This is a genomic window from Acidovorax facilis (genome assembly GCF_023913775.1).
Lineage (GTDB): Bacteria > Pseudomonadota > Gammaproteobacteria > Burkholderiales > Burkholderiaceae_C > Acidovorax > Acidovorax facilis.
The window spans coordinates 1-105,829 of the sequence record NZ_JAMXAX010000006.1 but is presented as its reverse complement, the minus strand read 5'-3'; the positions used below and the strand labels follow the sequence as shown (position 1 = coordinate 105,829).

Here is a 105,829-nt window from a genome sequence, read left to right as displayed (position 1 = left end):
GCCTCCGGCACCGCCGGCTCCACCGGCGCCTCCGCCAGCACCGACGCCCGGTGGCTCCGTAACGTACTACTTCTCGGACTGCCAGGCGGGCGCCGCCACCGGTTGCGTGCCAGGGAGCAATTCCAACCCCGGCACGCAGGCGGCACCCAAGCAGAACCTCACGGGGATCAATGTCAACACACTGCCTGCGGGCACAGCACTGCTTTTTGCGCGCGGCGGTGCCTGGGTGGTGGGTGTCACCACGTTCGAGAACATGAACGTCCGCGCAGACGCGCCCCTCACCTTCGATGCGTATGGCGCAGGGCCCGCCCCCCTCCTCAACACCAACAACAATGCCATCGCGCCCTTTGAGCTGGGAGGGCGCTATGCCAACACCTCCAACGACGGCGGCTACGTGTTCCGCAATTTGCGGATCCACGGCTCCAACAACTCGGCCTGGGGCTTCTGGCTGAGTGGCAATGTCCGCGACATCGTGATTGAGAACGTGGAGATATCCGGCTTCCAGATTGCCATCCACTCGCAGGCACGCGCTCCCCACGGTGTGAACAACGTGCTGATCCGCAACAACCACATCCATCACAACGGAAGCATGGGCATCCTCGGCCAGTTCCGCAACAGTGTGATCGAAGGCAACCTGATCGAGGCCAACAACTTCAGCGGCAGCGGCTTCAACCATGGCACCTACCTGTCGGGCAGCCATGGACTGAGTGGAACCAACGTCACCTTGCGCAACAACCGCTACATCCGCAACTCGGTGGTCAATGGCATCTGCCAAGGGGGCAACATGACCTTCCACGGCCAGATGGACGGCGTACTGATTGAGGGCAACCGGATTGAGCAGGATGCTGCGACGGATGGCTGCTGGGAGATGTCGATCACGCAGGGGTATGACTCGGCCGAATGGTTCCGCAACTTCGTGGTGCGCAACAACACACTCATCAACGCCGGCAACACGGGCATGGCAGTGCAGTCGGCACCCGGTATCGTGATTGAAGGCAACGTCATCATCAACACGCAGACGACGTTTCAGACAGCCATCAATGTGGGCCACACCGAATTCCAGAATGGCGATGTACCCGATGGAAACGCTGTGGTGCGTAACAACATTGCATGTTTCCCCACACCCCACGCGGGCAGCACGGTGGTGCGCGTGATTGCACCGAACAGTGTGGTCACGAACAACACCATGGTGACCGGGGCGGCTGCAACGGCCGGGGTGTGCGCCCGGTAGCAGAGCGTTCAAGTTTCGGCCGGCAGAGGCCTCGCAGCACGCTGCGAGGCCTTTTTTCGTTTTTACGCACCGTTTTGGAAGATGGCAAGCGGCCCGCCGCTGCATCCCGATACAAACCCCTTCAATCCCCCGAGTGCCCGGTTTTCCTGCAGATCAGCGTGGGGGATTGCACTACGGCTACGCAAAAGGGGCTGCATTGTGCACCGTGTTGGCGCACACCAAATCAGGGATTGCCTGTACAGGATGGAGGACCTGCACAGTGCGCGCAAAACAGCATGCCGGTGTACATGGACGGGCCGTGGCGCGAATTCCAGAATTCGCCCATTCCTTCATTTCGTGTTCAACCCACCCGCCCACCGCCATGCAGCAAGACCGCCACTTCACCAACGCCGCCCTCCTCACCCGCCGCCATGCCGCTGTGGCCCGGGGCGTGGGTCAGGCCCATGAACTCTTCGTACAGAAGGCGCTTAACGCCGAGCTGTGGGATGTGGAGGGCCGCCGCTTCATCGACTTTGCCGGTGGCATCGCCGTGCTCAACACCGGCCACCTGCACGCCGGAGTGATCGCTGCAGTCAAAGCCCAGCTGGAGCTGTACACCCACACCTGCTTCCAGGTGGTGGCGTACGAGCCCTACGTGGAAGTGTGCGAGCGCCTGAACACCCTGGCCCCCGGCGCGTTTGCCAAGAAGAGCCTGCTGCTCACCACCGGCGCCGAGGCCGTGGAAAACGCCATCAAGATCGCCCGCGCCTACACCAAACGCCCCGGCGTGATCGCCTTCACGGGCGGCTACCACGGCCGCACCAACCTCACGCTGGGCCTCACCGGCAAGGTCGCGCCTTACAAGATCGGGTTCGGCCCCTTCCCTGGCGAGATGTACCACGCCCTGTTCCCCAACGCGCTGCATGGCGTCAGCGTGGAGCAGGCCCTGCATTCAGTGGAGCTGATCTTCAAGAACGACATCGAGCCCGAGCGTGTGGCAGCCTTCATCCTTGAGCCCGTGCAGGGCGAAGGCGGCTTCTTCGTGGCGCCACCCGAATTCGTCACCGGCCTCAAGGCCCTGGCAGACCGCTACGGCATCCTGCTGATCGCTGACGAAGTGCAGACCGGCGCTGGCCGCACCGGCACCTGGTTTGCATGCGAGCAATGGCCCGTGGCGCCCGACCTCATCACCACTGCCAAATCACTGGCAGGCGGCTTCCCCTTGTCTGGCGTGGTGGGCCGCGCCGACGTCATCGACGCGCCAGCGGCCGGTGGCCTGGGTGGCACCTATGCCGGTAGCCCCGTGGCCTGCGCGGCCGCCCTTGCCGTGATCGATGCGTTCGAGCAGGAAAACCTGCTGGCCCGCAGCCAGGACATGGGTGCGCTGCTGGTGAGGGCACTGAAAGAAATGGCCGCCACAGTCCCCGCCATCGGCGATGTACGCGGCCTGGGTGCCATGGTGGCGATCGAGCTGTTTGAAAACGGCGATGTCCACCGCCCCGACGCCGCGCTGACCAAGAAGGTCGTGGCCGAAGCGGCGCGGCGCGGGCTGATTCTGCTGTCGTGCGGCACCTATGGCAACGTGATCCGCATCCTGGTGCCGCTCACCGCCTCCAACGAACTGCTCGACGAGGGCCTGGCCATCCTGGCCGACAGCTTTGCCGCGCTGGGCTGACATGCGACCCGACCTTCATTCTGCTTACAAGGTGCCCCCAACCATGAACCCATCAGCAGAGCCCCTGGTCCGCTTCAGCGGTGTGCAAAAGACGTACGACGGTGAACAACTGGTGGTGCGCTCGCTAGACCTGGACATCCAGCGCGGTGAATTCCTGAGCCTGCTCGGGCCCTCGGGCTCGGGCAAGACCACCACACTGATGATGCTGGCGGGGTTTGAGTCCCCTACTGCGGGCGACATCCTGCTCGATGGCAAGCAGATCACCGGCACGCCGCCCCACAAGCGCAACTTTGGCATGGTGTTCCAGAACTACGCGCTTTTCCCCCATCTCACCGTGGGTCAGAACGTGGCTTACCCGCTCACTGTGCGCAAGGTGCCCAAGGCCGAACAGGCCGAGCGTGTGAAGAAGGCGCTGGACATGGTTCGCCTGACCGGCATGGCCGACCGCTTGCCCACGCGCCTGTCGGGCGGCCAGCAGCAGCGCGTGGCGCTGGCCCGCGCCCTGGTGTTCAACCCCCAGCTGGTGCTGATGGACGAGCCCCTGGGCGCGCTGGACAAGCAGCTGCGCGAGCATATGCAGATCGAGCTGAAAGAACTGCACCGCCAGCTGGGCGTGACCTTTGTCTACGTGACCCACGACCAGGGCGAGGCCCTGACCATGAGCGACCGCGTGGCGGTGTTCAACGAAGGGGTCATTCAGCAACTCGCCGATGTGGAAACCCTGTACGAAGCGCCCTCCAACCGATTCGTGGCCGGCTTTGTGGGCGACAACACGGTGCTTTCGGGCACCCTGCAAGGCGCGGGCGCCGACACCGCCCTCCAGCTGCCAGGCGGCTACCTGTTGCCAGGAGTGAACGTGAACCAGGCCGCACTGGGCTCTGCCGTGCACGCCTGTGTTCGGCCCGAACGCATCGTGCTGCATGCGCATTCCGAGTACCCCAAAACCTCGGCCATTCCCGCCACGGTGGCGCGCGCCATCTACTACGGCGACCACCTGCGCCTGATGTGCGACCTGGGCCATGGCCAAGAGCCCGCCACGGTGAAGGTGGCGCTGGCTTCGTCCGCTAGTAACCCCCATCCACAGCCGGGTGATGCCGTGCTGCTGGAGTTCCCCCCGGTCTCCACGCGCATTTACGCGGTCTGACCACCGGCACAGCCACACCCTTTTCCCGTCCCCTGTTCCTCCACAACCCTAAGGAAAAACTGCACCATGAAAAAGAGTCTTATCGCCTGCGCCTCTCTGGCCGCCTGCCTGGCACTTCCCAGCTTTGCGCAGCAGCAACTGACCGTCGTGAACTTTGGTGGCGCCAACGCCAACGCGCAGAAAAAGGCGTTCTACGAGCCCTATGAAAAGCTGGGCAACAAGATCGTGGCCGTGGAATACAACGGCGAGCAGGCCAAGGTCAAGGCCATGGTCGAGGCCAAGAAGGTGACCTGGGACGTGGTGGAGCTGGAGTCGCCAGACGCTGCACGCGGCTGCGACGAGGGCCTGTATGAAAAACTCGATTACAGCAAGATCGTGAGCAAGTCCGACCTGCTGCCCGCTGCGGTGTCCGACTGCGCCGTGGGCATCTTCGTGTGGTCCACCGTCATGGCCTACAACGGCGACAAGCTCAAGACCGCCCCCACGAGCTGGGCCGACTTCTGGGACACCAAGAAGATCCCTGGCAAGCGCGGCATGCGCAAGGGTGCGCGCTACAACCTCGAATTCGCGCTGATGGCCGATGGCGTGAAGCCCGCCGACGTGTACAAGGTGCTGGCCACCAAGGACGGTGCCGACCGCGCCTTCAAGAAGCTGACCGAACTCAAGCCCAACATTCAATGGTGGGAAGCAGGTGCCCAGGCGCCGCAGTTCCTGGTGGCGGGCGACGTGGTGCTGACCACTGCGTTCAACGGCCGCATCGACGCGGCCAACCGCGAAGGCCGCAATCTCAAGATCTACTGGCCCGGCGGCATCTACGACCTGGACTACTGGGCCATCCCCAAGGGCACGCCCAACAAGGACGCGGCGGTGAAGTTCATTGCCTACACCATGCAGACGGCCAACCAGGCTGCTTACGCGCAGAACATCGCCTACGGCCCGGCCAACACCACGGCCCTCGCCAAGCTGGACAAGAAGGTGCTGGACGACTTGCCTACATCGGCCGCCAACGCCAAGGAAGCCATCCAGTTCGGCGTGAGCTTCTGGGCCGACCAGGGCGAGGCGCTGGAGAAACGCTTCGCCGCCTGGGCCACCCAGTAAGTAGTAACCCGCACCCTCGGAGCACAAGACACCATGCAAGCCTCTTCTGCCATCGCCCCCGCCGCGCTTGCGCTGGACGCCCACGCACCTGGCGCACTGCGCAAGGCGCTGTCGCGTGCCGAAGCGCGGCGCAAATGGCGGGCCTTTGCCCTGACCCTGCCCTTGCTGGTGTTCTTGCTGCTCACGCTGCTGGTCCCCATTGCCGCGCTGCTGCAGCGCGGCGTGGAGAACCCCGAGGTCGCCAACACGCTGCCCGCCACCATCGAGGCCTTGCATGGCTGGGACCGCCACGAGGCTCCGGGCCCGGCCGCCTACGCCGCGCTGATGAAAGACCTGGCCCGCCTGCCCGACAGCTCTGATGCAGGCGCCCTGGCGCGCAGACTGAACTCGGAATTACCCGGCGCGCGATCGATGGTGATGGGCGCCTTCCGCGCCTTGCCGATGGGCGGCACATCCGAGAGCATTCGTGACCAATTGATCGAAAAAGACGCGCGCTGGGGCGAAGCGCCTTTCTGGCGCGCCATTGCCAAAAACGGGGCGCGCTGGACGCCCGACTACCTGCTCGCCTCGGTGGACCTGCAGCGCAATGCGCTGGGCCAGGTCGAACGCATGCCCGAGGAGCAGCGCGCGTTTGGCGGCATCCTGCTGCGCACCTTTCACATCAGCTTTGTGGTGACGCTGATTTGCCTGCTGCTGGGCTACCCGCTGGCCTGGTGGCTGGCCTCGCTGCCCGCACGCCAGGCCAATGTGCTCATGATTCTGGTGCTGGTGCCGTTCTGGACGTCGATCCTGGTGCGGGTTGCCGCATGGATCGTGCTGCTGCAGTCCGAAGGCCTCGTCAACCGGGGGTTGATGGGCCTGGGCGCGATTGCCGAGCCTTTGCCACTGCTGTTCAACCGCACGGGCGTGGTGATTGCCATGGTGCACATCCTGCTGCCCTTCATGGTGCTGCCGCTGTACAGCGTGATGAAAAGCGTGCCGCCCACCTACCTGCGCGCCGCGGTGTCGCTGGGCAGCTCGCCCATCGCTGCGTTCTTTCGGGTGTATGTGCCGCAGACGTACCCTGGCATTGGCGCTGGGGCGCTGCTGGTGTTCATCCTGGCCATTGGCTACTACGTCACGCCGGCCCTGCTGGGCGGCGCTGACGACCAGATGCTGAGCTACTACATCGCCCGCTACACCAATGTGGAAGTGAACTGGGGCATGGCCTGTGCGCTGGGGGCCCTGCTGCTGGTCGCGACCTTGCTCTTGTATGGCGTGTACCGCCGGTTCGGCAAAGCCGAATTGAGCCTTGGCTGACCCATACCTTCTGACGCAGAAAGCTGCCGACCATGATTCGCCTTCCTTCATTCCCCCTGTACGCCACGTTGGCCGACAAGCTCGGCTGGTGGGCGGTGCGCGCCCTGTGCGTGGCCGTACTGGTGTTTCTGCTGGCCCCCATCCTGGTGATGGTGCCACTGTCGTTCTCCGAGAGTTCATTCCTGGCCTACCCCATTCACGGCTGGTCGCTCAAGTGGTACCGCAACCTGTTCGAATCCGCCGAGTGGGCCCGCGCCACGCGCAACAGCTTCATCGTGGCACCTGCGGCCACGTTGATCGCCACGGCCCTGGGCACACTGGCGGCGGTGGGGCTGTCGCGCGCTGACTTCCGATTCAAGGGCTTGCTCATGAGCATCCTGATTGCGCCCATGGTGGTCCCGATCATTGTGGTGGGCGTAGCCACCTACCTGTACTTTGCGCCGCTGGGCCTGGCCGACAGCTACTTCGGGCTCATCATCGTGCACGCCGCCCTGGGCGCACCTTTTGTGCTGACCACCGTGCTGGCGACTCTGGCAGGCTTCAACCACAACCTCGTGCGCGCCTCGCTGAGCCTGGGTGAGACGCCGTTCAACACTTTCTTTCGCGTCACGCTGCCTGTGATTGCACCGGGCGTGATCTCCGGCGCGCTGTTTGCGTTTGCCACGTCGTTTGATGAAGTGGTGGTCACCCTCTTCCTGGCCGGTGCCGACCAGTCCACACTGCCGCGCCAGATGTTCAACGGCATCCGCGAGAACATCTCGCCCACCATCGCCGCGGTGGCCACGTTGCTCATCCTGTTCACCACCAGCTTGCTGCTGGCGCTGGAGTGGCTGCGCGGTCGCCGTGCTTGATATGCCCCTTGCCGCCCGGAAGTTCACATCGGCGACATGCGGCCGTCGCCCAGGCGGCTGACAATGACCGCTGCCGCTTCGTGCGTGAACCTCGATCTGCCCACGTTTAGCCCCCTTTCTCAAGGACCATCCCATGGACATGAAGACCTCCCCCCTCGCCCTGCTGAACGACCCCACCTTGCTCAAGACCGACGGCCTCATCAACGGCCAGTGGGTGGCAGGTAGCAGCCGCTTTGATGTGAACGACCCGGCCACGGGCCTCAAGCTGGCCGATGTGGCCAACCTGGGCCCGGCCGACGCCGAGGCCGCGATCGCCGCCGCCAACGCCGCCTGGGGCCCCTGGAAGACCAAGACAGCCAAGGAGCGCAGCATCATCCTGCGCAAGTGGTACGACCTGCTGATGGCCAACCAGGACGACCTGGGCCGCATCATGACCGCCGAACAAGGCAAGCCCCTGGCCGAAGCCAAGGGCGAAGTCGCCTACGGCGCGAGTTTTGTGGAATGGTTTGCCGAAGAGGCCAAGCGCATCAACGGCGAGACCCTGCCTCAGTTTGACAACAGCCGCCGCCTGCTGGTCTTGAAGCAACCCATCGGCGTGTGCGCGGCCATCACACCGTGGAACTTCCCGCTGGCGATGATCACGCGCAAGGTCGCGCCCGCGTTGGCTGCGGGCTGCCCCGTGGTCATCAAACCGGCTGAGCTGACACCACTCACCGCCCTGGCTGCTGCCGAGCTGGCCATCCGCGCAGGCATCCCGGCGGGCGTGTTCAACATCCTGCCCGCCGACAGCGACAACTCGATTGCCATCGGCAAAGTGCTGTGCGCGAGCGATGTGGTGCGCCACATCAGCTTCACGGGCTCCACCGAAGTGGGCCGCATCCTGATGGCACAGTCGGCCCCCACCGTCAAGAAGATGTCGCTGGAACTGGGCGGCAACGCGCCCTTCCTGGTGTTTGACGACGCCGACATCGACAGCGCCGTGGAAGGCGCCTTTGCCAGCAAGTACCGCAACGCGGGCCAGACCTGCGTGTGCACCAACCGCTTTTATGTGCAGGAAGGTGTGTACGACGAGTTCGTGACCAAGTTCGCCGCCAAGGTCAAGACAGCCAAGGTGGGCAACGGTTTTGAAGCTGGGGTGAACCAGGGCCCGCTGATCGAGGAAGCGGCACTGACCAAGGTGCAGCGCCACGTGGACGACGCGCTGGCCAAGGGCGGCCAGGTGGTGGCCGGCGGCCAGCGCCTCACCAGCCTGGGCTCCGGCCAGTTCTTCGAGCCCACGGTGGTCGCCAACGCCACGGCCGACATGCTCTGCGCGCGCGAGGAAACCTTTGGCCCCTTTGCCCCGGTCTTCAAGTTCAAGACCGAGCAGGAAGCCATCGACGCAGCCAACAACACCGAGTTTGGCCTGGCCAGCTACTTCTACAGCCGCGACGTGGGCCGCATCTTCCGCGTGACCGAGGCGCTGGAATACGGCATGGTCGGCGCCAACGTGGGTATTCTGGCCACCGAGCACGTGCCCTTTGGCGGCGTCAAGCAGTCGGGCCTGGGCCGCGAGGGCTCGCACTACGGCATGGACGACTATGTGGAGATCAAGTACCTGTGCCTGGGGGACATTCAGAAATAAGCAGCCCCACAAAATGCTACTTATTTTATAGCTGCTAGCGCTTTACCAATAAGCGCTAGCAGCCAAAATCATTCAAACTCTGGCGGCTGACGGTTGGTGTAGCTCGCGTTGCCCAGCCCCGTGCCCACCGTCAGCACCGCCCAGCGCTCCACGTCCTGCATGAAGGGCATTTCAGACAGGCCCTGCACCACGGCATCGTTGTGCAGGCACACCTGGGTGCGGCCATCGCCAATGTGCGGTAGCCGCTCGCACAGGTCGCGCGGAAGGTGAAAGCGGGTGCTCTCCCAGTTGCCCGGCAGGTTCTGCGTACCACCGGCCAGCGAGCCGTCTTCCACGATGAGCCCCGGACAGGCCACGCCGATGTAGGGCGCCAGGCGGATCTTCTTTTTCTCGGCATAAGCAATCAGGCCTTCGAGCAGCGTGGCGATGCCTTCGACCAGTTCGTCGCGCCGGGGTTCGTCGTTGGCATGGGCCCATTTCTCGCGGCGCACCACCTCAGCCAGCGAAAGATCGGGGGCGCGGTGCAAATGGGTTTGCACGATTCCGCAGCGCACATTGGTGCCGCCAATGTCCACCGCCAGGATGGCGTCGTAGCTTTGCAGCAGCGCGGGGGGCGCCAGGTGCCCCCAGCCAATCAGGCCGCCCTCGTCCGCATGGTGGCGCAGCGTGCGCAGCTCCACGGGCACCTTTTCGGCCTTGAGGATCTTGCGGGTGCAATCGATGGCGCGGCCACCCACCTCGCTCTGGTGAAAGCCCCCGCCGATGATGATGCGCTCCACGCCGCGCCAGGTCTTGTGTTTCAGAAATCGCTGCACCACGTGCGCCAGCTGCATCGCGTAGTCTTCCGACGCGGCTTCGATGGCTTGGGCGGCCACGCCGTCTTTCTCCAGCAACGCATCCAGCTTGTGTTTGCTGAGTTCGCGCGTGGGCTTGGTGCCCATAGGGTCCTTGCCCTCCATGGATGCATAAAGCTTGCGCCAGGCATCGAGCATGTGGCGAAAGGCCGTGCGGCTGGCGACATCCCCCACATAGCCTTCGCCGTCGCTCAACTCGAGGCTATAGCCTTCGATGATGACCGAGGCCAGCCGCATGTCGCCATGTGGCCCGACGATGCCCAGCTCGCGTTGTGCCTTGGCGTCCTTGCCTTCCTGCGCCGTGCTTGGCTTCTTGCTGGCGGCGGGTTTCTGTGCTGAGTCCTTGTCTTTGGAAGCCATTCATTTCCTCAAACGATAGTGCCCCTCCAAAGGAGGCCGTTCCAGCATGGTGGCGTGGGTGGCGGCCGCGTGGCGTCAGCAAATGGCTTGACATGCCCTACCGGATGGGCGCGCGCCCATGCCGTCATGCGTGCAGCATGCGCGGTCAAAACAACAGTAAAGGCAAGGACGGGGGGAGATGATCAGCCGAAGGGGGCTGGAGCGGGTGACGGGAACAGCACCCGGTCGCTAACTCGTTTATTACGAACGTCTTTTCCGATCCAGGCGTCACGGAATGGACTCGATTGTGGACTCAAATCTTCGGCCTGGTCAACGCAGGTCGTTGCGGGTGATCCAAAGCGAGCCAAGCACATCCATCGACAGCCAGAGCATCGGATTCATTCCGAAGTTTATCTGTCTTCTGGCACACCACGCCACAGGTCGCAACGGACAGGCGAGCTGCCGTCCTCAAAGGACTGGCTCATCATCGACCGGCGCAGCCCCGTCTTTCACCCGCTCGATGAACCGCTTCATGGGCTCCGAGGGTTCGCCCTGGCGGCGCAGCAGGTAGGTAGAGAGCATCGGTGGGGTGCCGGCCAGGGGACGAATGGAGATGTCCGGGCGCTGTAGCGTCTGCACCTGCGAGGCGATGGCGAAGCCGATGCCGTAGCCGGCGCCGACCAGGGTCAGCATCACGCCCAGGCTGGTCACGTCATCGACCAGCTTGAGTGGCGCGCCTGCATCCTGCAGCATCGCTTGAATCTGATGGCGGCAGCCCGATCCCGATTCGGGATGGCACAGAACCAGCGGGAACTTCAGGGCTTCGGCCAGCGGCACCTGCACGTGTGCCAGCAAGGGATGGCGTGCGGGCAGGATCACCGACAGCGGATCGGTCCACACCGGCTCGGCGACGACGCCATCATGCACCGCGTTTGACAACGCAAAGCCGATGTCCAGCAGATCGTTGTGCAGCACCTTGAGCTGCTGCGCGAACGGCAGCTCGACGACGCGAATCTCCAGCTCGGGCTCATCCTCGCGGCTGCGTGCCAGCAAGGTGGCGATGCGGGGTTGCGCCAAGCTGTCGCAGATGGCGATGCGCAGATAGCCCTGGTAGCCCTGCGCCGCCGCCTTGGCGCTCTTGACAGCCTGCTCGACAGTGGCCTGCACGCGCCGGCATTCGCCGAGGAACACCTGGCCGGCCCAGGTCAACCGCGTCAGGCGTGTGCTGCGGTCGAACAACTGCACGCCAAGCTGGCTTTCCAGGTCGCGCATCGCACGCGACACAGGCGATTGCTCGATGCCCAGACGCTCGGCTGCACGGGCCAGATGCAGTTCTTCCGCAACTGCAATGAAGTAACGCAGCAATCTGAAATCCAAGGCCGCCTCCTGTCCGTCTTATTCTGGTTCGGCCTATCCGGCGCCAACACCTCCATCAGCATCCCGTCAGCACCTCCTTCGATGGCATCGCGTCAAAGCCTCATGCCCGCTCGGAACCGGCCCATCGCCGACACACCCGCGGAGCAGGCCGGCGCACAGCCCGGGCATTGAATGCTGATGGCCAGAGCCTACTGCTGCCATGTCAAGGCTGGCAGACCGGCGACGTGGCGCAGGCAGTCCTCGGCTCACCGTTGGGCACGGCGCGCAGGCGCTCACGCGTGCTGGAGTCCGCGATCGATGCAGCCGACGACGACACGCCGACGTCACGGCGGGCGTGCCGATGCAGTTTCATGGGGGGCCTTCGGCTCACCCCGGTCGCCGCCCGGTTCGATCACGAAGCCCAGTTCCAACACCGCGGACTTCTGCGCAGCCGCCATCACCTGCGCGACGCGCTCGTAGGCCCACCTGGCGGTCGCCGCGGATGAAGTCCTCGGGCTGCGGCTGACGCGGCGCGAAGGCCTGCAGCCGCTGCGCGAACTGCTTGTCGCCCATGCGTTCGTCGTTCCAGAACACGCTGCCATCGGTGGTGACGGAAAGGTTCGCCACCTCGGGCTTGATCGGTTTTACTCCACTCAAATGCTAATGAGACTTATTATTGATTGTCCGTGATTTTGCCTGGTATGGCAACACCAATGGAATAACCCGGCCTTGCCTGGACACTCGCCGCCTTGTGCCGGCGACAGAAGGCCGGATGGCGGCGACTGGAAAGCCTCTGTGGCCGGCATCGCCACCGGGAAGCGCTCATGCGGCTCCCTACGGTCAGAGGAATGGACTCCATCTTCGAGGGAAAGTGCATGAACTTACGCCATCTTCGCTGTTTCATCGCCGTGGCCGAGGAGTTGCACTTTGGCCGGGCGGCGCGGCGGCTGCATGTGGAGCAGTCGCCCCTGTCGCGCACGATTCGCCAACTGGAAGCGGACCTGGGCGTGACGCTGCTGGACCGCACGCCGCGCGGCGTGCGCCTGACCCCGGCCGCGCAGGTGTTCCTGGAGGAGGCCCGGCGCGTGCTGCTGGCCTTTGAGCAAGCCCAGACCAAGGCGCGGGCGGTGGCGGCGGGACACCGGGGCATCCTGCGCATCGCCTTGGCCGGCGGTGTCGGGCGGACCCGGCTGTCGGCGCTGCTCGCGCTGTGCCGGGAGGAGGCGCCGGAAGTGGGCATCCGGCTGTTCGAGGCACCGCTGTCGCAGGTGGTGGGCGGGCTGGGCAACGACCTGTACGACGCGGCCTTTGCGATGGCCGGCGAGATGGAGACCGGGGTGGTCGCCAGGCCCGTGTGGCAAGACCCGCTGGTGGTGGCCATACCCGCGCGGCACCCCTTGCTGGTGCACAAGCGGGTGCCGCTGGAAGAGGTTATGGGCTACCCGCTAGTGCTGTGCCACCCGCAGGTGTGTGAGGAGTGCAGCCGGCAATGCGAGCGACTGCTTCGCCTGGTGGAGACGCCACCGGTCGTGGCCGAGTACGTGACGACCCACTCGCTGATGTTGGCCCTGGTGGCGGCCGGCTATGGCGTGGGATTTTCCAGCGCGGCGCACGCGGTGGCATGCCGGCAGGCGGACGTGATCGTCCGGCCGCTGGATGAAGACTCGGCGGCGCTGACGACCTACCTGCTACATCCCGAGGGCGCGATGTCGGAGCCGTTGCGCCATTTCATCGACCGTGCGCAGCGTGTCGGCCATATGCCGTTGGATACGCAACGGCCCGCATGAGGTTGCTTCAGGCGGGTTGGCCGATTCCATTTTGGTCAAAGCGCCAGACCTGTTTTGCCACAGCGGGACTCCATTGCCGCAGTGCACGGGTGCGTTGCACTCAGGCGTTGCTCGCGGTTGCGGTTGGCATCCTGCGATGAAACTCGCATGCCCATCGCGTCGCGTCACAGCGAAGACGCGCGGCGCAACAGTGCTTGCCGTATGCGCATCGGCTCTGGCGTGTTGAGCTGATCGCGCTTTACTGGGCCTTTTCCCCTGCAAAGACTTCGGCCTGGTTATCCGGGTCAGACATGGTGCCCGCGAATGACGCTGGTGACAGCACGTTTCGCGGCTTACGAATTGTGAGTGCTGGCGCCATGCGCGACAAGGCGCACATCTCGCAACGAAACCGGCGGCATCACCGATGCCACGGTATTCGCCGCTTCGCCACCTGCTCGTTTCGCCCGGAGATTCCTGGACAGGCACGCACGCCGCCTGTACGGCGGGTGCGCGTGCATGGACTCGGTGCGATGACGAATGGAGGCGCGCGATATGCCGAAGTCGAGCAGCATGGCCGATGGCGCCAAGACCTACTACCGCCCGATCGAGGCGGCAATCCGCTGGAGTGGATTGCTGCGCTCCGAGCAGCGCATCCTGGCGACCTTGAAACAGCGGCCTCTGCCGGAGGCAACGGAGTTTCCGCGCTGGCCGATGCTGCGGTTGAATGCCGAAAGAATCTTCGATGCGCTGGCCCACGGCGAAATGCCGTATGGCAAGGATGGCTTGGGGCGGGACACGCAGGGTCTGGCGATGGACGACCCGTCGCTGACCGTGCGGCACGTCGATCTGAAAGCCTGGATGGCGCACTACTACCCCGGCGAGAAACCGGTGTTTCTGTTCGATGAGATCGAGCGTGCGCTTCACCCGGCGATCAGCCTGGACACAGTGGGCGCATTGCTGGTCGAGCGGGAAGTGATCAAGGCGCGGCTGGCGGAACACTTGGGCGTGCACGAGACGCTGCGCGCCGAGCACGAGGCGCTGCTGAAAACGCACGCCGCCTGCGCGGCTGACGCGGAGCGTGCGAACACGCCGGGGCCGCGCAGCGAATCGACCTACCTGAACATCGTTGGCGGGTTACTGACGCTGCTGCTGGGCAAGTCGCCTAGCGGCATGCCGTATTCCAGCTTCCTGACGCAGGAGGCCATCATCAGCGCGATGGTGGCGCACCACGGCAACGCGATGGGCATCACCGAGCGCACCCTGCAGGCCAAGTTCGCACTGGCTCGGCGCAATTTGCAGAGCACAAATTCCTGAGCGATGCCAGACCGTATCTGCGGTCGCGGATACCGCATTTGCGGTGTCTTTCTTCAACGCGGCGTTTTTAATTCGAGTCACGCCAATCAGCGCCACTGAGCGTTAAGGAGTGACCCTCATGTCTTCGCAGACCGCCGCCACGGCAGCACCGACCGAACACCGCATCCTGCGCCGCGCCGAGGTCGAAGCCAAGACCGGCTTCAAGCGCGCGCACATCTACAGCCTGATGAAGGAAGGCAAGTTCCCCAAGGCGCTGCGCCTGGGCGTGCGCGCGGTGGGCTGGGACTCGATGGAGATCGAACAGTGGATCGCTGATCGCCTCAAAGAACGCGCTTGACGCTTCTTCTCGGTTCATGCCACACGAAGAGGAGAAGCCCATGCAGGTGGTGTCCATCATTTCAACCAAGGGCGGCGTGGGCAAGACCACGACGGCGGCCAACCTGGGTGGCTTCATCGCCGATGCCGGGCTGCGCGTGCTGCTGCTGGACCTGGACGTGCAGCCCACGCTGTCGAGCTACTTCACGCTGGACGTGCGCGCGCCCGGCGGCATCTACGAGATGCTCGCCTTCAACGAGCGGCGCATTGAGCACCTGGTGTCGCGCACCGCGATCGCGGGCCTGCACCTAGTGCTCTCCAACGACGACCGCGGCGAACTGAACACACTGCTGCTGCACGCGCCCGACGGGCGCCTGCGGCTGCGCAACCTGTTGCCGGTCTTTCGCGAGCACTACGACCTGCTGCTGATCGACACCCAGGGCGCGCGCAGCGTGCTGCTGGAGATGGCGGTGCTGGCGTCCGACCTGGCGCTGTCGCCGGTGACGCCGGAAATCCTCGCGGCGCGCGAGCTGCGGCGCGGCACGCTGCAACTGATCGAGGACATCGCGCCGTATCGGCACCTGGGCATCGAACCGCCGCAGCTGCGCCTGCTCATCAACCGTGTGCATACAGTGTCGTCGAACGCGCGGCTGGTCCAGCAGGCGCTGCGACAGGTGTTCCAAGAACAGGCCGGCGTGCAGGTGCTGGACACCGACGTGCCGGCCATCGAAGCCTATCCGCGCGCTGCGACACGAGGATTGCCGGTGCATCGGGTGGAGTACCGGCAGCCGGCTGGGCGCACGGCGCCCGCGGCGCTGGACACCATGCGCGCGCTGGCCGGCGAGCTGTTTCCCGCGTGGCGGGAGCACTTCGCGCTGGTCACCGGCCGGGCCGATGCGGGAGGGGCTGGCCATGGCGAGCGCGCATGAACTGGCGCGCGGCCGTGAACGGCTGCGAGCGCTGATCGAGTTCGCGCTGGGCGAAGGCTGGCGCGTGGTGCGCACGTCGGGCGGGCACCTGAAATTCACGAAACAAGGCTGCGCGTCGATCTACACCAGCTCGACTGCGAGCGACCACCGTGCCGACCGCAATGCCCGCGCGCAGCTTCGCCGCGCCGACCGGCAGGCGCAGGAGAACGGCCGTGGCTGAGCTGACGCCGCAGGACATGGCTGCCAAGCTGCTGGCCACCGGCTTCGAGCGCAGCGGCCCTTCGGCCGCGACCTTGAGCGACCCCATCGCCGACACGCCGATGGTGGTGACCCTGGACCAGTTGCGGCCCTACGACCACGACCCGCGCGTGACGCGCAACCCGGCCTATGCGGAGATCAAGGCGTCCATCCGCGGACGCGGGCTGGACGCGCCCCCTGCTATCACGCGCAGGCCGGGCGAGGCGCACTACATCATTCGCAACGGCGGCAACACGCGGCTGGCCATCCTGCGCGAGTTGTGGAGCGAGACCAAGGAGGAACGCTTCTTCCGCATTGCGTGCCTGTTCCGCCCGTGGCCGGCACGCGGCGAAATCGTGGCGCTGACCGGGCATCTGGCCGAGAACGAGCTGCGTGGCGGGCTGACCTTCATCGAGCGGGCCTTGGGCATCGAGAAGGCGCGCGAGTTCTACGAGCAGGAATTCGGCCAGGCGCTGTCGCAGAGCGAACTCGCGCGGCGGCTGACTGCCGACGGCTATCCGGTGCCGCAGTCACACATCAGCCGCATGAACGATGCAGTGCGCTATCTGCTGCCGGCGATACCGACGCTGCTCTACGGCGGGCTGGGCCGGCATCAGGTGGAGCGGCTCGCGGTGCTGCGCAAGGCGTGCGAGCGCACCTGGGAACGGCGTGCGCTGGGCCGACCGCTGGCCGTGGACTTCGCTTCGCTGTTTCAGGATGTGCTGTCGCAGTTCGACACGCAGCCGGAGGGACTCTCGCCCCAGCGCGTGCAGGACGAACTGGTGGGCCAGATGGCCGAGCTGCTGGAAGCGGACTACGACACGTTGGCATTGGAAATCGACGACAGCGAAAGCCGTCAGCGAGCATTGACCAGCGAGCCGGCCGCGCCGAACCCGGCAACGCCTGTCGAACCTGCGGCGCCAGCCGTCACGCCGCAACGGCCGCCAGCGGCGCCAACGCCACGGGACACCCCTCCGGCAGCGCCACCGGCAGAGACACCCTCGGCACCACCGGCCGCTGCCCCAAACGACCAGGACGGGCAGCGCGACGAGCGCCTGCAGGGGCACATCGTGACGCCGGCCCCGACCACCGAGCGCTTGCAGTCCATCCAGCGCCTGGTCGCGGACCAGCTCGGCGACAAGCTACCCGACTTCGAGGCCGATGCGCTGCGCGCGATCCCGGTGCAGGCCGGCGGGCTCTATCCCATCTCGGATGTCTGGTACATCGAGCCCGGCCTCGACGTTCCGGATCGCCTGCGCGTGCATATCGCGCAGTTCGCTCGCGAGATCGCCGGGGAGGCGGCGGTGGCCGACCACATCGAAGCCAGCGACGGCGGCATCGGCTTCGTCTGCGTGGCGCCGGCCGTGGGCCAGGCGAAGGAGCTGCCGGCGTTCGCGCGTGCGGTGCTGACCCTGCTGCACGCGCTGAGCGCCGCACAGGCACCCGCGACCGGGCTGGATCGCGCGCGGCTGGCCGATGACCTTGGGCCGCTGCTGCATGGTCACGGCGGCTTTGGCGCGCGCCTGAGCGACGCCGGGCTGGTGAAGCTGTTCCGTCTGTTGCGCCTGGCGCGCCGGCTGTTGGATCTGGAAGCCGGCGACCCGGGCCACGAGTCCTGAGCGCGCAGGAGGCTCCCATGTCGGCACCGCACCCGCTCAACCAGGCCGTCATCGCCCAGGCGCTGCATGACCTGCGCAACGGTCAACTGCGCCGCTGCAAGGCGATGGGCTTCGGCGAGGAGGAGCTGGATGCGCTGAAGCATCCCGAACTCGTGAGCATGCTGGTCAATGCCACAGTGTCGTGGTGTTCGGTGTCGGTCAACCGCGAGGTGTTGCAGCGGCTGCTGAGCCAGGTGCATGACGTGGAGCAGGAGATCGCCACGGTAGACCGCATGCTGAGGTTGGGTGCTAGCACGGAGATGGTCAGCAGTTTCTACGGCCTCACGCACCAGGAAGTGGCGCTGCGTCGGGACATCCTCGGTCTGCCCAAGCGCAAGGGCCGGCATCCGGTGCTGAGCGAGGAGCAGGACGTGGCCTTGTGGGAGCACTGGAAGGCCGCCGTCACCAAGCGCGACATCGCACTGACCGACGACATGGCCATGCTGGTGCTGACCATGGACCTGGCCGAGGCACTGATCCTGCCGATGTCGGTGGTGTGGGCGGCGATACGAAACTGGATCGACCAGGGGCTGGCATAGCCATGACCACGGGCGGCGCACCACGGCGCGAAGGCCCCATTGCGCTGTCCGCGCTCTTCGACGAGGCCCTGCAGCACCTGCAGCCGGCGCAGGGAACGGCGCCGGTTGCCGACGGCTTCCTCTTCAGCGGCAACCGCCATGAGAGCGTACCGCGCAGACTTTTCCTCGACCGACGCCTGACACCGCTGGAGCGAAACGCCTGGCAGGTGTTCCGCCTGCAGCTCAACGACGACGGCGTGACCGCCTTTCCCACCTACGACCAATTGCGCCCCTACTTAGCCTCGATGCCCTGCGCGGCGCAGGCCTCGCACGAGACTGTGGCACGTGCCCTGACCCTGCTGCGGCTGACGCGCTGGCTCAGCCTGGTGCGGCGACGGCGCGATCCCAAGACCGGCCGCATCCAGGGCAACCTCTATGTGCTGCACGACGAGCCACTTTCGCCCTTCGAGGCAATGCAGCTAGATCCCGACTACCTGGGCCTGGTGAGCCAGGCGCTCACGCACGCGGCGAAGGCAGTGCAGGTCGTGGGCATGAACACGCTGCGGGAGATCGCCGAAGACCCGCTGCTCAGCGGGCGCACGCTGCCGACCCGCCTGCAAGTGCTGGCGCAGCGCATGGCGCGACATGGCTGGACGACGCCAGGTTATCCACAGGAGGGTGCGGACCACGAATCCGAAGAAGGCCCTGAAGCCCTGCTTCGGAATGGCGCGCGCCCGTCTTCGGAATCCGAAGCAGGGCCGAAACCCGCGCCGGACGGCTCACTTCGGAATCCGAAGGAGGACCGTACTGAAGTACTGAGTAATCGTATAAAAGAAGTACGTACAGTACCGCGCGCGCGGGCCTTGCAGAACCTGCGGCTGCCCGAGCGCTTCCTGCGCCTGAAGGACGAGCAGCAGGCCGGCGCGCTGGTGGCGTTGCAACAGGTGGAGGAAGCCCAGCGGCAGGCCGTGCTCGACGAATGGACCGCACGCTGCCGCAACAGCACGGTGCGCAACCCGGCCGGCTATCTGTTCGGCATCATCCAGAAGGCGATCCGCGGAGAGTTCAAGGCCTGGGCCGGAGAAAGTGCATCGGCGCCGCCAGCGCCCCCGCCACCTGCGCCATCGTCACCGCCGGCATCCCGTGCCGCTGACCCCGAGGTGGCACGTGCCTACCTGGCACAGCTCCGAGAAGCCTTGCGTGATCGCTGATGTTGACTATCCCCAGGGGATGGATGGAACAGGTCGCCTTCCGTGGGGTGATCCGGTCAGTCCGCCGTTTCGTCTTCTTCCGTTTCCCGCCAATAGGCGTAGTTGAACAGCGCATCCAGCTCCGTGAAGTCGTCCAGGCCCAACGACCGTCTGACCGTATCGGCATGCCCGCAGTAACTTGCGTAGCTTTCCGCGCTGACGTTCTGCTTGGTTGGATGCAGTGGGTAGTCCCGGATGCCGGCGAGCGCCAGTCCCGACACCGCGTTCTGGTTCATCACGGCGAACCGCTTGTTGTCCAGCGCGTGCAGAATCTCAGTCAGCAGGTTGATGCCTGCTCCGGTGATGGCGCCGAAACGTCCATGTAGAACGGTAAACGCTTCGGCAGGCGAGAGGTTGCGCCGGTCAAGGATGTCCGCCACTGCGGCCACGAACTGCCCTGGGTGGTTGGCGATCCGGCTCTTGCCGCGGTGCAGCCCACCGGAATGGAACAGGCCGATCAGCGCGTCGTAGCGACTCGGAAAGTCGCTCCTGGCATTGCTGCTCAGGGCCGCCAGCTCTGCCAGCCTGCGCCTTGCCTTGCGCAGGTTTCCCTTGCGGCCGGTCTTCTGCGCAGTGAATCCATGCGCTGAATCGTCGCTTTTCATCAGCTCCAGGAGGTCGGCCAGGATCGTGAAGTCCGGCCCCTCGGTTCGGCTCGCCTTCTGCGCACGCTTCTTGGCCACCTTCCGGCAAGTGTCGTGGATGATGTATTCCCGCTCGTAGGCATCAATCCGGGGCTTGGTCGCTGGCACGAGAATCCTGTCCGCGACCAACGCATCGAGGTGTCGCGTGACCGATGCCATCAGCGCGCCGCTCGCGTCGTCGACCAGGGCCGATGCCTCGTAGTTGCCGTAGAAGCCTCCGTGGGTGAGGTTGGCCGAGCCGACGATCACCGAGCATTGCTTGCCGTTCTGGAAGGCGTAGATCTTCGGGTGGAAGGTGTCGCTGGCGTTGCTGAGGTACAGGACGAGCGCGTTCTTCTCGGCGAGCGCAAAGAGCTGTCGGAGTGCTTCGGGTTCGGTCAGGTGGAAGTCCAGACCTATCGCAAACCTGGCCTTCAATCCCCTTTCCAGCGCCTTGCGCAAGGGCTTCAACAAGTCGCCGAGGGCCGATCTCTTCGCGAAGGCCACCAGGCATTCCAGGCGTTCCGCCCGCTTCAGCAGCTTCTCGACCACGTGGCCGTGCCCGTGCTCTTCCCCGTTCAACAGCAACTGAACGGCTTTCCCATCCTGCATGTTTTCCCCTCGTTGTTCTACGCAGCAACCCCAGGTGCGATGCGCCCCCAGTCATTGTCATGGTTCACGCCCCGACATCAAGCATCGATCGCTCAAGACCTATCCCCAGGGGATAGCCGGCACACACAGCCTTCCGTGCGGAACAAACCGGGCGCGCATGGGCTGCGGTTTGTTGACTGACAGCCTTCCGGCCGATGCCGATGCTGGCGACTCGCCCCTTCACCGCGAGTCGCTCCCATGGCCAACGAACGCACAGAACCCCTACAACTGAATCTCGGATCGCTGCGCAGCGCGATGTCGCTGACGCTGCACACGCACCACGCTTCGCGCATCTGGCACGGCCGCGCGCCGACCGAGGGGCGCCCCGGCATCATCGGTCTCAACGGCTTCATCAGTGCGATGAACAAGATGAAGCGCGGCGCCGAGCAGGACGACCCGTACTCGGACTGGTGGATGTTGCGGATCGAAGACAAGCTCGCCGACACCAAGACCCGCCTGCAGACCCTGCGCGAGCAGGTGGATCAGGCCCTGGCCGACGTGCCGCCGGCGCTGTCGCTGGGCGAGAACATGAACGTGCAGCCGGTGAAGCTGCCGCTGTTCGTCAATGCGCAGCTCGGCTTCATGGCGGTGTACCTGCTGGCCGACTACGACGACTTGGCCCGCAAGCTCATCCTGGCGCATCACACGGCGCTGATCGACCGCAGTACCTTGGAACGCTGGCTCAACGATGGCGCGCACGCCTTGCGCAGCCTGTTCTCGCTGGCCCAGCAGTACCGCTATTCCGGCACCCAGCGCGATGACTTCGCTGCGAACAACGCCGCGGCGCGTGCCGCACTGGAGAAATACGGGCCGCTGCCGCAGGAGGTGCTCGAAGGCACACACCGCTCGCGCTTCGCGCCGCCCTTGGTGCGCCGCACTCCACTGACCGCCATGCAGCGCGAACCTGCCGAGGCCAGGGCCAGCACACCGGCGGAAACCGCGGACGAGGCCGAAGCCGTTGCGACGGACGAGGACACCGCCAAGCCCGACAAACCCAAGAGGTCGAGGAAGTCCGCCAAGGCGACCGAATCCACCGATGGGGATGCACCAGCATGACGGCGCAATCCTCCGCGGCGCCTCGACACTTCATGCCGCTGGAACAGCCCGACTTCCAGCGACTGGAACACGCCGCCTACCTAAAAGGCCTTTTGAAGCCTTTTAAAGGTAAGGGAAGTCTGGAGGCCTGGGCCAGCCAATGCATGGCGCTGCGCGACGACTTGATCGCGCTGGCGATGAGACGAGTGCTGCCGCAGGCACGCACCTACCCCTTCAACCTGCTCGGCTCGCAACTGGCTCAGCAGACCACTGGCGCAGGCACGACCTTCCTGCGCTGGCGCAACCTCGACCGGTCCAGCATGGGTGTGACGCTGTGGCAGCACCTCATCGCCAGCCCGTCCACGCCCGATCGCCTGGTCGACGATCTCTACGCGATGGAGCTGCAGCGCATCGCGCTGAACATGCAGATCAGCCTGACTCACAGCATTGCCCGCCAGGCCCTGGAATGCGCCGACAAGATGTCCCAAGCCGAGGCGGTCTACCTGCGCCGTGTCCACCACGGGCACGGTGTTTCGATCCAACCCACCACGCGACAGGAGGCACCATGAGCACGCATTTCAGCGGCGAAGGCAACATCGGTTCTGCGCCCGAGTACCGCGAGTTCACCAACGGCAACGACGAACCGCGGCGTCTGCTGCGCCTGAACGTCTACTTCGACAACCCGGTGCCGAAGAAGGACGGTGAATACGAGGACCGCGGCGGCTTCTGGGCGCCGGTGGAACTGTGGCATCGCGATGCCGAGCACTGGGCCAGTCTCTACCAGAAAGGCATGCGCGTACTGGTCGATGGCCGCACGGTGCGCGACGAGTGGGAGGATGCCGACGAGAACGAACGGGTCACGTTCAAGATCGAGGCCAGGCGTGTGGGCATCCTGCCGTATCGCGTCGAGGCGGTGGTGCTCGGCACCAAGCCGGCCGCCGGCCAATAGATGTCCTTCGAGGGCGGCTGTAGCAACCGTCAACCGCCCGCCATGCACCAGTTATCCCCTGGGGATAGCGTCATCGACGTCCATCGGCTTCCAGTCGCCCTCCCGACACGACGCTTCCGCAGCGCCTTCCGCAACGACCTGCCCACACCGCTGCGGGCGGCGTTTTCCTGTCGTCCACACAAATCGGTGTCCATCCCGTTCCGCTTCCTTGCTGTCGAGTTCTCACTGCGCGGACATGCTGTCGTCCATCCGATCAACAGCACGTATCCGAGGAGGCTCCATGCGCGTGTTCCTGTGCGAGAAGCCTTCGCAAGGCAAAGACATCGCCCGCGTGCTGGGTGCCGGCCAGCGAGGTTCCGGCTGCTACAGCGGTTCGGGTACCGTCGTGACCTGGTGCATCGGTCATTTGGTCGAAGCGGTTCCGCCCGAGGGCTACGGCGAGCAGTACAAGCGCTGGTCCATCGAGCAACTGCCCATCCTTCCCGAGCGCTGGCGCGTCGAGCCCAAGGCCGCGACCGCCGCGCAGTTCAAGATCGTCAAACAGCTCATCGGCCAGGCAAACGACCTGGTGATCGCCACCGATGCCGACCGCGAAGGCGAAATGATCGCCCGCGAAATCCTCGACCTGTGTGGCTACCGCGGCCCAATCCAGCGGCTGTGGCTGTCGGCGCTCAACGACGCCTCCATCCGCAAGGCACTCAGCGCGTTGAAGCCTTCGACCGAGACGCTTCCGCTGTACTACTCGGCCTTGGCGCGCTCGCGTGCCGACTGGCTGATCGGCATGAACTTGAGCCGGCTGTTCACCGTGCTCGGGCGTCAAGCCGGCTACTCGGGCGTGTTGTCGGTCGGCCGCGTGCAGACCCCCACGCTGCGCCTGGTGGTCGACCGCGACCGTGAGATCGCCAGGTTCGTATCCGTGCCGTACTGGACGGTCGAGGTCTTGCTGGCTCAGTCATGCCACTCCTTCAGCGCCCATTGGCTGCCGCCCGATGGCACCACCGATGCGGCCGGACGCTGCCTTCAGCAGCCGGTGGCGCAGAACGCAGCCGATCGTATCCGCGCCGGTCGCGAAGCCCTGGTGGTGTCGGTCGAGACCGAGCGCGTGCGGGAAGCCGCACCGTTGCCGTTCGACCTGGGCACCTTGCAGGAAGTGTGTTCGCGCCAGCTCGGCCTCGATGTGCAGGAGACGCTGGACATCGCCCAGACGCTGTACGAAACGCACAAGGCGACGACCTATCCACGCTCCGACTCGGGCTACCTGCCCGAAAGCATGCTGGCCGAAGTGCCGGCAGTCCTCGATGCCTTGCTCACCACCGATCCCGGCCTGCGACCGTTGATCGACAAGTTGGACCGCAGCCAACGTTCACGCGCGTGGAACGATGACAAGGTGACGGCTCACCACGGCATCATCCCAACGCTGGAGCCTACCCGGCTCTCGGCCATGTCGGAGAAGGAACAGGCGGTTTACGGCCTGATCCGGACCCACTACCTGGCGCAGTTTCTGCCGCACCATGAGTTCGATCGGACAACAGCGGTGTTGACCAGCGGCGGCCAGACACTGCAGGCGACCGGCAAGCAGGTGGTCGTGCTGGGCTGGCGCTTGGCGTTGACCAACGGTGGACCGGAGAGTTCGGATGATGAGCCGGCGCAGCGCAGTCAGATCCTGCCACCGCTGACCAGCGGCATGCCGTGCGGCATCGAGCAAGTCGAGATGAAGGCGCTGAAGACCTTGCCACCCAAGCCCTACACCCAGGGCGAACTGATCAAGGCCATGAAGGGTGTCGCCAAGTTGGTGACCGACCCACGGCTGAAGCAGAAGCTCAAGGAAACGACAGGCATCGGCACCGAAGCCACGCGCTCCAACATCATCAACGGTCTGATCGGTCGCGGCTACCTGGTCAAGAAAGGCCGCGCCGTGCGCGCTTCCGACCCGGCATTCATTCTCATCGACGCGGTGCCGGCGGCGATTGCCGATCCGGGCACGACGGCAATCTGGGAACAGGCGCTGGACATGATCGAAGCCGGCCAGATGACGCTGGACACCTTCATCGAGAAGCAGTCGGCCTGGGTCACGCAGTTGGTCCAGCAGTACCGGGGCGCCAGTTTGTCCCTCAAGCTGCCGCCGGCGCCGACCTGCCCGTTGTGCACGTCGCCGATGCGCCAGCGCAGCGGCAAGAGCGGCATCTTCTGGTCGTGCAGCCGCTACCCGGACTGCAAGGGCACACTGCCTGTCGAATCTTCGACGGGCAAACGCCCGGCGCCGCGCAAGCGGCGCGCGTCACCCAAAGCGTCCTGACGCCTGAAAACACGTCTGCCGCGCCTGCCGCTCTCCCGGTGGCGAGGCATACGCCCCGCGCGTTGCGGGGCATCCCCAGCACGCGATCCCTTCTGCGACGGTGTGCGCGTCCTGCCTGGCACCTGTGGCCGCAGGGCGAGAAGGCAGTTGATCCGCGAATGGCGCCCCACGCGATTCCCTTGATCCGCGGTTCTTCCGTTCACCCCGAAGAGTCTCCTGGCGCCTTGCCTCGCGAGCCGCCAGGAGACTCTTCGGGGTCGACGGTATTCGGTGCCGGTGCCCGCCGGTGAAACAACGGGCGCCCTTTGTACGCGGATGCGTGCCAGAGGATATCGACCCCAGCCACGATACCGGTCGAGTGCGATTGCTGGTGCAGCGGTGGCTTTGACGACGGCCCCACGCCTGTAGCAGCCCACGGGTGGCACTCCTTTGTCATCCAGCCGAAGGCCTCCAGCCTTCGGCACCTTGGTCTCTCCTTGTCCTGAAACACGCCGGCCGCACGGCCGACAACCTCTGTTCCCTGCCTCACAACCGGCTCCGCACTGCGGGGCATTTTCGTGTGCGCAGCTACATGGCGACGGCCTATCCAGCGCTGGGAAATCAGGAACCGTGCAGCTTCGATTTGTTGCACGACAGGCTCGCACTGCTCTCCGAAGCTAAGCCCATGCGTTGCTGACTCCGTCAGCGCCATGCCCTGGCAGCTCCGGTCTTCAAGGCTGCGCCGCGGAATCCTCCGCTCCGACCGAACCAGTCCGCTTCGCATCGCTTGCGCGGATGCCGCCAGTACCTGGCGTCGATGCTTCGATCCACCTCACGGGAAGTTCCTTCATCCCGTCGGGATGTGGCGCTTTCCATTTCCCCTATGGAGCGCTCCATGTCCCTTGCTTCCTCTTCACCGCCCATCACGGCACTGGCGGCCCGAACCGAATCCATCGGCTATCTGGCCCTGACCTTTGCCGGCAAGCGCCTGCCTCTGCAGGTTCTGCGCAGCGCTGCCGGTTACTACATCGGCACGTTCGATGACCACGACGGCCCTTGCTCCCGCGAGTCCTTCGAGTACTTCCCCAGCCGCGACGCCGCAGCCACAGCCCTGGTGACAGGTGCATGGATGCAGCGCCCGTACCCGTGATTTTTCCTGCCGCCCAAGGAGATTCCTCATGAGCTTGTCCCTGCCTCAAGATGTGTTCGATCAGATCGCGCTGGAAGATGCGCATTTCACCAAGGCTCCGGCCGCGTTCTTCCAGGCCTGGAAGCGCGGCGCCGAAATCGCCGGTGCCGAATGGTTCGGCGACGGGACGCGGGCCGGATTGGAGCGTGCCACCACCAAGTGGGACCTGCGCCCCAACATGCTGATGGTCAACGATGCCCTGGGCGTCCTGAGTTCCGGTCAGCGCATGTTCCTCTCGGCCATGGTGAGCTTCTACAACAGCCGCGAGGGTGCTGCGATGCTCAAGCGCTGCGGCTTCGAGGGCCTGTCCGATCTCGGCGGCCTCGATCTGGAACGGCGCAAGGTTATCGCCGACCTGGTCCTCAACTACAACGGCTGGTGAGCCTGCCTCGCCGCCGAACTCGCACCTTTTCTCCAACCCCACGAGGGACACGCGTCCCTGCCGGGGCCGTGTCCCTCCTTTTCATTTCAGGAGTGGCACATGTCCCTGACGCTCAGACAAACTGTCCGGCGGCTCAACGCGTATCAGGCGCGCACCAGCGCTGGCTTCTACGGCGACGGTCAACTGCCAGGTCGCTGGTTCAGAGCCCGACTCGTTCGCGGCACGACGCTGGAGGTCCATGACTGGATCACCTGGGTCGCCGTACCGGACGGCACCTGCTTCCGCGACCACAACGGCAGGCAGTTCCTGACCGTGACCTATCCCCCATCGGACACACCACCAGCAGGCATGCCCGCCCGCTGAGCGGCTGCGTCCGTCATCCCGAGGACCGATGCCTGTCTGGCGTCGATACCTCGCTTCGCAACTCTGCGGACTCCCCACGTCCGCCAGGGCGCGGCTCCGCAGTTTCTTCAACCAAGGAGCCACCATGTCCAACAACTACTACGACGCCACCGGCGTTCTTGTGCTCGACCGGATCACGCCGGTCATCACCGCGCTGTTCGGCGGGTTCAATCTGGACGAGACCTATCCCGGCGACGGAGAGACGTACATCGCCCGGACATCCGAAGGCAGCGATCCGCAATGGGACGACATCCGCGACAACCTGGTCGAACTGGCCTACCAGCTCGGCCGGCCGTTCCCCGAGGATGAAGAGCCCAGCATTCAGTCCTACCTACGCCTGCTGGCGAAGCACTTTTCCGCGGAGAGCGATCCGCAACTGGATCACCTTCTCAGGGCTCATCGCTTCGAGGACGGCGCGGAACTGGACACGCTGTTTGTCGTCGCCAGATGCCTCGACGACGGACACGGCCTCCGAGCCATCCGGTTCGAGGGATGCTGGCACAGCGACAGGCCGCGTCTCTTCGAGTTTGGCGGCAACGGCATGTTCATCAGCCGCGACGTCACCGTCTACAGCAGCTCGACCCGCGCCCTGGAACTCGGGCAGGACCTGCACAAGGCGATTCAGGTCGGCGATCTTGACGAGGCGGCCGCCCGGATCGCACTCGAAACCGTCAGCCTGCTCGCCGGTATCGGCGATGACGCCACCCGCAGATCCCTGCGTCTGAGGCTCGCCGAACGCCTGCTGGAAAGCAGCACTTCCCACCGCTCCGCCTGAGCGTCCACCACTTCATCCACCCGCTGGGGCTTAATCCCCAGCAGGGGATAGCTCCGCCTATTCTCTGCTGGAGAAATCCCATGTCCATCCAATTGAATCCGTTCGTTCGCGGCTATCAGAACCTGCGCATCGTCCGCACGCTTTGCATCACCTCCGAGGACGACAGCCCACCGGTCTGGCGGCCGCTTCATTCCAGCCAGGCTCATCTGCCTGACGATCAGGTCGCACAGTTCCCCTGCATCTTGTGCAACGACTTTGCCCTGATCACCGAGGGCCAGGAGATCAGCGAGGAACTTGAGGATCAATGCCAGACCGAGGGCATCGTGCGAACCGTGACCTATGCGGTTGCCGGCGATGACTTCGGCCAGCCTGTCCATGTCGGCGACACCTATTCCGACGAGGCCGCACGCGAAGTCATCCGGCGCCTGACATTCGAGACCGGCTTCTACAGCCGCTGCTGGGAGATCAGTTCCGCCCACATCACCGAAGATGCCGGGCGCTACCTGGCCGAGCTGGCCGACATCGCCACGCCGACCCGGTTTCTGTTCGTCGCGTTCCGCATTCCGTACAGCCCGGCGATCGGGGTCAAGCTGATCGCCACGCCCTGGACGGACGAGAACCTCGGCCATGTCGAGGGCATCACGGCCGAAGACCTGCGTCGGGAGCATCTCAAGAAGGCCATGCCCGAGAGCCTGGTCAACGTCCTGCACCTGGCAGCGCAGGCCGACGTGCGCATCCTGATCCTCGATGCGGACGCGCAGATCCTGGAAGGTCTGCCGATCTTCGAGGAGTGATGTTCAAGCCCCAGCCCCTGTTCGCAGGGGCCTTTTTTTCGCCTTCTGGAAACCGACCAGTCCGCAGTGCGGATTCCCCGTCGGCAGATCGATGAAGCCGGTGCACGCTCAGCCCATGTCCCGCTGACTTCGGTCAGCAACATGCCCAGGTAGCCATCGACCTCCAAGGCTACGGTGCGGTTCGCCGCACAGGTCGTTGTTCATCCCCGGCGCATCCCGCGCCATTCACCTCAACCCACCAGGGGCTCCCAACCCCGGTGGCGGGCGGGCGTCCCTTGGTCTTCTTCTAGGAGATTCCCATGGACCACGCTCTCATCCGCTCTCAAATGCCCACCCTGGTCGCAGGCCATGTGCCTCGCAATGCCAGGTCGTTCAAGTTCAACGTCTACGACGGTACGCCGCAGAAAACCATGCTGGGCTTCGCGGCCGATCCCAGTCCGTTCCAAGGCAAGGTGATCGCGGTCACCGACGACGCGATCGTTGTGAAGGTCAAGCCGGCCCAGTTCGCAGTGGTCGATCGCCATCTGGTCACTGCTGTTCCAGCCGAAGGCAGCAAGGTGGAAGTCATTCCGTATGCGCGTCGCCACTTCGATGGCCAGCGCGTCGGCACACCCCGGGAGAAGACGGAGTACCTGGCCGATGGCAGGCCCTACACCGTCAAGTCGGTGATTCTGGGCGACGCCACCGCGGAGCTGCCTGTGCCACAGGCACGCTGCCCGGAACTGGCCGAACTGATCCAGCAGTTGCAGAAGCTGCCCGCACCAGACGGTCATCGGTACATCAGCCACCTACTGGTTGATGCCAATGCGCGGGACTTCTCGCTGGTCGACCCCAAGCCGCACGACATCATCGCCACGCCGCCGTCCATCCGTTTCACGGTCGAGACCGGCAAGTTCAGCGGCAAGGTCACGGTGAGCTACGACCGCGGCGGCGACGTCTACGTGGTCGAACTGCACCGCGACGGTGAATCCATCGAGCGCGTCGATGAAGTCTATTTCGACGATCTCGGTGACACGCTGGAGCGCTTGATCGATGACGGCAGTTGGCGCCTGATCCGGGTGGAAACGCTCTCCGGCAAGGCGCGCAGCGTGCAGCACTGAAACCAACCCTTGTGTTCCTTCACAGCCCCTCGATCGAGGGGCTTTTCTTTGGTTCATGCCCCGGTCGTCGAGCAATCGGGAACATCGCTGATGCCGATTCCTTCTGGCGGCCCGCGTCTGCAGGAGCCACGCTGCTGCCATGTTCCGCTGACACCCGTCAGCAGCATGCCCAGGTAGCCAAGGTCTTCAAGGCTACGACGCGGTTCCGGCCGCGTTGATCACCCCAGTTCGCTCTCGGCATCCATAGCGCGAACGTCCATCGAGTCATCGATGGAGATGCCACGGTAGTTGTTCCCAGGTCTCACGATCCATAACCCGCGCGGGGGTTTCCACACCTCCCCGCCAGGGTCGGTGTGTCTCCGCTTTTCTTGTCCTCAAGTCTGGAGATTCACCATGACCACTTCATCCGAAAAATCGTTCTTCGACCTGCACATCACTGGCCTCGGGTATCTCAATCGCATCCGCGAAGTGAAGCCCAAGAAAGGTGAGCCGTTCCTGGCCTGCGACATCGCAGCGCTCAATGGTCCGAGCAACGCTCCCGAGTACCGCCGTTTCGACGTGCGGGTGTCCGGCAGCGAAGCTCAGCATCTGGTCCGCCGTTGCGAAGAGGCCGTCAAGGCCGAACGCAAGGTGCTGATTGGCTTCCGCCTCGGCGACCTGTGGACCGACATCTTCACCTACTCCAAGGGGAAGAATGCCGGCCAGCAGGGCGTCAGCCTGAAGGCCCGCCTGCTCTTCGTGAGCTGGATCAAGATTGATGGCGAGATGGTCTACAAGGCCGAGCCCAAGACGACCGATGACGCGGCGAGCGAGGATGCACCAGCACCCTCCAGCGCGTCGGCAGCCCAGGACGCGCCCGCATCCGAAGCCGCCGCCAATGACGACGCCGATGCACCCGCTGACGCGCCGGCCCTGGCCGAGTCGTTCTGATCTGCAAGGCCCCATGCGCATGCACCGGGGCCTTGTTTTCTTCCCCTTCGATCGAGCACCGCTTGCGCTTCGGCTCCGGCGGCACGCGATCGCTCATTCGTCGAAAGGAGCTATCCATGATCAATGTTCCAGGCCAACTGGCCATCAAGACCATCCACGGTCGCAACGGCGACTTCAACGTCGGCCGTCTGGCGACTTCCATCGGCGAATTCGTCATCAAGAATGCCGAACTCGACCAGTACGCCGAAGGCAAGTACGACGGCGACTTCATCATCACCGAGATCCGACCCTCCACCTACAACACCAGTGGGCGGATGGTGATCGAGATTCGCGCCCACCTGGGCGGTATGACCTTGTCCAGCATCGATCCCCTGAGCCGTGACGAAGCCCGTCGGCTGAGTCCGCAGGAAGTCGATCCGATCGACGAAGAGGCGCAGGCACCTGTGCCTGTCGCAGCCCCGGCACCTGCCAAGGCGAAGGGTCGCAAGACCCGCGATCCGCTGGTCGATACCACGCCGTTCGGCACGGAGAAAGCAGCCAAGCCGTCTCTCGAAGCCTCGGCCGAGGAAGACGACACCGCACTGTTCGGCGCGCTTTGGCCGCTGGGCGACAGCGTCAAGCTCGATCCGACCGTGGATCGTCGTGTCCTGCGTCAGCAGCGCGACCGCCTCGGGGTGCTGGGTTATTCGTTCGCCCCGTTGTCTCAGGACTGGCACCTCGCCACCGCCTGATCCATCCGCCGCGCAAGCGGCCAGCCACCACCCGCCGGGGTTCTTCCCCGATGGGGAGGACTCCGGCTCTTTCTTCAAGGAGAACTCTCATGGGCTGGTATTTCTCAAGGCAATCCCGCCATCAACTGATCCAGGAGCTGATCGAACCCCGCGACAACGAGCAGCTTCGCGCGGAGACCGTCGCACACACCTTGCGCGGCAACGTGCTGTGGTCCGTCGTGCGCATCACCGCCAAGCAGGAAGGCATCAAGCCGGGCCTCGGCATTGGCGACTCCTATCACTACATCCGCTGCGACCTGCTGGAGGGTTCCGGCAATGAATGGGGCTACAAGCCGATGGATGAGTCGATGCACCCGTACTACTACTCGTGCCCGCTCAGCTATCTGGCGATGGCGCCCGAGCAGTCCCCCCAGTGGCGCGAAGGCGTGCGCGCCTACCACGCGCGTCGTCGCACGCCGACCCTACCGGCTACGCCGGTGTCGGCCTGATCCCAGGAGGCTCACGATGGACCCCATCCTCGCGTCTCTTCCGGCATCGCTACTGTCCTTCGTCGAAGACCAGTTGTCCAACAACGACGTCTCGCCCGACGAGGAACTGCTCGACCACTTCATCGCCAACTGCCTCACCGATGAGCAGGCACGGCAGGCGTTGACCTACCGCGACAGCTACTCGGCCAACATCTACCTGGAAGGCTTCACGCCGATCCGCAAGGCAGACGAGGCGCTTCGTTTTAATCCGGCCACGCGGCAGTTCAAGCCGGACTGAGCCATTCCTTTTCCACCCCACGGGGCAGTACTTGCCCCAGCGGGCAGTGCTGTCCCTTTCTTTTATCCAAGAGGACATCACCATGCCTGCACACTCCGATCCCAAGCCGCTCTACCGCATCGACGAATGCCCCGACCTGATGGCCGATGGCTGCGTCGGCGACGAACAGGGCAATCTCGTGTTCCTTTCCATCTGGGCGCGCGACACCGCCATCCAGGAGTTCCTGGCACGTCTGACCCTCGGGCGCGACGAACAGGGGCTGGACCAGTTCCACGTCATCACCGAACAGGGCGGATCGATCCCGGTCTTCGTCGGCAACGTCGAGAACCTGGAGAAACGCTCCACGCGCGTCTTCCGGCGCACGCTGTTCGGTTCCATGGTCAACCTGTGGTTGTTCGACCGCCGCTGCGTGAAGCCCGACAAGGCCAACGCCAGCGCGCTGGCCCTGCTGCCCAGGGATTCATCGCATCGCACCGATCGGCTGTGGACGCTGGTGCAGGACACCTGCCCACTGCCGTTGCTCGATCACTGGCGCGACACCGTGCTGGAACTGCTGCAAGTCCGCGCGATGCTGAGCCGCCTGCCATCCGCCATCGGCGCGTTGGAAGGTCATCGGCTGGCTATCGACGTCCCGGCGCTGACCACCGCGCTGGGTGACCTGATTCGCAACGGCACCCTCGGGGCGTCGCGGTACGAGCTGGCTTCCGGCGCACCGCTTCGGCGCGTGGCCTGAGTCATCTCCATGTACGGGCATGCGCGGCGCGCGTGCCCGTCTTCCTTCATCCCACTTCCTTCCAGGAGGTTCCCATGGCTCTCATGTTCCCGCGCCTTGCGCGCAACTTCATCAAAAACGGCTATTTCCCGACCGATGAGCCCACATTGGAACGGGCGTTGTCCGCACTGGCGCCAGCCTCTGGCCCGCTCTCCATCCTCGATCCCTGCGCCGGCGAAGGCGTGGCGATTGCCGAAGCTGCGCACGCCCTCGGGCGCGAGCAGGTTTCGGCTTATGCCGTCGAGTACGACGCCGAGCGTGCCCGCCACGCCCGGCAACTGGTCGATCGTTGCCTCCACGGCGACCTGATGGACGCGCTGATCAGCCGGCAGAGCTTCGGCCTGTTGTGGCTGAACCCGCCGTATGGCGACCTCTCCAAGGACGTCAACGGCAACATCGGCTATCAGGGCCAAGGCCGTGCCCGGCTGGAGAAGTTGTTCTATCAGCGCAGCTTGCCGCTGCTGCAATACGGCGGTGTGCTGATCTTCATCGTGCCGTCCTACGTGCTCGATCCCGAGCTGGTCGGATGGCTGACGCGCCATTTCGCAGACCTGCGGATCTACCGTGCGGTGGAGGCGCAGTTCAAGCAGGTGGTGATCTTCGGTCGGCGGGTTCGCCAGCGCGACCAGGCGTCGGACTCGGCCAAAGCCGTGCGCGGGCTGCTGTTGCAGATCGGGCAAGGCGATGCTGAGGCTGAGGAACTGCCAGTGGAATGGCCGTTCCTGCCGTACACCGTCCCAGTGTCTCCCGCGGAGCCGGAGCACTTCTATCGCGTGACGATGGAGCCTGAGCAGTTCGCCGATGAAGTCGGCCGACTGCAGGGGCTATGGCCGTCGCTCGACACCCACCTGGGGGCCGCGCAGCAGTCGCTGCGTCCACCGGCGCGGGCCTTGTCCCACTGGCATCTCGCTCTGGCCTTGGCTGCGGGCGCGATCTCGGGCGTCGTGACCTCGAAGAGCGGCAGAACGCTCGTCGTGAAAGGTGATACCCATAAGGAGAAGACTCTCCAGACGGAGTACACCGAGCGCGACGACGGCTCCGTGGCCGAGACACGCATCCTCACCGACAAGTTCGTGCCGGTCATCCGCGCCTGGGACATGACACCGGGCTCCGCCACGCGGGGCGAGGTGCTGACCATCCGCTGATCGTTGTTCCCTGACGGCAAGCCGCCAGTGCTTCGCCGCCTTCCTTATCCACCCACAGGGGTCATGTCGCCCCGATGGGGTGCCGTGGCCTCTTTTTCTTTCTGAAGGAGAAATCACCATGGCACTCGCTGTTCTCAATCTCGTCTCGCAACCACGGTTCCCATCCGGGCAAGTGGTCATGACCGCCGGCATCAACGATCTGGTCCAGCAGGGCCAGCTCAATCCGGTGCCTTATCTGCGCCGCCACCTTTGTGGTGACTGGGGCGATCTCGACGACTGCGACCGGCGTTCCAACGATGCCGCGTTGAAGTCCGGAGACCGCTTGTTCTCGTCCTACCAGGTCACGCCGACCTTGAAGCTCTGGATCATCACCGAGTGGGACCGCAGCGTCACCACGCTGCTGCTGTCATCCGAGTACTGATCGTCCTCTGACGGCTCGGCCGTCTTTCTCTTCCCACCCCTGGGGCATGCCATCGCCCCGCAGGGGTCGGTGCATGCCCCGTCTTCATTGGAGCATCACCATGTCACTCGATCTCGAAACTGTTCCCGACGTGCCCGCGCAGGGCGACCTGCTCGAAGCCTCATCTTCTCCGCTCGCCATCAGCCTGACCGACTTCGTGTCGGAGTTCGGCGACGAGCTGCTCGATTCGCTCAACCGTGCCAATCCCCCGGTCTACACCGGCCAGGTGCGGGTGCATCGGCAACTCATCCTCACAGCCCTCAAGCGCAAGCTGTTCCAGGCGCAAGCCGATGTGGTCCATGCCGTCACCGAGCTGCTGGTCGACCGTGGCGAGCGCGCCGCGATCGTCAACGGCGAGATGGGCTGCGGCAAGACGACGGTGGGTATTGCCACCGCCGCCGTGCTCAACGCCGAAGGCTACCGCCGCACCTTGGTTCTTTCTCCGCCGCATCTGGTCTACAAGTGGCGGCGGGAAATCCAGGAGACGGTGGCCGGCGCCAAGGTCTGGGTGCTCAACGGCCCGGACACGCTGGTCAAGCTGCTGAAGCTGCGCGAGCAGTTGGGTGTACCGGCGCAGGGTCAGGAGTTCTTCGTCCTGGGCCGCGTGCGGATGCGGATGGGCTTTCACTGGAAGCCCGTCTTCACCCCGCATCGCACGCCCCACGGCGACGTGGCGGCGTGCCCGGATTGCGGCCATGTCATCACCGATCTCGACGGCGAGCCGATCACCCCGGTCGAACTCGAAGCCGAGGAGTCCCGCCGCAAGTGCAGCCACTGCGCCGCACCGCTGTGGACGCTGATTCGTCCCAGAGGCTTGTCCGCCAGTGACCAGTCCTCAACCGTGCTCAAGGCACTGAAGCGTATTCCAACCATTGGCGAAGTCACCGCGCAGAAGCTGATGCAGAAGTTCGGTGACGCCTTCCTCGCGTCGATGCTCGGGGACAATATCCACGAGTTCATCAACCTGATGGATGGCAACGGCGAGCTGGTCTTCTCGGACCGGCAAGCCCATCGCATGGAACGTGCGATGGCCAACATGGAGTTCGGCTTCGGCGAGGGCGGCTACCAGCCGTCCGAGTTCATCAAGAGGCAGCTTCCCCAAGGCACGTTCGACCTGCTCATCGCCGACGAGGCGCACGAGTACAAGAACGGTGGCTCCGCACAGGGCCAGGCCATGGGGGTATTGGCGGCCAAGGCGCGCAAGACGCTGCTGCTCACCGGCACGCTGATGGGCGGCTACGGCGACGACCTGTTCCACCTGCTGTTCCGCGCCCTGCCTGGGCGGATGATCGAAGACGGCTACCGGCCGACCAAGCAAGGTTCCATGACGTCGGCCGCGATGGCGTTCATGCGCGATCACGGCGTGCTCAAGGACATCTACTCCGAGAGCACGGGCACGGCGCACAAGACCGCCAAGGGCACCAAGGTATCGGTGCGCACGGTCAAGGCGCCGGGCTTCGGTCCGAAGGGCGTGCTGCGTTGCGTCCTGCCGTTCACCGTCTTCCTCAAGTTGAAGGACATCGGCGGCAACGTGCTGCCGCCCTACGACGAGGAGTTCCGTGAGGTCACGATGGACACGGCGCAAGCCGCGGCCTATCGCGATCTGGCGGGACGGCTGACCGCGGAGCTGAAGCAGGCCCTGGCGAAGCGCGACACGACGCTGCTGGGTGTGGTCCTCAACGTGCTGCTGGCATGGCCGGATTGCTGCTTCCGGTCGGAGACGGTGGTGCATCCACGCACGCGCAACACCCTGGCCTTCGTCCCGGCTCAGTTCAACGAGCTGGAGGTGATGCCCAAGGAGCGCGAGCTGATCGAAATCTGCAAGCAGGAGAAAGCAGAAGGTCGCAAGACCCTGGTCTATACGGTCTACACCGGCACGCGCGACACCACGTCGCGCCTGAAGGTGCTGCTGGAGCAGGAAGGCTTCAAGGTGGCGGTGCTGCGCGCGAGCGTGGATGCCTCCCGCCGAGAAGAATGGATCGCCGAGCAGTTGGACCGCGGCATCGACGTGCTCGTCACCAATCCCGAACTGGTGAAAACCGGCCTGGACCTGTTGGAGTTCCCGACGATCGTGTTCATGCAGTCGGGCTACAACGTGTATTCGCTGCAGCAGGCCGCCCGGCGCTCATGGCGCATCGGCCAGAAACAGCCGGTGCGCGTGATCTACCTCGGCTACGCCAACTCCTCGCAGATGACCTGCCTGGGGCTGATGGCCAAGAAGATCATGGTGTCCCAGAGCACGTCGGGAGACGTGCCGGAGTCCGGGTTGGATGTCCTCAACCAGGACGGCGACTCGGTGGAGGTGGCACTGGCGCGGCAGTTGGTGCATTGAGCGTTGCTGGACTTGGCGGCCCCTTCGGGGGCCGCTTCCTTTTCAGCAAAGCCCGCGGGCTTTCCGTTCCTTGTCCCGCAGTTCTTGATCCAGCGGCGGGTAGTAGATCACGTCGGGAGGGGAGTCCGAGAACCAGGCCCACTTAAGGATGCAAGCAGCACACAGCAGGGTGGCCGCCGTGACGAATGTCATTGTTGCCCTGAAAATTCTGCACTATTCTGTCATAGTTTGACTTGAATTGGCCATCATCACCATGCCTACAAGTACCAGCGAGGGCGAGATCCTCACCCTCAAACAGGTCGCCGAGTTCCTGAAGGTCACGGAGCGGACGATCTACAGACTGGCTGCAGCCAAGAAGATCCCCGCATTTAAGGTCGGCGGGACTTGGCGGTTCTCCAAGGCGGAGATCACGGAATGGATTCAGCAGCAGTCGAAGGGCGGAAAAGCCGATAAGACGTAACCACAGGAGGGGTTGATGACCCAGCAGAGCGAAAGCAATGAGCAGATGGAGCAGTCCTTGATCGACATCGCTGTCGAGAGTTGGCGCTTCTCGCGTCTGTTCGGCAAGGTGGTCAGCAAGCTCGACGCGGGCGAGTCAGGCCGCTACATCAACCAGCTTCGCTACTTCCAGAAGAAGGTCGAGGAGAACCTCGACTCGAACGGCTTGAAGCTGGTCAACGTCGAGGGGCAGCCCTACGACGCGGGGATGGCGGCATCCGCCTTGAACTTGGGCGACTTCGGCCCTGACGACGTGCTGCTCGTCGATCAGATGCTGGAGCCGATCATCATGGGGCCGAATGGTCTGCGCAAACAAGGCACGGTAATGCTCAGGAAGGTGGAAGCATGAAATACGTCGGCATCGACCTCGGTACGACCAATAGTGCCATCTGCTCGTTCGACGGGGAGAAAATTCACCTCTACAAGAGTCCGGAACAGCACGACGTCACCCCGTCCGCCATCTTCATCGACCGGCGCGGAAACAAGTATGTCGGCTCGCGCGCCTACAACAGCGCCGCGAAGAACCCCGACAACGCTGCGGTGCTGTTCAAGCGGCTCATGGGCACGAGCACGCCCGTGAAGCTGCCTGCGGTCAACCTCACGATGACGCCGGAGGAATGTTCTTCCGAAGTCTTGCGCTCGCTCTTCGGCTACTTGCCGGAGGAAATTCGAGGCGATGGCGACACCGGCACCGTCATCACGGTTCCGGCCGCGTTCAACCAGATGCAGAAGGACTCGACGATGGCTGCCGCCGATGCGGCTGGCCTCGGACGTGTCGCGTTGATGCAAGAGCCAGTGGCCGCCGTGATGAGCGTCATGCGCCAGCGCAAGAACGATGGCGTGTTCGTCGTCTATGACCTTGGCGGCGGCACGCTCGACATCGCCATCGCCGAAAGCATCGCTGGCCGGGTGAACCTGCTCGCCCACGGCGGCATTGCCATGTGCGGCGGACGTGACTTCGACCGCATCCTGTTCGACAACATCGTCAAGCCGTGGCTGATGGAGAACTTCGATCTGCCGGAGGACTTGACCGCGAATCCGCAGTTCAAGTCGCTGCTTCGGATGGCTACGTGGGCAGCGGAGAAGGCCAAGATCGAGTTGTCGCAGAAGGAAGAAACGGTCGTTAGCCTTCCCGAAACCGAGTTGGGCGTCCGAGATCAGGCCGGTGAGGAAATTTACATCGACATCACCATTGATCGCAAACGCTACGACGAGCTGATCGCGCCCAAGGTGGAAGAGTCCATCCAGTCCGCCCGCGAGACGCTCGAAAAGGCCGGGTTGAGCCCGCACGATGTCGAGCGCGTCGTGTTCGTGGGCGGCCCCACGCACTACAAGCCGCTGCGCGACAAGGTCGCCTTCGAGCTTGGTGTCGCGCCGTCCACCGACGTGAACCCAATGACGGCGGTTGCCGAGGGTGCGGCGGTGTTTGCCGAATCCATCGACTGGGCATCGCAAAGCCGTGGGCGCAAGAGCGCCCGTGGTGCGATCAGCGCCGGTGGCGCGCTCGACCTTTCGTTCAACTACATCGCGCGCACGCCGGAACCGAGAGCCAAGTTCGTCGCCAAGCTCGGCGGGCGCACGCCTGCGGGCATCGAGTTCCAGATCGACAGTCTGGATACCGGGTGGTCGTCTGGCCGCGTTGCGCTGAAGGATGGCGCAAGCGTCGAACTCAGCCTGACCAAGCCCGGCGACAACATCTTCAAGGTGTTCGTGTTCGACTCGAATGGTGCGCCCGTGGGCTTGCGCGAGGACAAGATCGTCATCGCGCGAACCGCCGCCAGCATCGACGCGATTCCCGCGTCCCACTCCATCGGCGTGGAGGCCCGCGACAAGGTTGGCGGGCGCTTGGTGCTGGACTACCTCGTGCGTGAAGGCGACCAGTTACCCAAGAAGGGCAAGAAGTCCTTCAAGGCAGGCGAATCCCTCAAGGCCGGAAGCGCCGGGTCGATCAAGTTCAAGCTGTGGGAAGGCGAAATCTCCGATCCCATCAACGACAACCGCTTCATTGGCATGTTCGAGATCAAGGGCACGGACTTCGACGACGGCGTCATCGCCGCAGGCGCGGAGATGGTCTGCGAGTTCGAAGTGCTCGACTCCGGCAACATCCAATTGGAAGTCTCGGTGCCGTCGATCAGCGGTTCATTCAAGAGCGGGCGCAACTACTACTCCAGCCAGGAAGGCAAGATCGACTACTCCAATCAGGCCAAGAATATTCAGGAGCAGTCGGAGCACACGCTGGAGCGTCTCGAAGAGATGGCATCCAAAGTAGATGACCCACGTCTGGAACAGGCCCGCGAGAAACTGGAGCAGGCCAGCACCATCGAGTCCGGTGAGGCCGATCCGGAAACCGCCAAGCAAGCGATGGACAACGTGCAGGAGGCCAAGCGCCTGCTGGCTCTGACGCGCAAGGCGCACCTGAAGGACATCCGCCAGCTTGAACTGGACAAGGCGGTTGACTTCTTCGACAAGGTCGTCCGCCAGCACGCCCGCCCCACGGAGGCGTCGTCGTTCGACAACTTGGTCAAGACGGCACGGCGCGCGCTTGAAAACAACAGCAGCGACTTCGAGTCGCACTTGGACGATCTGCGCGGCCGCAACTTCATGATCTTGTGGCGTCAGGACTGGTTCGTCATCGAACGCTTCAAGTGGCTGGCGCAAGACACCTATCTCTTCCCCGATGCTAGAGAGCACGCGCAGCTCGTGGCGGTTGGAGCCGAAGCACTGAAGGCCAACGACATCGACAAGTTGCGGGCGGTGGTCGTCAACCTCGACTCGATTCGAGTCGGCTCTGCGGGTGACGACGACATGATGGCCGGTGCCAATATCGTTCGGAGTTGATCTCATGGCCCTCGACGCATGGCTCCCCATCGGATTCAAGCTGCCAGACGGCGCGAAAGTTCGCGCCGCGCTGTTCGAGGGCACGGATTGGCAGATCTACGAAACGATGGGTGGCGGGCGCGCGCTCGTCGTGTTGGATTCGCTGGCGCAGCATTGGCTGGAAGCGGGGCTGATTGAAGACGGGACGCTCAACGCATCGCAGTTCGGCGACCGCCAGTTGCGGTCGATCTCGTGTGGGCCGAGCCAAACGCTTTGCCCGGTCAGCGACGCGAAGTCTCCTGACAACAAGGCCGAGGCGCTTTCCTTCGCCTTGGCGTTGAAGGCAACGCGCGACATCGATGCGGACTCCCCGCTGCAAGACGCTCTCTACGTCGAGAAGATCACGCGGCTGCTGCCGACCTACAGCATCAGTTCCAGAACCGGCGACGATGTCGTGCTCGGCTACTGGCTGACGGGCGGCACGAACATTCCGGCCACATCCTTTCGTCGGCTGCGTCAGTCCATGAGCTGGCTCGGTGCGGGCCATTTGAAGGATGTCGTCCAAGCGGCGGGCTTCGAAGTCGCGGAAATCATCCCGCTGGAGCGCAAGCCTGCGACTCCTGCCGAAAAAACGGAAGCAGCCCCCGCCGAGAAGGTGGAGCAAGTCAAACACGCCGAGCCGGAACCTAACAAGGTCTTCGAACTCGCCGGGCGTCCCGAGCTGGCGGCCTTCTTCAACGAGCACATCGTCGACATCATCCTGCACCGCGACCGCTACAAGTCGCTCGGCATCGAGTTCCCGTCAGCGGTGATCCTGCACGGCCCTCCGGGTTGCGGAAAAACCTTCGCGGTCGACCGGCTGGTGGACTTCCTCGGCTGGCCGAGTTTCCAGATCGACGCCTCCAGCGTCGCCAGCCCCTACATCCACGAGACCAGCAAGAAGGTCGCGCAGGTGTTCGACAAGGCGATGGAGAACGTGCCGTCCGTCCTCGTGATCGACGAGATGGAAGCATTCCTTGCCGACCGCGATATGGGGTCGGGTCATCACCGCGTCGAGGAAGTGGCCGAGTTCCTGCGCCGCATTCCGGAGGCGGTGAAGAACGACGTGCTGATCATCGCCATGACCAACCGTATCGACATGATCGACCCGGCCATCCAGCGCCGAGGGCGTTTCGATCACGTCATCAAGGTGGATTTCGCCAGCGAGGTTGAAGTGCAGTCGCTGCTGGACAAGCTGCTCTCCTCCTTGCCGAAGGAGTCGGACGTGGATTCCAAGCCACTGGCGAAGGAGCTGGCGGGCCGACCGCTGTCCGACGTCTCTTTCGTGGTGCGCGAGGGTGCGAGACTGGCGGCGCGCAGCGGCAAGGATCGGTTGGATCAGGCCAGCCTGTTGGCCGCACTGCACTCGTCGCCGGCGCGGGAACGTGAGGGTGGCGAGACCAAGCGGCGCATCGGATTCATTTAGGGGAGGCAGTTGTGGCAGCGGGCGAAGAAGAACAAAAGAAGGCAGAAGGCAAAGGCTTTGCCGGTCTTTCCTCGCTCGTGTCCGACGTGGACACGACGCCGCCCCCTGCTGCCAAGAAGGAACCCACAGGCACTTCCGGCACTTCTTCGGGCATCCCGCGTCCGGCTGCGCAGGCCGCTCAACCGCAGCCGCAGCCGCAGCCGAGCCAAACGTATCAAGAGCCTGCGCAGCCGCCGTCCTCTGGATCGTCCGGCGGCAAGTGGGTGTTGGGCATTGCCGCCGTCATTGGCGTGCTTTGGCTCATCGGTCAGTCGGACAAGAGCACGACCTCTCCAGCTCCGGCCTACTCGCCTCCCGCGCAGACCGCGACGCCAAGTTACTCGCCGCCGCCTGCTGAACCGCAAGCGCCATCTCGCCCACAGGAATCGATGCCACCTGTTGGGCAAGACTTGGTGTTTTCACCGGCGCAGATTCGCTACTGCCTGGCCGAGGACATCCGCATGGAGGGTGCGAAATCGGCTCTCAACAACTACATCGACTCAGACGTGGATCGCTTCAACGCGATGGTGGCCGACTACAACAGCCGCTGCGGGAGCTTCCGTTACCGCAGCGGCGCGCTGGAGAGTGCGCGGCGTGACATCGAGCCGTACCGGAGCCAGCTTCAGTCTGAAGGCAGGAGCAAGTTCGCTCGTCCATCCACTGGCTCGCTGTCGACACCACCGCCATCGCGTCCTGCTCCAGATGCGACGGTGCAAGCGATCCAGCGCAAACTTAACGAACTCGGTTACGACCCTGGCACCGCTGACGGCTTAATGGGACGAGGCACACGTTCGGCCATCATCGCTTTCCAGCAGGACAGAGGCTTGGCCGCGAGCGGCCTGGCAGATCAAGCGTTGCTGCTTCAGCTTCAGCGTGCGCCTGCACTCACGTCGCCTTCACCGGCAGAGAGTCGTCCTGCCGCCGCATCAGTGCAGTTGTCATCCGCAGAAGCGGCTTCGCTAGAAGCGGCGTGCTCAACAGACAAGTATGTCAATGGCCCTGCCGCGTATCGTGCGTGTGTGGAACGCCAGAAGGCAGCTTTGGCGGCAGGTGTGCGGAGGCCGAGCCTCAGTGCTTTGTCCTCCTCCGAGCAGCAGTCCATTGAGGCCGCTTGTTCGACGGACAAGTATGTCAATGGGCCTGCTGCATACAACCAATGCCTATCGCGCCAACTGGCGGCCATGTCAGGACAAGGAAGCAGGAGACCTGATCTTTCCCGACTCTCCAATTCTGAGCGGCAATCTATCGAAGCTGCGTGCTCGACTGACAAGTACGTAAATGGCCCTGCTGCATACAACAGATGCCTCAATACCCAACTCGCCGCGCTAGATCAACAAGGAGGCGGGCCGGACTTGTCCCGGCTTTCGACGGCAGATAGGAGGTCAATTGAGTCTGCCTGTTCGACGGACAAATATGTCAATGGGCCAGCGGCATACAACAGATGCTTGTCTCAGCAGTTGGCAAGACTACGGTGATAGTGAGCGAGCAAAGATATGGGCATGGCAATCTGCTTCAAATGCGGTTCCGCGAAATCCGGCGCACTGGTCGCCTGCCGGAGCTGTAATGCTGCGCCGCGCGCGAACAGCGAATATGCTGTTTCGCTCGCCCTGTCCGATCACCTGTCGTCAAAAGATCAGCTTGCGCAGTACAGCCATGAGTTGCGCAGCGGCAAGAAGCTATCCGTCCCGCGCGAAGCACTCGTGCAGGCGCTCGATGCGCTGAAAGACCCGCAACTTCTGGCGATGCTCGGTGCGCAACCTCAACCGGCAACGCCCATGCCAGCCCCATCGACCCCAACAGCGACACGGCAGCCTCCGCCCGTTCCTCCGGCAGCCCCGCAGCGGGTCGCTCCGCCGCCACCGCCGATCAAGCAGGAGCCTCGCCTCACCACAACCGCGCTGCATCAGTCGGCGTTCGCGGTCTTGGGCGTGACGACCCGCGACAACCGCAAGCGCATCGTCGAGTTGGCGGAAGAGAAGTCTCTGGAGCTGGATCACGACGTTTGCCAGAAGGCGCGATCCGACCTGACCAACCCGCGCACCCGTTTGAGCGCGGAGATCGCGTGGCTTCCCGGCGTCTCGCCGCGCAAGGCGACCCAGTTGGTCGAGAACCTGCTCAACGACCCGATGGCCATCCGAGAGGAATCAGGCCTGCCGACGCTCGCCCACCTGAATCTACTGGCTGCCGCGTTCGAAGCCGTGGATGGTGAGCACGATGCGGACGACTTGGCCGGGTTCATCATGGAGGCCGCCTACCTCGCCGAGGAGCTGACCCCGGAAGAGGTGCTGCGCGACATAAATGAAGATCGCGCCGTGTCCGGCTTTCCGGAAGTGCGTGCGCTCGAACAGATCGAAGCCGAACTGACCGAGCGCAAGCGGTACTACCGTGGTGCCATCAAGGATGCGCTCGACAGGCTGCCGCCGATGACGCTCATCCAAGTGATGACCGAAACAGTGGATGGCGTGACCTCTGGCGGCGAGGATCATGCGCCGGGACTGATCGATGACCTAGTGGACAGCTACGAGGTAGAGACTCACGGCATCCTGCAAAAGGAGGCGGAGAACGTCCACAAGCTCATCAAGGCGGCCAGAGACCACGCTGGCTCCGGCGAAGCCGCCGTCAAGCCCTACGTGGACAAGCTCGATGCAGTTGCGCGTAATTGGGACAAGATCGCCCAGCCCATTCAACTGAGTTCGAAAGCGCGCGGCATCGACCACGAAGCGAGCCGCGACTTGGCCTACGAAATTCGCGGCCTTGCCATCGACCTGTTCAACAAGCACGACATGCTCGCTCATTCGAAGCGACTGACCGGGTTGATTCAGGAACTTTTTTCTGAGGTTCCAGAAATCGCTGATCGCGTCGAGGAGGACGCGGACGCGCTCGCGGACATTTTCCAACAACGCAAGCAGGCGGCATCGCGTAAAGACGAGTGGGCGCGCGAAATCACTTACCGCGCCGAGATTGGCGTGATGTTCAAGGATGCCTTGAGCATTTCCCCAGACGGCGTTTCGTGGAAGGGCCAGAACTTTCCGCTCGACTCGATCACGCGCGTTCGTTGGGGTGGCGTTAGCCATTCTGTCAATGGCATCCCCACGGGGACGACCTACACGATTGCGTTCGGCAACCGGAACTCCGAAGCGGTCGTGGACCTGAAGAAGCAAGACATCTACACCACGTTCATTGACAAGCTCTGGCGTGCGGTCTGCGTGCGCCTACTCGCCGAAATTCTCGAAGCCCTGAAAGCTGGGCGCGACCTGCACTTCGGCGACGCGCTCCTTCACGACGACGGCATCACGCTCGTGAGGCGCAAGTTCCTGGGCTCCAACGAGAAGGTGCGCTGCTCATGGGGTCAAGTCCATGTGTGGAGCGCCGATGGTTCGTTCTGCATCGGAGCCAAGGACGACAAGAAGGTCAACGCCGGAATTTCCTACATTCACGGGGCGAACACCCACATTCTGGAGCAGGCCATTCGCATGGCCTTCAAGAAGCCGGGAATGCGCCGCTTGAGCGATTTGTTACAGTGATTTAGTCCAAGAATTCAGCGGAGCAGCGTTATGGGATTTCTTTCCAACCTATTCGGAGGCAACAAAGAAGACAAGGCGCTGCGCGAGGCGTTGGCGCACATCCACCGCACCCTTGATGACGAGAAGTTTCAAATGGAACTCGTTCATCCGGCGATGAAGGCGATGCTGGAATCCGCTCCGGCCTACGACAAAGACCCGAACGGCACCGGCCCGTTTGGCTTCATCGAGACGAATCCGATTCCGGTCAACGGGCCAATCGGCCAACTGGCGTATCTGTCCAGACTCGAAACCCAGTCAGGCCAGCGCATCCTCTTCCATCGTCTCGGTGCCATCGGCACGGTGGATGTGTTCGAGGCCGTGTCATTCAACGGGGCAGAGTGGTTCATTCTGTTCGTCGATCTATACCATCCCCGGCGTTCGCGCCTCACCCCGGACGGCTTCCGGTTCACGAAGGATGTCGCCCAGTTCTCCGGCTTCCACAAGTTCTGCGAGAACTTCCCCTACGACTTCGTCGAGAAGAAGGCGTCCGAGCGCGAGTCGGGCCTGAGCATGGCGTACATCGCCATCAGCAAAGTGTCCGACCAAATCCAGAACCGTGTCTTCAACAGGCCGTTGGCCCACAAGGCCAAGCTCGACCTCGTGAAGAGCCGCTTGTCGAGCGTTCAATCCCAATAGGTGATGCCGATGAAGAAGTCACTTCTGGCGACGCTCGCCACATTGATGAGCCTTCTGGCAGCGCCTGCTCTGGCCGACAACTACGAGGTGAACCTGACCCGCAAGGGCAGCAACGTCTACAAGATCGATGGCAAGGACATCTTCATCCAGACGCGCTACTGCTACGTCTACGCCTACTCTGAGGAGGCCATCCTCAAGACGTCAGGCTATGGCGGCGAGGTCATCTTCTTCGACAGCAAGGACAAGTGCGATGTGAAGGCGGTCTTTGGCCTGTCGAAGCAGGAGCCGGGGAAATACGTGGTGACGGTCAGTCACGAGGACGATGACTGGTATGAGGTCTTCGGGACGAACTCGTACATCAAGACATCGAGTTGCCTGTCCCTCGCGCTCGGCGAGGAGGCCTACCTGACGATTTCGCCTTCAGGCTTCGGACAGTTGCGATTTGAGGATGGCGACGACTGCATGGTCGAAGCCGTCTACACCAAGCTGCGGCTATGAGATGGAGATGAGGGGCCGTGGCTGCTGCTGACGACAAACAAAAAGGAAACGCCACAGGCTTCTCTGGCCTTTCGGCGCTCGTCTCGGATGTCGAAGACAACCGTCCTGCCAGCAAACCTGCGCCGGAAGCCGCCCGGCCGCCGAGCACCCCACCCCCAGAGCCTCCGCCGTTGCAGTCCGAGGAAGCCCCGGCCGCATCCACCGCACCTCAATCGCCCAAGGGAAAGAGCGGCAGTTCTTCCGATGTGACCACTGGCAAGTGGATGGTCGGCATCGGATTGGGAATCGGGCTTCTGCTCATCATCTTCGTCAACGCAACCAAGAACGAGCCCACCCATTCGACGACGGCCCCGGTTGCGCAAGCACCCACCACGGCTGCCCCCGCCTACCCACCACCAACTGCCGCGCCAGCCACGCCGAGGCAGCAGCCTGCCCAAGAGGCAATCATCCAGCGAAGCGCGGCCACGGAATCGGTGAACGTGCTCGGCCAGCAAATCGCGTTCTCGAATCCGGGCGGCTACTGCACGCCGGGCAAGTCCGCGCGCGAAGTGGAGCTGATGAACTTGGCACAACGTTCCCTCGGCGAAGGCTCCCGCCTCGTACATGCGGCAGTCCGTTGCTCCGAACTGGAGGACTACCGGAAGGGGCGCAGGGAAATGCTGGATCACTGGCTGCAAATCCAGCTTATCGGCCCGAAGGGGAATTTCCAGCGAATCGAGATGCCGCGTGAGGCATTCCTTTCCGGCCTTTCCAAGTCGAGTCCACGGGTGAACGCCGCCGAACTCAATCGACGGCTGAAGGCGTCGTTCGAGAACAGCGACATCAACCTGTCTGACATGAAGTTCGAGCCGATTGGGCGGGACGGGAACGCGGTCTATTTTTCCATGCGCATGAACATGAGCGTTGGGGAAACCAGCCGACCGATTTCCGGGATCAGCGGGATCACGCTCCTGAACTCTCTCCCTCTGTCGGTCAACGTTTATGAAGGAACCGGATCACCGCAGAGCCGTGGCCAGTTGCAAGCTGTCCAGCAGGAACTGCTGAACAGCCTCCTCACCGAGAACTGACGATGAATGCAAGAACAATACTCACCAACCTGTGCCTCTGCTGGCTTGCTGCGGTCGCCCTGCCGGTCGTCGCGCAGACGGCGGGGTACACCAAGCTCAACGTCAAGGGGCGAGTTCAACTCGAAATTCCGAGCGACTGGACAATCAGCGATGCGGAGCAACGGAAGCGCGTCAAAGAGCTTGGAGAGAAGCTTGTCGGGATTCCAACTCAGCACACTGCCTCGCTTGCCGCGCAGTCCTACCCAGCGCCGTCACGAACGATGGTCAGGGTGTCGTTCATTCCTATGGAGCCTCCGCTCACCCAAACGGATGTCCGGCAGGAGGTTCAGGCCAACAAGCAGCAGGTGCTCCAGGACTTGGCGGATGTCTGGCGAGAGGAGTCGCCGACGATGTGGGCGGGCTTGGCCAAGAACGGCGTGAAGGAAGTTGGGCGTCCGCGTTTTGCTGTCGAACCCATTGGCGGTCAAACCGCTTTGATCATCAGCTACGGACGCACCTCCACGGCCAATCCAGCGGAAACCATGAGGGTGACTCAATACCATGTGCCGCTGGGCGCGGAGAAAGCCCTGATCACGCTTTCGTACATCGAACGCGATCCGCAAGCGTCAGCAGCGCACAACCGATTGAAGAGCAGCATCGTGATCCGATAAGAAGAACAGGAGCAGCCCATGGCCTACGAAGATCCCAACGCACCGTCGCCAGCACCCGGCGACGTCGCCCAACAATCAAACGCACCCGTCGATCAAAGCAAGACCTTTCTTGGCGGAGAGCATCACCCGTGGAGGCGATTGTTTGCGCGCACGGTTGACATCTGCACTGCGGGGCTCGTGCTGTTCCTGCTTCTGATATTTGCTTTCAGCGCGACGATGCCCGAACAGGCAGCGGGTTTCGCAAAGGCTATAGAGAACCCGATCATCGCCAGTGTGGTGCTGTATCTGATTTGGCTGCCTGCCGAGGCATTGCTGCTCTCGTTGTTCGGAACCACCCCGGCGAAGTGGCTGTTTGGCATCCGGGTCGCGCATCCGGGCGGCGACTTGCTGTCCTTTTCAGATGCGCTGAACCGCTCATTTCTGGTCTTTGTTCAGGGCGTTGGGTTCGGCATTCCATTCGTCGCACTGTTCACGCAACTGTTCGCGTATCGGCGGCTCACGAAAACCGGCACGACGCTGTGGGATACATCCGCTAGCGCAGTGGTGCTCCACACGAAGTGGGGAGTGTTTCGCGCGCTTGTGTGTACCGCCGCCGTCTTCGCCGTGCTGATTCTGATGAGCGCATTGAACGCGGCAGGAAAGTGATAGCCAACAAGGAGGAACGAATGGCATACGAAGACCCGAACGTGCCGTCGCAGCCGCCGACGCCTGCTCCCGCAACAGCACCAGCGACCACGCCCGAAAGGAAGTCCGGCTCATGGGACTGGCTGTGGCCGTCCATTGTTGCGGTCATCATCGTCAAGGTGTTCGGACTCGTCGGTGGGCTGGTCACCTTTGGCTGCTACTACTGGCTCAAGCCGAAGCTGGGAACATGGGGAGCTGTCGCTGTTTCAAGCGTCATTGGCGTCGTTGTCGCCATTGGCCTCTTGGCGATGATTCGATGACACCTGTCTTCCCGTCTATGTGAGAAAGAGCGTTGCCCTGCCTCCCGCCGAGCTACCAGCCCCGGCAGCACTTTCCAGCCGCCATAGGCCCGTTGTTGCAGTTCCTGCCCAGCAGCGAGCCAGTCACGCTGGCTGATTGATATGTGCCCCTCCTTTGGGAAAGGGGGCGCCGCGCGTTTCGGATTTTCGGCATCCCGCGCAGCAAGGTTCTGCAATGGTGAAGGCATCCCGTCACCGTGGGGTGCCACATGCTGCCGTCTCTGCCTCGTTTTCTCTGCATCTTCGCTGTGCTCAGCGGCCTGCTGTCCGGCTGCACGACGACACCGGCCACCCCTGACCACATAGAAGCGCCGCCCGCCGAGCCAGCTTCGGAGCAGCGACTGGTGCCCGTGGCCCGCTACGGCCGCTACACCCTGGTCGAGCTGGTGCCGGAACCTGCGCAGCGTGATCTGTTGCAGCAGGCGGTGGAGGTCTCGATTCCGCCCATGCTCGATGCCAGCGTGGGCGATGCCATGCGCCACGTGTTGCTGCGCTCCGGCTATCGGCTCTGCGATGCGGCCGAGGCCGCCACGCTCTACGCGCTGCCGCTGCCCGTCGCACACCTGCGCCTGGGCCCGCTGATGCTGCGCGATGCCTTGCTGACCCTTGCCGGCCCCGCCTGGGAGCTGTCGGTCGATGACTTGACCCGCCAGGTCTGCTTCAGCCGGCACGGTGCTCCCACCTTCCTTTCCGCCAACCCGCCAGGCACCGCCACACCCGTGCCGGACGCAGACCGGCCCGAGGAGCTGCAGCCATGACCTTTCCCCAAGCGCCATCCGAGCGCAATTCCCGCACGCGCTGGCTCAAGATCGCTGCAGCCTTCGGGCTGCTGCTCATCAGTGCCGTGGCACTCATCAACAGCGTCGGCCTGTCGCGGCTCGCCGAACAGACCCAGAGCAGCGCACAGGATGCGCAGGTCAAGGCGCTGGGCCTGCGTGTGGCCGATCTCGAACAACAGATCGATGCGGACAAGCGCCGGCCGGCGCCGATCAGCCAGGCCGATTTCGCCACCGCGCAGCAGGCGCTGGACGAACGGATGACGCGCCTCGAAGAGGCCGAGGAGGCGGGGGCCCTGGCCGTCGACCTGCAGACGCTGCAGGCGCGTGTGAACGGAATCGAAACCCGCCTGGAGAAGACCCGGCAGGTGGCATCCGCCGCTCGCCCGCGCGCTCCGGTTGCGACGAAACCCAAGATGCCGGAGCCGCCGTTCCGGGTGCTCGGCGTGGAGTTGCGGGGAGGCGAACGCTTTCTGTCGATCACCTCTACCGCCGCGCCCTCGCTCGCGGGCGCCCGGCTGCTGCGCGAGGGCGATGCCGAGGGCGGCTGGCACCTGCAATCCATCGAGGCTCGCGCCGCCGTGTTCCGCGTGGACGGCCAGGTGCAGCGCCTTGCCGTGCCGTAGGGGGCCACCATGACTCTGCGGCCGATGCTCGCAGCCGTTCTGCTGTTCACCGCCATGGGCGCATCCGCACAGCCGGCTCCGGTAACGAATGCCCGCGTGGTGCCCAGCCAGGTGCAGCCCAACACCGATGCGGCGCTCGACGAGCGCCAGGCGCGGGACTGGGGTCTGCAACCCGAGGAGTGGGCACGCTTCCGACAATTGATGCAGGGGCCGCTCGGCGTGCATTCCCCCCAGATCGACCCGCTCACGGCCCTGGGCATCGAGGCCCGCAGTGACGAGGAACGCAGGCGCTACGCGGAGCTGCAGGTACGGATGGAGGCCCGGCGCGTCGAGAAGCTGCTCGCCTACCAGCGCGCCTATGACGCAGCCTGGCAGCGTCTCGTGCCCGGCCAGCAGCGCGTGAACCTGCCCGGCGCAAAGACGCCGGCCGCCGGCAACACCGGTTCCGGCCGGCTCGCCGTCTTCGTCAAGGCCGACTGCGCTTCCTGCGCGCAGCGCGTGCAGCAGCTGCAGGGCGCGGGCACCGCCTTCGATCTCTACATGGTCGGCAGCCGCCAGGACGATGCGCGCATCCGCCAGTGGGCCACCCAGGCGGGCATCGACCCGGCCCGGGTGCGCGCCCGCACCATCACGCTCAACCACGACGCCGGGCGCTGGCTGTCGCTCGGCCTGCCCGGTGAACTGCCGGCCGTGGTGCGCGAGGTGAACGGGCAATGGCAGCGCCAGTAGCCACTCAACGCCGCCGCGCCCTGTGGGGCGCCTGCGCCGCGCTGCTCGCCACCGGCGCCTCGGCCTTTGCCACGCCGCCGCGCGAAGTCCCGCCGCCGGCCTATCAACTGGCGGCCCAGCGTGCGGACGTGCCGGCGGCGGTGCTGTACGCCGTGGCCCTGCAGGAGAGCGGCACCCAGCTGCGCGGGCGCCTGGTGCCCTGGCCGTGGACGCTCAACGTCGCCGGCAAGCCGTACCGCTATGCCACCCGCGCCGAGGCCTGCGCGGGACTGCGCCAGGCACTCAAGCGCACGTCCGCCACCCGCATCGACGCCGGGCTCGGCCAGGTCAATCTCGGCTACCACACGCAGCGCTATGCGCAGCCCTGCGAGCTGCTGGACCCGTATCGCAACCTCGCCATCGCTGCGGAAATCCTGCGCGAGCAGCACACGCCGGGCGAGGACTGGCTGCTCGCCATCGGCCGCTACCACCGCCCGGCCGGGGGCGCCCCCGCAGCGCGCTACCGGCGCAGCGTGCATCGGCACCTGACCCGCGTGCTCGACCCCGTCGTTCCCGTTACAACCTTCCAGGCCACCACGCCATGAACCACATCGTCCTCATCGCCGCCATCGGGCTGCTGTCCGCGACCACCGTCTTCGCCCAAACCGCCTCTGCGCCGCTGATCGTGGTCGAGGACCGTGGCGGCGCGTCCGCCTTGCCGTACTACCAGCCCTTGAATCCGCAGCCGGACGACACCGCGCGGCCAGCCCCGCTGCCACGCCCGCGCGTGGGCAACTCGGCCGAGGCCGAAGCCGCGATGCTGCCAGTGCGCTCGGCGAACCTGTCGCCGGGTGACGTGCCGCGCCGCGTGATCCGCGCGCCGGGCCTGACGCCGCTGTTCCTGGTCGGCGACGACGCACGCTCGCGCGCCTGGCTGCGGCAGCGCCACGCCGCGCTGCGGGAGCTGGGCGCCGTGGGCTTGGTGGTCAACGTGGAGTCGACGGCGGCGCTGGTCGAGCTGCGCCGCCTGGCGCCCGGCCTGACCCTCGCGCCGGCCTCGGGCGACGACCTGGCCCAGCGCCTGGGCCTGCGCCACTACCCGGTGCTCATCACCGCCACCGGCATCGAGCAGTGAGACGATGGCGCAGCCGCATGCGGTGGAAGTTCTGCTCCGTCCCGCGGTGGAGCTTTACACCGTGGCGGTCTGCGCCGGCGCCGCGCTTCTGTGCCTGGTGGCACCGTGGTCGCTCGCGCTGAATCCGCTGCTGGGCCTGGGAACGGCACTGGCCTTCCTGACCTTCGGCGCCATCCGCCTGCATGACGCCTGGGTGATCCTGCGCTACCGGCGCAACATCCGCCGCCTGCCGCGCTATGTAATGACCAGCCGCAACGTGCCGGTGAGCCAGCAGCGCCTGTTCATTGGCCGGGGCTTCAAGTGGGAGCAGCGGCACACGCACCGGTTGATGCAGACCTACCGTCCGGAGTTCCGCCGCTTCGTGGAGCCGACCGCGATCTATCGCGCGGCGCGGCGGATGGAGGAGCGGCTGGAGTTCGCGCCGTTTCCACTATCGAAGCTCGCGCGGGTCCTGGCCTGGGACAGCCCCTTCAACCCGGCCCGGCCGCTGCCACCGGTGGGCGGACAGCCACGGCTGCACGGCATCGAACCCCACGAGACCGACGTGACGCTGCCGCTGGGCGAGCGCGTGGGCCACTCGCTGGTGCTCGGCACCACGCGCGTGGGCAAGACGCGGCTGGCCGAGCTGTTCATCACGCAGGACATCCGCCGCCGCAATGCGGCAGGCGAGTACGACGTGGTGATCGTTTTCGACCCCAAGGGCGACGCCGACCTGCTCAAGCGCATGTACGTGGAGGCCAAGCGCGCCGGGCGCGAAGGCGAGTTCTACGTCTTCCACCTGGGCTGGCCGGACATCAGCGCGCGCTACAACGCGGTAGGCCGCTTCGGCCGCATCTCCGAGGTCGCCACCCGCATCGCGGGCCAGCTCTCGGGCGAGGGCAATTCGGCGGCTTTCCGGGAGTTTGCCTGGCGCTTCGTCAACATCATCGCCCGCGCCCTGGTGGAGCTGGGGCAGCGGCCCGACTACCTGCTGATCCAGCGCCACGTCATCAACATCGACGCGCTGTTCATCGAGTACGCCCAGCACTACTTCGCCAAGAACGAGCCGAAGGCCTGGGAGATCATCGTCCAGCTCGAAGCCAGGCTCAACGACAAGAACATCCCGCGCAACATGATCGGGCGCGAGAAGCGCGTCGTGGCGCTGGAGCAGTACCTGTCGCAGGTGCGCGTCTACGACCCGGTGCTCGACGGCCTGCGGTCGGCTGTGCGTTACGACCGGACCTACTTCGACAAGATCGTCGCCAGCCTCCTGCCGCTGCTGGAGAAGCTGACCACCGGCAAGATCGCGCAACTGCTCGCACCGAACTATTCGGACCTGTCCGACCCGCGGCCGATCTTCGACTGGATGCAAATCATCCGCAAACGCGCGGTGGTCTACGTGGGGCTGGATGCGTTGTCCGATGCCGAAGTGGCCGCAGCGGTTGGCAACTCCATGTTCTCCGATCTCGTTTCCGTCGCGGGGCACATCTACAAATTCGGCATCGACGACGGCCTGCCGGGTGCGTCGGCCGGCGTGAAGGTGCCCATCAACGTCCACGCGGACGAGTTCAACGAACTGATGGGCGACGAGTTCATCCCGATGGTCAACAAGGGCGGCGGCGCGGGCGTGCAGGTGACGGCCTACACGCAGACACTCTCGGACATCGAGGCGCGCATTGGTAACCGCGCCAAGGCAGGCCAGGTGATCGGCAACTTCAACAACCTGTTCATTCTGCGCGTGCGCGAGACCGCCACCGCAGAACTGCTGACGCGGCAACTGCCCAAGGTCGATGTCCACGCCACCGCGATCATGAGCGGCGCCACCGACAGCTCCGATCCGCTCGGCAACACCGCCTTCACGTCCAGCACCCAGGACCGCATCAGCACGACCAGCGTGCCGCTGATCGAGCCCGCAAATGTGGTGGCCTTGCCCAAGGGGCAGTGCTTCGCGCTGATCGAGGGCGGCACGCTCTGGAAGGTGCGCATGCCCTTGCCGGCCCCCGACCCCGACGAGGCCATGCCCCAGGATCTGCAGCAGCTGGCCGGCTACATGCGCCAGCACTACGTCGAGGCCGGCGACTGGTGGGAGAACCAGGGCCTGCAGGGCCTGCAGGGCCTGCAGGACGGCGCATTGCCCGCCGACCTGCTGGACGACTTCAAGCAGATGGTGACCGCCGCTGACGGAGTGGAAGCATGAGCGACCCGGTCGTCGCGGCACAGCGCCAGCAGCAACGACAGCAGGGGCTGATCGCCGGCCTGGTCACGTTGCCGTTCCGCTTCTTCGGCGTGCTGTGCGGCGCGCTGCTGCTGTGCATCCTGATCGAATGCGTCGGCATGCACTTCTTCTGGCCCGATCAGGGCTGGCGCCACGCGCAGGGCATGCTGCACTACGAGCTGGATCAGCTCTCCACGCATTTCACGCGCAGCGCGCTGGTGCAGGAGCCGGGGCGCACCGCGCACCGGCTGGTCGAGCAGGGCTACGACTGGCTGTTCGTGAAGAGCGGTCTGCTGGACTGGATACGCGACGCCTCGGCGCAGGCCAGCGCCGGCAGCCACCGCCCGACCAAGGATTTCCGCTACTACATCGGCCTGGTCTACGTGAACGTGGAGAGCTACCTGATCGCGGCGGCCTACACGACGCTGGTCTTCCTCGTGCGGCTGCTGGTGCTGTGCCTGACCCTGCCGCTGTTCCTGATGGCTGCCTTCGTCGGGCTGGTGGACGGCCTGGTGCGCCGGGACATCCGCCGCTTCGGCGCGGGCCGCGAATCGGGTTTCATCTATCACCGCGCCAGGGCCAGCCTGATCCCGCTGGCCGTGCTGCCGTGGGTAACTTACCTGGCACTGCCGGTCAGCGTGAACCCGCTGCTGATCCTGCTGCCCAGCGCCGCACTGCTCGGCGTGGCCGTGTGCATCGCGGCGGCGACGTTCAAGAAGTACCTGTAAGAGCGCGCGATAGATTCTCCATCTCGGACTCCGTGGGTACCCTGCATGGAGGAATGAGGAATCTCAATACCCATCGGCACAATCTGCTATGGCGTACAAGAGAAACCTCCTTGCGGTCGTGGCCGTGATTGCTTTTCAGCGGCGCCTGCTTCGCCCCGGCCATGGCAGTTCTCCCGTCAGTTCAGCCAAGCCTCCATCGTCTTCGACACGCGCGCCGAACCGGTTTACCTCCACCTCCGGCAAATCGTCACTGTCGAACCATAGCAAGGAGATGGTGGTATCGGTGCGCAGGTAGTGCCTTGAAAGCTCCCAGAGGTCAAGGCACTTTTCCCAGTTGTCGAACCAGACGTCCTGTGCAACTTCCCCCGTCTCAGTAGCGCTATTCCCTGAAGAGCGGATTCGGTGAGCCACGGAGCCTGCTGGAATTACCGACCTGGGAGGTATCCAGGCCCCTGCTTGCCGCAGGGCCGTGGAGCGTGCGGCATACCGCACCGCACCGCGCTCCATGGTGACGAATGCGCACGGCATATCGCTGAGACTGGCGAACCTTGACGCCGCCGCAGGGAATGATGTGCCGAACAAGTCGGCCATGTGTTGGATGAGTTCCAGGGAGGGTTCTTCCTTGGGAACAGCGGAGAGCCATTGCTGATAGGGCATCAGCAGCTCAGCGGCAAACGTGTCGCAGGCGATCTCGTTCGGATGTCGCTTTGCATAGGACCATGACGGCACCTCGTCGTGGCTTGATTCCAAGCCGAGCACGATATGAGCTATTTCGTGGCAGACAGTGAAGCGCTGGCGCTCGTCAGTCTCCAGCGAATTCACAGTGATGATGTGCTTCCCGTTCGGCTTGGTAACGGTATAGCCAGACTCCCCCTCGCCAAGCTCATCCTTCTTGACCTTGGCGTTAGCCGCAATCACGTACGGAGACAGGTCTTCCCGGATGTTCGAAGCATCGACTCTCGCGACAAACGCGCGCGCTCTTTGCCTGACATCCGCCTCGTCCATGTTCAGTCGTCCTCGTCGTCGAAGGCCTTTTTGATTCGGGCGATGAGCGTCGCGGGGTCAGGCCTTGCATTTCCCCGATGCCTGACTCCAGCCGCGGCCGAAAAAATATCGATGCTGATCGAGGGATCTTGTAGCACGAACTCAACAAGGCTGGGATCAGCGTCTGCGTGGTCAACCAGCCACATCACGAGTGCGGCATCTCTTTCTCCCGGCTTGAGAACCTTCAACAGCTTCTCGACCAAGTCTTGGGATGGGTTTGTCTTCTCGCCTGTTTCGAGGCGGTGGACATAAGCATGATCAACTGACGATAGCTGGCCGATCTCACGCAGGGAAAGGGTTCTGCGTTCGCGTAGCGTCTTGAGGGCGACGCCTAGGCCTGTTTGCGGCATGAGTTCTGATCCTTGCGGTTGCGGGAAGAAGGGCCAAGCCCTCTGTTGCCCCTCCACATCCGGTTGATGTTCAAAGGCGCACGCCGCACGCCAGTTGCGCCGGCGCACGTGCTCTGATACATTGTTGTCCAGCCAGACAACAGATGTGGGTTTTACGCCTGCTCCAGGTTGGATTGGCTCGGCCTTCCTGTTGTCTGCATGAGCAACGAATTGTGCTACAGCGGGCGGCCGTTGACAACCCAGCCGAGCGGCTGGGACTTCGATAGTTCCACTGTAGGAGAGCCATCATGGCAGGCAAGAATCAGCATGTTGTTCCTCATCAGGATGGTTGGGCCGTCAAGGGAGCCGGCAATCAGCGGGCGACCTCCGTGCACGACACGCAGCAACAGGCCATTGACGCAGCGAGGGATATCGCGCGCAACCAGCAGTCCGAACTCGTCATCCATCGTCCGGATGGCCGTATTCGTGACAAGGACAGCCACGGCAACGACTCCTTCCCGCCGAAGGGCTGAAGTGCCATGACGAACATCCCTACCTACCACGTGCTCGCCCTGTCAGGGGGCGGTTATCGCGGCCTGTACACCGCCACGGTTCTCGCCGAACTCGAAACCGTGCTGGGCCGTCCTATCGCTTCGCACTTTGATCTGATTTGCGGCACATCGGCAGGAGGGATGCTGGCTTTGGGGCTGGCTGCGGAAATTCCGGCCCACGAACTCAAGGCACTGTTTGAAGAACAGGGCAGCCGCATCTTTGGTTACCGCAGCCTTCCACGCCAGCTTCTGGGATTCTGGTTGACCGCAAAGCATGACTCAGCGGGATTGAAAGAGGTGCTGACCGAGCGCTTCCAAGGGACCACGATCGGCGACCTGAAGCATCGTGTTCTTGTGCCGGCAGTCAACTACTCGACGGGACGTGGGCAGTTCTTCAAGACGCCTCACCATCCTTCCTTCGAGTTGGATCACCGCATGAAGATCGTCGATGTCGCGTTGGCAACCGCCGCTGCGCCCGTCTACTTTCCTCTGGCGCGCAACGACCGTGGTGTCTTCGCGGACGGGGGGCTGGTGGGCAACGCCCCGGGCCTGTTCGGGTTGCACGAAGTCAAGACGTTCCTGGCGCCGAAACAGGATGCGCTGGTTCGGGTCCTCGCCATCGGCACGATGACCATCGGTGCGACCGTTCGCGGCGGCGCCAGCCTTGACCGCGGATTCGGCAAGTGGCGCGGCGGGCTCTTCGACCTCGTGATCTCCGCCCAGGAGTCGTCGGTGGACTACATGCTGCGGCAGGCGCTGGGGAACAACTACTTCCAGATCGACGACAAGGCGACGCCGGATCAAAGCAAGGACGTGAAGTCGCTGGATCGGGTTTCCATTGGCGCCACGAATACGCTCAAGGATCGCGGCAACCACGCGGCGCAGCGTGCGCTCGGCGATCCTCTTTTCCAACCGTTTCGAGCGCACCAGGCCGGCGCTCCCATCTTCTATCACGGCCCCAACAAGAATGTTCCGGAGGCCGCATGCTGAACCTGAGCCCGCTTTTCTTCACCACCGTTGATGACGAATCCTGCATGCATGACGAGCTGGATCTGACGTCTGAGCAACGCGAATGGATCGCCAGTGCACGCACTGATGTCAGGGACTGCCTGCGCTCAGGCATCCCTCGCGTGCTGCGGGCAAGCGGATACACGGAAGACGTGCCGCAGCCGCGCTTCTTCACGCAAGGGTCATGGGCATACAAGACCCTGAACTCACCGGCACAACGCCCTCAGCAGGCGGATGTCGATGATGGCTGCTATCTCCCAATGAGTTTCGTCTCGCAGACGAGGCGTCCCAGCACTGCGGCGACGGTGTTCTTTGCCGCTGCGGAAGAAGCCTTGAAGCCGCTGGTCGAGGAAAAGAGGTGGAGGCTTGTCACCGACAAGCCAACGTGCATCCGCATCGTCATTGCCAGCTATGCACACATTGACATCCCGCTGTACGCGATCCCCGATCAGGAATTTGTCAATCTGGCAGAGGCCTCTATGAGGCGCTTTGGGTATGACTCGCTGATGGACGCCGTGATCAAAGCGGAGCGGGATGCTTGGACGGCATTGCCTCGCGAAAAGGTGCTCCTCGCCCACCGGGAATGCAACTGGATGCCCTCCGACCCTAGGCCCGTCAAGGAATGGTTCCTGGGCGAGGTGGAAGCCAAGGGGGAGCAGTTCCGGCGTGTGGTTCGTTACCTGAAAGCCTTCCGCGATTGGAGGTGGTCCAGCGGAGGACCCGCCTCGATCCTGTTGATGGCTGCCGCAGCTCCGCTCTTTGAGAAGCGCGACCGGCGCGACGACCTCGCCTTGGTGGATGTTGTCGCTGCACTGCCGGCCCGGTTGCGTGCGGGAGTGAACAACCCCGTGGATGAGTCCGAGTCGCTCACAGAGCGACTTGGTCAGGCGGGTCTCGAAGAAGCGGCAAACGCCTTCGAAGAATTTGAGAAGGTGCTGCGCGGAGCAACCGGCGCTGGCAGTCCTTCACAGGCCTGCATCTGGATGCGAGGCGAGTTCGGCCCGCGCTTTCCGAACGAGCCGGATCGGGTCAAGGTGGTGTCCGTTGCCGCCACCATTGCCGCGGCTCCCGCCGCTGCTGGTCCTAGCGAACTTATCGGGCGAACGAAGGCTGGATGAGCAGCACCGCAGCAGTCGCAGACGTGATCGAGGCATTCAAGCAGCGAGGCTTCGAGTTTGTTGGCAAGACGGATGACGGCTGGTTCAGGCTGCACGGGCGTTTGATCCCGCCCCAAGCGGAGAAGGGTTGTCCGTGCGAAGTCCAGCTCGACCCCACGTTCTTCGACTTGCCTCGCATCCGGCTGCTGGAAATCCCTCCTGAGCTGCCCGCAGCGGTTCCTCATCTTGGCGCGGATGGCGGGCTTTGCTATCTCGCCAAGGGCACCGTCGTTCTGGACATCTACGATCCTGTCGGACAGTCGCTAGCGTGCCTGCAACGCGCGGCCGTCGTGTTCGGGCAGATCATGCAGGGGGAGATGATCGAAGACCTCGCGGAAGAGTTCTTCGCCTATTGGCACGGCTGGCATTGTTTCGTGGACATGCAGGGCGAGGATCTAGGCCGACAGAACTGCATAGTCGCGCAGGCCAATGGGTGCCCTTTGTGGTTCATCACCGACAACGAAGATCGAACAACTGAGAAGCTGAAGTCGCTCGGCTACCAAGTCACCGATAGAACGGTGCTGACTTACCGGGTAAAGACTGGTGCTCAACCCCGCCCTTTGACCAGCCATTGGCCTCCTGAAACAGTTGGGGATATCTTGGCGTGGCAAAGCACCCTTGACCCCCGGTGCCGGCGCAAGATTCACGAGCGTATCAAGGAAGGGGAAAGGAAGAAGGCCAACGGAGTTCTGATCGTCATCGAGTCTCCGCTGATGACCTATGGCTTTGCGGTTCTCTATGACCGCCAACGTCCTGTCCAAAAGGGCAAGCTCGTAGATCGCAGGGATTCGAGCTTTGGGTTGAAGGTGATGCCCATCTCTGTGGTCAGAATTGACGATCGGTATCTTGCCCAGCGGAACATGCCGAAGTCAAAGACGCTTGCAGGGAAGAACATCACCGTCGTTGGATGCGGCACGATTGGCGGCTATCTGTCGGATATGCTTGTCAAGGCTGGGGCGGGGACATGCGGCGGAAAACTCACGTTGGTGGATTTCGATTGCCTTCTCCCGCAAAACATCGGGCGCCATCGCCTGGGATTCCCAGACTTGCTGTCGAACAAAGCCGAGGCTATGGCGAAGGAACTCAAGCGCTTGGCGCCAGGCGCCGAGATTCGCGCGCTGCCCGTGGATGTCAGGCAGGCCGAATTGGGAGAGCTGGACCTGCTTGTAGATGCCACCGGGGAAGAATCCCTCGGGCATTGGCTGTGCAGCCACTATCCGCCTCCGACGCCCATGCTTTCGGTCTGGATCGAGGGGCCGGGAACGGCTGTCCGTGCGCTCCTGAGGACGAACGCATCTGATGCGTGCTATCGATGTCTTTGGCATAGCAACAGAAGGGGCGAACTCCGTTCTACCATTGATCCTCTTCCTGCCATTTTGGCGGGGCATGGATGCGAGGGCTTGTACGTGCCATTCCCCGCTTCGGTGTCGGTGCACGCTGCCAGCCTGGGCGCTGAGATGACCCTTGATTGGGTCAACGGCGTCTATTCCCCCGCGTTGCGTACCAGGTTGATCGACAGCTCCCAGCAGCTTGCCACACCCGATTGCGATCCGCTGCGGGATCGGGAATGTCCCTTATGCAGTTCATGAGTTCTTGGGCGGCCGACGACAACAGAACGCTGCTGCATTTCTCGAAGACCACGCTGGAGACCTTCTACCAGCATGTTCAGGCCAGTGATTCTGACTGCGAAGCTGGCGGGCTGCTACTCGGCTCTGTCCATGGAACTCACATGCTCATTGAGCAGGCAACGGTTCCTACGGAATGGGACAAACGGTTTCGCTACCTGTTCGAGAGAATGCCATTCGGCCACGAAGCCATTGCACTGGCTCGATGGACGGCGAGCCAGGGAACCATCCGCTATTTGGGCGAATGGCACACCCATCCGGAAGGCATCCCCAACCCGTCTGGCCTCGATAGATCGGAATGGAAGCATCTGACGGCCAAGCGTCGGGATAAGCGACCAACGCTCGCTGTCATTGTTGGCCGAAATGCCCTGTATATTGAGTTGGTGCCAAGTTCAGGCCAAGGATCAGTATTTTTCCCTGTGGAATAGCGACACAACAAACCAATGTCGTCCCAGCGTGCCACCTTCGTCGGGCTGGTGGACGGCTTGGTACGCCGGGACGTCCGCCGCTTCGGCGCGGGACGCGAGTCGGGGTTCATCTATCACCGCGCCAAGGCCAGCCTGATCCCGCTGGCCGTGCTGCCGTGGGTGACTTACCTGGCACTGCCGGTCAGCGTGAACCCGCTGCTGATCCTGCTGCCCAGCGCCGTGCTGCTTGGGGTGGCGATGGATATTGCGGCGGGGAGCTTTAAGAAGTATCTGTGAATCACCCGAGGGCATCGCAATCGTGTCATACCGGGGATACGATCCTCATGGAGACCAACGCGCGCAGATGCTCATCCAGCGTTGGGGGAATATGCCCCCTGGAGATCAGTAGCCCGGCCTCCATGTTCCTGTCCATCGCGTGCCCGGTAAGGTTCGCGCTGGTGATGAAACACATCCTGCCGTCGGCTACGGCGACTTTGGCGTGGACGCGCCCGTCGGAAAATAGGTCGGCCTTATCACGCCAGGCGTAGAGTCGTGCGGCGGGGACCAGCGTTCTCATCTTGCCTATCGCATCGAAGGTGATGCTGCCGCCGTGGTCCTGAGACAACTCGAGCAGCATGGAGATGACCACTCCGCGGGAACTTGCCGCATTCAGCGCCTTGACGATGGTCGAGACGTTATAGGCCACGAAGCTGGTGATGAACAGGGTCTGCTCAGCGGCGTTGATGACCTGCAGTAGCGCCTGCTCGGTTCGTCGAGCCGAGACGAAGGGTGTCGTCGGTCCCGTCCACACGAGTTCGGTGGATTGTTGATTCGTAGCCTTGGTGAAAACATGGCCGGCGGCGAGCAGCATCGATGCAAGCTCATCGGCGCCGACCTCACTGGCTCGCCAAGCATCGATGAGCTGATCCACAACCTCAGCAGCAACGGGGGTGCTGACCACGCCCGACAGCGCACCGGCTGTTTTGCTGGCATCGGTCCGACGAATCCGGCTAGCTATGGCCTGGACCTTCTCTGGAGAGACCAGACAGACCACGGCTGCGACGGCGTCCAAGAGCTTTTCCATGTCACAAGCCCTTGAAGAAAGCCGCGTCGATGCGTTCCAGGGTCGGAACCAACAATGACCGATCCAGGTAGCGATTGCCGCGCTCGCAGGAGGTCTCGGCCACCAAGCTACAAGCGTGGCAAGCCGCAGCATGAAGTGAGCGATCTTTCTCGGGATCGTGCTCGGAGCAAAGCGGGTCGGATGAGCAGATCTTCGAACGGTTCAAGGCCTGTTCCAGCAGGCGCCCGAGGTTCTCCGGTTTGCCGAGATCGACGAGGCCGCCCAGTGTTCCATCAGAGTCGGCTGCTGCGGTGTAGATGAGGATGCCGGCCTGCGGACTATCGCCTGAAGTGTCGGCATAGATCCGTTCGCGGATACTCGCGGCGTTGTAGCCGCACTCCAGCGCCAGCTCACGGATCAGCAGGTGTGAGAGCGTATGAAGCATGGCGTAGCGAATGCCGGGGTAGCCCTCATCCGGGTCGAGATGACGTGAGTTGCGCCACCCCCTGTGGCCACCTCGGAGCATCTGATCGACCTTATTCACCGCCAGTAGCGCCTCCCACACCACGAGCGCCTGTTCGTCGAACTGGATGAAGATGCCCTCGCCATGGACTTGGTTCGCGGGAACCCAATCCGGCTTGCTTCGCGAGAGGTTGGCCATCTGCGGCCGCTCGTTCGGGTCACCCGTTTCTTCGGGCGCCTCCACCCGAGTGAAGCCCAGCAAGGCATTGACCTCGCGCAGTCGCTCCAGGAGCAACACTCTGCTGATGTGCTTTGCAAAGGCCGGCGGCGTGCCGACCTTCTTGCTCATGAAATGCGGGTAGTCCGTGGGCGGATCGGCCTCCGTCAGCACGTCCCACTCTGGACCCTTGATATCGGCTTCACCCACGACCTCCTGTCCGCCACCGGTGCGGTGCACCTCGATGGCTGACCAGATCGACGCCGCGGGATATTTGTCGATCCCTGGCAGCGCGCCGGTCTTCTTCAAGGTCTTCACCGTCAACGACACTTCGGCTTCGGATTCCAGCTCTTCGAAGAACTCCCAGCCATCTTGAACCAGCTGACTGAGCGGGTCCTTGCTCTGGGGAATCGCGAGCGCCGAGAGCGTGATCGGGAACCAGCTATTCGTGGCGCCCAGCAAAACGGCACGCGCCTCCTCGTCGCATTCATGGTCGAAGTGATCAAGGTGCGGGTGGCGTCCACGGCAGGCGGGTAGATTCTCTTTCCCCGCCTTGCCGAAGGCGTGGGCCATGCTTCTCGATGCCCCACACGCATCACACTTCACCCACAGGTTTTCGGTTTGCAGCGAGGCGCCGCTCTCGAAGAAGCGCAGCGTGCCCTTGCATGAACTGTTGCCGCCGTGGACGAAGTAGTGCCAAGGGAAGTCGTCGAGGTGACCATCGCGGCAGGCTAGCAGGAAGCGCGCCGGCACCGCATCGGCATCCTTCGCGGGTTGATCGCCCTTTGAACCTCGGCAGCCCTTGTGGACGAACCGAGTTCGCTCGGGCCTGAAACGGTTCTCCTTGATCTCGAACAGTCCGGCATCGAAGGGGGATAGCAGGCCGCATTTCACGCAGCGCATCCAGCGCGGGAATGGCCGGACGGGAACGCCGATGTTCGCCTCTGCCGACCAGACGTCGACGAGCTCGCTTTTCTGGAATGGCGGCATCCGCAGGTTTTCGACCTGTGCTCCCAGTACCTTCCGGACGGCGGCCAGCAGTCTGGCTTCCTGGATCGGCTGGCAACGGTCCTTTTCCCAACGGTCGATGCCAAGCGTCACAACTGACAGGCTCGGTAGATCGATCAACGCCCCGGGGCCGTAGGTCCAGAGCAGCTGGCTGGGTCGTACTTCTCCGACTGGAGTTTTGTCATTGATGATCATGTTCAATCCTCATCCTTCGTCGCGGGACGAGGCTTCCAATCGTGGTCGTCCGTGATGTGGCTGGTGTTCATGATCAAGCGCACGCCAGGCTCCACCTCACGCATCGACATGGGCACGGTCCAGTTGTCCCAGGCTTGGATGCCCGGTGACCTGATCAATGCAACGGTCTTGTCCTTCTCGGGACCGCGCTTCTCATAGGCCAGGATACGGCCGCCTTTGCCCACTTCCTTAGCCCACTCGTCTGCGCGCTCCTTGAGTTCCTGTTTGGCCAGGCTCTTGGTACTGGACAGCTCGCTGACGTTCCAGGCGCGCTTGACCAGCACATCGATAGCATCGGTGATCTCGGTCTGGTCAGATTTGTCCAACTTGCCTGCACCCTCGTTGGGGCTGAACGCATCGTTATCGAGGCGCATCAGGCTGAGCAACGAGCCTGTCAGCCCACGATCCATCGCGCGCGGCGAGAAAGGCGTTACCGATTGCGCTTCGACGTGTTTGTAGAAGGTGGCGTGGTAGTGCTCGAAGGTTTCGTAGTGCGAGAGGTCGCGTGGTCTCGCCCACGTGAGCACGGTGCACACCAAGCCGGGGAAGGAACGGCCCACACGACTGGTGGCCTGGATGTACTCGGCCGTGCCCTTGGGTTGGCCATTGACTGCCATCAGCCCCAGTCGATTGACGTCGACACCCACCGACAGCATGTTGGTCGCCAACACTACGTCGATTGCCCGGGTGTCGCCATCCTGCCACTTGGTCACGTACTTGCCGGCGGCAACGTCGAACTCGGACTTGAACTTCACCTCCAACTGATCGAGGTACTTCGGGATGTCCTGGCTGGAGACTCGAGACGTCAACTCGCGAATATTGCTGACGCTGCGTTGTGCCAATGCTGGCCGCTCGACCATGCTCATCTGCACCCGGTAGGAACGCGTCTGCACGTCGTCCTCGGCCAAGCGCTTCATTCCGCCCAGCTCACGCAGCGAGTTGAAGTAGCCGACCATGGTCATGTACGGGTCTGCTGGCTCGCCGAAGCGATCGAACAACCCTTGCGCGGCGGTCAGGAAGGCCGTGTAGACCCGAATCAACATCGCAGGTCGCGAACTACCCGGGGAGCAGACCCCGAGGTACCGCCGACCCGGTTTGTCCTCGATCGATCGCTGGACTGAAAAGTAGTTGTCCTCTACGTCCAGCCCATGCGGGGGGAACACCGACACGCGCCGCATGAAGACGTTGTTCACCTGCTCGCGGGCCTTTCGCACCGTGGCGGTCGACGCGATGATCTTCGGCTTGACCGTATGCTCGCCAAGTTTCCAGCCGCAAAGCTCATCCACGGCCGTCTCGTACAAGCCGACCATGGTTCCAAGCGGTCCGCTGATCAGGTGGAACTCATCCTGAATGATCAGATCAGGCGGGCGAATCGGGCTGATGTTCTTGACCTTGGAGGCAGCAAGACCCTTGCCTGCCTGATGATTGCCATTGCAGTCCGCGCCCTGCCATAGCAGGCCGTGCCGCTCGCATTCCTGGCCCACCCGACCGAACAGCGTGCGCACCTGGCCCCGCCACGCCATCATGGCGAACTTGTCCACCGTGGCGATCATCATGGTCGGGGGGCGGTGGTAGATCTCCTCGTCTACGACCAGCACCGGAATACCCGCGTGAGGGAGCTTGCTGGACTTGCCCTTCGAGAAGTCGCAACGGCCCCTCTTGTCGCCACAGTAGACGAAGGTGCGCCCACGCCCCTTGTCGACCTCGACGTCGCGCCCAGGGGCGACTTCCGAGCCACACCAGGGGCAACTGGTCAGTTGAGCGGGAGACGCCGCCCCGGCGTTGTACTTGCCGGGGTTGCGGATGTCCTCGATGGCACGATGGCTGTCCTCGGTCGCGCCCGGCGTCACCTTATTGCCCACCCACAGGCCGATGGTGAAGGGCTCGGTGCCGAGTGACTCGTCGCCCTTGGCCAGCGCCTCGCGTCGCAGCACTTCCATCGCGCATATCAGCGCGGTGGCACGTTGGAACTGTTGCAGCGTAAGCAGGCGTAGGGTGTAACGCATGATCACGGCCAGACCACGCGAGCCGTCGTACCCGCCCAGGTTGCCCTGCATGCGCCGAATGGCCATGGTGAAGGCGGCCACACCCAAGTAGGCCTCGGTCTTGCCGCCGCCGGTGGGGAACCACAACAGGTCGGCATAGGCTTCGACCGGTTGTACGCGGTCCGGGTGCGTCGGTTCGGCCAGCGAAGGGATCGACAGCAGCAGGAACGCCAACTGGAACGGGCGCCAGCTGCGGTTCTTCAGCACGTCGAACTGCTCGACGGTGACATCCTTGCCGCGCCGGATTTCGAGGGCGTATTGGCTACGCACGCGCTGCGTGGCCATTGCCCGGTTAGCGAAACGGAAGGCCGCCAGGGCATTCGCGTCGCTCTTCAGCGTATCGATACCCTGCTGCAGGCGAGTGTGGATCTCCTGGCATCGATCCATTGCCTGTTGCGACTGCGCGTCGTAGCCAAGCACGTCGATGCCGACCCGAGCACGCTGCTCATTGATCCACGCGGCGTAATCCTTGGTCAACAGGTTGAGGGCGTCGACCAGCGGATCGATGTCCAGTGTGGCGAGGCGCTGCATGTCGAGCAGGCCACTGCTCACCATTTCCTTCATCGCCGGCCGGTCGGCGGGGTCCAGCCCCGGTGTCTCGGTGACCTGCACCTCGTACTGCGGCATGACGGTGATGCGCACCTCGGTGGCCAGCGTCACGTCATCCGCCGCTTCGGCATGGACGGCGACGCCGTGCCCCACCGCGAACTCTACCCGGTTGCGGTAGATCATCTCCAGCGACTCGCGCTCCGGGTCCATGCCGTCGGCATCCAGCACGGGCCGGCGGCGGAAGATCGCGCGCTTGGGCGCTTCCGCTTCCGAACGCACGATCAGCTCCGGCTGGAACACCCAGGCTGTATCACGGTTGGTGTCGGGCTCCTCCTGTGCGTTGACCAGGAACAGCGTCACCAAGCGATCGCCATTCGCGTTCTTGGCCCTCACGGAGCCCTGCACCCGCACTTCGGGATAGGTCTTGTCCGGCGCCTGATGGGGGATCACGCCTTCGGTTAGCGGCAGCACCAGCTTGCCGCCGCAGGGAATGCGTTGCCAAACCTTAGCCTTGGTCTGCTCCTCGGCGCCGGTTTCTCTGTTCTTGCGGGTGCGAAAGATTTCGTGCTCGTCACTGCGCTCATAGCGACCCCAGCGCACCTCTATCTCGATCCGCTCGGCATCGCCATCCACGCAAAAGGTCATGCCCAGACTGCTCGGCACCAGCGACTGATTGCTGGCGGCGTCGATCTCATCGGTGGCGTCGGACTCGGGCTCGACTCGGCCTGTCGCCGTGCCGAATTCCGCACCGGGTTCATGCTGACCAGGTGCCTTGGGGTCGGTAGGCTCCTCGGCCTCGTCATTCGCCAGCGGCCCTTCGAGCCCCTCGATGCCACCCTGTGCCGCCTCACGCGGGGCGAGCTTGCCGACCAGGTAGCGATCGCGCACGCCCATATCGACGATGCGTTCGTGAGGGCCGCCAGCAGGGCCGAGCAGATCGTCCATCACCGCCAGTTGCAGCAGTTCGCGGATGTAGGCGAGCTCCTGCTGATGCTGGGTTGAACGGGCGTCAGAGCCGACCGTCGGAACTTCGGCAATGGTCTTATGCAGTGCCTTGGGCAGTGCTTCGACGAAATCGATCCACTGGACGCGACCGATGCTTCCCGACGACGGCAGAGTGAGCGAAGTGACGCCGATCGAAACCGGTTCTGTGGCCGACAGCACTCGGTCGAAATAGAGCGTGGTGGTGTCGAGGTTCGAACGAACCCGCAGCACACGCCCGACACGGGTGATGCCGCCAGTGGGGTTCAGGACCAGGACCCAGTCGTCTTCTTCGATACTTCGATAGAGAGAACGCTCACCCTTCAGAACCAGGACGTAGGGCTGGAGCCTGTGGTCGGTGCCGAGGCCATGATCAATGGCGATCCATGCGTTGGATGTTTTCGTCATACCTTGGTCACCTCAAATTCTGTCCACGATCTTTTCGAGCTTGTCGAGTGACTTGCTCTTTTCGATGTACGCCGAATACGCCTCTTGAGCGCCCCGAATCAAAGTGTCGTAATGGACGATGCGGCTGCCTGGCGAGATCGACGTCATCGATGACTTGAGGCGGTCGGGGTTCGATGCCTCTTCGTCGACGGTTTTACCGAGCACGAAGATCACCTCGATGTTGGGGCTGGCATCGTTTTGCTCGCGCAGGATCTTTCTCAGCTTGTCGACGTAGGTCTGGCCTTGCTCCACCAGCTCGAGCAATCCCATCTTGCGGCCGACCTTCTTGAGTTCGACGATGACGTGCTTGCCTGCATTGGTGCGATAGGCGAGGTCGACGCGGCCCAAACGCTCTTTCTCGGTCATGTCGTCGATGAGCACGCCTTCCGTCGTGAGGCGCGATTCCATGATCGAGCTGCCGGTGGCGCGCTCCCATGCCGGGTCCAGCAACCAGAGGTGATCGAACAGGTACTTCTGGAGCACGCGTTCTTTCGCGTCTTCATCGATGATGGTCTGGAAATCCCGGATCGCATCCAGACGCGATTTGACGATGTCCCGGTAGAGGGATGCTTCGAGAGAGTCCCTGTCGGCGAGCACGGCCAGGAGCCTGTCGGCACTCTCGATGCTGGTCACGAACTCCTCGGTCGATCCGCGCAACTTCATGCGCTCGAAGGCCAGGATGCCATGCCGATACATGAGCTTCCGGTCCTCTTCTTCATCGACCGGCAGCGCACTGAGCTTGGCGATCAGCGTCTCCGCACTTTTCTTGTACCCCTCGGGCAGCGTGTCGAGCCACTCGGCGAGAGCGGGCGAAGTTTCTTTCGCCTTCTCGACCTCGTGCTTTTTGCGCCACTCCGTCCAGCGCTTCTCGACCTGCGTCAGACGCGATTTCAAAAAGGCGATGAGCTGCCCATATCGAGGGTCATCCTCCTGCACGCGCTGTCGGTCGCTGGTCGCGATGTCTGGCGCGTCGTCAGCATCGAGGAAATCGGCCTCGATCTGCCCCGTGAGGTACTTCGTGTAGAGCCGCCCGTCATTCAGTTTGTCGAGGATGTTCTCGTGAAACAGCCGGCCACGGGCGAACACGACGATGCCATTTAGGTTACCGGCATCCTCACTGTCCAGTTGCTTGGGGAACCTGGCCGTGCCGATCCAGCCGCTGACCTTCCATCCGGTGTCCCAGGCATCGAAGCGGTTCGGTAGCGATTCCTGCTCAAGGAGCTGACTGGCGGGAGTCAGGTCGAGCGCGTCATCGCCGAACTGCCAGAGGAACTGCACCATCGGTAGGTCTCCCCGGTCGGAGGGCGTGATGGGCTGGCCGTCGAGATCGATCTTGAACCCGTGCGCCTCGCCGATCACCGAGAAGCGGCGAGCCAGGCGTTTACGCAGCGCCAGCGCTCCACGGCCGAGACGCTGCCGCTTGATGTCGCGCAAGACGATGCGCGTGCCCTTGGTTACGCCAATCTTGTCAGCAGGTAAGGCTTCGGGGCCATAGAACGGTTCCTTCTTCTGAACCGATTCGTGGATTCCAGCCACAGACATGCGGAGGCCATGAGCTGCTCCATCCCTGGCCGACTCGACTTCGATGACGTTGGCGATCGAGAACAGCGAGAGCTTGCCGAGCCCTTTGCGGCCCATCACCGGTCGGCCCTTCGCAGTGGTCTTGCCATGTTCAACATCTTCATCACGCCGCCGATACCCGACTCGCAGGTATTTGCCGTTCATGTCGTCGACCGACATGCCGATACCGTCATCGACGATCTCGATCCAGTTGCCTTCCGGGTCGATCTTGATGTCTACGGTTTCTGCGTCGGCATCCCAGGCGTTCGCAACGGCCTCGGTCAGAACGGCGGCGATGTTGCTGTACAGGTTGATCCCGAGGTGGTCGAGCACGTTCAGGTCGACCGTCATCTTGTATATGTCTGTCATCTGCTCCACCTAGTCGTCAAACGCGCCGATACCATCCGGGTTCTTGCCTGCCTGGAGCATCTCGAACTCTGTCAGGTACTGTGATACCGCCTCCTGTGCACCGGTAGGCGCCTTGTCGTTTCGCTGCAAGATGCGAAGTCGGTCTGCGCAGGCGGCCGTGTCGATGTAGGTTTCCAACCAAGTAGGATTGAGGCGAGGTTGCAGTCGAACCGCCCAATCTCCGACGGTTTGCGATCTGGTGTGCTGCAGGAATCGCGGCAGAAAGCTCAGCAGGCCTTCATCTGACGCAGTGGTTCGATCGCACCACGCCCGTACCTCGGCGTCGTTTGCCCAACGTCTCCAAATGGCGAGAAGTCTTGGCAATTCAGGATGGTGCAAGAAGTTCGCCTCACCCGACATCGTCCTCACTCGATCCAGCCACGCCGCCTTCAGTCGTTCGACTTCATCGGCCCCAAGTAGTGTGGATTCGCTGGACTCCATTGCCTTCGTGACCGCCTCGTCCAGCGCTTGCAAGAGCCACAACTGCACTGCAACGGCGCTGCCGGAACGTATTGCCGCCTCCAGCACTGCCACACGTTGATCGACGGTGAGTCGCTTCAGAAGGTGATAGACGGGGCGCGAAGCGCGCGAGACATTGCCGAAGTCGAACATTCCGCGCTCGTCTCTGGAATCGATCAATGCGTCACCGACATCGAAAAGCGCTTGGATGACCGATGAGATCTGCGCGTCCGGGATGTCCTTCTCGACGTGGTCCATCAGTCGTTCGAGCAGTGCCCGCGCCCTTGACATGCCATCAGGCCGCCGTTTTTCCTTGGCTTGAACGAGTGCATTGCCAAAGTCTGATGGCGACGCGGCCAGATTCAGCAGTGTCAACATCTCGCTACGGCGGATGGCTCCGGGAGGAACGGTGAGCCGAAAATAGATCGGGAATACATCCGGATGGCTGGCCCGCAGGTTTCGCCGCCATTCAGCCAGCCAATCCGAGCCGTAGCCCATCTGACCGATCTTCGGAAAGATGCGCTCCAACAGCGCTTGAGTGCTCGCCCGAAACGCTTCCGGTATTTCATTGATCCACTGCTCGTGAAAGGCTTGAGCGGTCTTCCGATCCCCTTCGTATCTGTCATCCCTGCTATGACCCGAGAACCGGTCCGGATTCGTGCGGACGACGTCATAAAGGGCCGGTAGGAAGACGCGTAGCGATTCCAGCGCAATGAAATCGACTGGATTCACCTCACCACGCACGGCCGGGTAAGTGACGGCCAACGTATTGGTGAGGCGCACTACGTCGCGAGGCACCTGAATCAGTGGATCGATTCCATCGTGGTAGACGTTCGTCCAGTACGACTGATCGAGCGAGCCTTCAGGCGTATCACCCAGCACCTCGTCGAGGCGCTTGAACAGCGCCGCGCGCAGGGCCACGCGATCGACCGGCGGCAGCTCGAACGGCACCTGGATGATCTTCTCCAGATAGCGTTCACCGGGTAGGCCGCTCTGCTGCTCGATGGCCTGGGCGGCGACGTCGCGGTCGAAGGCCAGCAGGTAGACAACATTCGGGAAATCCGCCAGCGCCTTGATGACCGTGAAGAGCTGGCGCGTCTCTTCTGGAGTCAGGCGATCAATGTCGTCGATGACGACCAGGATGCGTTTTCCGGCTTCCTTCAGTGTTTTGCTGATCTGGGATTTGAGCGCAGGTACGTCTTTCGGCTTTCGCTTGGTCACCATCCCGATGAGTTTCCCGAACTTGCCCGCCGCGCCCCCGGTCATGCCGGAAAGGTCTATCAAACCCCCGACGCCTTCGGCGAAATCACCCAGCAGATCGCCCAGCTTTTTGAACTTGTCGCTCTTCGTAGGCAGCACGGCCTGTAGCTGGCCAAGGAAGGCGCGGGCCAGGTTTTCCTGCCCGGAGAACCACCAAGGGTTGAAGGTCACAACGGCGGGCCGGTCCCCATTGGGCTGTTGATCGAGGTAGTGGCTCACGTAGCTCAGCACTGTGGACTTCCCGGAGCCCCACGGACCGTAGAGTGCGAGTACCAGCCCATCACTGCCGGGGTAACGACAAATACTGTCGGCCAGGCTCTTTGCAAACGGCGCATGCCCAAACAGATCGTCTTTCGGGTCAGTGCTGGGGCGGTCGGCAGACAATGCGGTCATGGTGACCTCTCCACTCCGGTCATGGCTCGATAGCGCGCCCCGCGCCTTTCACCTTGGCGTTCGGCCCTGCCGCCCGCGATCAGGTCGGCGATCGCGGCGCTCCACTGGCCATCCGTGATGCCGGTGGCGGCGAGGACGTCGGCCTTGGCGTGCCAGCCGTCGTGCGCGCACAGGAACCCGAGAATCGCCGAGGCCGGAGTCGCACCATTGGTGGTGGCCGCCATCGCTGCATCGAAGTCGAGCGAGGGTTGCGCCGGAGCAGCTCTGGTGGCGCGACCGGCGCGCGGGGCACGGGACGAAGTGCGCGGTGTGGCGTCGGCATGCAGCCCTCGGGCGACTTCTTCCTCGTATCGCTGATGGTTCAGCTCTGACAAGCGGCGCAGTACTGCGAGGCGCACACGATCGCTGATGGTGAAGCGAACGCGGTCGCTCTCTGGCAGATACGGCACTTCGTGGAATCCATGCTCCAAATCGAGGTCGTCCCAGCCATAGGCGCGAGCGACCGCGATGTCGATTTCACGATGCAGGCTGCGGATCAACTCAATTCGAGAATCATCGTCCGAAGGATCGTGGAAGCGGTTATAGAGCTTCGTCAGACCGAATTCATTTTGAAGAAGGACCTGTTCCCGAAGAGTGTGATACTCCTCGCCAAGCTTTTCCAAACCAGCCTGTGCGTACTTGTCAACTGTCGGCATCGGCCAGGTCTCAAATGCCACGGACGTGGAATAGTTGATCGTTGACGCACCAAGGGTGCCACAGGTCCAGAATGCCCATTCCTGATGGAAGCTAGACTGGAGGACCGCGAACTCCCACCATGCGTCGATGAAATAGAGTTTGGTTTTCTTGTTGTATACGTTTCCAGTGGGGACACGTCGAAATGACACATACTTGCTATTTATCGCTGATGCGAGCACCGTCATTCGCGCATCAAGTTCAGAAATGAGTTGAGGACGAAGGTCCCAAAACTTCCAGTAACAGTCTTGATGGATCTGTCCTGTTAGCGAGTCGCGATAGGGCTTGACCAGCTCTTCAACACGATGGAATGCAGCACCATACTGCCGCGCCTTTTCTTCCGGCCAATCCCGGAAGTAGATGACCCATCGGTAGGGTTCCAGCCTCGGCATGGTATTGAGGTCTTGCCCGTTGAACAGCGGGAAGATCACTTCTGCACACGATGGATCGGCAGCGAGCATCTCAGCACGCTCTTCGGCTGTAAGTTCGAAACCGCGCCCCATGATGTCCTGGCCCTGCGAAAACTTCCCTTTCAGCGCCTTGAGCTTCATCGGGCGCTTGATCTGGAAATCCTCTTCCAGCGCGCCGTTGATGGCCGATACCGTTCGATCGTCCAAGACTCTCTGGCCTTGCCAGCCATCACGGGCAACCCATGCGATCGAAACGACCACCGCTGCATTACCCGGCCAAGCCATCCGTGAGCAACCACGATAGACGGTTCCACCCATTCCGATGATCTGATCCAGGCAAACCATACGGGAGCCGGTCTCCGTGATCGACTTGGTCGCCAGCAGTCCAAAACAGCCCTTCGATCCAAGCAAGGAAAAGGCTCGCAGATAGAAATAGACGCAGAGATCGGGCGAACCAACTATGCCGTTCCGCACCAGCTTCAAATACTCTTGATATGTCAGGCCCAAGCGCCGCCCGATCCAGCGTCCACCGCTGAATGGAGGATTGCCGACAATGACGTCGAAACCATGGGCCTCGCGCGCGAACACCTCCGGAAACTCCAACGGCCAATGGAAAGGCCGACGCGCGGACTTGTCGGCGGGTAGATCGATCGAGAGCGCAGCGACCAATCTCCGGCGCATCGAGGCGAGCACTTCGCGGTCGCCATCGATGGCTTGCCCGGCTTGGATGGTCAGCGACCCCAGCGTTTTCTCCAGTGCCGTGCCGCCGCCCGATGCGAACACCTCCCCGATGAACGCATCGGCGATGCTTTCCGGCACCTCGAGCGTGCGGCGCGCGTTGGCGTCCAGATGCGCCATGGCTTCGACATCACGGATGTCGCGGATGGGCATTTCGCGCAGAAGCGAGCGCAATTCGATGGCCTCGCGCATGGCCCGTTCGACGTTCTGGCCGAACAGGCGTAGCTGGCCTTGACCCGTGGGGTTCATCGAAAGCTGCGTTAGTTGCTCCAGTCGATGGATGCCGAGCAGGCTGTCACCACAGCGCAGGTTGTGGTCGAGGAAGCCGAAGGGTCGCCCCTTGGCCAGCGTCACCAACCAGATGGAGAGCTTGGCCAGTTCGACCGCCAGCGGGTTCAGATCGACGCCGTAGAGACAACGTTCCGCGATGAGGCGGCGGGCGGCGATTGTGCGCGCCTCGGTGTCGCGTGGCAGCGCCTCGATGCTGGCGTCCGCGTCCGCCACCCGCCCATCGACACCGATCGTCATGCCCTGCGCCTCTGCCTGTGACCACGCCTCGACGAGGCGATCGGCAAGCCAGCGGCAGGCTTGCACCAGGAAGGCACCCGAACCCATGGCCGGGTCGCAGATCTTCAGGTCGAGCAATTCGGCGGGGGACTTGAGCACCCACTGCTCGCGCGGTTTGCCCTCCGCCGGTCCCACGTAGGCGATCGGCGTCAGTGTCTCGGTGACGATGGCTTCGGTCAGCGACTTCGGCGTGTAGTGGGTACCCGTCTCGCGCCGGTCGGAACCGGTGGTGACGATGAAGGCCCCGGCGGGATAGATCAGCGGATAGCCCCACGGATCGGTGCGCACCAAGTGGGCAAAAGGCTTGATGCGATTACGAAGGTTTGTGTCCCCATGACAGGCGGCCAGCAGGCGATCGGACAGCGTGTCGTCCACTGACTTGGCCAGATCGTTGCGTACGCGGCTGGCGGAACTGCCGGAACGCTCCTGAAGCAATTCGGCGAGGCGTTCGGCACCATCCAGCCGGGCGGACTCCAGCTCGGCCAACTTGACCCAGGGGGCCTTGGCACTCTTGGTGCCGTCGAGTTCCAGCGTGACCTCGGCGGTGCGTTTGACGGTGCGCTCCAGCAGGCCCTCATAGACGTAGCCGATCTGTTCCACGTCCAGTGCGCGGTAGGACAGCGTCCGACCCTGGAACTGCTGGATGGCTTCGAGCAACAGCAGCACGGTGCGGTTGTCGATCGGCAGTGGTTTGGCGGTGTCGGTGCGCCATTCGGAGCCTTTGGCGCGGCCCTCGAGGAAGGGGAACCGATCAGGGTCGAACAGCGAGCCGCCCAGTGCGGGCAGGCGCAGGTTCTCGTGTTCGATGCCGCCGAACACGGCACGGAAGATCGCCAGCAAGCGCGACCAGGCATCCCAGCGGCGTTCGAGGATCTCTTCGGATTCCTTACGTAACTGCATGCGCAGCGTCGAGAGCGCGTAATTGGCCTCGTAGCGTTCGTCGCCGAGCAGCAGCAAGCCACGCTCCTCGGCGGAGAGCAGGAACACCAACCGCATCATCACCGTCAGCGCGGCTTCGTAGAGCACGGGCTCTTTCACGTTGCGCAGCAACTCGCGGTCGCGGTCCTGGTCGGTCTTGTCGAGAGCCTGGATCAGCACTTCGACGGCGCGCCGTACCTGCTCGCCGAGGGCATCAGTCACCTCGTCCTGATACTTCAGCGAGCGATCGAACAGCGCTGGCAGTTGTTCGGCTTCATCAACGAAGAAGCGACGGATGCCCAGCAGGTGCACGAAGGCCTGCAGGGTGATGGGCTCCTGGCTCCAGATGCGGGCGTACCAGCTGGCGAAGGTGGTGACGGCGCCGACCGGGGCGTCGACCAGCATCCAGCGCTCGCCATTGGTCACCAGCCCGAGGCGGCAACCGGTGGCGCGGCACAACTGAACCATACGATCGGCCGGGGTGGCGGCCCATCCGTCCAGCTTCAGGGTGGCATCGAGGTCGACATCCTGAGCGTAGGTATAGATGAGCATCAGCGGCTTGTTGCCCCGTTGCTCGTCGATGACGGCGAGGTTCGGGGATAGCGTCACGCCATGCTCGGCCAGGCTGACATTCAAGTTGACCGCACACCAGTTGGCGCGCTTCAGAACATCTCCTTTGCCATCCTCGTCGAGTTCCAGGCCATGGGACAGCACCTCGTCGATCCAGGCCGCGTGCAGCTCGGCGAACTGCGGATCATCCGTCTCCAGCGCCTCACGCCATTCCTCGTAGGCCTGACGCAGCCGTTTGCGTTTGAGGCCGTCTAGTTCTTCCAGACCTTGGGGAAAGGCTTCCTTGAGTACGGGAACGGCGAGGAACGGGCCGGAGATCTCGATGAGTGCCAGCCAGTCGTGGTGTTGAGTCGGCGTCACCATTCAGGATCTACCTCGAAAAATGCGATGGTGACGCCGTCGTCGGTACTCGACCATCGGTGGCCGCACCCGCAAACCATCGAGGCATGGAGCTCGATGTACGCCTTCAGGCCACAGTCTTGGCAATGGATGCGTGCGCACTTGCATCCTCGGCACTGCCCTGCCAGCCACCAGAACCATGCCCCACCTTCGAACGTAACCGCTCCTTCCTGATCAAGCACGATGCAGTCAGCGTCGCAGGAGGGACACATCTTCCATTTGTCTGGAACAATCAGGTCCAAAGCCTCGTCCACTGAAAGCAGTTCGAGATCACATCCGACATGGTCGGCCTTCTTCTTGGCAGGCTCAGTCCAGCCATTCGCCGCGACGACTATGGCTTTGTTTGCTCCTACTGCATCGGCGAGCGCGAGGACTGATTCGACTTCCCTCACATCTATCGGGACGGCGTGGAACTTGGCATCGACGATCATCTTTAGAGGGTGTCCCTTGGCCTCAATTTCGATGAGAACGTCGATTTGTCGTGGCTGACCGGTAATCTTGTCCGGCGCCATGACATTCCTGCTGACGTTTCCGAACCCATCGGCTTGCTCGTAGAGCACGGCGACGGCCTCTTGATATTCCTGCCACGTCATCATTTCATCGCCCCCATCATCGACTCGGGAATGATGAACACCATGGCTACTGGGAAGGTGCGGTCATCAAGCTTGGCGTAGCGCGTTTCGATGGCATCGACTTCCTGGATACGCTCGGCTGGGATGCGTCCGAGGCGGGCCTCCAGCGCAGCGGTGTCGCGTCTGAGCTGGGTACGTTCGTCTTCGGTAAACAGCGCCAGCTGCTCGGGTTGCTCGTCTTTCTTCAGTTCGCTCTGGATCGCCTTCTCAAGTTCGTCGAGTACGGTGCCGATGTCGTCGATCTCTTGCTGCTTGCGGATCTGAAGCGTGTTGGCCAGAAACTTGAGCCGATCCTTCGAGCGGGCATCGACTGACTGCAGGATGGCGGGCTGAGCACGATCGAAGCGAACCCGGAGGGCATCGAACAGGGAATCACTCGCCGAGACTGGCTGCGCCTCGTCCAGCCACTGCTGGACACGGGTGACGCTCTCTTCGCGCCGGAACGACTGATCGCGCAAATAGCCGCCCGAGACGGTCAGTTCCTCGTGCAGCCGGTGGTGGTTGCCGCCAGTGATGACCAGCCGCGAGATCACGACCACGGCCGGGACTTCGATGCGTCCATCGCGCACGGTACGCACTGTGATTCGATGCAGTTTCTTGACATCGTCCTGTGCCCAGACTTCTGCACGCAACAGCCGCAGGCACATCTGGACCAGGCGATGGTTCAGGTGGACGAGTACGACATCGTCCCGCCCCTTGGCCACGGCGTGGTCGAAGGTGATGGGGCGTATCTGCTGGGTATGGGGGTGTCGCAAGCCTTCCAGGCATCGCGCCCAGGAGCCCGACAGTGGTGGCATTCTGAATACGTTGCCTGTGGGCGCGCCGGCCAAGGCGACGGGTTCCAGTGGTGGGCGGCCCGCTAGCGCGAGGCCGGTCTTGACCGCCATCTGGACGTGATCGGGCGTGAGGTGAAAATCCTGCTGCGTGGCCAAGAGGCGTTCGTGGAGCTTGGCGACGCGTTCTTTCAGTTCGCGTTCGGCGCGCACGAAGCGCCGGGCTTTGGCGATCTTGGCTTCCGCCAGGCGGGTGTCCAGATCCTTCAGCGAGCCTTCGATGAGGCCGGACATCTGAGGCGCGATGACCGGGTTGACGCTGCCCATGTCGGCACGCATCGACTCCAGTTTGCGCAGTGCACGCAGGATGTCCTCGCCGTGGCCGCCGACCGTTGCATGGCCGTTGTCACCACCGTCGACCGGGTGCCAGATCAGCACCTCATTTTCGCGCTGCCCGTGGCGGTCGATACGCCCGTTACGCTGCTCCATCACGTTGGGGTTGTAGGGGATCTCCAAGTGGATGAGGCAATTGCAGTGGTTCTGCAGGTCGATACCTTCGGAGGCGGCATCGGTGGCGAGCAGGATGCGGACGGGGGAAACCTTGGGAGATGCCTGGAAAGCGGCTTTGATGGGCTCCCGCTCATCCTGAGTGAGTCCGCCGTGGAGCAGCCCGAGGCGTTCACCGCCGAAGCCATGACTGGCGAGGATCTCATGCATCCACTGGTGTGTGGTGCGGTACTCGGTGAACAGGATCACCCGGCGATCGTTCCACTGGCCGCCCGGTTTCAGGTTGGCTGAGAGCCATTCGATGGTGGCCCTGCCCTTGGAGTCGGTCTGATTCTTGGCTCGCTGCGCCCATTGCCTCAGATCGGCCAGCATCCGCTGCTGTTCCTGAGTCAGCGGCTGGGCTCGGCGTGAAGCCTCCTCGACGGCCTCCGATTGGGCGTTCTCGACCTCCTGATCGTTGGCGTAGTCCTCATCCACTTTCAGAATGGCTTTGCGCAGGATGCGCTCGGCCATGGCGTCCTGCGTTTTCGGCTTGGCGCCATTTGACAGCGAGGCGATGTGTTTCTCGAGCGTGGAGGCGAACGCCGCAGGCGACGAGAACAAGCGCTTCTTGAGCAGTTGATTGACGAACGACGTGCCGAAGGTGCTGCCGTTCTTCTCTGCGTCGTTCTCGCGACTGGCACAGTAATCGTTCAGCTTCTGATGGATCTCCCGTTCCTCATCCGTGTACGGGACCGCCAGCGCCTGCAGCTTGCGTTGGGCATACAGCGGCTTGCCATGGGCGTCGACCAGATCGCTCTTCAGGCGACGGATCATCACCTGGCTCAACTGCTTCGCGTCGGGGAGGATGTTGCGGGCGAAACGCTGGTCGTCGAGCAATTCCAGCAGCGAGGTGAACGACTCGGTGTAGCCGTTGTGGGGTGTTGCGGTCAGGAACAGGCGATGCTGGAAGTGCGGGCTTATCGCACGGATGAACCGCGTGCGTTGGCTCTCGAGCGCGTAGTGCGCGCCAGCAGCCGGGGCGATGTTGTGTGCCTCGTCGACTACCAGTAGATCGAACTTGCGCGGATGGCCGGCATGCGACGGAAGAACGTCACGCATGGCGCGCAGGCCTTCTCCACTCTTGACCCAGTCCATCGAGGCGATCAGGCGTGGGTGGGAGGTCCATGGGTTGGCGTGGATGCCGCGCTCACGTCGCAACTGCTTGATGTAGGAGGTGTCGACCACGCGGAAATCGAGGCCGAACTTCTCCAACATCTCGACACGCCATTTCTCCTGGAGCGAAGCAGGACAGATGATCAATGCGGTACGAGCGCGGTGCCGGAGCAGCATCTCCTGGATGATCAGCCCGGCCTCGATGGTCTTGCCTAGACCGACGTCGTCGGCGATGAGCAAGTTGACGCGTGCCATGTCGATGGCACGCACCAGAGGGTCGAGCTGGAAGTCCTCGATGCTGACGCCGCTGCGGAAAGGCGCCTGCAGAAATCCCCTGTCGGCGTTGGTGGCGGCACCCCAACGGACTGCATCGAGGAAGGCTTCGAGCGTGTCCGAGTCGTCCTGCCCCGTGATGGATGGCAAACCTGCGCGTTCGATGACTTGTGCGCCGGGCTCGATCTCCCAGATGACCTCCAGTTCCTCGCCGAGGCCGTCCTCGTCGATGGATGAAAGCGTCACGCAGTTCTGCGACGCCGAAGCCGACTCCAATTTCGAGGAGGCGACATCCGCCACGACCCACTGGCGCCGACGAACCTCGACCAACTGGCCGGGCTCTGGACGAGCACGGTAGGTCTCGTGCTTCTGATCGTTCGAGATTTCCATGCGGTCTGCCATCGTCCTGTTCAGTTCTTCTTGTGTTCGCCAGCAGGCGATGTGCAGCGCCTCTCTCTCGCCATGACCACCGTCTGTACGACGGCTTCTGTGGCTTCGATCGGTGATTCGTGCTCCCAAAATCGCAGTACCAACCAACCGACGTCGAGCAGCCTCGAATTCGTGTCGGCATCCCTGAGGCGATTCGCCTCGATCTTCTGCCGCCAGAACTCTGCGTTCTGCTTTGGCCAGGTGGCATGCTCGGGGCAACCGTGCCAGAAGCATCCGTCGACGAAGATGGCGATCTTCAATGACGGGAAGGCCACGTCCGCCACGCGGCGCGGTTTCTTCAGAACCTCGAAGTCGACCCGGTAGCGCAGGCCTCTGCGATAAAGCTCTCTTCGCAACGCGATCTCGGCATCAGTCCCCTTTTGCCGAACCTTCGCCATGCGGCGACTGGTCTCGGGGGACGAGGGCTGAATGCGCGACATCGGGAGGCCCTCGTCAGTTCGTCATCGGGCCGCGACCGATGCGATATGCATGTTGATGCTCCGCGCGATGGCGCGGCCGAGATCGACGGGAACCGCGTTGCCGATGAGCCGCCCGAGAACCTTGAAGCTCACTTCGCCGTCATCCGGCACGAAAGCGTAGTCGCGCGGGAAGCTCTGGAGGATCGCAGCCTCCCTCAATGAGATGGCTCGATCCTGTTCCGGGTGCCCGAAACGGCCATTGCCAAAGCCGTAGCACTGCGTCGTCATGGTCGGGGCTGGCTTGTCCCACTCCATGCGGCCGTAGACGCCCGGGTAGGTGCGTCCGCTCTCGGCGCGGTGACAGTCGGCGACCAGATCATTCGGCCAGTCGCGCCAGGTGCCACCGGGTTTCGATACCTTGATCCGCTTGAGATTCTTTTCCGACAGCGTCGATGTGACGTGCAATTTGTCTCTCGGCGCCGCCTCGCCTGCACTCAATGGGCGTAAGCGGCCAATGGCTTGACGAACCGTCTTCGGTTTTTCCTGGGTCGGTTCGATCATCTCGATGTCGCCGTGTTTCGATGCCAGCAGCACCATGCGTCGCCGCATCTGCGGCACGCCATAGCGAGAGCTATCGACGACGTCGAACCAAACGTTGTAGCCAAGCCGTTTCAGGGTATCGACGAAGTCATGAAACACCTCGTGCTTCGCGACCGTGGGCACGTTTTCCATCGTGATGACATCGGGCCTGGCACCTTTGGCAAGGCGCGCAAACTCATACAGCAAGCCCCACTTGCCATCTTTGCCATCCAGCTCATAGCGCTGCGCGTATGTCGAGAAGGGTTGGCACGGAGCACAGCCCGCGAGAATCGTCATATCGGCGTCCCCGAACAACGCTTTCAGTTCAGCCGTCGTGACTTTGCTGATATCCCGCTCTACAAATCGGGCTTGATTGTTTGCCTCGTAAGGGAAACGGCATGCAGGGTCCAGATCGATACCGGCGACCACGGGCAGCCCCTCCAGGACGAAGCCGTGCGTCAGCCCACCCGCGCCGCAGAACAAATCCACGCAAGAAATCGTTGTCACATCACATCTCCTGCTTCCACTTCGATACTTGAACGAAGTAGGCGAAACCCATGGCAAACCAGCACTTCATCACTTGCCCTTGCTCTCGGCATCCGCCGCCCCTCCAGAACGGACCCATTCATCCACTTCTTCGGTTTTGAACTTCCACAGCCGGCCGATACGGCGAGCCGGCATGTTCCGTTTGCTGATCCATGCATAGACGGTGTCCTTACTGACGCCGAGATACTCTGCGATCTCCTCGACCGACAACCAGCGATCTGACATGACATGAGCTTCCATCACAGAGTGGGGCGGAGTACGGGCAATGTTGAGATATTACATCAACCAGCCCACTTGAACAGCCGAATTGGCCGGATTGGACCTGGTTTGAACGGATTTCATCGGGCTTGACGGCCTCATCTCTCACCTGGGCTCAGCATGTAGACGCGGCCAGTCATGACGTGATGCTTCGGGCCTGACATATGAAGGTGAGACCGGGAATCCGGTACGGCACCGATTCCGATTCTTTGCAGCATGGACATCCGCTCTTCCACACCATCACGCCATTGCCTTAGCTGGAAGGAATGGCACGATGGGACCGACCAACCGCCGCGCATCCGCATGGCCTTCGCTGGCCGTGCTGCTGGTCGTGTCGCTCTCGGCCCTGCAGCCCGCCATTGCCGACGACACCCCGGAGCGTGAGCAACTCGCCGCGCTCGCGCGCCAGCTCGACCTGATCGACCGACTGGCCGAGCACGCCGCCAACACCGCGCCGCAGGCGCGCGCCCGCCATCACTTCGACTACGCCCGGCTGCGCGCCGACCTGAAGCGCGTGCGCACCGGTGTGCAGGACTTCCTCGTGCCCCAGCGCGCCCAGCCGCGCGATCCCGTGCCGCTGGCCGGCGACTACCTGCGCCGCGACGAACAGGCGGAGCCCTCGCCATGACCGCCGACCAGATCGCCGCCTTCCAGGCCAACGGTGGCTTTGCGCCCTCGGCGGTGTCCGTCGTGGTGCTCGGCTTCGTGTTCGCCGTGCTGCTGCTGTGGGGCGTGTGGGCCATGCGCACGGCCTACGTGGGCTGGGCCGAGAACCGCATCAACCAACGTCAGTTCCTGGGCGTCTGCATCCGCTTCGTCGCGATGTACCTGGTGCTGACCTTCTTCCTCCTCTCCTGACCACCACGAAGGGCCATCGATCATGCACACGCCTCCGACTACTTCTCGCGTTCCCTCGCGCATCGCCGCGCTGCTGGCGCCGTTGGCGCTCCTGGGACTGCCGCCATCCGCGTTCGCGCAGGGCCTGCCGACCATGGAAGACCCATCGCGCGGCCAGGGCAGTGGCATCCTGCAGACCTTGCAGAACTACGGCTACGACATCGTGCTGCTGATCGCGCTGCTCGTGGTCGCCTCGATGTTCGTCGGTGTCTGTTATCACGCCTACACACGCTACTCGGAGATCCACACCGGCCGCGCCACCTGGGGCCAGTTCGGCCTGACGGTCGCCGTGGGTGCGATCCTGTTGGTGGTCGGCATCTGGCTGCTGACCAAAGCCACCGGCGTGCTGTAAGGGCTGCGCGCGATGGCCACCCCCGCGGAGACAACGCGCGACGCGCTGGTGACGTTCCTGCCGCACCGGTTGAATCGCCAGCCGGTGGTCGTGCGCGGACTGACCGCCGATGAACTGTGGATCTGCGCCGGCCTGTCGGCGGCCGCCGGGCTGGTGCTCGGTGTGCCCCTGGCCTGGCTGACGCGCAGCATTGCCATGGTGCCCACGCTGATCGTCGCGGGCATCGCGCTCGGCGTCTTCGTCGGCGGTGGCTTCCTGCGCAGCCAGAAGCGCGGCCGTCCTGACACTTGGCTGTACCGGCAGCTTCAGTGGCGGTTGACCTTGCGCTATCCAGTGCTCGCCGCTCACCTGGGCGGGTGCCGTCTGATCACCCGCACTGGCCGGTGGAGCACACGGCGCACGGCCGACCGAGGTGCGGCATGAGCCGTTTCAGGAATGAGGTCGCGCACCTGCAGGCACACGTGAAGACGCTGCGCCTGGGCGGTGCGGCGCTGTTCGTGGTGGCGCTGCTGCTCGGCTTCGGCTGGTGGAGTGCGCCGAAGAGTCTGACCATCCATGTGCCGCCGGACCTGCGCTCGGGCAGCACGCGCAAGTGGTGGGAGGTGCCGCCCGAGAGCGTGTATGCGTTCAGCTTCTATATCTGGCAGCAGGTGCAGCGCTGGCCCACCAACGGCGAGATCGACTACCCGCGCAACCTGCACGCGCTGTCGGCCTACCTGACGCCGAGCTGCCGGGCCTTTCTGGCACAGGACTATGAGTACCGTCGCTCAAGCGGCGAGTTGCGGCAGCGCGTGCGCGGCATCTACGAGATTCCCGGACGCGGCTATGGCGACAGCCCCAGCACGCGCGTCAAGGCTGTCTCCGACCGCGATTGGATCGTCACGCTGGACGTGAGCGCCGATGAGTACCACGGCTCCGAGCAGGTCAAGCGCGCCCTGGTGCGCTACGCCCTCAAGGTTGTGCGCATGGACGTCGATCCCGAGCGCAACCCCTTCGGCCTGGCGCTGGACTGCCATGCCAGCGCACCTCAGCGCATCGAGACGTCGCCGACGCCCGGCGCCGCATCCGGCCACTCGCAGGGAGACTCCCCATGAAACGCCATGCCCTGTCGGCCTTCGCCGGCATCTTGCTGTGGCTCGCGCTCGCGCCCGCCCAGGCCGTGGAAATCCTGCGCTGGGAACGCCTGCCGCTGGCGGTGCCGCTGGTGGTCGGCCAGGATCGCGTGATCTTCATCGACCGCAACGTGCGTGTCGGCGTACCGGACAGCGCGGCCGCACACCTGCGGGTGCAGAGCGCCGGCGGTGCGATTTACCTGCGGGCGAGCGAGCCGCTGCCGCCGACGCGACTGCAGTTGCAGGACGTGGAGTCCGGCGCGCTGATTCTGCTCGACATCGCCGCCGAACCAGCGCAGGACGGACAGCCCCCGCTGGAGCCAGTGCGCATCGTGGACGCGCAGCAGTCGCCCGCCACGCGCTACGGCGGCGAGACGGCCAGCGCCACGGAAGCCGCCGCACCGGATCGGCAAGTGCGCAAGCGCGAAACACCCGTCCCGGTCGTGCTGACGCGTTACGCCGCGCAGAACCTGTACGCGCCGTTGCGTACCGTCGAGCCGGTCGCCGGGATCGGCCGCGTGAACCTGCGCCGCGACCTCTCGCTGGACGCCCTGCTGCCGACGCTGCCGGTGCAGGCGCGGGCCTTGGCCGCCTGGCGGCTCGAAGACCAGTGGGTGACGGCGGTGCGGCTCACCAACACGGCGGCGCGCTGGCTGGACCTCGATCCGCGTTCGCTGCAGGGCAATTTCGTGGCGGCCACCTTCCAGCACCCGAACCTGGGGCCGGCCGGCCAGGCGTCCGACACCACCGTGGTCTATCTGGTCACGCGCGGCCGCGGTCTGGCCGAGGCGCTGCTGCCCAGGCTGAGCCCCATCGACGCCAGCGTGAATCTGCCGCCGTCCGGTGCCGCCGGCACGGCAGGAGGAGCGTCCGATGAAAAGTAACCCGCTGCTCAAGTGGCTGCTGATCCCCGTGATCCTGCTGCTGGTGTTCGTCGGCATCAAGCTGTTCTCCGGCCCCACCGGCCAGCGGCCCGCACTATCGGGCACGGCCAACCCGCTCACGCCCGAGGAGATGAAGGCCCTGGGCATCGAGGGCGACACGCCACGCGACACGGTGGCCACGCTGGTCGCGCAGGTGAAACAGTTGCGCACCGAGCTGCAGACCGCGCTGGGCGACAACCGGCAGCAGAAGACCGAGAACGAGCGCCTGCGCACCCGCGAGAGCGCGATCGACCAGCGCATCCAGACCGCGCTCGAAAGCGAACGCAGCCGCTTGCAGCAGGAACGAGAGCAGGTGGCGAGCGAGAAGCAGCAGACGCAGGGGCTGCTGCAGGATCTGCAGCAGCGGCTCGATGGCCTCTCCGGCAAAGGCGGCCAGATCGACCTGCCCGTCGGGCTGGGTCTGGAAGAAGGCGACGGCAAGCGCTTCGGCAACGATGACGGCAGCGGCGCAGGCAACGGCACACACTGGGTCGAACCAGGCGATGCCAAGACCGATGCCCGCAACAGCAGCAAGGAACCGAGCTTTCCGCTGAGCTTCGGCCCGGCGCAGAAAACCCTGTCGGCCGCCGTGGAGTCCGTCGCCGATGCCGGCGGGCGGGCGGTGGTCGGCGCCGTGGGCGCGACCACGACGCCGTTCTACACGGTGCCGCGCAATGCAACGCTGATGGGTTCGGTGGCGATGACGGCGCTGATCGGCCGCGTGCCTATCGACGGCACGGTCAATGACCCGTACCCCTTCAAGGTGCTGATCGGCCCGGACAACCTGACGGCAAACGGCATCGACATCCCCGACGTGGCCGGCGCCGTGGTCAGCGGCACGGCCTCTGGGGACTGGACGCTTTCGTGCGTGCGCGGGCAAATCCGTTCGGTCACTTTCGTGTTCCACGACGGCACCATCCGCACCGTGCCCGAGGACGGCAACCGGGACCAGCGCGGCGGGCAAGCCAGTGCCAACAGCACGACGAGTGCCACGCAAGGCGGCCTGGGCTGGATCAGCGATCCCTACGGCATTCCCTGCGTCAGCGGCGAGCGGCGCAGCAACGCGCAGCAGTACCTCGGCAGCCAGGCGCTGATCACCGCGGCCGGCGCGGGCGCGGCCTCGCTCATCAAATCCGACAACGGCAGCGTCGCCGTGGTCGCCAACGGCAACGGCTCGCTCGGCACGGTCGGCATCGGCGGCAACGAAGCGATGGGCCGCATCCTGGCCGGTGGCGTGCGCGACATGGCCGATTGGGTCAACAAGTTGTATGGCCAGGCCTTCGCGGCCGTCTACGTGCAGCCCGGCGCCAGGGTCGCCGTGCATCTGGAGCAGCCGCTCCACATCGACCGCGACGCCCAGGGGCGTCGGGTGAACCACCGCATCGGAGAAGCCCATGCCTCGGACCTGGATTGACGCGGCCGTCGTGCTGCTGGCGGCCGTCTTGCTCGGCGGCTGCGCGACCAGCAAGGAGAAGCTCCTGCCCCACGGCCACAACACCATGCTCGACATCTGGCAGCAGGAGACCGGCGGCGGCGAAGGCGGCGGCCCCGCCGCACGGCAACTGCTCGACGCACGCCAGGGCCTGCGCCGGCCGCTGACCGAAGCCGACGTGCAGGCCACACCCGCCGTGCAAGAGCGCTACACGCGCACCGCGAGCAACGAAATCTACCGGCAGTTTCATCGCCTGCCGAATCCCGACTTGGTGATGTACGTGTTCCCGCATCTGGCCGGCACCGACCCGGTGCCGGTGCCTGGCTACAGCACGGTGTTCCCGTTGTACCAGCGCGTGCAGTACGCAATGCCCGGCGAGCGGGTGGAGGACTATTGATGGCCTGGTCGATGCCGTGGCCGCGCAAGGGAGCCGCCCCTCCAACGGATGGTGCGCAGGCGGCGGACGACGCCTGGGCGCTGCATGTCGCGACGCTGGCCGCGCAGGGCATACCCGAGCCCGGCGGCGCGCTCGCCGGCCAGCGCCGGCCAGCGACCCAGGCCGACCACGATGCGCTCTACACCGTCGCGCCGTCGTTCGCGGACATGCTGCCCTGGGTCGAGTACCTGCCGAGGTCGAAGACCATGCTGCTCGAAGACGGGCAGTCGGTGGCCGCGTTCTTCGAGCTGCTGCCGGTGGGCACTGAAGGCCGCGAGCTGGCCTGGCTGTGGCAGGCCCGCGATGCGCTGGAGAACGCCCTGCAGGACTCCTTCGACGAACTCGATGAGAACCCCTGGGTGGTGCAGCTCTATGCCCAGGACGAAGCCGATTGGAACCACTACCTGAGTAACTTGGCGGGCTACGTGCAGCCGCGTGCGCAGGGCAGCGCGTTCAGCGACTTCTACCTGCGCTTCTTCGCCCATCACCTGCGGGCCATCGCCAAGCCGGGTGGCCTGTTCGAGGACACCACGGTGACGCGCCTGCCGTGGCGCGGCCAAGTCCGGCGCGTGCGCATGGTGGTCTATCGCCGCACGTCCGCGGCCCCGGCCTCGCGGCGCGGCCAGTCGCCCGAGCAGGCGCTGACCACGATCTGCGACCGCCTCGCTGGCGGGCTGGCGAATGCCGGCGTGAAAGCCCGGCGTCTCGGCGCGGCGGACATCCACGCCTGGCTGCTGCGCTGGTTCAACCCGCATCCGACCCTGCTCGGCCCGAGCGCCGAAGACCGCGAGCGCTTCTATGCGCTGACCCGCTACCCCGACGAGCCCGAGGAGGGCGAAGTCGAACTCGCCAGCGGCACCGACTTCGCGCAGCGGCTGTTCTTCGGCCCGCCGCGCTCGGATGTCGAGCAGGGCCTGTGGTTCTTCGATGGGCTCCCGCATCGCGTCATCGTGATGGATCGCCTTCGCATGCCGCCGGCGACCGGACACCTGACGGGCGAGACGCGCAAGGGCGGCGACGCCATGAACGCGCTGTTCGACCAGATGCCGGAAGACACGGTGATGTGCCTGACCGTGGTGGCGACACCGCAGGACGTGCTGGAAAGCCATCTCAATCACCTGGCCAAGAAGGCCGTCGGCGAAACCCTGGCCTCCGAACAGACGCGTGCGGACGTGCAGCAGGCGCGCGGCCTGATCGGCAGCTCCCACAAGCTCTACCGTGGCGCACTGGCGTTCTACCTGCGTGGTCGAGATCAGGCCCAGCTCGACGTGCGCGGACTGCAGCTCGTCAACGTGATGCTCAACGCGGGCCTGCAGCCGGTGCGCGAGGAAGACGAGGTGGCGCCGCTGAACAGCTACCTGCGCTGGCTGCCCTGCGTCTACGACCCGGCCGCCGACAAGCGTGGGTGGTACACGCAGCTCATGTTCGCGCAGCACGCCGCGAACCTGGCGCCGGTCTGGGGCCGCAGTCAGGGCACAGGCCACCCCGGCATCACCTTCTTCAACCGCGGCGGCGGCACGATCAGCTTCGATCCACTGAATCGGCTCGACCGGCAGATGAATGCGCATCTGTTCTTGTTCGGTCCCACGGGTGCCGGCAAATCCGCGACCCTCAACAACCTGCTCAACCAGGTCACCGCCATCTACCGACCGCGGCTGTTCATCGTCGAGGCGGGCAACTCGTTCGGGCTGTTCGGCGACTTCGCCGCGCGCCTTGGGCTCAGCGTCAACCGCGTGAAGCTCGCACCAGGCTCGGGCGTCAGCCTGGCCCCGTTTGCCGATGCATGGCGCTTGGTCGATATGCCGGGCCAGGTGTGGACGCTCGACGCCGACGCGCTCGACGAGGACCGCGCCGAAACTGCCGCGGCGATGGAAGGCGACGAGCAGCGCGACGTGCTCGGCGAGTTGGAGATCACGGCGCGACTGATGATCACGGGCGGCGAAGAGCGCGAGGAAGCGCGCATGACGCGCGCCGACCGGAGCCTGATCCGCCAGTGCATCCTCGACGCGGCGCCGCGCTGCGTGGCCGAGCAACGCACGGTGCTCACGCGTGACGTGCGCGACGCGCTGCGCGAGCGCAGCCGCGATGCCACGCTGCCGGAGGCGCGGCGGGCGCGGCTGCAGGAGATGGCGGACGCGATGGATATGTTCTGCCAGGGCGTGGACGGTGAGATGTTCGACCGTCCGGGAACGCCGTGGCCCGAGGCTGACATCACCATCGTGGATCTGGCGACCTTCGCCCGCGAGGGCTACAACGCGCAGCTCTCCATTGCCTACATCTCGCTCATCAACACGGTGAACAACATCGCCGAGCGGGACCAGTACCTGGGTCGACCCATCGTCAACGTGACGGACGAAGGCCACATCATCACCAAGAACCCGCTGCTCTCGCCGTACATCGTCAAGATCACCAAGATGTGGCGCAAGCTCGGTGCCTGGTTCTGGCTGGCCACGCAAAACCTCGACGACTTGCCCAAGGCGGCCGAGCCCATGCTCAACATGATCGAGTGGTGGATCTGCCTGTCGATGCCGCCGGATGAGGTGGAGAAGGTCGCGCGCTTCCGCGAACTCAACGCTTCGCAGAAGGCGCTGATGCTGTCGGCACGCAAGGAAGCTGGCAAGTTCAGCGAGGGCGTCATCCTCTCCAAGAGCATGGAAGTGCTGTTCCGCGCCGTGCCGCCCAGCCTCTACCTGGCGATGGCGATGACCGAGCCCGAGGAGAAGGCCGAACGCTTCCAGTTGATGCAGCAGCACGGCATCAGCGAGCTGGATGCCGCCTTCCGCGTGGCCGAGAAGATCGACCGCGCCCGCGGCATCGAGCCGCTGGCGCTGGATGCATTGGCCTGAAGGAGGAACAGCATGCGTCTGCCTTCGGTCACTCGACGCCATACCCTGATCGCGCTGCTGGTCGCGGCGGTGGGCGCCGCCGGGTGGTTGCTCCTGCGCACGCCCGATGCGGCCCCGGAGTTCATGCATCCGATCACGACCGTGCCCGAGCCACCGAAGCCGGCTGGGCCGCCGTGGCTGTACGGCCGCAGCGATGCCCGCTTCACGGTGGTCGGTTACGCCGACCTGGAGTGCCCGTACTGCCGGGCGTACTTCCCGACGCTCCAGCGCTGGATCGACACCCACCCCGAGGTGAACTGGCAGTGGCATCACCTGCCGCTGTCCATACACGAGCCAGCCGCGACCGCCGGGGCACGCCTGGCCGAGTGCGCGGGCGAGGTGGGCGGGCATGCCGCGTTCTGGCAGGCGGTGGCGTGGCTCTACGCGCACACCCGCGGCGACGGCCAGGGCCTGCCGGAGGGCCTGCGCTATCCCGACCTCACGCCAACGCTGCAGCAGTGCCTCGACAGCGCGCGGCCCGACACCGTGATCCGCGCCCAGGCCGCGGAGGCGGCACGACAGAGCACTGCCGCCACGCCAACCCTGCTACTGCGCGATCGCGACACTGGCAAGACCCTCCTGCTTCACGGTCCCGTCGAAGGCGATGCCTTGCTGTCGGCCATCGACCTGCTCGCCGCCGGCAGCACGACCGTAGCCGAACCCGCCCATTCCCCAGACATGCCCGCCGGCGTTGCTGGCGACATGCCCAGGTAGCCATCGATCTTCAAGGCTACGGCGCGGCTTGTCCGCGTTGATCGAAACCCGTTCGCATCGCATCCCTTGACGCGAACAGCCACTGCATCCGCGGTGGTGGATGCCCGCTCGTCACCTGTTCCATCCCCATCGTCCCCTGGAGGGTTTGCCCTCCAGGGGCAGGCGCCCTCCGATCTCATCCATTGGAGGTTCGTCATGTCTTTTGTCATCGCCGACTCCCGCCCGTCGGAGTCGCTCACCCTGATCGCCGCCCAGCACGAAGACTGGATCATCCGGCAGGCCATCACCCTGCTGGAGAACCGCGTGTTCAAGGCCGGTCCGGCGCTGGGCAGTCCCGCCGCCGTGCGCGACTACCTGCGCCTGAAACTGGTCGCGGAGCCGAACGAAATCTTCGCCGTCGTGTTTCTCGACAGCCAGCACCAGGTGCTCGCCTTTGAGCCGCTGTTCAAGGGCACGGTCGACCAGACTTCGGTGTATCCGAGGGTGGTTGTCCAGCGTGCGCTGATGCTCAACGCTTCGGCTCTGATCCTGGCGCATCAGCACCCCTCGGGGAACACCGAGCCCTCGGCCGCTGATCGTGCGATCACCGAGCGGCTGAAGAGCGCCCTGGCCACCGTCGATGTCCGGGTGCTGGATCACTTCATCGTCGGCAAGGGCACGCCGTATTCGTTCGCCGAGCAAGGCCTGCTGTAGCCGCGGCCTTCCACCGCGCCGCAACGGTGCTCGTCTGTTGTCCTCCACGGGAGCCTTCGGCTCCCGTTCTCTTTGGGCGCCGGCCTGCAGGAAATCGGAGCCGACCGGTGTCGGTTTCTTTGTCGCTCAAGGGCTGGCCTTGCGCTCGACTACGGGCTGCATCGACTCCGCGGAGGCGCGACATGCCGGCTCTTTCCCTCAACCTTCCCGCCGCCTCACGGCGCCCTCTGGCCGCCGTGCTGTGCCTGGCGCTGCTCGCGCCGGTCGCGGTGGCGGCGGACGTGCTCGTCGTCACCGACAGCCGTCATCCGGTGCAGGCCCCGGCCGGCGTGCGCGTCATCGAGCTGGACCAGCCGGCGCACATCGAGGCCGAACTCACGGCGCGCTTGCCCGCTGACCCAGCCCAGGCGGAGGCCCTGGTACGGCAGCGGCTGCTCGATGGCGGCGCCGACCTGCAGCGCCGCATCGGCCAGGCCTACCAGGGCGTCGCCGATGCCTGGGGACTGGGCATCGTCAAGATCCCTGCAGTGGTGGTCGATCAGCGCTACGTGGTCTACGGCGAGCCCGACGTGGCCCACGCCGTCGCGCGCATCGACGCCTATCGGAGCGCACGGCCATGAGCCGCCTGATGACTTCCCGGCGCCTGCGCGCCATCGTCGCCTCGCTGATGCTGGGCGCGGCCACCTCGGCGTTCGCCCTGAACACCGCCACCATCGTCTCGTCAGCGTTGTCGCCCGACTGCCTGGAGTACCGCGTCGTCGGCATCTGCTACTGGCTGTACTGCACGCCGTTCGGCTGCTCGGTGCGCACCTCGGTGAAGGTACGCCACTACGTGCCCGATGCCGTCGTGTCGAGCTACAGCAACACGGGCGAGAACCCCTGGCTGGAAGTGCGGGCGATGAGCATGCCGAATCCGACCGCCAAGGCCGGCGGCGACGGCACCACCAACCACGACAACGAGAACAACCTGGCGAAATTCAAGAACGCTGACGTGATCGGCCACCCCGCCGGCCTGGTGTTCAGCCAGTTCGCCGCCGCCTCCGGCTACTCCTGCGAGGGTGCGGGCACGGCCTTCATGCCCTACCTGCTGAGCACGCTCGATACCATCGCCTGGCGCTACAACATCCCCGAAGCGTTCTACCCCGAAGCGCTGATTCCCGGACGGCGCGAGATCGGCACGCGCGCCGGCCTGAACCTGTGGGGCAACGTCTATCCGCGTGGCGGTTTCCTGCACCAGACCGACGACCACAAGAGCGGTGCCGTGGTCGCGCAGCGTGCGGGTGACATCGTGACGCGCCGCGGCCAGATCCACGTGTACCAGCCGCTGCTGGCCGACGCCCGCGACGGCTACTGGCCGGCCGGCGCGCTGATGGAGACCAACGCCTCGACGGGCAAGTGGCAGGAGCTGACGCCCACGCTCTCGAACAGTTGTGTGGTCTTCCCGCACAGCCGCACCCGCGTGCAGGCCCAGCAAGGCGACTACGCCTGGGCCTTGTGGCGGCCGTACTCCTGCTGCCGGCGCCGTGGCCAGGTCTTCCTCGGCAGCGTCGATTTCATGTGAGGAACCCACGATGAACGCATCCTTCCCTGACTTCCTGCGCCGCTCGAAGTCGCACCTGCGGGCCACGCTGCTCGTGGCGGCCATCACGCTGGTCGTCGGCGTCGCCTGGGCGCAGACTCGCATCGACCCCAATGGCGTGAACGTCAGCGGCAGCGTGATCGGCGACGACGTGCTCTACAGCATCGGCGGTGGCCGCGCCGTATCCATGGGCGGTGCGGGAAACATGCAGAGCATCGGTGTCGGCATCGGCTGGAACAGCAACCTCATCTGCGGCGACATGAGCATCACCACGACGCTGCAGAACCAGTTGAACGGCATCACCAACGGCTTCCAGACGATCATGTCGAACGTGATCCAGAACGCTACGGCAGCGGTGGCGTCGCTGCCGGCGCTGATCATCCAGCGCGCAGATCCCGGGCTCTACAACCTGCTCACCAACGGCATCCTGCAGGCGCGGCTGGACTTCGACCGCTCCAAGATGACCTGCCGTGCGATCGCCGAGCGGATGGCCGACATGGCTGGCGGCCAAGCCGGCTGGAACCAGCTCGCCGAGGGCCTGGCGCTGCGCGATGCGGTCGCCAGCACCGATGCCGTATCCGCCATCGAGCAGGCCGAGACCAACCGGGGCAACAACGGCGTGCCCTGGGTTGGCGGCAGCAATGCCGGCGGCAACGGCCAAAGCTCGATCAAGGTGGTGGGCGACGTGACGCGTGCGGGCTACAACCTGCTCAACGGCCGCAGCATCGGCGATACGTCGCCGATTGCGTCCAGCGCCTGCGGCAACCGCCTGACCTGCCAGACTTGGCCATCGCCGCAGGCGGCCTCGGCCTGGGCGATCCGCGTGCTGGGCGAGCGTGAGCAGCGCACCTGCGAGAGCTGCACCAAGACGCAGACCACGCCAGGCGTCGGGCTCACGCCGATGATCCAGGAAGAGTACGAAACCAAGCTGCAGGCGCTGCAAGAGCTGGTGACAGGGGCGCGGCCGACGACGCCGGCCCATCTCGAAGCCGCCGGAAGCAGCTCGCTGCCGATCACCCGTGGCGTGATCGAAGCGCTACGCGACGAGCCCGATCAGGACGTGCTGGGCCGGCGTCTCGCATCCGAGGCCGCACTGTCGAGCGTGCTGGAGAAAGCCTTGCTGTTGCAGCGCACGCTGCTGACGGGCAAGAAGGAGCCCAACGTCGCAGCCAACGAGCTGGCCGTGCAGGCGGTCGATCAGGAGAACGCCGCGCTGGAGCAAGAGATCAACAACCTCAAGACCGAACTGGAGCTGCGGCGCACGTTGGCCGGCAACTCGGCGATGGCGATCATCCAGCGCCACAGCACCCGCGCCGCCGGTTCGCGCGGTGTCTTCGAGGGCGACACCACGCGCGACCGGCTGCGGGAGATCGAGAAGCCGCGGAGCGGCACGCCATGAGCCGGCTGGCCTGGCTGCGGCTACCGTGGCTGTTCAACCGCCGCGTCGGCGTGGCGCTGCTGTGGACCTTGCTGGTGGTCGCCGCCGCGGTGGCGGTGAACATCGCGGGCATCCACGTGGTCGGCGGCGTCGATGGCTGGGAGAACTGGTTGAGGGCGCATGCGGGCCACTTCTTCCTGTGGCGGCTTCTGCTCTACGCAGCAACAGCCTACGGCTGGTGTTGGATGCGCGGGCGCCTGCGGCAACGTGAACCGTCGGCCGAGGCGCATAAGCGCCTGCTGCGCACGGAGATCGCGGCCGTGATCTCCGTGGTCGCGCTGGAAGCCAGCCAACTGTTGCGGCACGGCTGAGACCGGGAGGCAGGCATGACGCTCTACACCACGGACTACCTGGAGTATTACCTGACCCTGGTGGCTTGGGTGGTCAACAACGGCATCTGGAGCATCCTTGTGACCAGCGGCGTGTTCGCGCTGCCGTTCGTGGCCATCGTGATCCAGGAATGGCTCAAGGCCCGCAGCGAAGGCGCGGACGAGGGCAACAAGGGCGTGCTGTCGTCGATGCGCATCGAGAACCGGGTGTGGGTGGCGATCGTGGTCATCATGTTCGCCGGCATCCCGTTCATCCCGGTGGATCTCGCCACGATCAAGTTCGACACCACGCGCTCCGCGCAATGCCAGGTCAACGTCCCGCTGCCCAACGACACGGGCTGGTCCAACGTCTACACGGCGCTCAACAACCAGAGCGCGCTGGTGCCGGTGTGGTGGTTCTTCATGCATGCGCTGTCGAAAGCCGTGACGGGCTCCGCGGTGGCGGCGATTCCCTGCGGCACGGACCTGCGTCAGGTTCGCATGGATGTGGATGCCACGCGCATCGACGATCCGGTGCTGGCACAGGAGGTCGCCGACTTCACGCACGACTGCTACGGGCCGTCGCGAGCCAAGCTGTTCATGAACCGGCCGACGCTCTCCGAGGAACAGATGAACGACGTCACCTGGATCGGGTCGAGTTATTTCCTCGACACGCCCGGCTTCTATGACACCTATCGCGCCAAGACCCCACGCACGGCCTGGCCCTACGACGCGACCCGCGATGCGGGGCTGGCACAGGTGGACAGCGGCGGCGGCTATCCGTCCTGCCGACAGTGGTGGGCCGATGGCGGCCAGGGACTGCGCAGTCGGCTGCTGGCGCAGGTCGACCCGGATCTGCTGACCCGCATTGGGCGCTGGGCGGGCTTCCTGTCGCAGAGCGAGGTCAATGACTCGGTGATCCGTGCCGTGGTCTCACCGCGACAGCAGAAGATGAACAAGGGTGCCGTCTACACCGACTACGGCGGCCAGATCGACAAGACGCTGCCGAACATCGTCACGCGCGGCGCGGGCGACCTGGGGCTGACCGTCGGCTCGCTGGGCTTCTTTCCCGCGATGGACGTGGTGCGCCAGGCGCTGCCGATAGTGCTGACGATGCTCAAGATGGCGCTCGTCATCTGCATCCCGCTGGTGCTGCTGATCGGCACCTACGACCTGAAGACGGTGGTGACGGTGAGCTGCGTCCAGTTCGCGCTGTTCTTCGTGGATTTCTGGTTCCAGCTCGCACGTTGGATCGACAGCACGATCCTGGACGCGCTCTACGGCTGGGGGTTTGGCGCGGACAGGCCGCACGCCAACTTCGACCCATTGATCGGCCTGAACAATGCGTTCGGTGACATGCTGCTGAACTTCGTCATGGCGATGATGTTCATCGTGCTGCCGACGTTTTGGGTGATGGCACTGGCCTGGGCTGGTGTACGGGCAGGCAATATCCTTGGAGCGCTTACCGTTGCTACCGGCGACGCAAAGGCGGCTGGAGGTAGTGGCTCTCGCCTTGCGATGACGGCTGCATCGAAGGGCGGTGCGAAGTAAAACGCATCCTTTCGCACCGAATGGGGCAGCTACGACTCGTCAGAGTCGCCCATGTCGTGGCGCCACTCGTTCTTGTCGTACAGACCATGGCCAGAGTGTCCTTCACGCCACTCTGGCTGGTTCTCATCATCCGCATCGGCATTCCGCGCGAGCCATGCCGCGACTACCGCAAAGGCCAGCAGCAGGACGAGCCAGGATACGGTGTAGAGCAGCATGCCAAGCACGGCCAGCTTGACGATCCAGAGCACCGCCGTCGCCGCGCCCGCGGGCACCCCGCGCGTCACCAGCCAGCTGGCGACACGCTGCTCGCGGCGCAGGTATCCACGCCAGGCACGGCCAGCCCCCCCGGCCCAGCCGGTGGCTCCAGCGCCCGTTGTGCGTGTTGGTGGTCATGTTCATGTGCCTCGGCTTCAGTGGTGCCTCACCTCATGGAGCGGCCGGTTCGGGCTTGCCCTCCAGCATAGACCGCGACCAGGAGGGCGGGTGGGTTGCGGCTGGCAGAGCCAGGCTGGCTCGGGTGTCGCCAATATGATTAGATTTTGCACTGAAAATCAAACCTTATGCTACTTTCCCTGCGAATTCTTGCGATACCCCTAAGGGTTGATTGGATTCCGTGCTATTTTTATAGCATGGATGGAAATTCTAGGCACCAGGTAATCAAGCGGCTGCAAGTGGGGCTCCCCCGCGGGGCGCCGTTCGACCTTGCCACCCTGAGCCAGTTCGGGGTGTCGCCCCAGCTCGCCGCCCACTATGCCGACGGCGGGTGGCTCGTGCGCCTGGCCCATGGCGTCTATGCCTTCCCGAACGATGAGTTCGGGGTCTACGGTGCGCTGAAGTTCCTGCAACAGCGAGTGCCCGGCCTGCACGTCGGCGGCAAGAGCGCCCTGGCCCTGCAGGGCGTGCGGCACAACCTGGGCAGCCGGGAGGTCCTGGTGCTGTGGGGCGACGGTCGTTTCGCGTTGCCGGCCTGGTTCACTTCGCGCTTTCCGGCCCGCTACGTCCACGCCCGCCTGTTCGACTGGCCGGACACGGCGCTGGTCGGCAAGACTCTGACCACGCCGCCTGGTCTGCCCGAGGATCTGCGGGTGGCAGCCCCCGAGCGTGCCGTTCTGGAGATGCTGTACGAAGCCGGCGTAAAGCAGAGCCTCGAAGAGGCCCGTAACCTCTTTGACGGACTGCGTTCCCCCCGCAAGGACTTGCTAGGGCAACTGCTGTCCTGCTGCGCCAGCGTGAAGGCCGTGCGCCTGTTCCTCACCTGGGCGCGCGAGACCAGCCTCGTGGATGTCGATGCTCTACTGGAGCAGTACCCGGTTCGCACCGGCAGCAACACGCGCTGGATGAGCCGGTTCGATGACGGCACCTTGCTGAGCCTGAAACCTCATGGATAAGACCTACGCGGACACCGTTCGCCTGCTGCTGGCCGTCGCGCCCGACGTGTTCGCCAATGACATCTTCGCCATGAAGGGCGGCACGGCCATCAACCTCTTCGTGCGGGACATGCCGCGCCTGTCGGTAGACATCGACGTGGTGTACCTCCCGTGGCAGACGCCGCGCGACGAAGCGCTGCAAGCCATCAACCAGGAGCTGGCCGCCATCGCCACGCGCGTTGCACCACTGGGCGTGCAGACACGCCTGGTTCGCGCCAAGGACCTGGGGGACACCAAGCTGATCGTCGAGAACGACGCCAACCAGGTGAAGATCGAGGTCAACGTCGTGTTCCGAGGCAGCGTGCTGCCCGTCGAGCGGCGGCCGCTGAGCGCCAAGACCAGCGATCTGTTCGGCGTCGAGTTCGAGCTGCCGGTTCTGGCACCGGACGAGTTGTACGCCAGCAAGCTGGTGGCGGCGCTGGATCGGCAGCACCCCCGCGACCTGTTCGACGTGTGGCAGCTCTACGAATCGGGCGACATCAGCGACGGCATGGTCGAGTGCTTCGTGATCTATCTGGCGGGCCACAACCGGCCGCCCCACGAAGTGCTGTTCGGCAACGACAAGGACATCGCAGGCGAGTACGAGCGGGCCTTTGTCGGCATGACCGAAGTGGACTGCTCCCTGGAGATACTGCTCGACGCTCGCGCCAGGCTGCGGCGCGAGCTGCCACAGCGACTGAGCACCGCGCACAAGCAGTTTCTGAGCGGGCTGGTGCGCGCAGAACCGGACTGGTCGCTGGTGCAATGCCCGCACGCCGCTCAACTGCCGGCACTGCGCTGGAAGCTGAGCAATCTCGAAACCTTCCGCAAGCGTCGTCCCGACGACTTCGCAGCGCAAGCTGCCGCCCTCAACACCGGCTTGGGCCAGAGCTGACGAGCATCCCGCAGCTTCCGGCTTGCCGGGATTGCCCCATGCCGCATTCATCGTGGCACCCGCGAAGCAGCGGCCCTATACCCAAAGGCTTCCGACAAAGGCCAAAGGGCTGGGAAGGGGCAAGGGAAGGGCGCCAAGGGGAAAGGCCCTATCCTGAAAAGGCCAAAAGGCGCCCCCGAGCAGCCCGTCATCCGGGGTTCGTCATGCTCTCGCTGTTCCAGCGCAAACGGGTGCCACCCACCGCCGGCACACCGCCCACATCCGCCATCGAAACTCCGAAAGGGTTGATGCGGCCGGAGTCGGCCGCATCGCTGCTGGCGACGCCGCGCCGGCAGAAACTGCTGGAACACATCTGGCAGCGCACATCGCTCTCGCGCCGACAGTTCGCCACGCTCTACCTCGCCCCACTGGAGCGCTACGCCGAGCTGGTCCAGCAGTTCCCGGCCTCCGAGAGCCACCACCACGCCTATCCGGGCGGCATGCTGGACCACGGCCTGGAGATCGTCGCCTACGCGCTGAAATTGCGGCAGTCTTACCTGCTGCCTGCGGGCGTCACGCCAGAGGCACAGGCGGCCCAGGCCGAAGCCTGGACCGCAGGCACGGCCTACGCGGCCCTGCTGCACGACATCGGCAAGATCGCGGTCGATCTGCACGTCGAGCATGCCGACGGCAGCGCTTGGCATCCCTGGCACGGCCCACTGCGAAAGCCCTACCGCTTCCGTTACCGAAAGGAGCGCGAGTACCGCCTGCACAGCGCCGCCACCGGGCTGCTCTACGTGCGCCTTCTCGATCGGGACATCTTCGACTGGCTCAGCGGCTATCCCGACCTCTGGGCCGCGCTGCTGTACGTGCTGGCAGGCCAGTACGAGCACGCCGGCACGCTCGGCGAGCTGGTCGTGCAGGCCGACCAGGCATCAGTCGCCCAGGAACTCGGCGGCGATCCCAGCAAGGCGCTGGCGGCGCCCAAGCATGCGCTGCAACGCAAATTGCTCGACGGCTTGCGCTACCTGCTCAAGGAAGAGTTCAAGTTGAACCAGGCCGGCCCGGCGGACGGTTGGCTGACCCAAGACGCCCTTTGGCTGGTGAGCAAGACCGTCTCCGACAAGCTGCGCGCACATCTGCTGTCGCAGGGCATCGACGGCATCCCGGCGAGCAATACGGCGGTGTTCAACGTGCTGCAGGATCACGGCATCGTGCAACCGACGCCGGATGGCAAGGCGATCTGGAAGGCTGCCGTCACCAGCGACGCCGGCTGGTCGTACGCATTCACCTTCCTGAAACTCTCGCCGGCGATGATCTGGGATGCCGTCGACCGGCCGGCGCCGTTCGCAGGCCGTGTGCAGCTCGAAGAGGAACAGGCGGAGCAGACGCCGCCGGCGGTGGCCGATGGGCCGCACGTGGAAGGCATCGAAGCTGCACCCGCGAGCAAGGCGCCGATCGCATCCGCAGCCACAGACACCGGCGTGGCCGCGCTGCTCGACCTGCTGGGCGACACCGCCCCCCCCCACGGCACCGGAGATCCCGCGTTGCCCGGTTGCCGAGGCCGAGTCGGCCCCTTCGACCGTGCCCCCGCCGCAGATGAGCCTCGCGCCTTCCCAGGATCGCGCGGAGCCCTCCGGGGCGCACTTCATGGCCTGGCTACGTCAGGGCATCCAGACGCGCAAGCTCATCATCAACGACGCCAAGGCCCTAGTGCATACCGTCGCCGGTACGACCTACCTCGTCAGCCCCGGCGTGTTCCAGCGCTACGCGCAGGAGTACCTTCAAGTCGCCGCGCTGGCCAAGCAGGAGAAGCTGGAGGGTTGGCAGTGGGTACAGAAGCGCTTCGAGAAGCTGGGGCAGCACCGCAAGCAGCCCAGTGGGCTGAACATCTGGACCTGCGAAGTCACCGGGCCGCGCAAGTCGCGCCGGCTGCACGGCTATCTGCTCGCCAGCCCGGATGCGCTGTTCCGGGAGACGCCGCCAGACAACCCTTACCTGCGGCTACTCAACGAGGCCGCAAAGAGCGAAGATTCAGCCCTTGGGGGCAAGGACAACGACGATCAGGGGTAGGCATGCGGCCGCTGCGCAGGCCGGCTTCAATCCGCGGATGGGGCCGACTCTGCCAGCTTGGCTTCGGTCAGAGTCATCAAGTGGGCGGAACTGCATTTCAGCGCACGGGCGATCCTGAGGATGAGAGGGAGCGTGGGGACATGCTCGCCGCGCTCGATCTTGCCCATGTGCGACCGTTCGATGCCGGCCATGTGGGCCAGCGTTTCCTGAGCGATACCCTGGTTGGTTCTTTCTTCCCGCACGGCAGCCCCAAACGCGATGGCTGGTTCCGCTTCATAGGTAGTGGTGCCGGTGGGGCGGCCTCTTTGGATCGATCGCTTTTGCATTGCCAAAAGCGTCGAACATGGTCAATATTTAAACCACGTTAAACTTAACTCATTCAACGGTTTCGAGATCAGTTGCGACGAGTTCACCGCCTGGGGAGAGCTGGACGTGGAATCGAGTGACATCACCGCCGAAATTCGCATGGCCGTCCTCGGCGAATGGGTGCCTCCCCAACTCGCCGACGTGCTCGCCCTGCAGCGTGCCGAAGAGCCGGAGACCCATGCCGTCCTGGCCGGATGGACAGATCCCGGTCGAGGCGCGGAGCTGCCGGGCGACGGCTTCGACTTCGCCCTGTCTGCGGCTGCCTGGCAGTGGCCTGGCTGGATATGCGAGCCGCTGTGGCATGACACGCTGGCGGTCGCCGTGGCCAAGCGCTCCCACCTGCTGGCCTACCGTGAAGTGCCGTGCCAGGAAGTGCTCAAGCAGCCCTCGATCTGCTCGCAGTCCACCGCCGATGAACCATGGCGCATGACCGTGCAGCGCGTGTTCGAGAACGCGCTGCAAGAGCGAGAGCAAACGGTGGAGACATTCGACGTGGCAATGACGCTGGTTGCCGCCGGGTACGGGATCGCCATTGCGCCTGCCGCGAGACTGGCGAGCTACCTACGCCGAGGTATCGCCGTGCGGCCGCTGGCGGGCGCACCAACGATCGTGATGGCTTACCTGCTCCGTCGCAACGCTTCCTTGTCGGACACCCAGGCAAGATTCGCCCGCCGCGCGCGCTTGGTGTCCTGACAGACGCGCGGGGATCGCGGTTTCGCCACGATCCCGCACCTGTTGCTAGGCAGCCCCGACTCGTTGCGGGGTCCATTCGCTTTCCTTCACGGCTGTGCTCACGGCCATGACGAGCTTGTCGAGATTGCTGGCAGTCACACCCTCCAGTGCCGAACGCTCCCGCAGCATCGAGCGCGGTTGCAGCAGTGCATGGTAGATCTGCCAGGGGTCCGCACCCCTGGTCAGCTTCAGGACGGACTGGATCAGCTCGTGCTTGAGTGGGTCGAGGTGCCAGTCCGGCACGCGCTGGCCGCGGTTGCCTACGTTCAACGCCAGCAAGTTGCCCGCCTTGATCTCGTAGCTGATCCATCTGCGGGATTTGCCCGCCATCTTGGCAAACGCAGCGACGGGGAGGTTGTGCGGCGCTTCGAAGACATCGAACAGCTCCATCCTCTCGCGCTGAATGTCCGAAGGCACCAGCGGCGCGGCCGATCGAGGGGGTGGAACCGCCGGCAGCCGATGCGCGGCGGCAGAAACCAACGGCATGGCGTCACCCGGCTTCGTCACGAGCAGGATTGGCGAAGCGGCAACCGGCGTGGAGGGTGCGCTTGCGGTTTGCTCACTCGGGAATGCGGGCACGCCTTCCAGATGCACGGTGAGCGGCATGCTGGCCGCCTCGACCTGGCTCTGCTCGAAGAGGTCGAGTCGATCGGCCCAGTCCTGCATCATGCGACGACGCTGCTCCACGTACTCGGCATGGTTGTAGGTCGCGCTGACCTTGTTGGGATCGACATGCGAGAGCTGCGCATCCACCCAGACCTTCGGGTAGCCGATCTCGTTGAGCGCAGTGGACATCGTGCCACGGATACCGTGTCCGGTCAGGCGTTCCTGATAGCCCATGCGTTTGAGCGCACCATTGAGCGTGTTCTCGCTGATGCGCTTCTTCAAGTCGCTGTCGTGCCGGAACAGGTAGCGCTGCGCCGGCTTGAACTCATCCAGCAGGTGCCGGACGATCTCCACGGCCTGAATCGACAGCGGCACGATGTATGGCGGGATGTCCTTCGGCTGCTGCCGCTTCTTGCGCATATCCACCTGGAGTTGCTTCACGACGTCGGGCGGGATGATCCACAGCCCACGGTCCAGGTCGAATTGATCCGGCATCGCCTGTCGCAGCTCTCCGGTTCGCACGCCGGTCAGCAGCAATAGCCGCAGCCCGAGCTGGGTCTGCCGCCTGCCGCGATAGCTGCGCAGCCTCTGCAGCAGCTTTGGCAACTCGGCCATGCGCAGGAACGGGTTGTGGTTGACGGGCGGCAGTGGCAGCGCCACCACGTCGAGATCGGAGGCAGGGTTCTGCTCCAGGCCCGGCACGATCACCAGTGCGTAGCGGAACAGTTGGTTGAACCACGCCCTGACTTTCTCGGCGACGGAGAGCGCCCTGCGTTTCTCGATTCTGGCGATCACCTCCAAGAGGTCGGGACGCTTGATCTCATAGATCGACCGCTTGCCCAAGGTCGGCAACACATCCTTGTCGAAGATGCGCGGAAGTATCGAGAGGGTCGTCTGCCGGCCTTCCTTGAGGCTGAGCCCGCGATGCTTGAGCCACTTGCGATACACCGCCTCGAAGGTGTTTTCGTCGGCGAGCCGGACAGCGGTGCGCTTCTGCTTGCGGTGAACGCGAGGATTGATGCCTTTGGCCAGCAGGGCGCGCGCTTCATCGCGTAGGCTGCGGGCCTCGCGAAGCGTCACCTCCGGGTAGGTGCCGAGCGACATCCGCTTCTGCTTGCCCGCCCAGTAGTAGCGGTAGTGCCAAGTCCTGCCCCCTGCAGCCGTGACGGCCAGGGAGAGGCCATCCAAGTCGGGAAGGGTGTATGCCTTGCCAGTTGCCTTGGCCTGCCGAACGGCCAGGTCTGAGAGTGCCATGCTCTTGCTCCTGAACATGAGTCAGGAACCAGATACTGGTCACGTCGACCTCGCCCCTCCATCAACAATCCGGAATCAGCCGCGCCCTCAAAAATGGACTTGTTTATGGACTCAAAAGTCCCGGCTGTAGGCGGATCGCAGTGGACCACGGCAGAACGTCAAAGAGAGGAAAAGTCTTTGTGTGGCAACGACTTGCAGACTCTCTTGGACTTCTGCGGAAGTCCGCAGATTGATGCAGTGGAGCGGGTGAAGGGAATCGAACCCTCGTATGAAGCTTGGGAAGCTGCCGTTCTACCATTGAACTACACCCGCCTTCTGTAAGCCGTTGATGGACAACGGTATTTCAGTGAGGCCTGTGAAAACACCGGGTTGGCAGCTGCCGCGCCAGAGTTTCATCAGCAGCCGTATTGTAGCCACGCGGCGGCGCGCCCGAAACGGGTTTGGCCAGAGGCTTGCGTCCCATGTTTGCGCCCCTTCGGCGGGATGCAGACCGAAGGCAGCACAATGGAGCCTTCACAACTACCCGCGAAAGAAGGAAAAGCCCCATGCAACTGAGCGACGACCGCACGCAGGCCACCCTGGCAATCAACAAAACGCTCACAGCGCCAGAGATCGAAAATCTGATTCGTGAGTTGGCCATGTTGCGCTCGCAGATGACGCCCGAAGTCACCCCGGCCCCCCAGGACAGCAATGGAGCCGGAGTTCCGACGATGTCGCAGGACAACCCCACGCTCGCCATCCAGTACCCGCTGGAAGACGCGCACGTCACCGTGTACCTGCGCAGTATCGGCCTGGGCTGGACCGCATGGCGGCTGCATCCCGACACCCAGCGGGCATTGGCTGAATTCTTCAATTCACGGCTTCCAAAAAGCGCGCCTGCCAAGGGCAAGCCCATTCCGTTTCGCTGATCCTGCCATAGCGAAGCTCCGCTAGCGCCCGCGAGTGTGCGGGCGTTCAGCCGGAGATTGCCGGGTTGCGGAAGCCCCCACGCGCCCGGTTTGGCAAACCGGGGTTGGCACTGGCGCCACCCAGATTGAACTGCGCAATGGCAGACACCATCGATAAATCCTAGTCTTCCAGACGCAGGCGGCGTCTGCTCTCGAACATCCGCTGCGCACCCGATACCGGGTCGACAAAGGCCAAGGACCGCGCCAGCAGTTGCAGAGGGCGCGAGTAGTCCCCTTCGGGAGGATCGTTGACCACCGGATAGAACGGGTCGTTGCGCAGGGGCAGGCCCAGCGCGGCCATGTGTATGCGCAGTTGGTGCCGCTTGCCGGTGATCGGCATGAGGCGGTACCGGGCCCAGGCGCCAGACCTTGCCACCTCCAGCATCTGCATCTGCGTGTGGCTGTTGGGCTCGCCGGGCACTTCCTGCATGCGAAAGAACTGAGGGCTTTCCTCCAGGCGGCTCATGTGTTCGCGCGGGAACACGAGGTCTTCGCGCCACGGCGCAATCGCGTCGTAATGTTTGGTGATCTGCTTGTCACGGAACAGCGCCTGGTAGGCCCCGCGTGTGCGCTGCTGCACCGACAGCAGCACCAGCCCCGCCGTGTCCCGGTCGATGCGGTGCAGGGGCGACAGTTCAGGCAACCCCAGCTGTCGCTTGAGGCGCACCAGCAGTGTGTTGTGCAGATAGCGGCCCGACGGTGTCACGGGCATGAAATGGGGCTTGTCGGCCACCACGAGGTGCTCGTCCTGGTACAGCACCGTTTCTGTGAAAGGCAAGGCGGGCTCTGCGGGCAGGCTGCGGTAGTAGTACACGCGCAAGCTGCCTTCAAACGGCCGCCCGGGCGACACGGGCTCCCCGCGTTCGTCCACCACATCCCCCGCCTGCATACGCTGCAGCCATTCGTCGCGGGTCACGACGGGCAGACGCTGCGCCAGAAAGTCCAGCATGCTGCCCTGCCCCTGGCTGGGCAGCACCACGCAGCTGGGGCCCACGCCATCGCGCATGGG

At 64.1% G+C, this 105,829-nt stretch carries 98 protein-coding genes, 1 tRNA gene and 2 pseudogenes; 79 read left to right on the top strand and 22 right to left on the bottom strand.

Annotated features, from left to right (window positions below; translation table 11 throughout):
* The 7 genes from NFX52_RS04005 to NFX52_RS03975 form a co-directional block, all read left to right on the top strand.
* Nucleotides 1-1,231 (top strand): right-handed parallel beta-helix repeat-containing protein (locus NFX52_RS04005; RefSeq protein ID WP_252635480.1); only part of this gene is annotated, 1,231 nt, incomplete at its 5' end.
* Between the two features lie 361 nt (nucleotides 1,232-1,592).
* The gene (gene gabT, locus NFX52_RS04000; RefSeq protein ID WP_055398089.1) at nucleotides 1,593-2,885 is read left to right on the top strand and encodes a 4-aminobutyrate--2-oxoglutarate transaminase; all 1,293 of its coding nucleotides are present in this window, start codon (nucleotides 1,593-1,595) and stop codon (nucleotides 2,883-2,885) included.
* 43 nt (nucleotides 2,886-2,928) lie between these two features.
* Nucleotides 2,929-4,029: an ABC transporter ATP-binding protein gene (locus tag NFX52_RS03995; protein WP_055398088.1), complete on the top strand. Its 1,101-nt coding sequence runs from the start codon at nucleotides 2,929-2,931 to the stop codon at nucleotides 4,027-4,029.
* Nucleotides 4,030-4,095: 66 nt separating this feature from the next.
* Complete coding sequence (locus NFX52_RS03990) at nucleotides 4,096-5,127, top strand: ABC transporter substrate-binding protein (protein ID WP_252635479.1); 1,032 nt, start codon at nucleotides 4,096-4,098, stop codon at nucleotides 5,125-5,127.
* Nucleotides 5,128-5,160: 33 nt separating this feature from the next.
* Nucleotides 5,161-6,426: an ABC transporter permease gene (locus NFX52_RS03985; RefSeq protein WP_252635478.1), complete on the top strand. Its 1,266-nt coding sequence runs from the start codon at nucleotides 5,161-5,163 to the stop codon at nucleotides 6,424-6,426.
* A gap of 32 nt (nucleotides 6,427-6,458) precedes the next feature.
* Nucleotides 6,459-7,277 (top strand): ABC transporter permease, encoded by an 819-nt coding sequence (locus NFX52_RS03980; RefSeq protein WP_055398085.1) that lies wholly within the window; start codon nucleotides 6,459-6,461, stop codon nucleotides 7,275-7,277.
* 133 nt (nucleotides 7,278-7,410) lie between these two features.
* Nucleotides 7,411-8,901 carry an NAD-dependent succinate-semialdehyde dehydrogenase gene (locus NFX52_RS03975; protein ID WP_055398084.1) on the top strand — a complete coding sequence of 497 codons (1,491 nt, stop codon included), beginning with the start codon at nucleotides 7,411-7,413 and terminating at the stop codon, nucleotides 8,899-8,901.
* Nucleotides 8,902-8,969: 68 nt separating this feature from the next.
* Here NFX52_RS03975 and NFX52_RS03970 read toward each other — a convergent pair whose 3' ends face one another.
* The 3 genes from NFX52_RS03970 to NFX52_RS03960 all read right to left on the bottom strand — a co-directional run bounded on the left by NFX52_RS03970 (nucleotide 8,970) and on the right by NFX52_RS03960 (nucleotide 12,107).
* On the bottom strand, nucleotides 8,970-10,115 hold the full coding sequence (locus NFX52_RS03970) for an ROK family protein (protein ID WP_055398083.1): 1,146 nt from the start codon (nucleotides 10,113-10,115) through the stop codon (nucleotides 8,970-8,972).
* 447 nt (nucleotides 10,116-10,562) lie between these two features.
* Entirely contained in the window at nucleotides 10,563-11,471 is a 909-nt protein-coding gene (locus NFX52_RS03965) for a LysR family transcriptional regulator (RefSeq protein ID WP_252635477.1), read from the bottom strand.
* 366 nt (nucleotides 11,472-11,837) lie between these two features.
* Nucleotides 11,838-12,107: an ExbD/TolR family protein gene (locus NFX52_RS03960; protein WP_252635476.1), complete on the bottom strand. Its 270-nt coding sequence runs from the start codon at nucleotides 12,105-12,107 to the stop codon at nucleotides 11,838-11,840.
* Nucleotides 12,108-12,325: 218 nt separating this feature from the next.
* Here NFX52_RS03960 and NFX52_RS03955 point away from each other — a divergent pair, with 218 nt between their 5' ends.
* The 8 genes from NFX52_RS03955 to NFX52_RS03920 all read left to right on the top strand — a co-directional run bounded on the left by NFX52_RS03955 (nucleotide 12,326) and on the right by NFX52_RS03920 (nucleotide 19,398).
* Entirely contained in the window at nucleotides 12,326-13,237 is a 912-nt protein-coding gene (locus NFX52_RS03955; protein WP_252635486.1) for a LysR family transcriptional regulator, read from the top strand.
* Nucleotides 13,238-13,768: 531 nt separating this feature from the next.
* Nucleotides 13,769-14,530: an ATP-binding protein gene (locus NFX52_RS03950; protein WP_252635485.1), complete on the top strand. Its 762-nt coding sequence runs from the start codon at nucleotides 13,769-13,771 to the stop codon at nucleotides 14,528-14,530.
* Between the two features lie 118 nt (nucleotides 14,531-14,648).
* A complete protein-coding gene (locus NFX52_RS03945; protein WP_252635475.1) occupies nucleotides 14,649-14,867 on the top strand; it encodes an AlpA family transcriptional regulator in 219 nt (72 codons plus the stop codon).
* A gap of 40 nt (nucleotides 14,868-14,907) precedes the next feature.
* On the top strand, nucleotides 14,908-15,774 hold the full coding sequence (locus NFX52_RS03940) for a ParA family protein (RefSeq protein ID WP_252635474.1): 867 nt from the start codon (nucleotides 14,908-14,910) through the stop codon (nucleotides 15,772-15,774).
* Complete coding sequence (locus NFX52_RS03935; RefSeq protein WP_012584779.1) at nucleotides 15,758-15,994, top strand: hypothetical protein; 237 nt, start codon at nucleotides 15,758-15,760, stop codon at nucleotides 15,992-15,994. The genes NFX52_RS03940 and NFX52_RS03935 overlap by 17 nt, the downstream gene beginning before the upstream one ends.
* On the top strand, nucleotides 15,987-17,630 hold the full coding sequence (locus NFX52_RS03930) for a ParB family protein (RefSeq protein ID WP_252635473.1): 1,644 nt from the start codon (nucleotides 15,987-15,989) through the stop codon (nucleotides 17,628-17,630). The genes NFX52_RS03935 and NFX52_RS03930 overlap by 8 nt, the downstream gene beginning before the upstream one ends.
* A 17-nt stretch (nucleotides 17,631-17,647) precedes the next feature.
* Complete coding sequence (locus tag NFX52_RS03925; RefSeq protein ID WP_252635471.1) at nucleotides 17,648-18,208, top strand: DUF2857 domain-containing protein; 561 nt, start codon at nucleotides 17,648-17,650, stop codon at nucleotides 18,206-18,208.
* Between the two features lie 2 nt (nucleotides 18,209-18,210).
* On the top strand, nucleotides 18,211-19,398 hold the full coding sequence (locus tag NFX52_RS03920) for an STY4528 family pathogenicity island replication protein (RefSeq protein ID WP_252635469.1): 1,188 nt from the start codon (nucleotides 18,211-18,213) through the stop codon (nucleotides 19,396-19,398).
* Nucleotides 19,399-19,454: 56 nt separating this feature from the next.
* On the opposite strand, the gene NFX52_RS03915 is transcribed toward NFX52_RS03920, so the two are convergent.
* Nucleotides 19,455-20,672: a phospholipase D family protein gene (locus tag NFX52_RS03915; protein WP_252635467.1), complete on the bottom strand. Its 1,218-nt coding sequence runs from the start codon at nucleotides 20,670-20,672 to the stop codon at nucleotides 19,455-19,457.
* Nucleotides 20,673-20,909: 237 nt separating this feature from the next.
* On the opposite strand from NFX52_RS03915, the gene NFX52_RS03910 reads away from it, so the two are divergent.
* From NFX52_RS03910 to NFX52_RS03725, 37 genes are all read left to right on the top strand, one after another.
* On the top strand, nucleotides 20,910-21,767 hold the full coding sequence (locus NFX52_RS03910) for a PFL_4669 family integrating conjugative element protein (RefSeq protein WP_377806843.1): 858 nt from the start codon (nucleotides 20,910-20,912) through the stop codon (nucleotides 21,765-21,767).
* The gene (locus tag NFX52_RS03905) at nucleotides 21,764-22,315 is read left to right on the top strand and encodes a DUF3158 family protein (RefSeq protein ID WP_033470614.1); all 552 of its coding nucleotides are present in this window, start codon (nucleotides 21,764-21,766) and stop codon (nucleotides 22,313-22,315) included. Before NFX52_RS03910 ends, NFX52_RS03905 begins: the two co-directional genes overlap by 4 nt.
* A complete protein-coding gene (locus NFX52_RS03900; protein ID WP_020685569.1) occupies nucleotides 22,312-22,695 on the top strand; it encodes a single-stranded DNA-binding protein in 384 nt (127 codons plus the stop codon). Before NFX52_RS03905 ends, NFX52_RS03900 begins: the two co-directional genes overlap by 4 nt.
* Nucleotides 22,696-22,975: 280 nt before the next feature.
* Nucleotides 22,976-24,991, top strand: a complete 2,016-nt coding sequence (locus tag NFX52_RS03895; protein WP_252635465.1) for a DNA topoisomerase III — start codon at nucleotides 22,976-22,978, stop codon at nucleotides 24,989-24,991.
* A gap of 874 nt (nucleotides 24,992-25,865) precedes the next feature.
* Nucleotides 25,866-26,120, top strand: coding sequence for a hypothetical protein (locus NFX52_RS03890; RefSeq protein ID WP_252635464.1), 255 nt, complete (start codon nucleotides 25,866-25,868; stop codon nucleotides 26,118-26,120).
* 28 nt (nucleotides 26,121-26,148) lie between these two features.
* A complete protein-coding gene (locus tag NFX52_RS03885) occupies nucleotides 26,149-26,541 on the top strand; it encodes a hypothetical protein (protein ID WP_249452059.1) in 393 nt (130 codons plus the stop codon).
* A 99-nt stretch (nucleotides 26,542-26,640) separates the two neighbouring features.
* Entirely contained in the window at nucleotides 26,641-26,904 is a 264-nt protein-coding gene (locus NFX52_RS03880) for a hypothetical protein (protein WP_252635463.1), read from the top strand.
* Nucleotides 26,905-27,028: 124 nt separating this feature from the next.
* Nucleotides 27,029-27,718 carry a hypothetical protein gene (locus tag NFX52_RS03875; protein ID WP_252635462.1) on the top strand — a complete coding sequence of 230 codons (690 nt, stop codon included), beginning with the start codon at nucleotides 27,029-27,031 and terminating at the stop codon, nucleotides 27,716-27,718.
* Between the two features lie 80 nt (nucleotides 27,719-27,798).
* A complete protein-coding gene (locus NFX52_RS03870) occupies nucleotides 27,799-28,512 on the top strand; it encodes a DUF5983 family protein (protein ID WP_252635461.1) in 714 nt (237 codons plus the stop codon).
* A 299-nt stretch (nucleotides 28,513-28,811) separates the two neighbouring features.
* Nucleotides 28,812-29,612, top strand: coding sequence for a GTPase (locus tag NFX52_RS03865; protein ID WP_252635460.1), 801 nt, complete (start codon nucleotides 28,812-28,814; stop codon nucleotides 29,610-29,612).
* Nucleotides 29,613-30,005: 393 nt separating this feature from the next.
* Nucleotides 30,006-30,542 (top strand): STY4534 family ICE replication protein, encoded by a 537-nt coding sequence (locus NFX52_RS03860; protein WP_252635457.1) that lies wholly within the window; start codon nucleotides 30,006-30,008, stop codon nucleotides 30,540-30,542.
* Nucleotides 30,543-30,658: 116 nt separating this feature from the next.
* Complete coding sequence (locus NFX52_RS03855; RefSeq protein ID WP_033470592.1) at nucleotides 30,659-31,273, top strand: DUF3275 family protein; 615 nt, start codon at nucleotides 30,659-30,661, stop codon at nucleotides 31,271-31,273.
* A gap of 89 nt (nucleotides 31,274-31,362) precedes the next feature.
* On the top strand, nucleotides 31,363-31,761 hold the full coding sequence (locus NFX52_RS03850) for a hypothetical protein (RefSeq protein WP_252635456.1): 399 nt from the start codon (nucleotides 31,363-31,365) through the stop codon (nucleotides 31,759-31,761).
* Nucleotides 31,762-31,777: 16 nt separating this feature from the next.
* Nucleotides 31,778-32,038 carry a hypothetical protein gene (locus NFX52_RS03845; RefSeq protein WP_042927346.1) on the top strand — a complete coding sequence of 87 codons (261 nt, stop codon included), beginning with the start codon at nucleotides 31,778-31,780 and terminating at the stop codon, nucleotides 32,036-32,038.
* Between the two features lie 82 nt (nucleotides 32,039-32,120).
* The gene (locus NFX52_RS03840; RefSeq protein ID WP_252635455.1) at nucleotides 32,121-32,771 is read left to right on the top strand and encodes a hypothetical protein; all 651 of its coding nucleotides are present in this window, start codon (nucleotides 32,121-32,123) and stop codon (nucleotides 32,769-32,771) included.
* A gap of 74 nt (nucleotides 32,772-32,845) precedes the next feature.
* Nucleotides 32,846-33,955, top strand: a complete 1,110-nt coding sequence (locus NFX52_RS03835; RefSeq protein ID WP_252635453.1) for a DUF6094 domain-containing protein — start codon at nucleotides 32,846-32,848, stop codon at nucleotides 33,953-33,955.
* A 118-nt stretch (nucleotides 33,956-34,073) separates the two neighbouring features.
* Nucleotides 34,074-34,376 carry a hypothetical protein gene (locus NFX52_RS03830; protein WP_252635451.1) on the top strand — a complete coding sequence of 101 codons (303 nt, stop codon included), beginning with the start codon at nucleotides 34,074-34,076 and terminating at the stop codon, nucleotides 34,374-34,376.
* 100 nt (nucleotides 34,377-34,476) lie between these two features.
* Entirely contained in the window at nucleotides 34,477-36,747 is a 2,271-nt protein-coding gene (locus tag NFX52_RS03825) for a helicase-related protein (protein ID WP_252635449.1), read from the top strand.
* Between the two features lie 238 nt (nucleotides 36,748-36,985).
* Nucleotides 36,986-37,207 (top strand): helix-turn-helix domain-containing protein, encoded by a 222-nt coding sequence (locus NFX52_RS03820; protein ID WP_353848476.1) that lies wholly within the window; start codon nucleotides 36,986-36,988, stop codon nucleotides 37,205-37,207.
* Nucleotides 37,208-37,222: 15 nt separating this feature from the next.
* Entirely contained in the window at nucleotides 37,223-37,594 is a 372-nt protein-coding gene (locus tag NFX52_RS03815; protein WP_252635447.1) for a hypothetical protein, read from the top strand.
* The gene (locus NFX52_RS03810; RefSeq protein ID WP_252635446.1) at nucleotides 37,591-40,083 is read left to right on the top strand and encodes an Hsp70 family protein; all 2,493 of its coding nucleotides are present in this window, start codon (nucleotides 37,591-37,593) and stop codon (nucleotides 40,081-40,083) included. Before NFX52_RS03815 ends, NFX52_RS03810 begins: the two co-directional genes overlap by 4 nt.
* A gap of 4 nt (nucleotides 40,084-40,087) precedes the next feature.
* Nucleotides 40,088-41,527: an ATP-binding protein gene (locus NFX52_RS03805; RefSeq protein WP_252635445.1), complete on the top strand. Its 1,440-nt coding sequence runs from the start codon at nucleotides 40,088-40,090 to the stop codon at nucleotides 41,525-41,527.
* A gap of 11 nt (nucleotides 41,528-41,538) precedes the next feature.
* A complete protein-coding gene (locus NFX52_RS31060) occupies nucleotides 41,539-43,041 on the top strand; it encodes a peptidoglycan-binding domain-containing protein (protein ID WP_252635444.1) in 1,503 nt (500 codons plus the stop codon).
* Nucleotides 43,042-43,065: 24 nt separating this feature from the next.
* Nucleotides 43,066-45,090, top strand: a complete 2,025-nt coding sequence (locus NFX52_RS03795; protein ID WP_252635443.1) for a hypothetical protein — start codon at nucleotides 43,066-43,068, stop codon at nucleotides 45,088-45,090.
* Nucleotides 45,091-45,120: 30 nt separating this feature from the next.
* Nucleotides 45,121-45,765, top strand: coding sequence for a hypothetical protein (locus NFX52_RS03790; protein ID WP_252635442.1), 645 nt, complete (start codon nucleotides 45,121-45,123; stop codon nucleotides 45,763-45,765).
* A 42-nt stretch (nucleotides 45,766-45,807) separates the two neighbouring features.
* Nucleotides 45,808-46,263, top strand: coding sequence for a hypothetical protein (locus NFX52_RS03785; protein ID WP_435301287.1), 456 nt, complete (start codon nucleotides 45,808-45,810; stop codon nucleotides 46,261-46,263).
* A 17-nt stretch (nucleotides 46,264-46,280) separates the two neighbouring features.
* Nucleotides 46,281-47,330, top strand: a complete 1,050-nt coding sequence (locus NFX52_RS03780) for a hypothetical protein (RefSeq protein WP_252635441.1) — start codon at nucleotides 46,281-46,283, stop codon at nucleotides 47,328-47,330.
* Nucleotides 47,331-47,332: 2 nt separating this feature from the next.
* The gene (locus NFX52_RS03775) at nucleotides 47,333-47,980 is read left to right on the top strand and encodes a hypothetical protein (protein ID WP_252635440.1); all 648 of its coding nucleotides are present in this window, start codon (nucleotides 47,333-47,335) and stop codon (nucleotides 47,978-47,980) included.
* Between the two features lie 18 nt (nucleotides 47,981-47,998).
* Entirely contained in the window at nucleotides 47,999-48,625 is a 627-nt protein-coding gene (locus NFX52_RS03770) for an RDD family protein (RefSeq protein ID WP_252635438.1), read from the top strand.
* Nucleotides 48,626-48,645: 20 nt separating this feature from the next.
* On the top strand, nucleotides 48,646-48,924 hold the full coding sequence (locus NFX52_RS03765; protein WP_252635487.1) for a hypothetical protein: 279 nt from the start codon (nucleotides 48,646-48,648) through the stop codon (nucleotides 48,922-48,924).
* Nucleotides 48,925-49,172: 248 nt separating this feature from the next.
* Complete coding sequence (gene pilL2 / locus NFX52_RS03755) at nucleotides 49,173-49,721, top strand: PFGI-1 class ICE element type IV pilus protein PilL2 (protein WP_252635437.1); 549 nt, start codon at nucleotides 49,173-49,175, stop codon at nucleotides 49,719-49,721.
* A complete protein-coding gene (locus tag NFX52_RS03750; protein WP_252635436.1) occupies nucleotides 49,718-50,365 on the top strand; it encodes a hypothetical protein in 648 nt (215 codons plus the stop codon). The genes pilL2 and NFX52_RS03750 overlap by 4 nt, the downstream gene beginning before the upstream one ends.
* A 9-nt stretch (nucleotides 50,366-50,374) precedes the next feature.
* Nucleotides 50,375-51,094 carry a TIGR03759 family integrating conjugative element protein gene (locus NFX52_RS03745; protein WP_252635435.1) on the top strand — a complete coding sequence of 240 codons (720 nt, stop codon included), beginning with the start codon at nucleotides 50,375-50,377 and terminating at the stop codon, nucleotides 51,092-51,094.
* Nucleotides 51,079-51,678, top strand: coding sequence for a lysozyme family protein (locus tag NFX52_RS03740; RefSeq protein ID WP_252635434.1), 600 nt, complete (start codon nucleotides 51,079-51,081; stop codon nucleotides 51,676-51,678). Before NFX52_RS03745 ends, NFX52_RS03740 begins: the two co-directional genes overlap by 16 nt.
* Nucleotides 51,675-52,208 (top strand): integrating conjugative element protein, encoded by a 534-nt coding sequence (locus tag NFX52_RS03735; protein ID WP_252635432.1) that lies wholly within the window; start codon nucleotides 51,675-51,677, stop codon nucleotides 52,206-52,208. Before NFX52_RS03740 ends, NFX52_RS03735 begins: the two co-directional genes overlap by 4 nt.
* 4 nt (nucleotides 52,209-52,212) lie before the next feature.
* Complete coding sequence (gene traD / locus NFX52_RS03730; protein ID WP_252635431.1) at nucleotides 52,213-54,384, top strand: type IV conjugative transfer system coupling protein TraD; 2,172 nt, start codon at nucleotides 52,213-52,215, stop codon at nucleotides 54,382-54,384.
* Nucleotides 54,381-55,130, top strand: coding sequence for a TIGR03747 family integrating conjugative element membrane protein (locus NFX52_RS03725; protein ID WP_252635430.1), 750 nt, complete (start codon nucleotides 54,381-54,383; stop codon nucleotides 55,128-55,130). The genes traD and NFX52_RS03725 overlap by 4 nt, the downstream gene beginning before the upstream one ends.
* A gap of 135 nt (nucleotides 55,131-55,265) precedes the next feature.
* On the opposite strand, the gene NFX52_RS03720 is transcribed toward NFX52_RS03725, so the two are convergent.
* Both NFX52_RS03720 and NFX52_RS03715 read right to left on the bottom strand, forming a co-directional pair.
* On the bottom strand, nucleotides 55,266-56,135 hold the full coding sequence (locus tag NFX52_RS03720; RefSeq protein ID WP_252635429.1) for an ImmA/IrrE family metallo-endopeptidase: 870 nt from the start codon (nucleotides 56,133-56,135) through the stop codon (nucleotides 55,266-55,268).
* 2 nt (nucleotides 56,136-56,137) lie between these two features.
* On the bottom strand, nucleotides 56,138-56,524 hold the full coding sequence (locus tag NFX52_RS03715; protein ID WP_252635428.1) for a helix-turn-helix domain-containing protein: 387 nt from the start codon (nucleotides 56,522-56,524) through the stop codon (nucleotides 56,138-56,140).
* A gap of 287 nt (nucleotides 56,525-56,811) precedes the next feature.
* Here NFX52_RS03715 and NFX52_RS03710 point away from each other — a divergent pair, with 287 nt between their 5' ends.
* The 6 genes and pseudogenes from NFX52_RS03710 to NFX52_RS03685 all read left to right on the top strand — a co-directional run.
* Nucleotides 56,812-57,036, top strand: coding sequence for a DUF2188 domain-containing protein (locus NFX52_RS03710; protein ID WP_023093135.1), 225 nt, complete (start codon nucleotides 56,812-56,814; stop codon nucleotides 57,034-57,036).
* Nucleotides 57,037-57,042: 6 nt separating this feature from the next.
* The gene (locus NFX52_RS03705) at nucleotides 57,043-58,044 is read left to right on the top strand and encodes a CBASS cGAMP-activated phospholipase (RefSeq protein WP_252635426.1); all 1,002 of its coding nucleotides are present in this window, start codon (nucleotides 57,043-57,045) and stop codon (nucleotides 58,042-58,044) included.
* Nucleotides 58,038-59,180, top strand: coding sequence for a CBASS cGAMP synthase (locus tag NFX52_RS03700; RefSeq protein WP_252635424.1), 1,143 nt, complete (start codon nucleotides 58,038-58,040; stop codon nucleotides 59,178-59,180). The genes NFX52_RS03705 and NFX52_RS03700 overlap by 7 nt, the downstream gene beginning before the upstream one ends.
* Entirely contained in the window at nucleotides 59,177-60,808 is a 1,632-nt protein-coding gene (locus tag NFX52_RS03695; protein ID WP_252635422.1) for a ThiF family adenylyltransferase, read from the top strand. Before NFX52_RS03700 ends, NFX52_RS03695 begins: the two co-directional genes overlap by 4 nt.
* Nucleotides 60,796-61,272 (top strand): Mov34/MPN/PAD-1 family protein, encoded by a 477-nt coding sequence (locus NFX52_RS03690; protein WP_252635421.1) that lies wholly within the window; start codon nucleotides 60,796-60,798, stop codon nucleotides 61,270-61,272. Before NFX52_RS03695 ends, NFX52_RS03690 begins: the two co-directional genes overlap by 13 nt.
* Nucleotides 61,273-61,302: 30 nt before the next feature.
* A pseudogene (locus NFX52_RS03685) lies at nucleotides 61,303-61,548 on the top strand (TIGR03747 family integrating conjugative element membrane protein); the annotation flags it as partial.
* A 25-nt stretch (nucleotides 61,549-61,573) separates the two neighbouring features.
* Here NFX52_RS03685 and drmC read toward each other — a convergent pair.
* The 11 genes from drmC to NFX52_RS03630 form a co-directional block, all read right to left on the bottom strand.
* A complete protein-coding gene (gene drmC, locus NFX52_RS03680) occupies nucleotides 61,574-62,335 on the bottom strand; it encodes a DISARM system phospholipase D-like protein DrmC (RefSeq protein WP_252635419.1) in 762 nt (253 codons plus the stop codon).
* A 1-nt stretch (nucleotide 62,336) separates the two neighbouring features.
* Nucleotides 62,337-64,196: a DUF1998 domain-containing protein gene (gene drmB, locus NFX52_RS03675; protein ID WP_252635417.1), complete on the bottom strand. Its 1,860-nt coding sequence runs from the start codon at nucleotides 64,194-64,196 to the stop codon at nucleotides 62,337-62,339.
* Between the two features lie 2 nt (nucleotides 64,197-64,198).
* Nucleotides 64,199-68,218, bottom strand: coding sequence for a DISARM system helicase DrmA (gene drmA / locus NFX52_RS03670; RefSeq protein ID WP_252635416.1), 4,020 nt, complete (start codon nucleotides 68,216-68,218; stop codon nucleotides 64,199-64,201).
* A 12-nt stretch (nucleotides 68,219-68,230) separates the two neighbouring features.
* On the bottom strand, nucleotides 68,231-70,168 hold the full coding sequence (locus NFX52_RS03665) for a BbrUII/HgiDII family restriction enzyme (RefSeq protein ID WP_252635414.1): 1,938 nt from the start codon (nucleotides 70,166-70,168) through the stop codon (nucleotides 68,231-68,233).
* Nucleotides 70,169-70,195: 27 nt separating this feature from the next.
* Nucleotides 70,196-72,337, bottom strand: a complete 2,142-nt coding sequence (locus NFX52_RS03660) for a KAP family P-loop NTPase fold protein (RefSeq protein WP_252635413.1) — start codon at nucleotides 72,335-72,337, stop codon at nucleotides 70,196-70,198.
* Nucleotides 72,334-76,635 carry an Eco57I restriction-modification methylase domain-containing protein gene (locus NFX52_RS03655; RefSeq protein WP_252635412.1) on the bottom strand — a complete coding sequence of 1,434 codons (4,302 nt, stop codon included), beginning with the start codon at nucleotides 76,633-76,635 and terminating at the stop codon, nucleotides 72,334-72,336. Before NFX52_RS03655 ends, NFX52_RS03660 begins: the two co-directional genes overlap by 4 nt.
* On the bottom strand, nucleotides 76,629-77,264 hold the full coding sequence (locus tag NFX52_RS03650) for a restriction endonuclease (protein ID WP_252635411.1): 636 nt from the start codon (nucleotides 77,262-77,264) through the stop codon (nucleotides 76,629-76,631). The genes NFX52_RS03655 and NFX52_RS03650 overlap by 7 nt, the downstream gene beginning before the upstream one ends.
* Nucleotides 77,264-80,401, bottom strand: coding sequence for a DISARM system SNF2-like helicase DrmD (gene drmD / locus NFX52_RS03645; protein ID WP_252635410.1), 3,138 nt, complete (start codon nucleotides 80,399-80,401; stop codon nucleotides 77,264-77,266). The genes NFX52_RS03650 and drmD overlap by 1 nt, the downstream gene beginning before the upstream one ends.
* Before the next feature lie 20 nt (nucleotides 80,402-80,421).
* Entirely contained in the window at nucleotides 80,422-80,880 is a 459-nt protein-coding gene (locus tag NFX52_RS03640; RefSeq protein WP_252635409.1) for a very short patch repair endonuclease, read from the bottom strand.
* Nucleotides 80,881-80,901: 21 nt separating this feature from the next.
* The gene (locus NFX52_RS03635; RefSeq protein WP_252635408.1) at nucleotides 80,902-81,945 is read right to left on the bottom strand and encodes a DNA cytosine methyltransferase; all 1,044 of its coding nucleotides are present in this window, start codon (nucleotides 81,943-81,945) and stop codon (nucleotides 80,902-80,904) included.
* A gap of 69 nt (nucleotides 81,946-82,014) precedes the next feature.
* Complete coding sequence (locus tag NFX52_RS03630; protein WP_353848475.1) at nucleotides 82,015-82,224, bottom strand: helix-turn-helix domain-containing protein; 210 nt, start codon at nucleotides 82,222-82,224, stop codon at nucleotides 82,015-82,017.
* A gap of 292 nt (nucleotides 82,225-82,516) precedes the next feature.
* Here NFX52_RS03630 and NFX52_RS03625 point away from each other — a divergent pair, with 292 nt between their 5' ends.
* The 16 genes from NFX52_RS03625 to NFX52_RS03550 all read left to right on the top strand — a co-directional run bounded on the left by NFX52_RS03625 (nucleotide 82,517) and on the right by NFX52_RS03550 (nucleotide 96,562).
* Nucleotides 82,517-82,870 carry an integrative conjugative element protein, RAQPRD family gene (locus NFX52_RS03625; protein ID WP_252635407.1) on the top strand — a complete coding sequence of 118 codons (354 nt, stop codon included), beginning with the start codon at nucleotides 82,517-82,519 and terminating at the stop codon, nucleotides 82,868-82,870.
* Entirely contained in the window at nucleotides 82,867-83,100 is a 234-nt protein-coding gene (locus NFX52_RS03620) for a TIGR03758 family integrating conjugative element protein (RefSeq protein WP_020685598.1), read from the top strand. The genes NFX52_RS03625 and NFX52_RS03620 overlap by 4 nt, the downstream gene beginning before the upstream one ends.
* Before the next feature lie 22 nt (nucleotides 83,101-83,122).
* Nucleotides 83,123-83,491 (top strand): TIGR03745 family integrating conjugative element membrane protein, encoded by a 369-nt coding sequence (locus NFX52_RS03615; protein ID WP_033470526.1) that lies wholly within the window; start codon nucleotides 83,123-83,125, stop codon nucleotides 83,489-83,491.
* Nucleotides 83,492-83,503: 12 nt separating this feature from the next.
* Nucleotides 83,504-83,914, top strand: a complete 411-nt coding sequence (locus NFX52_RS03610) for a TIGR03750 family conjugal transfer protein (protein WP_252635406.1) — start codon at nucleotides 83,504-83,506, stop codon at nucleotides 83,912-83,914.
* Nucleotides 83,911-84,585 (top strand): PFL_4703 family integrating conjugative element protein, encoded by a 675-nt coding sequence (locus tag NFX52_RS03605; protein WP_252635405.1) that lies wholly within the window; start codon nucleotides 83,911-83,913, stop codon nucleotides 84,583-84,585. Before NFX52_RS03610 ends, NFX52_RS03605 begins: the two co-directional genes overlap by 4 nt.
* A complete protein-coding gene (locus NFX52_RS03600) occupies nucleotides 84,582-85,487 on the top strand; it encodes a TIGR03749 family integrating conjugative element protein (RefSeq protein WP_252635404.1) in 906 nt (301 codons plus the stop codon). Before NFX52_RS03605 ends, NFX52_RS03600 begins: the two co-directional genes overlap by 4 nt.
* Nucleotides 85,477-86,940 carry a TIGR03752 family integrating conjugative element protein gene (locus NFX52_RS03595; protein WP_252635403.1) on the top strand — a complete coding sequence of 488 codons (1,464 nt, stop codon included), beginning with the start codon at nucleotides 85,477-85,479 and terminating at the stop codon, nucleotides 86,938-86,940. The genes NFX52_RS03600 and NFX52_RS03595 overlap by 11 nt, the downstream gene beginning before the upstream one ends.
* Nucleotides 86,921-87,355, top strand: a complete 435-nt coding sequence (locus NFX52_RS03590; protein ID WP_020193564.1) for a TIGR03751 family conjugal transfer lipoprotein — start codon at nucleotides 86,921-86,923, stop codon at nucleotides 87,353-87,355. Before NFX52_RS03595 ends, NFX52_RS03590 begins: the two co-directional genes overlap by 20 nt.
* Complete coding sequence (locus NFX52_RS03585; RefSeq protein ID WP_252635402.1) at nucleotides 87,355-90,240, top strand: conjugative transfer ATPase; 2,886 nt, start codon at nucleotides 87,355-87,357, stop codon at nucleotides 90,238-90,240. Before NFX52_RS03590 ends, NFX52_RS03585 begins: the two co-directional genes overlap by 1 nt.
* Before the next feature lie 12 nt (nucleotides 90,241-90,252).
* Nucleotides 90,253-90,993: a DsbA family protein gene (locus NFX52_RS03580; protein ID WP_252635401.1), complete on the top strand. Its 741-nt coding sequence runs from the start codon at nucleotides 90,253-90,255 to the stop codon at nucleotides 90,991-90,993.
* 195 nt (nucleotides 90,994-91,188) lie between these two features.
* The gene (radC, locus tag NFX52_RS03575) at nucleotides 91,189-91,686 is read left to right on the top strand and encodes a RadC family protein (protein ID WP_252635399.1); all 498 of its coding nucleotides are present in this window, start codon (nucleotides 91,189-91,191) and stop codon (nucleotides 91,684-91,686) included.
* Between the two features lie 182 nt (nucleotides 91,687-91,868).
* Nucleotides 91,869-92,306, top strand: coding sequence for a TIGR03757 family integrating conjugative element protein (locus NFX52_RS03570; protein WP_252635398.1), 438 nt, complete (start codon nucleotides 91,869-91,871; stop codon nucleotides 92,304-92,306).
* The gene (locus NFX52_RS03565; protein ID WP_252635397.1) at nucleotides 92,303-93,247 is read left to right on the top strand and encodes a TIGR03756 family integrating conjugative element protein; all 945 of its coding nucleotides are present in this window, start codon (nucleotides 92,303-92,305) and stop codon (nucleotides 93,245-93,247) included. Before NFX52_RS03570 ends, NFX52_RS03565 begins: the two co-directional genes overlap by 4 nt.
* A gap of 10 nt (nucleotides 93,248-93,257) precedes the next feature.
* On the top strand, nucleotides 93,258-94,664 hold the full coding sequence (locus NFX52_RS03560; protein WP_252635396.1) for an integrating conjugative element protein: 1,407 nt from the start codon (nucleotides 93,258-93,260) through the stop codon (nucleotides 94,662-94,664).
* Nucleotides 94,661-95,014 (top strand): hypothetical protein, encoded by a 354-nt coding sequence (locus tag NFX52_RS03555; RefSeq protein ID WP_252635395.1) that lies wholly within the window; start codon nucleotides 94,661-94,663, stop codon nucleotides 95,012-95,014. The genes NFX52_RS03560 and NFX52_RS03555 overlap by 4 nt, the downstream gene beginning before the upstream one ends.
* Before the next feature lie 15 nt (nucleotides 95,015-95,029).
* The gene (locus tag NFX52_RS03550; protein WP_252635394.1) at nucleotides 95,030-96,562 is read left to right on the top strand and encodes a conjugal transfer protein TraG N-terminal domain-containing protein; all 1,533 of its coding nucleotides are present in this window, start codon (nucleotides 95,030-95,032) and stop codon (nucleotides 96,560-96,562) included.
* 29 nt (nucleotides 96,563-96,591) lie between these two features.
* Here the strand turns inward: NFX52_RS03550 and NFX52_RS03545 are convergent, their stop codons facing one another.
* Entirely contained in the window at nucleotides 96,592-96,846 is a 255-nt protein-coding gene (locus tag NFX52_RS03545) for a DUF3742 family protein (RefSeq protein ID WP_435301286.1), read from the bottom strand.
* A 345-nt stretch (nucleotides 96,847-97,191) separates the two neighbouring features.
* Between NFX52_RS03545 and NFX52_RS03540 the strand changes: the two genes are divergently transcribed.
* From NFX52_RS03540 to mobH, 3 genes and pseudogenes are all read left to right on the top strand, one after another.
* The gene (locus tag NFX52_RS03540) at nucleotides 97,192-97,950 is read left to right on the top strand and encodes a type IV toxin-antitoxin system AbiEi family antitoxin domain-containing protein (protein WP_252635392.1); all 759 of its coding nucleotides are present in this window, start codon (nucleotides 97,192-97,194) and stop codon (nucleotides 97,948-97,950) included.
* Entirely contained in the window at nucleotides 97,943-98,863 is a 921-nt protein-coding gene (locus NFX52_RS03535) for a nucleotidyl transferase AbiEii/AbiGii toxin family protein (protein ID WP_042928625.1), read from the top strand. Before NFX52_RS03540 ends, NFX52_RS03535 begins: the two co-directional genes overlap by 8 nt.
* A gap of 203 nt (nucleotides 98,864-99,066) precedes the next feature.
* Nucleotides 99,067-100,915, top strand: a pseudogene (mobH, locus tag NFX52_RS03530) (MobH family relaxase).
* A 26-nt stretch (nucleotides 100,916-100,941) separates the two neighbouring features.
* Here the strand turns inward: mobH and NFX52_RS03525 are convergent.
* On the bottom strand, nucleotides 100,942-101,241 hold the full coding sequence (locus NFX52_RS03525; protein WP_252635391.1) for a helix-turn-helix domain-containing protein: 300 nt from the start codon (nucleotides 101,239-101,241) through the stop codon (nucleotides 100,942-100,944).
* Between the two features lie 106 nt (nucleotides 101,242-101,347).
* On the opposite strand from NFX52_RS03525, the gene NFX52_RS03520 reads away from it, so the two are divergent.
* A complete protein-coding gene (locus NFX52_RS03520; RefSeq protein ID WP_042928621.1) occupies nucleotides 101,348-101,974 on the top strand; it encodes a substrate-binding domain-containing protein in 627 nt (208 codons plus the stop codon).
* A 45-nt stretch (nucleotides 101,975-102,019) separates the two neighbouring features.
* Here NFX52_RS03520 and NFX52_RS03515 read toward each other — a convergent pair whose 3' ends face one another.
* Both NFX52_RS03515 and NFX52_RS03510 read right to left on the bottom strand, forming a co-directional pair.
* Nucleotides 102,020-103,873 carry a tyrosine-type recombinase/integrase gene (locus NFX52_RS03515; protein WP_252635390.1) on the bottom strand — a complete coding sequence of 618 codons (1,854 nt, stop codon included), beginning with the start codon at nucleotides 103,871-103,873 and terminating at the stop codon, nucleotides 102,020-102,022.
* Nucleotides 103,874-104,111: 238 nt separating this feature from the next.
* Nucleotides 104,112-104,185 (bottom strand) — tRNA-Gly (locus NFX52_RS03510).
* 233 nt (nucleotides 104,186-104,418) lie between these two features.
* Here NFX52_RS03510 and NFX52_RS03505 point away from each other — a divergent pair.
* Nucleotides 104,419-104,781, top strand: a complete 363-nt coding sequence (locus NFX52_RS03505) for a hypothetical protein (RefSeq protein ID WP_055398082.1) — start codon at nucleotides 104,419-104,421, stop codon at nucleotides 104,779-104,781.
* Between the two features lie 160 nt (nucleotides 104,782-104,941).
* Here NFX52_RS03505 and NFX52_RS03500 read toward each other — a convergent pair.
* On the bottom strand, nucleotides 104,942-105,829 hold an 888-nt coding region (locus tag NFX52_RS03500), incomplete at its 5' end, for a pseudouridine synthase (RefSeq protein ID WP_252635389.1).

Excerpts from the sequence above, each read along its gene's own strand:
- NFX52_RS03715 (WP_252635428.1), bottom strand. The coding sequence starts at position 56,524 with ATGCCGCAAACAGGCCTAGGCGTCGCCCTCAAGACGCTACGCGAACGC.
- drmC (WP_252635419.1), bottom strand. The coding sequence starts at position 62,335 with ATGGAAAAGCTCTTGGACGCCGTCGCAGCCGTGGTCTGTCTGGTCTCT.
- NFX52_RS03830 (WP_252635451.1), top strand. The coding sequence starts at position 34,074 with ATGGCACTCGCTGTTCTCAATCTCGTCTCGCAACCACGGTTCCCATCC.
- NFX52_RS03815 (WP_252635447.1), top strand. The coding sequence starts at position 37,223 with ATGACCCAGCAGAGCGAAAGCAATGAGCAGATGGAGCAGTCCTTGATC.
- NFX52_RS03940 (WP_252635474.1), top strand. The coding sequence starts at position 14,908 with ATGCAGGTGGTGTCCATCATTTCAACCAAGGGCGGCGTGGGCAAGACC.
- NFX52_RS03980 (WP_055398085.1), top strand. The coding sequence starts at position 6,459 with ATGATTCGCCTTCCTTCATTCCCCCTGTACGCCACGTTGGCCGACAAG.
- NFX52_RS03790 (WP_252635442.1), top strand. The coding sequence starts at position 45,121 with ATGGGATTTCTTTCCAACCTATTCGGAGGCAACAAAGAAGACAAGGCG.
- NFX52_RS03585 (WP_252635402.1), top strand. The coding sequence starts at position 87,355 with ATGGCCTGGTCGATGCCGTGGCCGCGCAAGGGAGCCGCCCCTCCAACG.
- NFX52_RS03570 (WP_252635398.1), top strand. The coding sequence starts at position 91,869 with ATGCCGGCTCTTTCCCTCAACCTTCCCGCCGCCTCACGGCGCCCTCTG.
- NFX52_RS03910 (WP_377806843.1), top strand. The coding sequence starts at position 20,910 with ATGGCCAACGAACGCACAGAACCCCTACAACTGAATCTCGGATCGCTG.
- NFX52_RS03905 (WP_033470614.1), top strand. The coding sequence starts at position 21,764 with ATGACGGCGCAATCCTCCGCGGCGCCTCGACACTTCATGCCGCTGGAA.
- NFX52_RS03705 (WP_252635426.1), top strand. The coding sequence starts at position 57,043 with ATGACGAACATCCCTACCTACCACGTGCTCGCCCTGTCAGGGGGCGGT.
- NFX52_RS03875 (WP_252635462.1), top strand. The coding sequence starts at position 27,029 with ATGTCCAACAACTACTACGACGCCACCGGCGTTCTTGTGCTCGACCGG.
- pilL2 (WP_252635437.1), top strand. The coding sequence starts at position 49,173 with ATGCTGCCGTCTCTGCCTCGTTTTCTCTGCATCTTCGCTGTGCTCAGC.
- NFX52_RS03770 (WP_252635438.1), top strand. The coding sequence starts at position 47,999 with ATGGCCTACGAAGATCCCAACGCACCGTCGCCAGCACCCGGCGACGTC.
- NFX52_RS03985 (WP_252635478.1), top strand. The coding sequence starts at position 5,161 with ATGCAAGCCTCTTCTGCCATCGCCCCCGCCGCGCTTGCGCTGGACGCC.
- gabT (WP_055398089.1), top strand. The coding sequence starts at position 1,593 with ATGCAGCAAGACCGCCACTTCACCAACGCCGCCCTCCTCACCCGCCGC.
- NFX52_RS03565 (WP_252635397.1), top strand. The coding sequence starts at position 92,303 with ATGAGCCGCCTGATGACTTCCCGGCGCCTGCGCGCCATCGTCGCCTCG.
- NFX52_RS03810 (WP_252635446.1), top strand. The coding sequence starts at position 37,591 with ATGAAATACGTCGGCATCGACCTCGGTACGACCAATAGTGCCATCTGC.
- NFX52_RS03880 (WP_252635463.1), top strand. The coding sequence starts at position 26,641 with ATGTCCCTGACGCTCAGACAAACTGTCCGGCGGCTCAACGCGTATCAG.
- NFX52_RS03660 (WP_252635413.1), bottom strand. The coding sequence starts at position 72,337 with ATGACCGCATTGTCTGCCGACCGCCCCAGCACTGACCCGAAAGACGAT.
- NFX52_RS03970 (WP_055398083.1), bottom strand. The coding sequence starts at position 10,115 with ATGGCTTCCAAAGACAAGGACTCAGCACAGAAACCCGCCGCCAGCAAG.
- NFX52_RS03535 (WP_042928625.1), top strand. The coding sequence starts at position 97,943 with ATGGATAAGACCTACGCGGACACCGTTCGCCTGCTGCTGGCCGTCGCG.
- NFX52_RS03600 (WP_252635404.1), top strand. The coding sequence starts at position 84,582 with ATGAAACGCCATGCCCTGTCGGCCTTCGCCGGCATCTTGCTGTGGCTC.
- NFX52_RS03840 (WP_252635455.1), top strand. The coding sequence starts at position 32,121 with ATGCCTGCACACTCCGATCCCAAGCCGCTCTACCGCATCGACGAATGC.
- NFX52_RS03825 (WP_252635449.1), top strand. The coding sequence starts at position 34,477 with ATGTCACTCGATCTCGAAACTGTTCCCGACGTGCCCGCGCAGGGCGAC.
- NFX52_RS03590 (WP_020193564.1), top strand. The coding sequence starts at position 86,921 with ATGCCTCGGACCTGGATTGACGCGGCCGTCGTGCTGCTGGCGGCCGTC.
- NFX52_RS03640 (WP_252635409.1), bottom strand. The coding sequence starts at position 80,880 with ATGTCGCGCATTCAGCCCTCGTCCCCCGAGACCAGTCGCCGCATGGCG.
- radC (WP_252635399.1), top strand. The coding sequence starts at position 91,189 with ATGTCTTTTGTCATCGCCGACTCCCGCCCGTCGGAGTCGCTCACCCTG.
- NFX52_RS03850 (WP_252635456.1), top strand. The coding sequence starts at position 31,363 with ATGGGCTGGTATTTCTCAAGGCAATCCCGCCATCAACTGATCCAGGAG.
- NFX52_RS03745 (WP_252635435.1), top strand. The coding sequence starts at position 50,375 with ATGACTCTGCGGCCGATGCTCGCAGCCGTTCTGCTGTTCACCGCCATG.
- NFX52_RS03860 (WP_252635457.1), top strand. The coding sequence starts at position 30,006 with ATGACCACTTCATCCGAAAAATCGTTCTTCGACCTGCACATCACTGGC.
- NFX52_RS03710 (WP_023093135.1), top strand. The coding sequence starts at position 56,812 with ATGGCAGGCAAGAATCAGCATGTTGTTCCTCATCAGGATGGTTGGGCC.
- NFX52_RS03740 (WP_252635434.1), top strand. The coding sequence starts at position 51,079 with ATGGCAGCGCCAGTAGCCACTCAACGCCGCCGCGCCCTGTGGGGCGCC.
- NFX52_RS03625 (WP_252635407.1), top strand. The coding sequence starts at position 82,517 with ATGGGACCGACCAACCGCCGCGCATCCGCATGGCCTTCGCTGGCCGTG.
- NFX52_RS03750 (WP_252635436.1), top strand. The coding sequence starts at position 49,718 with ATGACCTTTCCCCAAGCGCCATCCGAGCGCAATTCCCGCACGCGCTGG.
- NFX52_RS03605 (WP_252635405.1), top strand. The coding sequence starts at position 83,911 with ATGAGCCGTTTCAGGAATGAGGTCGCGCACCTGCAGGCACACGTGAAG.
- NFX52_RS03865 (WP_252635460.1), top strand. The coding sequence starts at position 28,812 with ATGGACCACGCTCTCATCCGCTCTCAAATGCCCACCCTGGTCGCAGGC.
- NFX52_RS03805 (WP_252635445.1), top strand. The coding sequence starts at position 40,088 with ATGGCCCTCGACGCATGGCTCCCCATCGGATTCAAGCTGCCAGACGGC.
- NFX52_RS03725 (WP_252635430.1), top strand. The coding sequence starts at position 54,381 with ATGAGCGACCCGGTCGTCGCGGCACAGCGCCAGCAGCAACGACAGCAG.
- NFX52_RS03550 (WP_252635394.1), top strand. The coding sequence starts at position 95,030 with ATGACGCTCTACACCACGGACTACCTGGAGTATTACCTGACCCTGGTG.
- NFX52_RS03630 (WP_353848475.1), bottom strand. The coding sequence starts at position 82,224 with ATGGAAGCTCATGTCATGTCAGATCGCTGGTTGTCGGTCGAGGAGATC.
- NFX52_RS03845 (WP_042927346.1), top strand. The coding sequence starts at position 31,778 with ATGGACCCCATCCTCGCGTCTCTTCCGGCATCGCTACTGTCCTTCGTC.
- drmD (WP_252635410.1), bottom strand. The coding sequence starts at position 80,401 with ATGGAAATCTCGAACGATCAGAAGCACGAGACCTACCGTGCTCGTCCA.
- NFX52_RS03895 (WP_252635465.1), top strand. The coding sequence starts at position 22,976 with ATGCGCGTGTTCCTGTGCGAGAAGCCTTCGCAAGGCAAAGACATCGCC.
- NFX52_RS03925 (WP_252635471.1), top strand. The coding sequence starts at position 17,648 with ATGTCGGCACCGCACCCGCTCAACCAGGCCGTCATCGCCCAGGCGCTG.
- NFX52_RS03990 (WP_252635479.1), top strand. The coding sequence starts at position 4,096 with ATGAAAAAGAGTCTTATCGCCTGCGCCTCTCTGGCCGCCTGCCTGGCA.
- NFX52_RS03995 (WP_055398088.1), top strand. The coding sequence starts at position 2,929 with ATGAACCCATCAGCAGAGCCCCTGGTCCGCTTCAGCGGTGTGCAAAAG.
- NFX52_RS03920 (WP_252635469.1), top strand. The coding sequence starts at position 18,211 with ATGACCACGGGCGGCGCACCACGGCGCGAAGGCCCCATTGCGCTGTCC.
- NFX52_RS03885 (WP_249452059.1), top strand. The coding sequence starts at position 26,149 with ATGAGCTTGTCCCTGCCTCAAGATGTGTTCGATCAGATCGCGCTGGAA.
- NFX52_RS03525 (WP_252635391.1), bottom strand. The coding sequence starts at position 101,241 with ATGCAAAAGCGATCGATCCAAAGAGGCCGCCCCACCGGCACCACTACC.
- NFX52_RS03950 (WP_252635485.1), top strand. The coding sequence starts at position 13,769 with ATGCCGAAGTCGAGCAGCATGGCCGATGGCGCCAAGACCTACTACCGC.
- NFX52_RS03610 (WP_252635406.1), top strand. The coding sequence starts at position 83,504 with ATGGCCACCCCCGCGGAGACAACGCGCGACGCGCTGGTGACGTTCCTG.
- NFX52_RS03765 (WP_252635487.1), top strand. The coding sequence starts at position 48,646 with ATGGCATACGAAGACCCGAACGTGCCGTCGCAGCCGCCGACGCCTGCT.
- NFX52_RS03795 (WP_252635443.1), top strand. The coding sequence starts at position 43,066 with ATGGCAATCTGCTTCAAATGCGGTTCCGCGAAATCCGGCGCACTGGTC.
- NFX52_RS03540 (WP_252635392.1), top strand. The coding sequence starts at position 97,192 with ATGGATGGAAATTCTAGGCACCAGGTAATCAAGCGGCTGCAAGTGGGG.
- NFX52_RS03515 (WP_252635390.1), bottom strand. The coding sequence starts at position 103,873 with ATGGCACTCTCAGACCTGGCCGTTCGGCAGGCCAAGGCAACTGGCAAG.
- NFX52_RS03650 (WP_252635411.1), bottom strand. The coding sequence starts at position 77,264 with ATGACGTGGCAGGAATATCAAGAGGCCGTCGCCGTGCTCTACGAGCAA.
- drmB (WP_252635417.1), bottom strand. The coding sequence starts at position 64,196 with ATGATCATCAATGACAAAACTCCAGTCGGAGAAGTACGACCCAGCCAG.
- NFX52_RS03975 (WP_055398084.1), top strand. The coding sequence starts at position 7,411 with ATGGACATGAAGACCTCCCCCCTCGCCCTGCTGAACGACCCCACCTTG.
- NFX52_RS03720 (WP_252635429.1), bottom strand. The coding sequence starts at position 56,135 with ATGGACGAGGCGGATGTCAGGCAAAGAGCGCGCGCGTTTGTCGCGAGA.
- NFX52_RS03955 (WP_252635486.1), top strand. The coding sequence starts at position 12,326 with ATGAACTTACGCCATCTTCGCTGTTTCATCGCCGTGGCCGAGGAGTTG.
- NFX52_RS03695 (WP_252635422.1), top strand. The coding sequence starts at position 59,177 with ATGAGCAGCACCGCAGCAGTCGCAGACGTGATCGAGGCATTCAAGCAG.
- NFX52_RS03915 (WP_252635467.1), bottom strand. The coding sequence starts at position 20,672 with ATGCAGGATGGGAAAGCCGTTCAGTTGCTGTTGAACGGGGAAGAGCAC.
- NFX52_RS03775 (WP_252635440.1), top strand. The coding sequence starts at position 47,333 with ATGAATGCAAGAACAATACTCACCAACCTGTGCCTCTGCTGGCTTGCT.
- NFX52_RS03935 (WP_012584779.1), top strand. The coding sequence starts at position 15,758 with ATGGCGAGCGCGCATGAACTGGCGCGCGGCCGTGAACGGCTGCGAGCG.
- NFX52_RS03700 (WP_252635424.1), top strand. The coding sequence starts at position 58,038 with ATGCTGAACCTGAGCCCGCTTTTCTTCACCACCGTTGATGACGAATCC.
- NFX52_RS03665 (WP_252635414.1), bottom strand. The coding sequence starts at position 70,168 with ATGACGGTCGACCTGAACGTGCTCGACCACCTCGGGATCAACCTGTAC.
- NFX52_RS03580 (WP_252635401.1), top strand. The coding sequence starts at position 90,253 with ATGCGTCTGCCTTCGGTCACTCGACGCCATACCCTGATCGCGCTGCTG.
- NFX52_RS03735 (WP_252635432.1), top strand. The coding sequence starts at position 51,675 with ATGAACCACATCGTCCTCATCGCCGCCATCGGGCTGCTGTCCGCGACC.
- NFX52_RS03595 (WP_252635403.1), top strand. The coding sequence starts at position 85,477 with ATGAAAAGTAACCCGCTGCTCAAGTGGCTGCTGATCCCCGTGATCCTG.
- NFX52_RS03505 (WP_055398082.1), top strand. The coding sequence starts at position 104,419 with ATGCAACTGAGCGACGACCGCACGCAGGCCACCCTGGCAATCAACAAA.
- NFX52_RS03855 (WP_033470592.1), top strand. The coding sequence starts at position 30,659 with ATGATCAATGTTCCAGGCCAACTGGCCATCAAGACCATCCACGGTCGC.
- NFX52_RS03615 (WP_033470526.1), top strand. The coding sequence starts at position 83,123 with ATGCACACGCCTCCGACTACTTCTCGCGTTCCCTCGCGCATCGCCGCG.
- NFX52_RS03900 (WP_020685569.1), top strand. The coding sequence starts at position 22,312 with ATGAGCACGCATTTCAGCGGCGAAGGCAACATCGGTTCTGCGCCCGAG.
- NFX52_RS03560 (WP_252635396.1), top strand. The coding sequence starts at position 93,258 with ATGAACGCATCCTTCCCTGACTTCCTGCGCCGCTCGAAGTCGCACCTG.
- NFX52_RS03555 (WP_252635395.1), top strand. The coding sequence starts at position 94,661 with ATGAGCCGGCTGGCCTGGCTGCGGCTACCGTGGCTGTTCAACCGCCGC.
- NFX52_RS03870 (WP_252635461.1), top strand. The coding sequence starts at position 27,799 with ATGTCCATCCAATTGAATCCGTTCGTTCGCGGCTATCAGAACCTGCGC.
- NFX52_RS03945 (WP_252635475.1), top strand. The coding sequence starts at position 14,649 with ATGTCTTCGCAGACCGCCGCCACGGCAGCACCGACCGAACACCGCATC.
- NFX52_RS03890 (WP_252635464.1), top strand. The coding sequence starts at position 25,866 with ATGTCCCTTGCTTCCTCTTCACCGCCCATCACGGCACTGGCGGCCCGA.
- NFX52_RS03690 (WP_252635421.1), top strand. The coding sequence starts at position 60,796 with ATGCAGTTCATGAGTTCTTGGGCGGCCGACGACAACAGAACGCTGCTG.
- NFX52_RS03655 (WP_252635412.1), bottom strand. The coding sequence starts at position 76,635 with ATGGTGACGCCGACTCAACACCACGACTGGCTGGCACTCATCGAGATC.
- traD (WP_252635431.1), top strand. The coding sequence starts at position 52,213 with ATGGCGCAGCCGCATGCGGTGGAAGTTCTGCTCCGTCCCGCGGTGGAG.
- NFX52_RS03620 (WP_020685598.1), top strand. The coding sequence starts at position 82,867 with ATGACCGCCGACCAGATCGCCGCCTTCCAGGCCAACGGTGGCTTTGCG.
- drmA (WP_252635416.1), bottom strand. The coding sequence starts at position 68,218 with ATGACGAAAACATCCAACGCATGGATCGCCATTGATCATGGCCTCGGC.
- NFX52_RS03835 (WP_252635453.1), top strand. The coding sequence starts at position 32,846 with ATGGCTCTCATGTTCCCGCGCCTTGCGCGCAACTTCATCAAAAACGGC.